This is a genomic window from Janthinobacterium silvisoli, assembly GCF_014200725.1.
GTDB lineage: Bacteria > Pseudomonadota > Gammaproteobacteria > Burkholderiales > Burkholderiaceae_D > Janthinobacterium.
On record NZ_JACHCL010000001.1, the window covers coordinates 1,316,977 to 1,431,776 of the forward strand.

The window sequence follows — 114,800 nt, forward strand, 5'->3', positions numbered from 1 at the left end:
GCATGATGCCTGCCACTGCGCTTATTTCAACTGATCATTCAACAGACCCAGGATCTTGCCAGCCACTGGCGTGGTGTCAGGCTGGCCTTCGTTGGTCTGAATACTGACCAGGCTGGTCGAGCCATTGCCAGCCTTGACCGCCACACGGTAGCGCTGCGCTTCCTTGTCCTTGTCGGACGAACCCCAGCTGAACAGTTTCGAGAAGAAACCATCTTTCTTGACGACGTCAGGATCGACATAGCGCACGAAATACGTACCCTGCGTGCGGTCGCGGTCTTCCACCGTGAAGCCGACACGGTCCAGCGCCAGGCCGACACGGCGCCAGGCGCGGTCGAAACCTTCATCGACTTCGATGGCGTGCGTGGCGCCCTCGCCGACCAGCTTGGCGTGCAGCGGCTGCACGATGGCTGTATCGACGGCCGTCTTGGCTTGCGCCTCGTCGGTGGCAGCGCCCAGGCGGGTCATCAGCTTGGCCAGGAATTGTGCTTCCAGGCCTGGATCGTTGGGACGCGGGGTCCAGGTGGTGGTTTCCTTGTCGCGGCCCGTCAAGACCTCTTCCATGCCACGGTGGCTGATGTAAATCTCGGTCGAACCATCCGGCAAGCGCTCCAGGCGGGTACGGTACTTGTCTTTCTCGCCCGTCGAATACAGGGAATCGAAGACCTTGCCGATAGTGTTGCGGATGATGTCTTGCGGCAGCTTGGCGCGGTTTTCATTCCACTCGGTTTCCATGATGCCGGCAGTCGGCTCGTCAATGGCGAGATTAAAACCGGAATCTTCCCAGAACTGTTTCAGCTGCGGCCACAGCACTTCAGGCGACTGCTTGACCACCAGCCAGCGCTGGTTGCCTACACGTTCCACCTTCACGCCGCCTGCAGCAACGGGCACTACGTCCACCGCGCCGCCAGCGGCGTTGGTGACGACTGGCGCGCCAGAGGCAGCGTTGCGCTGCGCATTGTAGCCCGATGCCGTTGCCACGCCGTTTTTCGCGTCAGGCAAGGTGTAGCGGTTGTCTTGCTGCAATTGGGTCAGATCGGGCGGCACGTCCAGGGTGCTGGCTTTCTTGACCGACTTGTAGTCGACCTTGTCGCCACCGACCACCGAACTGATCATGCCACAGCCTGCGAGGCTGGCTGCGACGGCGCCGATGACGAGGCCGCGTACGGCGATGGTGGCAGGCGCAGGGATAGTTTTCTTGCTATTAGTCATGTCGTTACTGGATAAGAAGCTAAGTGGCAGCTGAAATCAGGGAAGGTCCGGACTGTGCTAGTCAGGGCTTAAGATAAGACACCGGCGTCGCGCAAGGCTTCGCGTACCGTGGCATGGCAATTCTCCGCCAGCGGCACCAAAGGCAAGCGTATGCCGGCGGGCATCATGCCCATTTCCGCCAGGGCCCATTTGACGGGCACAGGATTGGGCTCGACAAACAATTTCTGGTGCAGCGGGAAAACCTTGTTATTGATGGCAATAGCCTTGGCCCGTTCACCCGCCATGGCGGCCACGCACAATTCATGCATGGCGCGCGGCGCGACGTTGGCGGTGACGGAAATATTACCGTGGCCACCGCAGAACATCAGCGCCATGGCAGTCGGATCATCGCCCGAATAGACGGCGAAATCGGCTGGCACGAGGCGCAGCAGGTCGACGCCACGGCCGATGTTGCCGGTCGCGTCTTTCACGCCGACGATATTGGCAATCGCCGACAGGCGCACGATGGTGTCATTGCTCATGTCGGCCACGGTGCGGCCCGGCACGTTGTACAGGATGACAGGAATGTCGACGGCTTCGGCGATGGCCTTGAAGTGCTGGTACATGCCTTCCTGGGTAGGACGGTTGTAGTACGGAACCACTTGCAAGACAGCATCAGCGCCCGCTTCTTTGGCGTAGCGCGTCAGCTTGATGGCTTCGGCTGTGGAATTGCCACCGGCGCCGGCGATGATAGGAATGCGTCCCTTGGCGTGCTCGACGGTCAGCTTGATCAGTTCGCAGTGTTCTTCCACGCTCACTGTTGCCGATTCGCCCGTGGTGCCCACGATGACGATACCATCCGTGCCCTCGGCAATATGCCAGTCGATCAGCTTGCGCAGGCCTGGAATATCCAGACTGCCATCTGCGTGCATCGGGGTGACGATTGCTACAATGCTGCCCTTGATCATAGTAATTTTATAGCGCCGATAAATAAAACAACGATTGTAGCGGATAGCCCGCGCCTGTGGTGCATTCTGCTGTAGAAACGCCGCTCAAAACGGTGGCAACAGGGCCGCCAACCGTGGAAAATCCGGTCGAACGGCACAGATTCGTTGCACCAGAGCAGCTTTTGGCTGTTCTACCCGTCCCTCTTCATACGCCACCACGCGCAAGCCGTGCTGCGCGGCCCAGGCCAGCATTTCGCCTTCCTTGAGCAGGAATTTCGGATTCGACGGCTTGCCGAATTGTTCATTTCCCTCAGAAAAAGTTTCGTACACCAGCAGGCCATCGGGCGCCAGGCTGGCCACCAGCGACTCGATCAAGGGGCGATGCAGATAATTCGTCACCACGATGCCGGCAAAACGCCCGGCCGCAAACGGCCAGACAGCACCTGGCGCTTCCAGATCCACCAGCGAGGTGACGATGCCCGTGCCGGCGGCTTTTTCCAGCATCTCGGGGTCATGGTCGAGCGCGATCACGGGATGGCCCAGGCTGACCAGATGGCGCGCATGGCGGCCGTTACCGCAGGCCAGGTCCAGCACTTCGCCACCGGGGATCAAAGGCGCCCAACGGCGCACCCAGCCTGAAATTATTTCACTGTCTATTGCCGGTTCCACTTGTTTTATTACTTGCATTCATATTCCATCAGTTAATTGCTTTTCGCCGCGGCACTTGAGCCTCAGCCCAGCAGCATCCGCAGCGGCAAAGTCAGTCCGAACAAGCCCTCGATAACGACCTGCATAATGCCAGGCAAGAACTTCCCGAGCACGCCCGTGTAGCTGAGCAATATCAATCCGCCGAAGATAAACGGCGTATAGCGGTCGAGCCGCGCGTATTGTTTCGACAATTCCAGCGGCAGCAAGCCGGTGACGATGCGGCCACCGTCCAGCGGCGGCACGGGGATCAGGTTAAACACGCACATGGCCGTATTGACCAGCACACCAGCCTGGCACACTTGCAGCAGGAAAGCTTGCAGCTGCGAGGCTTGTACCTTGCTTGCCAGCACGATCAGCACCACCATCCAGCCCAGCGCCATGGCCAGGTTGGCGGCAGGACCGGCAGCAGCCACCCAGGCCATCTGTTTTTTCGGATTGCGCAGGCGGTTGAAATCGACGGGTACCGGCCGGGCATAGCCGAACGGTACCTGGATCGTGAAATACAGCAGCAGCGGCAGGATGATTGTGCCGAAGGGATCGATGTGCCGGATGGGATTGATGCTCAGCCGCCCCTCATTCGAGGCGGTGGGATCGCCAAAATACCGGGCCGCATAACCATGCGCGGCTTCATGCAGGGAAATCGCAAAAAGAACCGGTATCAGGTAGACCGCAATGGTCTGGACTATCTCGTTGAAATTGCTCATGACCGCGATTCTACCAGAGCGGCCCGGGGCCTTTCTTATGCTGTCATGAAGACCACATGAGGCGCAGCCTGTCGTGCATGCCTACAAGCCCAGCGCAGCCGGGTCGCCGCGGCCCACCCGCACCACTTCCGGCTCGGCGCCCGTCAGGTCGATCACGGTGCTGGGGCCATGCGCGCACACGCCGCCATCGATGATCAGGTCGACCAGTTTTTCCAGCCGTTCGCGGATGGTGTCGGCGTCGGTCAGGCTTTCTTCATCGCCAGGCAGGGTCAGGGTAGCGCCCAGCAGCGGCTGGCCCAGCTCTTCCAGCAGGCACTGCACGATGCGGTGCTGCGGCACGCGCAAACCGATGGTCTTGCGCGATGGATGACTGAGGCGGCGCGGCACTTCCTTGGTCGCCTCCAGGATAAAGGTATAGGCGCCCGGCGTGGCCGCCTTGAGCAAACGGAACTGGCGGTTATCGACGCGGGCGTACACGCCCAGCTCGCTCAAGTCGCGGCACAGCAAGGTCAGGTGATGCTTTTCATCGACACCCCGGATACGGCGCAAGCGCTCGACGGCGCCCTTGTCGTCGAGCTGGCACACCAGCGCATAGCAGGAGTCGGTGGGCAAGGCCACCACGCCGCCGGACTGGATGATCTGCGCCGCCTGCTTGATCAGGCGCAATTGCGGATTGTCGGGGTGTATCTGAAAAAATTGACTCATGGTCTATAAGTTCTGGCTAGCCAGCTGGTGAAAAACGTCATGATTGTACGCCGCGCAAGGCAGCGATGCGTTGTTCGATCGGTGGATGGGTGGCGAACAGTGCACCCCAGCCGCTATTGCCGCCGCTGATGCCCAGCGCCTGCATCGATTGCGGCAACTCGCCCGGCTGCACGCCGCCCAGGCGGGCCAGCGCATGCATCATCGGCGTCGGACTGCCCAGGAGCTTGGCCGAGCCGGCGTCGGCGCGGAATTCGCGCTGGCGCGAGAACCAGGCGACGATGATGGAGGCGAGCAAGCCGAAGAGTACTTCGCACACCATCACGGTGACGAAATAACCGATACCCCGTCCGCCGCCTTCGCGGTTGTTATTCTTCAACAGCACATTGTCGACAAAGAAACCCACCACGCGCGCCATGAACACTACGAAGGTATTGACCACGCCCTGGATCAGGGTCAAGGTGACCATGTCGCCATTGGCTACGTGGGCGATCTCGTGGCCCAGCACGGCCTCGACTTCATCGCGGTTCATGCTTTCCAGCAAGCCCGTGGACACGGCCACCAGCGCCGAATTCTTGAACGCACCGGTAGCGAAGGCATTCGCCTCGCCATCGTACACGGCCACTTCCGGCATGCCGATGCCAGCCCGTTCAGACAAGGCGCGCACCGTATTGACCAGCCACAATTCGGTCGACGAACTTGGGTTATCGATCACGCGCGCGCCGGTGCTCCACTTGGCTACCGGTTTGCTGATCAGCAAGGAAAAAATCGAACCGGTGAAACCGACCACCAGCGAAAACACCATCAGGCTGCCCAGATTCAAGGTACTGCCCCGTGCAGGATTGCCCACACCCAGCAAACTGAGGACGATGGACAGCACCAGCATCACAGCCAGATTGGTGACAACAAAGAGGACGATACGTTTCATGGGCGATGGCTCCAGATGAATATTGAAGACGATAGTAGTGAAAATATAAGTACGGGGCCGCACATTTCAAGTGCGGCACGTCTTATGAATACCTTAAGAATCGTGGCAAAGCAGATTTTTAAGGCATTAAAACCAGTCGTGCCAGATCGGGGTCACGCTGGCAGGCAAGGGGGGCAGTTGCGCAAAGTCCACACGGGACTCGCCAGGTGCATGGAAGTCGCTGCCGCGTGACGCCAGGAAACCATAATCGTTGGCCAGGCGTGCATACTCGCCATACTGGTCAGGGCTGTGGCTGCCCGTGACAACTTCGATCGCGACGCCGCCCAATTGCTTGAATTCATCAAACAGCACGCCTTGCGCCGTGTCGCTGAAACGGTAGCGGCCCGGATGGGCGATCACGGCCAGGCCGCCCGCGCCCTGTATCCAGCCTACCGCTTCGGCCAGGGTGGCCCAGCGATGGGCGACATAACCGGGTTTGCCTTCGGACAGGTATTTCTTGAACACTTCGGGAATATTCGCGCACTTGCCCGTTTCCATGATGTAGCGCGCAAAATGCGTGCGCGACATCAGGTCGGGATTGCCGACAAATTTCAGCGCCCCTTCATAGGCGCCGGGCAAGCCGGCCAGATCCAGCTGGCGGGCGATCTCGCGTCCGCGCGCATCGCGTCCGGAACGGGTTTGCTGCAAGCCCTGCACCAGGCCCGGATGGTTTTCATCGATTTGCAGGCCCACGATGTGCACCGTTTGACCGGCCCAGGTAATCGAAATTTCCACGCCTGCCACGAAGCGCATGCCAAGGTCGACGGCGGCGGCGCGCGCAGCAGCGATACCCGACACTTCATCGTGGTCCGTCAGCGCCCACACATCGACGCCAGCCTTATGCGCATAGGCCGCCACGGCAGCGGGCGCAAGCACACCGTCGGAGATATTGGAGTGGCAATGCAGGTCGACTTTAAGCATGTGAAAACGATACCGCGCGCGGGTTGAACATGGAAGAAGTTTTCATTGTACGCTGCTTGCCACCGACGAGAGCGCTACTGTGGTCAGCATGCTATTGAGCAAGAAATTGTTCCACCAGCCGCGCCAGTTCGGCTGGCTGGTCATGGTGCAGCATATGGCCGGCGTCGCCCATCATTTCACAGCGTACGTCTTTCAGGAAACCCAGGCGGCGGTCGATCTCGATCCTTGCCTCTTCCTTCGGCCCCATCCATTCCCACATATTCGTTTCCGCCGCTTCCACCCACAGCACGGGCGCCGTGATGCGGCTCCAGCACGCCATCACCTCTTCAACCTGGTACAGCATCGGGTTGACGCGCTTGTGGCGCGGGTCGCCCATGATGTCCCACTCGCCCGCCTCGTTCTGCACCGACCAGTGTTCGGCCAAAAAGGCGGCACGCTCGTCGCTCAGTCGCGGATTGGTCTTTTGCAGCCGCGCCGCCACTGCTTGCCGGCTCGGATAGCTGCGCATCTGCGGCGGTTCACGCAATTCGTCGAGCCATTTAGCGTAGCGGCCAGGCGCTTGCGACGGGCGCGTGGCCCTCATGCCGAAGCCTTCCAGGTTGATGAAACGGGTGATGCGCTCCGGCCGCACGCCCGCATACAGGCCTGCCACGTTGGCGCCCATGCTGTGGCCCAGCAAGTTGACGGGCGCATCCGGCGAGTAGTACTGCAGCATGGCGTCCAGGTCCGCCAGGTAGTCGGGGAACCAGTAGGTGTCGGACTGCGTGTAGTCGCTCAAGCCGAAACCGCGCCAGTCGGGCGCAATCACATGCCAGTCGCCAGCGAGCTCATCGACGACAAACTGGAACGAGGCGGCCACGTCCATCCAGCCATGCACCATGAACAGGATGGGCGCGCCCTCGCGGCCCCAATGGCGCACATGGGTGCGGGCGCCACGGATGGAAATGAATTCAGAACGAGAAAGTTTCATGGTTTTGATTGCCTTGCTGCCTTGAAAGTAGCGCGGATGGCGCCACATGCTGTGCCTGTAGAGAGCAGGCACATAAAAGTACGACCGTTCTTTAATTATACCGGATCCACCCCATTGTTCGTAGTTGTCTTACAACAGCGAACGGCCCAGCGTAAAATAGCGTCATATTCCTGCATCCGGCTGTGCCCGGCGTCTCCAGCACCGCCCATCGCGGCGATCAGCAGGCACTGCCTTGATGACTCGGCAAGCGACACAACCAGGCCGCCTGTGAATCAGACGGCGGCCAGCGAATTTAATATGCAACAACATGCAACTCAAGAAGATTGGATAAACACATGACGACCGATACCAGCGCAGTGACAGTGAGCGTAGCCACCGAAGGCCAGGATACCCTGCAAAAATTTATTTTCGATAACGCCGCCGTGCGCGGCCAGTTCATCGACGTCTCCCACACCTGGCAGGAAGTGGTGTCGCGCCACGCCTACCCGCTGGCCGTGAAAAAAGTGCTGGGCGAAATGGTGGCTGCCGCCGCGCTGCTGTCGGCCAACCTGAAATTCAACGGTTCCATCATCATGCAAATCCACGGTGACGGCCCGGTGCGCCTGATGGTGGTCGAGTGCGATTCGGAACTGCGTTTGCGCGCCACTGCCAAGCTGGACCCGGACGCCGTCATTGTGGATGGCGCTACCGTGCCGCAACTGCTGAACGCCACGGGCAAGGGCCGCTTCATCATCACCCTGGACCCGGCCGACAAGGTGCCGGGCCAGCAACCGTACCAGGGCATCGTGCCACTGGACGGCGACGATATGGCCACCGTGATTGAAAACTACATGTTGCGCTCGGAACAGCTCGACACGCGTCTGTGGCTGGCCACCGACGACAGCACCTCGCGCGGCCTGCTGCTGCAAAAACTGCCCCACCATGGCGGCAAGGCCGAAGCGACGCCCGTATCGGAAGAAGATGCGCTGGAAACCTGGAACCGCGCCGTGATGCTGGCCTCGACCCTGAAAGAAGAAGAAATCCTGGCGACCGATATCGACACCCTGATGCAGCGTTTGTTCTGGGAAGAAACGATACGCGTGTTCGACCCGCTGCACCCAAGCTTCCATTGCACCTGCACCCGTGAAAAAGTGGGCAATATGCTCAAGATGCTGGGCGAGGAAGAAGTCAACAGCACCCTGGAAGAAATCGGCCACGTGGGCGTAAACTGCGATTTCTGCGGCCAGCACTACGATTTTGACAAGGTCGATTGCGCGCAGCTGTTCGTCACCAATGCGCCAGCCGAAGTGCTGATCCCGCCGGCGTCGAGCATTAACTAATTGCATTAACTAAATGCGTTATCCAATTAAGTATCTTGATTAAATAACTTAATTAGACAACACCTTCGGTTACCACTTCAACATTACCAAAGTTTAATGTAATTCCCTGCAACACCCTCGCGCCGCCTCTCTGGCGGCGCGCTTCCCATCCCGTTTTTGTCATCGTCCCGTCACGAATTCGTCATCAGCGCGTCATACAGCGCCGCTACGCTGCGCAGCTTGTATCAACCCCCATACCTTTCCCCCACAGGCTGATTGATGAACTCGAATTTGAAGCTGGCGCTGCGCCGCCACTCCTTTAATGTCTTACTGGGCGCCTGCGCAGCGGGCTTGTCCATGCCCGCGCTGGCGCAAACGGCCGCTGCCGCTGCCGTCACCGCTGCCGCCAGCGAAATGGCCGGCCCGGCAGCCACGGCTGCAGCCCCTGCCGACGACGGCAGCGCGGCGCCGATGGCCACCGTGCAAATCTCCTCGAACAAGACGCGCTCCTCGGTTGCCCTGAACAGTAGCGAGATCCAGAAAATCCTGCCGGGCACCAATCCGCTCAAGGCGCTGCAAACCCTGCCTGGCGTGAGCTTCCAGACGGCCGACCCATGGGGCAACAACGAGCAAAACCTGTCGCTGTTCGTGCACGGCTTCTCGGGCCAGCAACTGGGCTATACCATGGATGGCGTACCGCTGGGCGACCAGCAGTACGGCAACTACAACGGCTTGTCGCCACAGCGCGCCGTGATCAGCGAAAACGTGCGCAGCGTGGTGCTGTCGTCCGGTGCCGGCGACGTCGGCACGGCCTCGACCAGCAACCTGGGCGGCACCATCGAAACCTATTCCAGCGACCCGCTGGCCACCCGTGGCGGCACGGTGCAGCAAACGGTGGGCAGCTACCGCACTTCGCGCACCTTTGCCCGCTATGACACCGGTGTGTTTGGCGACGGCAACAGCGCCTATATTTCCGTGCTGCACCACGAAGCGCACGCCTGGGACTTCAACGGCCGCCAGGGCGGCGACCAGGTCAACGCCAAATTCGTCAACCGCAGCGATGCGGGCAAGCTGACCCTGTTCTTCAACTATTCGGACAAGACCGAGCCGAACGAAGACAGCACCGTGCACGTCAAGGGCGAAACCAGCGCACCGTACACGCGCCCGTTCCTGTATCCCGACTTTAATTCGGCCTTGAACTACCTGTCGCCAACGGGAGCCACGCCAGCTGCCGATGGCAATAACTACCGCAACTACTACAGTGATGCCCAGCGTACCGATTACCTGGCGTATGCCAAGTTCGACGCCAACCTGTCCGAAGGCACGACTTGGTCGAACCAGGTGTATTTCCATAACGATGACGGCGTGGGCGTGGTCGCCGGTCCGATCGGCGTGGCGGGCCTGCCTGCACTGTTCAGTGTCTACTACCCGAACCAGAACCTGAAACAGGTGTTCGGCAATTCCGGCTACGCCACCCGTACCACCGAATACAAGATCAACCGCGGCGGCCTGGTTTCCACCCTGCGCAAGGAAATGGGCGACCATCAGCTGGAAGCGGGCGTCTGGCTGGAACAAAACAAATCGTCGGCTTACCGCCGCTGGTATGCACTGGACGTGAACAATCCGAGCTCGCCTTATGACCGCCCGACCGATCCGTTGATCACGCAGTACGGCAGCGTGATGGATACCAAGGTCGCCCAGTTCCACCTGCAGGATGAATGGAATATCCGTCCTGACATGGCGCTGCAAGCGGGCTTCAAGTCCAGCCTGCAATTTGCCGATGGCCAATTCCCGGTGCAGCCACTGGTAGGCGCGATTGCCGGCGGCTCGACCGCCTTGCCGGTCGGATCGATCACCACCAAGAAATGGTTCCTGCCGCAGGTTGGCGGACGCTGGGACTTCACCTCGAAAGACCAGCTGTACTTCAACATCCAGCAAAACATGCGCCAGTTCGTGACCTATGGCGGCGGCGGCGCCTCGCCATGGAGCCTGGCCAACCAGGCCGCGTTCGACCTGTTCAAGCAAACTGCCAAGCCGGAAACGGCCGTTACCTATGAAGTGGGCGTACGCGGCAGCCACCCGCTGGACCTGGGCCCGGTCACCGGCATCGATGGCCAGGTCAATATCTACCACGTCGACTTCAGCAACCGCTTGCTGCAAATCAGCCCGACCGCAGTGATCTCGTCCATCATCGGCGGCAACCCGGTGCTGGCCAACGTGGGCAGCGTGCGCACGGATGGCATCGATATGGCTGGCACCTTGCACTTCGGCAAGAACTTCTCGTTCTACAATGCGCTGTCGTACAACCGCTCGAAATACGCCGACGATTACCTCAGCGGCACCACCCTGGTACCGACGGCTGGCAAGGATGTTCCAGGTTCGCCTGAATGGCTGAACAAATCCGTGGCCTCGGCCACCATCGGCGACGTCGACGTACAGCTGATCGGCGACTACGTTGGCAAGCGCTACGCCACTTACACCAATGATTTGTCCGTCTCCAGCTATTTCCTGATGAGCCTGGGCGTGTCGGGCAAGCTGCCTAACCTGTCCAGCTGGCTGAAAAACCCGCGCTGGCGCGTTACCGTCAGCAACCTGGCCAATCGCCAGGGCGTACTGAACGTGGTGGTCGGTGCTGCCAGCGGTACCTATAACACCTTCCCGATCGCCCCACGCCAGGGCTTCCTGACTTTGACAGCGGACTTCTGATGCGCACTCCCACTCTTCCTAAGCGGCACTTTTCGCGCCGCAATTTCATGCAGGCAGCGGCCGGTGGCCTGGCCCTGACAGCCATGCCGGGCTTTGCCGCCAGCATGCTGACCTTGCCGACGGCGCGCCCGCAAGTGTTCGCCCACCGGGGCGCCAGCGCCCTGCGCCCCGAGCACACGTTTGCGTCCTACGCCAAGGCGATTGCCGATGGCGCCGACTACATCGAGCCAGACCTGGTCTCGACCAAGGATGGCGTGCTGGTGGCGCGCCATGAAAGCAATCTGATCGAAACGACGGACGTGGCCAAACGCAGCGAGTTTGCCAACCGGCGCGGCAAGCGCATGGTCGATGGCCAGATGCACGACGGCTGGTTTGTCGACGATTTCACCCTGAACGAACTGAAAACCCTGCGCGCCATCGAGCGCCTGCCGCAAATCCGTACCGCCAACACTCTGTACGATGGCCAGTTCCAGATTCCAACCTGGGAAGAAATCATCGAATTTGTTGCAGCGCAATCGGCCGCCACCGGCCGCGTGATCGGCCTGGTGCCCGAGCTGAAAAGCTCGACGTATTTCCGCGATGCTGGCCTGGCGATGGAAGACCGTTTCCTGTCCATCATCCTGGAACACGAGTACACGCGCCGCGCGCCGCTGGAAATCCAGTCGTTCGAAGTAGCCAACCTGAAGTATCTGCGCGAAAAGCTGGGCCACCGCGCCAATATCCGCCTGATGCAGCTGGTGGTGAACATGGATATCCGTCCGATGGATGTGGCCAAGGCGGGCGGCAAGCTGACCTTCCACGAGATGGTTTCGCCGGCAGGCATGCGCGATATCGCCACCTACGCCGACGTGGTGGCGCCGCCGACGCGCGACGTGATACCGCTGGGTAAAGACCAGCGCCTGGCGCCGCCGACGTCCATCGTCGACGATGCGCACCAGGCAGGCTTGTTGCTGCATACGTGGACTTTCCGCCCGGAAAACCGTTTCCTGGCAGCCGACTTCCGCGATGGCAATGGCGAGAATGCCCGCAACGAAGCCGGTTCCGTGGCGGAAATCAAGCGCTACATCCAGACGGGACTGGACGGCTTCTTCAGCGATGATCCGGGTATAGGACGCCTGGCCGCCGGCTAAACAAACACCGTTTACATATCTTGTAACAATTTTCATTTCAGGGCGTCACCAGTGGTGACGCCCTTCTTATTCACACTGTGAATTTCTGAAATGGGGATTTGGAATTGGACGCATATCAAAAAATTCATTATTGTGCACCGCAACAACGCACTTTTATGGAGGATCTATGCCCACATTCAGCACGCACTACAGCAGCAATAACAACGACGACGGCTACTTCAGCAACCTCGGCCGCGCCGCGCGCGCCTTCCTGGGCGCCCTGCTCGCTAGCAAGCCTTACAGCGAACTGGCCCAGAAAGAAGTCATCGCCAGCACGGAAGACCAGCGCTACACCCGCCCCAGCCAGCGCGATATCGCCCTGCTGAACTCGGAAGCGATGCGCCATGAAAAGTTTATGCCGAATCTGGCCGCTGAACTGCGTTTCATGGCTTCGCGCGGCTAACACCAACCCCTCGACTTTTATTTACAAGGAAATATGATGATGATTATCGAATCTGGCCTGATCGTTCTTGCAGTCGCCGTCACTGGCATCCACTTTTACCTGATCATGACAGGCAAGGCAAAGTTCTAAGCAGCAATAGCAGCAATAGCAGCAACACACAGTAAAAGAAATAAGTTTGACGCAGCAGCCTGGCAATCGGTCCAGGCTGGCAGGGGTAGGAATACTTAGCGCGGCGCAGCGGTGGCGTCGGCTGATGCAGGCGGCGGGGTTTGGCCCTTGCGCACGATCTGCACGAAAATTTCATTCTGTTTGACCATGCCCAGTTCATAGCGGGCACGCTCTTCGACGGCGCCGGTGCCATCTTTCAAGTCGCGCACTTCGGATTCGAGCTTGTCGTTACGCGCCTTCAATTCCATATTCTTTTTGTTCGCTACCGCCACTTGCGCTTCCATATCGGCAACGCGCAGCCAGCCGCCTTTTCCCAGCCAGAGCGGGTATTGTATCAACAGCAGCAAGGCTGCCAGGGCGAGCGTAATGAGGCGCATGGGGTGTCGGTAAAAAACCGACCGGATTACTCCGGCCGGCCTGTAGATTACGAATTACTTCAGATTATAGAACGCATCGCGGCCAGGGTAGCTGGCAACGTCGCCCAGGTCTTCTTCGATACGCAGCAGCTGGTTGTACTTGGCCATGCGGTCCGAACGCGACATCGAGCCGGTCTTGATTTGCAGGGCGTTGGTACCGACAGCGATATCGGCGATGGTCGAATCTTCCGTTTCGCCCGAGCGGTGCGAAATGACGGCCGTGTAACCGGCGCGCTTGGCCATTTCGATGGCGGCGAAAGTTTCGGTCAGGGTGCCGATCTGGTTGATCTTGATCAGGATCGAGTTGGCGATGCCTTTCGAGATGCCTTCTTTCAGGATCTTGGTGTTGGTGACATACAGATCGTCGCCGACCAGTTGCACTTTCTTGCCCAGTTCCGCCGTCAGGATAGCCCAGCCTTCCCAGTCGCCTTCGTGCATCGCGTCTTCGATCGAGATGATCGGGTACTTGTCGCACCAGGTCGCCAGCAGGTTGGTGAATTCGGTCGCGCTCAGGCTCAGGCCTTCGCCTTCCATTTCATACTTGCCGTCCTTGTAGAACTCGGAAGCGGCGCAGTCCAGGCCGATGGCGATCTGCGTACCTGGCTCGTAGCCGGCTTCTTCGATTGCCTGAATGATCAGCTTGATGGCTTCTTCGTGATTGGCCAAGGATGGCGCGAAACCGCCTTCGTCGCCCACGTTGGTATTCAAACCCTTCTTGTGCAGGATCTTTTTCAGCGTGTGGAACACTTCGGCGCCGTAACGCACGGCTTCCTTGAACGACGGTGCGCCCACGGGAATGATCATGAATTCCTGGATATCCAGGTTGTTGTCGGCGTGCGCGCCACCGTTGATGACGTTCATCATCGGCACTGGCAGCTGCATCGCGCCCGAACCGCCGAAATAGCGGTACAGCGGCAAGCCGGCTTCTTCAGCGGCAGCCTTGGCGACAGCCATCGAGACGGCCAGGATGGCGTTGGCGCCCAGGCGCGATTTGTTTTCCGTGCCGTCCAGGTCGATCAGGGTACGGTCCAGGAAAGCCTGTTCATTGGCGTCCAGGCCCATGATGGCTTCGGAGATTTCAGTATTGATGTTCTCGCATGCTTGCAGTACGCCTTTGCCGAAATAACGCTTGGCGTCGCCATCGCGCAATTCCACGGCTTCGCGCGAACCGGTCGATGCACCCGACGGTACGGCCGCACGGCCCATCACGCCCGATTCCAGCAACACGTCGCATTCGACGGTAGGATTGCCGCGCGAGTCCAGGATCTCACGACCGATAATGTCAACAATAGCACTCATATCATTCTCCAAAGTTAAGCGTAACGGGGCTGCACACTGCGTTCTGACGCGCAATTGCGCAATTGCACAACGGGGTAAACAAACTCCCGGCAGACGTTTCAGTGAAGAACTGGCGTGCCGGGAGTCGTGCTGCGGTAGTACTACGCTATCTCGCCCGCTATCAAGCGGCGGCGGTGGCTTCCTTCTGTGCCAGCGCTGCCTTGATAAACGAGGTGAACAGCGGGTGGCCAGTACGTGGCGTCGATTTGAACTCAGGATGGTATTGCACGCCCATATACCATGGGTGGGCATTGTCGCCCGTGCGTGGCAATTCCATGATTTCGCACAAATCTTCGCTCGGCGTACGGGCCGAAACGATCAGGCCAGCAGCTTCGACACGGGCCAGGTAGTGATTATTGGCTTCGTAGCGATGACGGTGACGCTCGGTCACCACGCTGCCGTAGATCTCGGCAGCCAGGGTGCCCGGATTGACGGCGCAGGTTTGCGCGCCCAGGCGCATGGTACCGCCCAGGTCCGAGTTTTCATCGCGCAACTCGACTTTACCATCGTGGTTTTGCCACTCATTGATCAGTGCAACCACCGGTTGATCCGTATCGCGGTCGAACTCGGTCGAATTGGCGTTCGCCATGCCCGCCTTGTTGCGTGCGTACTCGATCAGGGCGACCTGCATGCCCAGGCAGATGCCCAGGTAAGGGATCTTGTGTTCGCGGGCGAACTGGGCAGCCTTGATCTTGCCTTCCACGCCGCGCTTGCCGAAGCCGCCCGGTACCAGGATGGCGTCGTACTTGGCCAGGTTCTCGCAACCGGTGGTTTCGATTTCTTCCGAATCGATGTACTCGATATTGACGCGGCTTTCCGTGTGCAGGCCGGCGTGGCGCAGCGCTTCGATCAGCGATTTGTACGACTCGGTCAATTCCACATACTTGCCGACCATGCCGATGGTGACTTCTGCTTTCGGATGTTCGAGCGTGTAGATCAGCTTGCTCCAGACCGACAGGTCGGCCGGCGCCGGATCGAGGTCCAGCGCGTCGCAGATGATCTTGTCGAGGCCCTGGTCGTGCAGCATTTGCGGCACTTTGTAGATTGTGTCGACGTCCCATACGGAAATGACGGCGTCTTCCTCGATGTTCGAGAACAGCGAAATCTTTGCGCGCTCATCTTCCGGAATCGCGCGGTCAGCACGGCACAGCAGCGCATTCGGCAAGATACCGATTTCGCGCAGCTTTTGCACCGAGTGCTGGGTAGGCTTGGTTTTCAACTCACCGGCCGAAGCGATGTACGGCACCAGGGTCAGGTGCACGAACGCAGTGTTCTTGCGGCCAGCGCGCAAGCTCAGCTGACGCGCCGCTTCCAGGAATGGCAGCGACTCGATATCGCCGACAGTACCGCCGATTTCGCACAGGGCCACATCGTAGCCTTCTGCGCCACGGCGGATGTAGTCCTGGATCTCATTGGTGATGTGAGGAATCACCTGCACGGTTTTGCCCAGATATTCGCCGCGGCGTTCCTTGCGGATCACCGATTCATAGATCTGGCCGGTGGTGAAGTTATTCACCTTTTTCATGCGGGTGGAAATGAAGCGCTCGTAGTGACCGAGGTCGAGGTCGGTTTCGGCCCCGTCGTCGGTAACGAAAACTTCACCGTGTTGCATAGGGCTCATCGTGCCAGGATCGACGTTGATATACGGGTCGAGCTTGAGCATGGTGACTTTAAGGCCGCGCGATTCGAGGATCGCGGCGAGAGAGGCGGCGGCAATCCCTTTTCCAAGGGAAGACACAACGCCACCAGTGACGAAGACAAATTTGGTCATTGCAGATGGTGCCGAACGGCACGTGCGGGAAATTGAAATTATACACTAAAGCCCGCTGCGCGAACTTCCCCTGCGCGGAAAATTACGCCAAATGCCGTCATTCCCGCCCGGCAGGATGCCAACGCACAACATCATTACGAATTGGAAATATCCGAAATATTTCCAATTCCATATCTTGTGTGGTAGACCGAACAGACCTCCTGCGCAACCAGGTCCACACTGGAATTTTTCAACGGAGGTCCATCATGAGCTACGAAGAACGCGACGCCTACGGCATGTATGTCAATCGGGGCCACAAGGGTCCCGGCCCTGAACTGATGGGTGCCGACACCCTGATCGGCGACCATGTACACAACGCCCGGGATGAACACCTGGGTGAAATCAAGGAAATCATGCTCGACATGCGCAGCGGCAAAATCGCCTATGCCGTCCTGTCGCACGGCGGCGTGTTTACCATCGGCGAAAAACTGTTTGCCGTGCCCTGGGAAGCGCTGCTGCTCGACACCGTCAACAAGCGCTTCACGCTCAATATCGACAAGGAGCGCATCGAGAATGCGCCCGGCTTCGATACGGACAATTGGCCGAACATGGCCGACCAGGCGTGGGCCAACGAGCTGCATACCTACTACGGCACCACGCCGCGCAATGACTGATTATTGATTTGTGGTTGGCGTAAACCAGACCAGGTCTGCCTGCGCCCCGGTCACCGCCGCGCCTTGCCTGGCCAGCACCAGTACCAGCGGTGCTGCGCCACCGGTCAGATCGCGCACATGCAGCGGCACGCCCAGGTCCTGGTGCGCATGATAGGCGCCAGCGATCAGCAAGGCTGGCACGGGCGCGGCCAGCAGACGTTCCGCCATGCGGCGGTCGCGCTGCTGCTGGATGGCCAGCATGGCAGCCAGGCGCGGCTCGTCGATCTGGTTGTCATGCATGGCGCGGATGATCTCTTTTAAGCGGTTCTGCACCTGGCCATCGTTGGCCAGGTCGGAAAACTTGCCCTGCACGGCTGGCTTGTCTACAAACATCTGCCTGATCTCGCTGCGGTCCAGATTGGCCGACCAGACCGGATACGGCGCGCGCATCACCTCCATCACCAGTTCGCCATACTGATCCCACTTCCAGCTCGCCTGCCACGCCAGTTGCTGCGCCAGCTGATCAGGGGTCGCTTGCGGATACTCCTTCAGCAACGACTTGGCCTGATCCACCTTCGCCTGCTGGTCCGGGTTCAGCATTTCCAGCAGCACGCTGCCTTGCGGCCGCCGCCCCTGCAATTGCTGCAGCAGCCATTGTTCAATGTGATGGTGACTCAACTGATCATGCTGCTCGCCCACGATCACGCGCGGCGCCGCCGCCAGATGATCGAGCAATTGCTCCGCAGTCATGCGCTGGCCGCTGCGCAAGTCGATGATCTCGCCCAACTGGCTTACGTCGGCTGCAACGGCAGGCCCTGGTGCCGTTTCAGCGGCAGGAGCAAGATTGCTTGCCACGCTGCTGCCAGCACTTAAGGCAAGCACGCAGGCGGACACAATGGCGGTCAGGGAGAGGGACAATTTCATGGCGGCCTTATTAAATAGCGCTGCAAAAACAGCAATGGCCATCATTTTAATAGAAATGATTCTCATTTACCATAATGGCACCACGATGCGTCCGGCTTTAACTAATCCAGCGCCATACGCATCGGCACGAACGCTATCCCATCCATCTCCACCCTCGGCCCCGTGACGACAAACCCCAGGCTTTCATATAGCGGCAAGGCATACACCGAGGAATTGACAGTAAAGCCGGTCGTGTTGCCACCAGCCAGCGCAGTATCGCGGGCAGCCTGCCATAAACGGCGCGCCATGCCGCGCCGATGCAGCGCGCGCGGCACGAACAGATGGAACAGATGCGTGTTGTCGCGCATGGCCACCACGCCAGCCAGCACGCCATCGATATGCGCCAGTTGGTAATGATAGCGGGACTGCGACAGATAATTTTCAATCGCCGGCAGCTTGCAGTTCTCGATAAACTTTTCCGCCCCCTCGCCGTTCGGGTGCAAGGTCAGGAACGGCATCAACTCATCGATCAGGGCAGCGATGGCGGGCGCGTCGACGATGGTGGCAGGACGGATAAGGCAAGAGGAAATAGACTGGTTCATCTGGCAAGTTTGCCATACCAGCGACCAGATAGTCGAATAAACATAGCACTCAAGCCATTTATGCGATGATGTTTTAATGTGGTTTCTGAAAATCATGAATGACATTGAAACATGGCCGACCATCCTGTACACCGTCAATATCGATGGCTATTGGATATTTTCATCATCGCCGCAATGCGTTCTCATACAACGCAGTCAGGTAGAGAGCATTCAGCGTTATCAGATTTCGGATATTTCTGGATGAGCAAGATGTTATTCTCTGCATTCTCCTGTCAGATTCGGCCAAGAGTGAACGCTTGGAACACGATGGGAAAAGACATGCCGAGTACCGAGATCAACGAAATGACCCAGCGTGAGTGGCACGAGCTTGGCTTCTTCTATGACCGCAACGATGACGCCAAAGAGTGGCGATTGGTTGGATCCAAGGAAGGGCTTCGACAGTTCGCACATGTAATGCAAAAATATGCAGCGAAACCTGGCAACGATTTAATTTCAGAACACGAACACTTTGGCCCCTACAGTTACTTTGAGCTCGGCACTTGGACAACTTCGGAAATTACCGAGCGTTGGGTCGCCGGGCTGCTGAAGGATATTCAAAGACTCGCACTTACTGTGATTTCTCGACTTGATGCTGCGTTAGTAGGTGATTGCATTTATCTTCGCGCCGGGTTCGCACCGCTGTCACCTTACGAACTTGTTTTGGAAGTGAAGGACGACTTTTACGATCCAGCAAAGACTGACTCGGCACGCTGGTAACGATTCGACGGTTTCCGAATTTACATGCAGTTATCGGCCAAAGGCGATCATCGGACCGAATCATTAACCTATCCAATAGAAAAAATTTTGATGTCCAACCGTCGCTTAATCAATGTTTCGAGAGATCGCCAACGACAGCTTAGCATTCAATTTGAGTGGCTACATAGTGTGCACGAAAAGGAAAAGCATGAGGATGTTCAAGTGCTCTCGGTATCGACTTTTGACCATTGGCTTTCGCACGAAGATGCTAGCAGATTACTGGAAAATGTTCCTCCCGAAGAGCAAGAGCGGCGAAATAAACTCCTCGCTGCATTTTGCGGCAAGATGGTTGCCGGTACGGAAGTATTGTCATTCGCGATGCGTGGTCGCAGGAAGGATAGGTGCATTTTTCGGGCCTTCAAATCATCACTGACGCTGACGAACTATTGCAGGCCAAATGGTGGCCGCTTGCTTGGGCATCGCCATTTCTGCGTAGTATTGCCAGAACTGGGATGTGCATTTTATGAAAGTTGGGACGACACTTATCATTTCTTTTTTACTACGCCAGAAGTTGAGGATGCGGCTCGTAATTGGGCAACACAAAGCAAGGTATATCTTCTATCTCACAATTCAGTGAGCTAACTAGTGTTCAGTGCCGCCAAGCATTGGCAGTCGTCTCAGCAAAAATCGCGGCTGCTGGTCCTTAAGCGTCCCAGCAAATGCGACATATCGACCAGGCGCTTGGCGATCAGGTTGCGCACGATGCCTTCCCTTTGCCATACGCCGTACACGCCCAGCAAGGGCGCGCTCAAGACTTCGCGGCGTTGCTCTTCCACCAGATTGGGCCAGACAATCACGTTGACCGTGCCCGTCTCATCTTCCAGTGTCATGAAGATGACGCCCTTGGCCGTGCCCGGACGCTGGCGCACGGTGACGATGCCGCAGGCGCGCGCCAGCTGGCCATTGGTATAAGCCATCAAGGTAGCGGCCGGCATGAAGCGCTGGTCCAGCAATTTCGCGCGCAGCAGCGCCAGCGGATGGCGGCCCAGGGTCAAGCCTAACGCGCGGTAATCACCGACGATGGTTTCGCCTTCGGTGGGCGCGGCCAGCACGGGCAAGTCTTCCTGCACGCTGGTCGGGCGCAGCAAATCGCGCTCCGGCACGGCGCCCACCGCTTGCCACATCGCTTCCCTGCGATTACCGGCCAGCGCCTGCATGGCATTCCCTGCCGCCAGTATCTGCAAGTCATGGCGATCCAGGCTGGCCCGGCGCGCCAGGTCGACCACGTCAATAAAGGGAGAAATGGCGCGCGCGTCTTCGATACGCAAAGCTGCCTCGGCACGCATACCGTATAAACTGTTCAAGCCCAGGCGCACCATGGGCGCGGCCATATCACCTTCCAGACTTGCCTCCCAGCCGCTGACCATCAGGTCGACCGGCAACACCTGCACGCCATGGCGGCGCGCATCCTGTACCAGTTGCGAGGGGCTGTAAAAGCCCATGGGCTGGCTGTTGAGCAAGGCGCATAAAAAGGCAGCCGGTTCGTGGCATTTCAACCAGGAACTGGCGTAAGTGAGCAGCGCAAAACTGGCCGCATGCGACTCGGGAAAACCATATTCGCCAAAGCCTTCGATCTGGCTGAAGATATCTTCCGCAAACTGCCGGTCATAGTTATTTTTGACCATCTGCTCGACGATACGTTCATGATAATTATTCAGGCCACCCTTACGTTTCCAGGCCGCCATGGCGCGCCGCAACTCATCCGCCTCGCCGGCAGTGAAACCGGCAGCAATCATGGCTACCTGCATCACCTGCTCCTGGAAAATCGGGATGCCCAGTGTGCGGCCCAGCGCCTTTTCCAGGCCCTTCGGATATACCACCGGCTCCTTTTGCTGGCGCCGCTGCAAATACGGGTGAACCATGCCGCCCTGGATAGGGCCGGGGCGCACCAGCGCCACTTCGATGACGAGGTCATAAAACTCGCGGGGCCGCAGCCGGGGCAGCATGCTCATCTGCGCGCGCGACTCGATCTGGAACACGCCGATGGTGTCGGCCAGGCACATCATGTCGTAGGTTGCCGCGTCTTCGGCCGGAATATCCTGCAAACGGACGACCTCACCGCGCCGCAGGCTCACCAGTTCCAGGGCGCGGCGCAAGGCCGACAACATGCCCAGCGCCAGCACGTCGACCTTCATCAAACCCAGTTCTTCCAGGTCATCCTTGTCCCACTCGATCACGCTGCGCCCCGCCATGGTGGCGTTTTCGATGGGCACCAGGCGCGACAACTTGCCTTGCGCAATCACAAAGCCGCCCGGATGCTGCGACAGATGACGGGGGAAACCCAGCAACTGCTGCGCCAGGCTGGCCCATTGCTGCGACAGCTCCGCTTCCGGGTCCAGCCCGCATTCGGCCAGGCGGTTCAATAAATCGCGCTTGCCGTCGAACCAGTGATGCGCCTTGGCCACTTTTTCCACGATCGCCAGGTCGATCCCCAGCGCCCGGCCGCTGTCGCGCAAGGCGCTTTTCGGCCGGTAGCTGATCACCACGGCGGCCAGCGCGGCACGCCCACGGCCATATTTGGTATAGATATACTGAATCACTTCCTCGCGCCGCTGGTGCTCGAAATCGACGTCGATATCGGGCGGCTCATTGCGCTCGCGCGACATGAAACGCCCGACCAGGGAGTTGCCACGCGCAGGATCTACTTCCGTGATATGCAGGCAATAACAGACAGCCGAATTGGCTGCCGATCCCCGCCCCTGGCACAAGATGTCTTGCGAGCGGGCAAAGCGCACGATGTCATAGACCGTCAGGAAATACGCTTCGTAGCCAAGGTCGGCGATCAGTTCCAGTTCCTGCTCGATCTGCTCCTGTACCAGCGCTGGTATGCCCAAGGGAAAGCGGCCGCGCGCACCCGCATACGTTTCTTCACGCAAATAGCTGGCCGGCGTGTGGCCGGCAGGCACCATTTCATCGGGATATTCATACTTCAGGCTAGCGAGCGAAAAAGTGCACAAGCTGGCGATGCGCAAGGTTTCTGCCAGCGCCTGCGACGGGTAGATATTGGCCAGGCGCAAACGTGCGCGCAAATGCTGCTCGGCATTTTGCGCCAGCGCATAACCGCACTCGCCCACCGGCTTGCCCACCCGGATCGCGCACAAGGTGTCGAGCAAAGGCTTGCGCGAGCGCACGTGCATGCACACATGGCCCACCGCCACCACGGGCAAACCCAGCGCGTGGCCAGCATTCAGCACAGCCGTACGGTGCGCGTCATCCTGCGCCCGCTGCAACAGATTCAAGCCTATCGAGCACCGCTCCGCACCAAAGGTCGCGGCCACCCACGCGCCCTGTGCAGACACGGTTTCCGGCTGCGCCGGGTAGCTGGGCAGCAAGATCATCAAGCAGCCGGGCAAGCCTTGCAAATGAGAGAACTCTGGCGATGGCGCGGCAAAATCGTCAGCCGTCAACAGATAACGTCCCTTGGCCGCGCGCGTGCGCGCCATGGTGATCAGCTCGGATAAATTGCCATAGCCTTCACGGTCTTGCACCAGCGCCAGCAAAGATAAGCCGGGACTGCCGTCAGCCTGCGTCAAATGAAAGTGCGCACCGATGATCAGAGGAAAACCAGCCCGCTTGGCCGTCGCATGCGCGCGCACCACACCGGCCAGCGAACACTCATCCGTCATGGCCAGCGCCTTGTAGCCCAGCTGCACGGCCCGCGCCACCAGTTCTTGCGCATGCGAAGCGCCATGCAGGAAGCTGAAGTTGCTCAAGCAGAACAACTCCGCATAATCCGGTAAACCTGCGCCCGACATGATGCACCTCAATACTGTATATAAACACAGTATATTATACTCATCTGCAAAGTGACTTTTCTTTTATGCTGGAGCTTGCCTCTCCCCATCGCCCGCCATGGCTGTCCATCTTTTGAAATATTTCGGCGCAGAACCCGGCAGCAGCGAATGGCCTATCAATAAAAATCAACTATTCGCCACATTGCATCAATGGTGTGAGCGAGAAATATTTTTTCGCGCAAGCACGCCGGCGTCACACAGTGCCGCGATGATTTTCACTGCAGACGCGGCACTTTTTATTGTGGCTAATTGCTTGGGCAGATCCATCGTGATGCGCGCGTTTAAGTCGACGGATTGAATGGCCTTGATGACGGTGAAAATGCAGTCGCTACAGATCCTGCTATCGAGATGAAACTGCATGGTGGACTCCTATGTAAAAGTGCCACTCCATCGTAGTAATTGCCACCGTAGTAAGGTCAAGCGTTACAGAAAAAACACAATGTTCGATGTTCACACGATGTCCCCTGAATACTGTATATAAGCACAAAACACTATCCTCATCTGGAAGTGACTTTTCGTTTATGCTGATACTTTCGCCCCAATTTAGCCCACAACAATACCCATCCACCCTCCATCGCCCGCCATGACTGTCCATCTCCTGAAATGTTTCGGCGCCGAACCCGGCGGCGGTAATCCTGCACTCGTCGTCGAAAACGACCACAGCGATGAAACTGCGCGCCAGACCTATGCCCGTGTACGTAATGTCAGCGCCTGCGTTTTCATCGACCGCCAGCCGGACGGCGCCATCGTGCTCGATTATTTTTATCCGCATACGCGCAGCCCGCTATGCCTGCACGCAACCCTGGCGGCTACGCATATCTTGCTGAGTGCACCCGATGCGCCAGAGTCCATGACCGTGACCACCGCCATGCGCGGCCAGGCGCTGCGGCTGCTACGCAGTGCAGACGGTTATCTGATCGGCCTGGCGCCACAGGAATCGCCTGAAGTGAACGTGGAACGGCATATTCCGTCGGAACTGATGGGCCAGCATATGCATCTGGTATCGCCACCGGCCATCGTTTCAGTGGGTAGCCCCAAGCTGCTGCTGGAAGTGGCCGACCGCACCACCCTGCGCGCGCTGCGGCCCAACCTGGAATTGATCGCCGACTGGGGCGGCTTGCACAAGGTCAACGGCTGCTATGTGTATTGCAGTATTGGCGACAATCAATACGAAGGGCGCAACTTCAACCACCTCGATCCCGCGCTGGAAGACAGCGCCACCGGCGTGGCTGCAGGCGCACTGGCACTGCATCTGCAACAGTCGCTGAGCCTGTCGCAAGGCCATGTCACGCAGCAGCCCTGTTTGATACAGGCGCAATACAAGCCGGGCGAAATCTGGGTGGGCGGCATGGTGCAAACAAGCACTTAAATAGTGATTAAGTCGCAACCATGCACCACGCTGATGCAGATAAAAAAACAGGGCAACAAAGAAACAACAGTCGCACTTAATTTGTGACAAGAAAACAAAGTATTGCTGGTGAGGCATGAAATATTGGCACTAAAATCAAGTGGCCTATACCACTTGGAGATACTGCGTGCCGACCCTCACTACCTTGCGTAAAGCCGTCCTCATCAGCCTGTATGGCAGCGCCGCCCTGGCCGTGTTCAGCCCAGCAGCACAAGCCCAGAACACAGAAGCCGCCGTCGCGCAAACCGATTTGCAAACGGTCAGCGTGGTCGGTTCGCGCCGCGTGGCCAGCTCTGCCACCGATACCATGGTGCCGGTCGATATCATTCCCATTTCCAAGGTGGCCGAACAAGGCGGCCAGTTCGACCTGGCGCAAACGCTGCAATACATTTCACCGTCCTTCAATTCAACGCGCCAGACGGGTGCGGACGGCGCCGACCTGATCGATTCGGCGGCCTTGCGCGGACTCGGTTCCGACCAGACCCTGGTGCTGGTCAATGGCAAGCGGCGCCACACGACGGCCCTGGTCAATCTGTTCGGCGCGCGCAACCGCGGCAACACGGGCACCGACATGAATGCGATTCCCTTGCTCGCGATCAAGAACGTGCAAGTGCTGCGCGATGGCGCCGCCGCCCAGTACGGCTCGGACGCGATTGCCGGTGTGATCGATATTGAACTGAAAAAAAGCCTGGGTTGCGAAGCGGTGGCCGGCTACAGCCAGTATGGCGTGGGCGACGGCAAGAATTACCTGACCTCCGCCTATTGCGGCATCGCACTGGGCGACCAGGGCACGCTCGCCATCACGGGCGAATACCTGGACCGTGGCCGCTCGAACCGGGCCGACGCAGACAGCCTGCGCATCATCGGCGATACTAAAACGCAAAACAAGACGCTGTACCTGAATGGCGATTACGCCACCAGCGGCACGGGCAAGCTGTACTTCACGGCCGGCGCGCAAACGCGCGATGCATCGAGCGCCGCCTTTGGCCGCGGTGGCATCGGCAGCGACGACATTCCATCGCGCAATTCGGCCGCCATGTACCCGGACGGTTTCGTGCCCTTTATCAACGGCAAGATCGACGACCGCTACGCCATCCTGGGCCACCGCAGCCAGATCGGCGACTGGCATGCCGATTTTTCGCAAACCTATGGCTATAACCGTATGCGCTACGACATCAGCCATACCCTGAATGCCTCGATTGCCAACCTCGACCTGTTAAAAGGCGGCAAGGGCATCAGCGCCAGCAACTTCGATGCGGGCGGCTTTTCCTTCCAGCAGCTGACCAGCAATGCCGATTTCAGCCGTTATTACGACGATATCCTCAAAGGCTTGAACCTGGCTTTCGGCGCCGAATACCGCAGCGAGGAATACCGCATCATGGCCGGCGAACCCAATTCCTACATCGACGCCGACGGCGTGGGTGTGGGCGGCAATGCAGGCAGCCAGGGTTTTCCCGGCTTCCAGCCCAGCGACGCGACCAAGGCCAGACGCCACAGCATCGCCGCCTATGCCGATGTGGAACTCGATCTGACGGAACGCTTGAAAACACAGGCCGCCGTGCGCTATGAAAAGTTCAGCGATTTCGGTTCGACCGTGACGGGCAAGCTGGCCGGCAGCTACAAGCTCACACCCGACGTGCTGCTGCGCGGCTCGGCCAGTACGGGCTTCCGTGCACCATCGTTGCAGCAAGTGTATTTCTCTTCGACCTTTACCGACTTTATCGGCGGCGTGCCGACCGACGTGGTGCTGGCGCCGAACGGCGGTGCCGTCGCCAACGCGGCCGGCATCCCGAAACTGAAAGAAGAAAAATCCACCAGTTTTACCCTGGGCGCCACCTGGACGCCCACGCAAGCGATCTCGGTGACAGCCGACCTGTACAACATCAAGATCAAGGACCGCATCGTATTGTCGGGCCGCTTCAATGCCGACAATTACCCGGACCTGGCAGCGCGCCTGGCCTTGCTGGGCGTGGGCGAAGCGCAATTCTTCGTCAACTCGATCGACACGCGCACACGCGGGCTGGACCTGACAGCCTCGCACAAGGGCGAATTCATCGGCAACAAACTGACCACCTTCCTGGCCCTGAACCTGAGCCAGACGGAAGTGACGAAAGTCAAAACCCCGCCGTCCCTGGCAGGTTATGCCGACGTGCTGCTGTCCGAACGCGAGCGCCTGTTCATCGAACAGGGTGGCCCGCGCGCCAAGTCCACGCTGGGCTTCGACTACGTCACCGGCAAGCTCGAGTCCGACCTGCGCCTGATTTATTTCGGCCCGCAAACCCTGGGCACCTTCAGCGGCACTGCCGCCGGCGTACCGAACGCCCACTACTCGGCCAAGGCCTCGGCCGACCTCAGCTTCACCTACAGCATCAACAAGAACACCAAGCTGACATTTGGCGGCAACAATATCTTCAACGTCAAACCCAGCACCCAAAACCCGGACGAAACCGATAACGGCTTCAAATACGACAGCGTGCAATTCGGCCTGAACGGTGCTTCTTATTTTGGACGGCTGTGGGTGAAGTTCTGAGCGTGCAGTACATATAAAAACAGCGGCTGCGCCGGTATGGGCATCCGCTGTTTTTGAGCGTAAAGTACCGTTGTGCAGCCCATCATCGCTGCTACTATCCTCAGATCCGCACCAACTTCTGCGACTTTGCAGCCAGCACAAAAGGAATGGCGAACGGCCCCAGCATGACGACTGATGTGGCCCTGAGCGCCGTATTTTTCAAGCCGCGGCGCTTGGCAATCATAAGGCAAGCCATGTGGGAAAGCAGCCAAATAAACGCTAGCATATAAGCAGACATCATTACCTCCAGATACTGTTTGTGGCAGACAAACCATCGTGACACGTAAAAGTTGCCAGCGCAATATCAGAGTGACCATAGCCAGTCAGATACCTATGAGGCTCAAGCGCTGCTTGTCACGCCTGGCCCGGCGTGAAATAGCCGCGCATATAGTCGATATACGCCTCCTCGCTCAAGGTACGCCGCGCCTTGACGAAGCCGCGTGCATCGTCACCGATCAGATAGCGCAGCCGGTCGCTGCCATCGGTCAGCGCCGTGTGGATCAACTGGGCCACGTCCTGCGCCGAAATGGCACTGGCGGCGACCATCTTCGCGTACGCGGCTTGCGTATCGGCGATAAACGCGTCGTAGCTTGCCAGTTCCGGCGTGGGCAGCGCTGTGGCCTGCGCCGAGGTCGCGTTAAAGGCGGTGCCCGTCACGCCGCCATGGGGTATCACCAGCTTGACGGCGATATGTTGCGACGCCAGTTCATACGACAGCGCCTCCGTAAAACCTTCCAGGGCGAACTTGCTGGCGCAGTACAGGGAAGCGAGCGGCAGCGTAAACATGCCCGCACCCGAACTGACGTTGAGCACGGCGCCGCCGCCCTGCGCGCGGAAATGCGGCAGAATGGCGCGGATGGTATCCATCACGCCAAACACGTTCACGTCGAACTGGCGCTGCACGGTGTCGGCGGGCACCGGCTCGAACAGGCCGATCTGGCCATAACCGGCATTATTGACCAGCACGTCGATGCGGCCGAAACGCGCGATACCGGCCTCGATGGCGGTGGCGATGCTAGCCTTGTCTTCCACATCGAGGCGCGTCACCAGCACGCCGGGCAAGGCAGCCAGCGCCTGGCCTGCGGCGCTGTCAGGCGTGCGCATGGTGGCCACCACATTCCAGCCTTGCTGGGCAAAAAGTTGAGCAGTTGCCTGGCCGATGCCTTGCGAAGCGCCCGTAATCAAGATGGTCTTGTGCATGATGTGCTTTCAATGAGGATAGAAGTGTGTGGAACACAGACAAGATAGCCCTCTTGCATTGAACTAACAATCCGCATAATCTTGCATGAGTTGCTGCACAAAACAGGATAATCATGACCATGTACAGGGTCTCAAAATGAAGCGGACAGGTTTGATCGAACTCAATGCCGTCGTCGCGGTGGCAAACCAGCGCAGCTTTCGCAAGGCGGCGGCGGAACTGGGCATGTCTTCCTCGGCACTGAGCCACGCGATTGCCAGCCTGGAGGCGCGGCTGGGCGTGCGCCTGTTTCACCGCACCACGCGCAGCGTGGCCTTGTCCGAGGCGGGCCAGCAATTCCTGGCCCGCGTGCAGCCGGCGCTGGGGCAGATCGCCGAGGCCATGGATGGCGTGAATGCCTTCCGCGACACGCCGTCCGGCACCTTGCGCATCAACACCTCGGAAGGCGCTGCAAAGATGATCCTGGCGCCGCTGGTGCTGGCTTTTCTGGCGCGCTATCCCGACATGCAGGTCGATATCGTCACTGAAGGCCGCTTGGTCGATATCGTTGCTGAAGGCTTCGACGCCGGCATCCGCGCGATGGAAAACGTGCCGCTCGATATGATTGCCGTGCCCTGCACGCCACCCTTGCGTTTTGCGGTGGTAGGCTCGCCCGCCTATTTTGCGCGCCACGCTGCGCCACTTTCGCCCGATGAGCTGCACCAGCACCGCTGCGTACGCAGCCGCCTGCCGGGCGGAGCTCTCTATAAATGGGAATTCGAACGCAGTGGTGAACGCTTCGAAATCGATCCCCACGGCCCCCTGACCCTGGACAACCATCACCTGATGATCGCTGCTGCGCTGCATGGGGAAGACTTGATCTGGACCAATGAATGGGCAGTGGCCAACCTGCTGGCAGAAGGCCGGCTGGTGCGCGTACTGGAAGACTGGTCGCCAGCGCTGCCGGGCCTGTGCCTGTATTATCCAGGCCATCGCCATGTTTCAGCCGGCATGAAGGCTTTTTTGGCCATGCTGCGTGCAAGCTATGGCGAACACGCTCCACCATCATGACTATCTCTGGATTAAGCATGTTTGAAAATCCCACGCAGCAAACGATACAAAACCCTGACTATATCGATGCAAAGGCCATCCGGGCCAGCATCACCGCCGGCAATCACGTAACGGTGCAGTTCGATACCCTGGGTGAACCCGAACCACTGCTGGCCGAGCTCGACGCCCTGGCCGCCAGTTGCGGCCCCGAACTGACCATCCGCATTTACGGCTACCATGCCAGGGTCTTCGATGCAGCTATCTTGCGCGCTGCCACATGTGAGCAGCCTGTCGATCGACTTTCATCAACATGCGCTGCACCTGGAAGCCCTGGGAGGAATGCCACGCCTGCGGCGCTTGCGCCTGGGTGTGTACGAGCTGGCGCAAACCGATATCTTGCAGCTTGAAAATCTGCAAGGCCTCGACTATCTGTATCTGGACGAGACCGCAAAAAACAATCTCGACCTGGCGCCGCTACGCCATTTCAGCCAATTGTCCTCATTGCATATCGACGGCCATAGCCAGCAGATAGCCACCTTGGCCAGCTTGCCGGCACTGAAGGAATTGTCGCTCTACCGCATCAAGAGCAAGGTGGGACTCGATTTCGTGTCCGATATCAACCATCTGGAAGCACTGCGCTTGCAACTTGGTGGACGGACTTCGATACAGGAAATCGATGCGCCGCTCTTGCACAAGCTGGAAGTGCTACGCGTGCGCGGCCTGGAAGCGCTGGGCGATATGGGCCGCTTTCCGCTACTGCGCAAACTGTGGGTGGAAGACCAGGCCAAGCTGGCAAAAATCGAGTTCAGCAACAATCGCGCGCTGGAGCAAGTCCATCTGCATACGTGCAAGACCCTGGTCACTCTGGATGGATTAAACAGTCTGGCCGCGCTGCGCCAGTTGTCCGTATCGGAGACCATGCTCGATATCGAGGCCATGCTGGAACACGGCCTGCCCGCCTCGCTCAGCCATCTGCACTTCAGGACGGGCAAGGCGAAGCTGGATGAAGCAATCGCAGCGCAGCTGGCGCAACGCGGCTACAGCAAGCAATTGCTGCCGTTCTGAGCTTGCCGCCGGCAGCCGTCTGTACTGGCCGAAGAGCACCCTTGTTTATCGCTGTGGCTCGGCACTGCGAACGACCGCTTCAATGCATTTGAACAAGGCCTGGCTCTTGCCTGCACCATGAAGCGCCTGGCACTTGTCCACTTGCGAGCGTAGGGCCGCCAGGCGAGGCGCCCTTAGACCGCCCAAGGTTTCACGGAAGCAGGCTTCGGAGCGGTATGAGAACTGGCTATCGACAGAAATTTCTGGAAAATCAAACGCGTCTTCCACGTTCTCTCGCATGGCACTGACGACACGTAATTCCATGCCCTTCGGACTTTGGGGAAGCAGCGCCAATACTTCTGCCTTGCTTCTTCCCTGCTCCCTGAGTGCACCAACTACCAGGGTCGACTTCACCTGGTCGGCACAAAGAGCATTGGATGACTCCATCAATACCATCGGGTCAGGCAGCGCCCAAGGCTCAGGCGCTTGTCCATGTGCTACTGCGCAAACAAACAGGGTAAACATAAAACAAGGGGTATTTTTCATAGACTGTAAAGATGGATTAAATTAAAAACCACGCTGAAATTCTGCTGCTTGCCAATCAGGACTGCCGGCACTTTAACCCACCTTATAATCCATGCAAGATAAAGTCTTATCAATCCCTTGAAAGAGCTACCATGTCCCACGCCACACTCGAATTCTGGTTTGATTTCGGCAGCAACTACAGCTACCTGAGCGCCATGCGCATCGAAGCGCTGGCGCGTGAAAAAAATGTGGAGATCATCTGGAAGCCCTTCCTGCTCGGCGTCGTCTTCAAGGCGCTGGGCTGGGAAACCTCGCCCTTCGTGCTGCAAAAACTCAAGGGCGACTATGCCTGGCGCGACATGCAGCGACTGTGTGAAAAGTATGGCTTGCCATGGCGGCAGCCGACGACCTTTCCCCGCACCGCCCTGCTGCCGATGCGCGTGGCGCTGATAGGCGCGGACCAGGGCTGGGTCGCGCCGTTTGTCCGCCGCATGATGACGATGAATTTTGCCGATGACCGTGACATCGACAATCTGGAAGCGGTGACAGAGGCGCTGACGGAACTGAGCCTCGATGCGCCGGCCATCCTGGCGCTGGCCTTGACCGATACAAACAAGCTGCGCCTGCGCCGCCAGACGGAGCAAGCGCAAGCGCGGGGACTGTTCGGCGCACCCAATTTCATCAGCGGCGACGAACTATTCTGGGGCAATGACAGGCTGGAAGATGCGCTGGCCTGGGCCGCAGCATCCAGCCACTAAAATCAGGCGCCCGACAAGCCCGCGATCTCCCGCCGCATATTTTCAATCGCCCGCTCGTTATACTGACCCGCAAAATAAACGTCGCCAAACATTTGGCCGGCTTGCGCCTTGGCGCACAAATGCTGCAAGGCCAGGCTGCGCTGCTCCTTGAAACGCACGGGATCGACGTGCCCATATTCGCGCGCGATGGCGCCGGTGTAGGCGTCGTAGACTTCATCGTCCTGGCCCAGAATGGCCAGGTCAGCCCCCAAGATGGCGTCTTTCAGAGTATGGTTGATGGTCGGCCCCTGGAAGTGGTCGGTGCACCGTATCAGTTGTGCCACGTCGGCGTTGTCGCCCGCATCGAGGCCGCTGCCCAGCCACAGCTGGGCGCTCGCTTCTTCGCTGGAAAACAGCGCGTCGTCCTCGTGGCCGTAGATGGCATCGTGGAACCAGAAGGCTTTCCTGGCGAGGGCGCTGTCGCGTTTCGAGGCGCCGGTATTGTCGGCCCACACGCGCAGTTCGGACAAGCCGTGCACCAGGTGGTCGAGGTTGTGATAGTGGCGCTCGGCGCCGCCGTAGGCTTGCGGCCCCGTCAAACGGGTGAACCAGTCTGCGGCCAGGGCCAGTTCCGCCTCGCCGGAACCGGTCCACAGGGTATCCCACTCCTTGCGCAGCCAGTCGAGTATCCAGGCCTGGTAAGCAGCGGCGGGCACGAATTTTTTCATGGTCCAGTTCCAGCCCACCGGGCCTTCCAGTGCTTTCACAAAGCTGGAACTGACGGAACCCAAGTCGCGCGGAGGCATCACGAAGATGGTCTTGGCGCCCGCAAGCACGTCCACATTGGTTTGCTGGATCAGGTTTTCATAATCGAAATCGGCAGTCGTGCGAATGCCGCGTATCAAATAGTCGCAACCATATTTTTTCGCCGCCCTGGCCGTGTAGTCGCCCTTCACAATCACCACCTGCACATTGTCCCAGCCGCAGGCGCGCGCGCTTTGCTCGATGATGCGCTTGCGGTCTTCGGCGGGAAACTGCGGTTTCTTGGCCGGGTTCTGCGACAGGAAAACGATCACCTCGTCGGCCAGCGAACGCGCCTCGCCGATCACCCACATATGGCCGTTGGTGATGGGGTCCAGGGTTCCTGAAAATCCGATCTTCTTCATGCTGCTTGCTCCCTACACTGGCTGCTCTTATTGCGCAGACAATATAGGGATGGCGTTGCCGCGTCAATGCGCGCAGGCAAAGATCACGCAAGATCAGCCCGTTTCAACCCAAAAACACCTTATTTCTTGGGCGGCGCAGGAAACTCCAGACGTACGCTCAAGCCTCCCAGGCGTTCGGATTGATCGAGCACCAGACGTGCGCCATGGCGTTCGGCGATGGCCTTGATGATGGCCAGGCCCAGGCCACTGCCATTGGCGTCCGTGCCGGGCACGCGGTAGAAGCGGCTGAAGACGCGCTCGCGCTCTTCGGGCGGAATGCCGGGGCCGCTGTCTTCCACCGACAAGGTCACGCCAGCCGGCGTGGAACGCAGGTCGATGTCGACCGTGCCGCCCTGCGGCGTGTACTTGATGGCGTTGTCGACCAGGTTGCGCAGCAGGATATTCAAGGCGTCGGCCTGGCCGGCAGCCGTGGCCGGGTCCATATGGTGCAGGCCCAGGTCGATCTTGCGCGCCTGCGCCACGCCAGCCATATCGCCCAGCGCGCGCTTGACGACATCGTTCAAGTCCACCTGCTGCAGCTGGTCGCCGCTGGCCGCGCTGGCTTCCTGGCGGGCCAGCACCAGCAATTGTTCGACCAGGCGCGTTGCCCGCTCGATGCCGCCGCTGACCCTGGAAATGGCCAGGCTGCGTTTTTCTTCCGATTCGGCGCGCTCCAGGCTCAGCACCTGCAGCTTCAGGGCCGCCAGCGGCGTGCGCAATTCATGGGCCGCGTCGGCCACGAAATGCTGCTGCGCGTCGAACGCCGTTTTCACGCGCCCGAACAGCAAGTTCAATTCATGCACCAGCGGGCGCACTTCGTCAGGCAAGCCCGCTTCCGAGACGGGCGACAAGTCGTCGGCCTGGCGCGCCGCCACCTGCTTGCGCACGCGCGACACCGGCGCCAGCGAACCGCTGACCACCCACCACACCACCAGCATCAGAATCGGCGCCATCAGCGCAATCGGCCCTACCGTGCGCAATGCCAGGCTACCGGCCATGCGCTTGCGCACCGCCATATCCTGTGCAATTTGCACGGTCTGGGAACTGGTTTGCACGGAGAAGATACGGTAGGTCGTGCCATTGGCCTTCACATTCGAAAAACCCAGCACGGCGCGCTGCGGCAGTTCGGCGCGGGTGATCGAACGGAACACCTGCACCCCGTCCGGCGTCCACACCTGCACCACCATGTCATTGTTGACGGGGTCGGCCGGCAAGGCTTCGGCGTGGTTGGCCAGCGGTGCGCCGGAGCGCAGCGACAGCGCCATCTGCTGCATGTGGTAGTCGAAAATCTGGTCGGCGTCGTACAGCGCGCTGCGGTAGGCGATCGAGGCTTGCGCCAGGGCCGCCATGATGATGGCCGCCAGCAGGAACCACAGCAGGCGGCCGCGCAGCGAGTGGGTGACCTTCACCGTAACCTTCACGCCTTCGGTACCATATAGCCCAGGCCGCGCACGTTCTGTATCAATTCGCTGCCCAGTTTTTTACGCAAGCCGTGGATATACACTTCGACCGCGTTGCTGTTGACTTCATCCTTCCAGCTGTACAGTTTTTCTTCCAGCTGGGCGCGCGACAGCACGATGCCGGGGCGCGCGATCAGCGCTTCGAGCACCGCCCATTCGCGGGCCGACAGGTTGACCGGGTGGCCATCGGCGATCACTTCGCGCGTCAGGGGATTGATCGAGACGCCCTGGTGTTCAAACACCGGTTCCGGGCGGCCGGAGGCGCGCCGCAGCAGCGCGCGGATACGCGCCAGCAGTTCGTCGAGGTCGTACGGCTTGAGCACATAATCGTCGGCGCCCGCGTCCAGCCCGGCGATGCGCTGTTCGATGGCGTCGCGCGCCGTGGCGACGAGCACCGGCGTATCGAGTTTGCGCAAGCGCATCGAACGCAGCACCTCGAGACCATCCTTGCGCGGCAAGCCCAGATCCAGCAGCACCAGATCATAAGTCTGTGTCTGCAGGGCCGTATCGGCCATGTCGCCATCCTTGACCCAGTCCACCGCGTAATGCTCGGCCCGCAGCAGATCGAGCACCACCTCGCCGATCATCGTGTCATCTTCTACCAGCAATAAGCGCATGTGTGCCTCTCGTGTTCTTTTGTCTGTTTTTTGCTGCATTCAACCCAAAGGCGAAGAGCTGGGGTCAGACCCGACGGGTCTGACCCCGGTATCAACCCAGCCGTACCGGAATAAAGATCTTATCCGGACCGCGCTGTATCAGCAAGGCCACCGACTTGGCGGACTTGTCGACGACGTCGCGTACCTGCTCGACCGTGTTGACAGGGTGGCCATTGACCGACAATAACACGTCGCCCGGCTGGACCCCCGCATTTGCGGCAGCGCCGCCGGCGTCTTCCACCAGCAAGCCGGCGCTGATGCCCGCTTCGCGCTTTTCCTCCGATTGCAAGGGGCGCAAGGCCAGGCCAAGGCGCACCTTGCCGGAAGCGCCATTGTTTTGCGCCACGTCGGCCACCTTGTCGGCCGCATTGCCCAGGGTGGCCGACAAGGTAACGATCTTGCCGTCGCGCCAGACATCGAGGTTGATTTTATCGCCAGGCAGGGCAACACCCACCATGGCCGGCAAGTCGCCCGAAGCGATGATGCGCTGGCCATTCATCTTGCGGATCACGTCGCCCGATTTCAAGCCTGCCTTGTCGGCCGGGCTACCCCGTTCCACATTGGCCACCAGCGCGCCTTCCGGCGTGGCCAGCTTGAACGAGTCGGCAAAACCCTGGTTCACTTCCTGTACCGTCACGCCCAGTTTTGCGTGGCTGGCCTTGCCGGTGGCGACGATCTGGTCCTTGATGCGGCCAGCCAGGTCGATCGGAATGGCAAACGAGAGCCCCTGGAAGCCGCCCGTCTGGCTGTAGATTTGCGAATTGATGCCGACCACTTCGCCGCGCGTGTTGAACAGCGGGCCGCCCGAGTTGCCGGGATTGACGGCCACGTCGGTCTGGATAAACGGTACGTTGCTATCGTCGGGCAAGGAACGGCCCTTGGCGCTGACCACGCCAGCCGTCACCGTGCTGTCGAAGCCATACGGCGAACCGATGGCCAGCACCCACTCGCCCACTTTCAAGTCGTTCGAGTGCCCCAACGGCACCACTGGCAGGTGGTTGGCGTCGATTTTCAGCACGGCGATATCGGTCTTCAGGTCGGTTCCGAGCACCTTGGCGCGGAACTCGCGGCGGTCGTTCAGCTTGACGGTCACTTCACGCGCATCGCGCACCACGTGGGCGTTGGTCATGATGATGCCGTCAGCGCTGACAATAAAGCCGGAACCGAGGCCATGCGTAGGCACGTCGCGGCTGCGCTGTCCGCCTTGCGGCCCCTGGAAGCGGCGGAAAAACTCAAAGAAGGGATCGGTGCCGTAATCGTCGGTACCGGCCTGGCTGTTGTCAAGGCTGACCTTGGTGCTGCCCGTTACGCTGATATTGACCACCGCAGGGCTGTTGCGGGCGGCAATTTCGCTAAAATCAGGCAGGGTCATTTGCGGCGCAGCGCTAGCCGGAACCTGGGCGACTGCGGCAGGAATGACCGGCGCACTGTTGGCGCCAGCGTAATTTTGATGCACGATCATCGCGCCCCCTGCTCCCAGCACACTGATCGCGACCAGCGCGGCTGCAGTGCGTTTGATACTGAGAGATGGCGTCGTTGATTGATTGTCCATGAATTGCTCCTCATTTAATGAGACTTTGATGTGTGCAATATTGGGCTAGCAGACTTAGACCGTGCTTAACATTTTGTGTGCGCTTTTGTGTGCACCTCACGCGTTTTTTGCCTTTAAGCATGGCCTAATACTGCCAACATCAAGAGAAAAAATGTGGGGCCGAACGTAAAACTGGCCGGATAAACCGGCCAGTATTCTACTGCACGCCCATGTCACGCTCATGACAGGGCATGCTTGCAACAGAGGAGGATTACGCTGCCTGGCGCTGTTCCAGCACGCTGACGTTGGCTACCGCGCCGTCGGCGATCTCGATCTTGCGCGGTTTCAGCGCTTCCGGCACTTCACGCACCAGGTCGATGGTCAGCATGCCGTTTTCAAACGTGGCGCCCGTGACTTTCACATGGTTGGCCAGCTGGAAGCGTTGTTCGAAATCGCGGGCGGCGATGCCACGGTGCAAGAAAGTGCGTTCGACGCCATCTTTCTGCTTGCGGCCCGTGACGTGCAGCGAGTCGCGCTCGGTGATGATATCGATCTCGGCGCGGCTGAAACCTGCCAGCGCCATCACGATACGGTATTTATCTTCCGACACCAGTTCGATGTTGTAAGGAGGATAGCTGGGTTGCGCATCGGCGCGTTGTTCGTTGAGCAGTTGTGCCAAGCGGTCAAAGCCAATGGCGGAACGATACAGGGGAGCAAGATCAAAAGTACGCATGGTAAATATCCTTTAAAAAGTAAGCGATAAGTGGCGCGGACCTCACCATGAGCATCCGCTTGCTAGCTATCTAAGGACGATGGCCATGCGTTCAAGACCTTGAAAAATACGATTTTTGCCCCAGTGGCGAAAATATTTTTACATCCCCTGCCGGACCCATCCGGCAGGGGTAGCCCCTCCCCTATTGGCTGGCAAGTACATTGCCCTTTTTATCGATCAGCTCGACCTTGACGATTTCGGCGCGCACCAGGTTCTGGCTGATATCGGCATCTTGCGCAAACGCGTACACCACCAGCTGCAAGGCCTGGTATTTGCTGCGCAAGCCTTCGATGTTCCGCGCCGCATCTTCGGCCGGCACGTTCAGGTAGCGGAAACCGTCGCCGTTGCTGAAGCTGAGCTTGTAGGCGGGATTATCAAAGAAATAGCGCGTGGAGCCCGATTCCCACAGCGAACTATCGAGCGGAAAGCCTTTTTGCTCAAAGTCATATTTATTGACGGGATTATCGATCTTCAGGCGCACATAGCGCTGCGCACCAGCCTGGTCCACGGCAGCATCGATCTTCGGCTGGAGCACTTTCAATAAATCGTTCTTGTGGAATTCATCGCTGGAACGCGCATAGTCCGACGACACCACGCCGGCGATCTTGGCATAGTCGATGGGCATGGCCGCCAGCGACAAATAGGAATACATCAATTGGTTGCCGCTGGTCAACTCCAGATAGCTGGCGGCAGGCGTGGACTTGTCCGCCTTCGGCAAGGCGGCGCGCACCACTTCCTGCTTGATGGCGGCGACGGTTTTCGGCGCCGTCGCATCTGCCAGGGTCGGCGCTGGACTAGCGGCCTTGTCGCTGCAGGCGGCCAGGCTGGCCGTCAGCAAGGCCAGCAGCAATGGTTTTTTGTAGGAGTTCAACATGGTTTCTTTCAGTAAGAGTGCGAAATAAGAGTGAAAAATAAGATTGAGAATCAAACGGCCTTGGCGGCCAGGAATTTGATCGTGCCCCGGCCCGCGAGGTAGAGGCTGGCGGCCAGCGACAGATAGGCGCCCAGGCCGATGCTGATGGCGCGCAGCGCTTCACGCGCCATGCCAGAGCTCATCTCGGCCATCATGCGTGCCGCTTCGGCGCCACCGAACTGGCTGGCCGCGCCTCGCGCTTCGCTGATGCCATTGCTGATGCCGCTATAGATCAGGCCGACGACCAGCAGCATGAACAGCAGCGGCAGCAGGCCGCCCAGATGCGCGCGCTTATCCTTCCAGACATGGGGCAACAGCGGGCCGGCCAGACAGACAATGGCCAGCAAACCATATATGCCGCTGCTGCCCGAGGTATTGCCGAACGATTGCAGCAGGCCCGATGGCGAATTGAGCAGGGCCAGCAGTTTCCAGAAACTCAGGCCAGGATTGAAATTGGAGGACACCCGCACCGAGATGGCATTGAGGAAAAACCAGCCGATCACCAGCAAGCCCAGCGACACCAGCATGGGCACACCGAGGCGCGCCACCACACCGCTGGCCACTTCCGCGCCCTTGGCCCTGGCGGCGGACATGGCAAGTTCAGCTTGCTCCTTGGCCAGCTGCGTGTCGGCCACCGGGTAAATCGCGCTGACCGCATTGCCCTCATCAAATTCCACCTCGACCACCATATTCACCTTGGGCGCCGTATCCGACTTCCACATGCCTTCCAGCTGAAACGCGTATTGCTCCAGGCCGATGGCAAGCAAGCCGGGGCCAATGCTGGTATCGCGTAAAATCTTGCCGCGCTTTTTCATGATTTGAACGTCCTTTCTTTTGAGAGAAGATGAGCCGCTTACGTGCGGCCCTTTGCCCCCCCTTATTCGCAAGAAAGTTCAGTCCGGTTCAATCTTTTATGAAGAAAAGTTAATGCCCTGATGACGGTCGTAACTATTTCCACAATGCTATACTCGGCGCTTTCCCCGGCCCGTCCCCAACCCGCACGATGAGCGCATTGCCTGTCAATCCTGCCGAACTGCTGGCTGCCATGGCATCGGGCGACCAGCGCGCACTCGACGCCCTGTACCGGGCATGGTCGCCACGTGTGCGTATCTTCGCGCGGCTCCAGCTCAGCGGCTGCGGCCTCGATGCGCACGCCATTGCCGACGAAGTGACGATCGACGTCTTCCACGATGTATGGCGTGCCCCCATGCGCTACGATGGCCGCGTGGCCTTCGGCACCTGGCTGCTGACCCTGGCCCGCAACAAGGCCATCGACCAGATCCGCCGCCATGGCAAACGCGTGGCGCGCGAAGAATCAATCGACAGCGATGGCTACGATCCATCCCGGCTGGAGCTGGCGGAACATGATCCGGGACCACAGCTAAAAACAGAAAGCCTGCAGCGGCGCCAGGCCATACTCGATTGCCTGCGGCGCCTGCGCAATCCGCTGCAACGCGAAAGCCTGACCTTGTGGGCCATCGATGATTTGTCGGTCGCCGATATCGCCCAGATCCAGCAGGCGCCCGAAGGCACCGTCAAGACGCGTTTGTTTCATGGCCGTCTCAATCTACGCCAGTGCATCGAGCGCTGGTTTGTCCAGGAGGGCGGCCGCCATGACTGATCCCATCGATACAGAGAAAAAGCTGCAAGAAGCACTGCCCGACTATCTGAACGGCCACGCCTCCGCCGATGAGGCTAGCCGCATTGCCGCCAAACTGGAACACGACCCGGAGTGGGCTGACGAGGCAGCCTGGATGCGCGACATCCGCAGCGCCATCGAACAGGAAGCGGCCGACCTGGACGCCAGCGCCGGCCTGGCGCAACTGCACCACAGGCTGGAACAGCAAAACCCGGGTTTATGGCGCCGCCTGCTGGCGCGCCTTTCCCTTCCATCACTACCACGCATGGCGCCGTTCGCGATCACGGCGCTGGCCAGCATCTGCGTCATCCAGGCGTGGCTGCTGTGGCAAGTGCAAGGCTCACCTAACGAGCAAGTGCAATGGCGCAGCGCGCCTGGCACGGAAGCGCCGGTGGCGAATCTGCGCGTGCAATTCAAGCCAGAGGCGTCGATCAGCCAGATGGAAGCGGCCCTGGAACAGGCGCATGCGGGCATCGTCACCGGCCCGCTGCCCGGCCACATCTATCTGCTCGATGGACTCGATGCTGCGGCTGCGCTGCAAAGCCTGAAAGACAGCAGCGTGGTGGCCGACACGGAACTCATCGAAACTCCCGGGGCACAATGACAGGCAGAAAGCTGGCATGCTTGCTGCTGTCCTGCCTGCTCGGTACTGCGGCGGTCGCGGCAGAACGCCACGCGCTGCTGATCGGCGTAGCAGAATTGCCCGCCATGCCGCGCACGGCCTGGCTGGCCGGTCCCACCAGCGACGTGGCGGCCATGCGTGCAGCCCTGCTGCACCAGGGTTTTACGGCGGACCATATCGACAGTTTTTCTGATGCTGGCGGTGCAGCCCCCACGCGCGCCGCCATCCTGAGCCGCCTGCTCCAGCTGGAAAAAAACCTGGGCAAGGACGATGTACTGCTGTTGTACTGGTCCGGCCACAGCGTGCTGCTACCTTCCTATCCGGGGCAAGCACCGACGCAGGCGGGGCGGCATACCATGCTGCTGACGCGCGACAGCAAGGTTCGGGCACAGGGCCGGCAGCTGGACGGCGGCATCAGCAGCAGCGAACTGGGACACGCAATCGACGCCATCTCGGCACGCCAGGCGCGCGTGGTGGCCATCTTCGACACCTGCCATGCGGCAGCCGGCACGCGTGGCGGCGACGGCCTGGTATGGCGGGGATTGTCAAACGCCGATATTGGCTGGCGCCCATCGGCCAGCCCCGCCGACGCAGTGCCACGCGCGCGTCCCAACTTTATCGGCTTCTTTGCCGCCGAAGCACAGCAGCGGACACCAGAATCCGCTGTGCAAACCACGGGCCAGGCAGCTGGCCTGTTTACCCGCGCCGTGATCGCCGCCCTTGATGCGCAGCCGCGTACCTATGCCGTCTGGGCCGGCAGCGCCACGCAGCAATACAGGGAGGCACTCGATAGCTACCAGCTGCCCCGCTCCGCCTGGCCATCACCGGTCTACACGGGCACGCTCGATACGCCGCTGTGGTCTGGTGGCGAGCCTATTTCAGCACAGTGGCCGATACGGCGCGATGGCCAGGGCTGGTATCTGCCGTTTGGGCTGCTCGATGGCTTGCGCGACGGCGATCTGTTTGAGAATGGCGGCGCACGCTGGCGCGCCGTCGCTACCGGCTGGGGCGAGAGCCGTCTGTCGCTGATCTCGGGCAGCGATGCCACCATGCCAGGCTGGGCCAGCCGCACGGAGCATCCAGCACAGCGCCTGGTCCAGCTGCTGGCCCTGCCCGCCACGCCCGGCACGCCACTACTCGACGCGCGCATCGAACTGACCCTGCCGGGCCGGCCGCCGCGCCAATTGCCCTTCACCGATACCGATCTGGGCCTGCTGCCGGCAGGCACGCGCATCCGTTTGAGCGTGGAAAACCGCAGCACATCCTCCGTCGATCTGGCGCTGGTCCATTTGCCGCTGGGCGGCCCCGCCATGCGTATCTATCCAGCGCTGGAAGGCGACAGCAACCGCATGCCGCCAGCCATCGGCAATGGCATCAGCCGCTTCGAGCGCAGCTTTGTCGTCAGCGGTCCCCGCTTTGGCAAGGAATGGCTGGCCCTGCTGGCCGCACCGGCCAGCAATGGCACGCTGCCGCGCCGTTTCTTTGTGCTCGATGCACCATCGCCGGCCACGCGTGGCGCACAGACGGACCTGGGCGATGCGCACAATCGAGACCAGGCGCAAGTCGCCCGCCTTTCCTGGACTTCCACAAAATGAAACGCCTTGCACTCTGCTTTGCGCTTTTTTTACTGCTGACCGGACCAGCCTTGTTGAACACAGCGGCCGCCACCACCTGCCTCGCGACAGTCACGCCCTGGCTCGATGCAGCCAACGACGCCATCAAGGATGAACAGCCGGCGCGCGCCCTGCCGCTGTTCGAACGCGGCGTGCAAACCTGCCGTGCAGCGAACGACCAGGCCGGCATCGCCAGCGGCTTGCTGGGCCTGGGCCAGAGCTTGCAACTGCTGGACCGCTACCCGGAAAGCGAACAGGCCTTGCTGGAAGGCTGGGCCATCCGCCAGACCTTGAACGATGGCGACCCTGGCCATGAAAACATGTACTACCCCGCCGAATTGATGTATCTGTACCGCCAGTGGAGCCGCTTCGAACTGGCCTGGCAATGGGGCGATACCGCGCTGGCGGCCAAGGCGAACATCATTGGCAAGGACACGGTATCGTATGGCACCAGCCTGTCGAACCTGTCCGGCGTAGCGCTACAAACCAAGGAGTACGCGCGCGGCCTGCCGTATGCGCGCTTGGCGATGGATACCTGGGCCCGCACCTCGGGCGAAAACAGCACCGACCACGCCTGGGGCATGCGCGACGTGGGCGTGCTGCTGCTGCGCATGGGGTGCATGGAGGAAGCTTACGGCTATCTGGAACACGCTTACCGTATCCGCCTGGCCGCCTTCGGCGAAAACAGCACCGAGACGCAAACGAGCATCGCGGACATGGCGACCTGGTACACCCTGGCCGGCAATGACCGGCAAGCGCTGTCGTTTGCGCAGCGCGCTTTGGCGATCGCCGTGCAGCGCTCGGGCGCCGCTTCGATGCAGGCCAGCGTGGCCCTGAACCGCCTGAGCGGCATCCATGCGCGCCTCGGTGAAAGCGGCAAGGCCTGGCTGGAAGCCGAGCAGGGTTTGTCCATACGCCAGACCCTGTTTGGCGACCAGCACGCCAATACGGTGAGCGCCTGGCAAGACGTGGCGCTCACCGCGCTGGCCGACAATCAGCTGGGCCGCGCGGAAGTAGCGGCCGGCACCGCGCTGCGCCACTGCCGCGAGGTATATGGCGACACCTCGCCCGCCTGCTCCACGCATCAATACGCGCATGGCAGCACACTGATGGCGCTGGGGCAGTACCAGCAAGCGCTGGACGCTGCGCAGGCAGCGGCGCAACTGGCTATCTCGGGCAGCCAGCCTTTACCGGATGATGAAGTCAACGCGCTGCTGCTGGCAGCCCAGGCGCAGGCGGCGCTGGGCCAGCAGGCGCAAGCCGAAACAGCCCTGGCCAGCCTGGTGGCGCGCCTGGAACAAACGCCATCGGCGCCGGCCGGCCTGCTCGACACGATGCGCCAGGTCCGTCTGCAGGTGCAGGCGGCGCGCATGGACATCAGCGATGCTGACTTGCATACACTGGCACAGGAAGCAGCCAGCCTGGCGCAGCAACTGGCGGCCGTGCGCGGCGTGTCGCATCCCGCTTATGGCCTGGCCTTGCTGAATGCCGCCGAACTGAATGCGCGCACGGGCGATACAGCCACCGCACGCACGCAGGCGGCGCGCGCGCTGGCCATTGCGATGGCCAATCAACAGACCTTGCTCGAAGCGCGGGCGGCGGCGCAACTGGGTGCGTTGGAACCCGATGCGGCTGCTATTTTCCTGGGCAAGCAGGCCATCAATGCACTGCAAGCCACGCGTGCCGGCACGGCCGGCCTGCCCGTGCCGCTGCGGCAAGGCTTTATTCGCCAAAAGCGCGCCGCCTATGGGCAGCTGGCGGACCGCTTGCTCGACCAGCGCCGCATCCAGGAAGCGGAAACCGTGCTGGCCATGGTGCGCGAAGACGACTTTCATAATCTGGTGCGCAGCGCGCCCGATCCACGCACCACGCGCCTCGCTTACACAGGTGCGGAAAGCGCGTGGCAACAGCAGTTCGATGCGCGCGCGTCAGCACTGCGCACAGGCGCCCAGGCATTGGCACTGGCGCGCGAACACCAGGCGCAAGGTGCGGCCCAGGCCGAGGCAGAATGGCAGAGCGCGAATACCGCCATGACGTCCCTTGTCGATGAAGCCGCCGCGGCGCTGGCCAAATTGCCCGCAGCGCCCGTCGCCACATCATCACCTGCAAACAGCACCAGGGCCGCGCCGCTGAAGCCGGGCGTGCTGCACCTGACGTATCTGGTGACGGAAAAACGCCTGCGCATCGTCGCACAAACAGGTGGAAAGCGCGGCAGCAGCATCCATGACGTGGCCATCGATGAACGCACGCTGGCGCAGCGCATTGCCAGCCTGCGCCGCAGCGCGCAAGACCCTGGCGTCGATGCGCGCGCCGAGGTGCAAGCGCTGTATGCGCTGCTGATCGCACCCGTCAGCACGCAGCTCAAGGGCGCTACATCGCTGTCGCTATCGCTCGATGGCGTCTTGCGCTACCTGCCCTTCGCCATGCTGCATGACGGCCGCCATTGGCTGGTAGAACGGCTGCCGATTGCGCTCGATGCGCGTGGCGCCGATGGCAGCACCGCAGAGCCGGCACGCGCGCCGTCGATGGCCCTGCTGGGCCAGACCAGTTCCAGCGGCGAGCTGCCGGCGCTACCTTTCGTGCAGTCTGAATTGCGCGCCGTGGCACAGATCGAGCAGACTGCGCATGTGCCCAGCCAGGTGTATCTCGATGGCGATTTCACGGCGGCCGCGCTGCAGCAGGCGCTACCCGCCAACAGCAGCGTGCATATCGCAAGCCATTTCGTGCTGCGCTCGGGCATGGGCAAGGATTCCTATCTGCTGCTGGGCGATGGACAACAACTGAGCCTGGCCGAACTGGCGCAAGAACGCTACCGATTTGCGGGCCTGGACTTGCTTACCCTGTCGGCTTGCGAAACGGCCGTGCCAGCCGGCACCGACGATACGGGCCGCGAACTGGAAGGCCTGGCCTGGCTGGCCCGCCAGCGCGGTGCGCGCAATGTGCTGGCCAGCCTGTGGCGCGTCTCGGATCAATCGACCGCCACTTTGATGAGCGATTTTTACAGTGCACTGGCGCACGGCAAGAGCAAGCCGCAAGCCTTGCGCCAGGCGCAGTTGCAGCAAATCCGCGCCGGCCGCGCCAGTGCCCCGGCCACGCGCGGCCTGACCATGCTCGGCGCCGCCAGCACCGGCAACCCGCACAGCCACCCATTTTTCTGGGCCGGCTTCATCCTGCTCGGCTCCTGACGATGTCCACGGCTGTGCTACAGTTACCGTTGCTGCCAGACCATAGTTGCCGGCAATATCACTTTCCCTACATCACTCTTTTCATCCATGCCCCTTAAAACATTTTCACGCCCGCTGCTCGCCGTCCTGTTGAGCGCCGCCTTCAGCGCGCACGCCGCCGCTTCTGCTACCCCTGAAACGCCATCCTCACCCATCGTGCTGCATGTAGACGCCAGCAATGTGGCCCAGCAGATTTTCAATATCCGCGAAAGCATCCCTGCCACGCCAGGCAAGATGACCTTGCTGTATCCACAATGGGTGCCTGGCAACCACGGTCCCAGCGGCCCGCTGAACCAGCTGGCTGGCCTGCGCCTGTCCGCCAATGGCAAGCCGCTGGAATGGCAGCGCGATCCCGTGAACATGTTCGCCTTCCACATCGACGTGCCTGCAGGTGCTGCGACGGTGGAAGCGCAATACCAGTTCCTCTCGCCCGTCGAAGGCAACCAGGGCCGCATCACCATGACAGCGGACATCCTCGGCGTACAATGGCATGCGATGACCCTGTACCCGGAAGGCCGTCCTGCGCGCGAAATCCAGGTGCAGCCCAGCCTGACCCTGCCAGCTGGCTGGCAATTTGGCAGTGCGCTGGAAGTGCGTGCGGAATCGTCCACGCCAGCAGGCAAACAGGTGGACTTCCAGACCATCGATCTCGACAACCTGGTCGATTCACCGCTGTTCGCGGGCCGCTACTTCAAGCGTTTTGACCTCGATCCGGGTGCGAAAGTTCCCGTGTACCTGAACGTGGTAGCCGACAGCCCGGACAGCCTGGAAGCGACGCCGGAACAAATCGAAAAACACCGCGTGCTGATGCAGCAAGTGTATAAGCTGTTCGCCTCGCGCCATTTCAAGCATTACGATTTCCTGCTGGCCCTGAGCGATGATTTTGGCGGCATCGGCCGTGAGCACATGCAGTCGAGCGAAAACGGCGTGAAACCTGGCTACTTCAGCGAATGGGACAAGACCGAAGCGGGCCGCGCGCTGCTGCCGCATGAATTGACGCACTCGTGGAATGGCAAGTTCCGCCGCCCTGCCGGCCAGGCCACGCCCGACTTCAACACACCGCTGCAAAACAGCCTGCTGTGGGTCTACGAAGGCCAGACGCAATACTGGGGCAATGTGCTGGCCTCGCGTTCGGGCCTGATCACGCCAGCGAACATGCGCGACCTGTTCGCTTCCACCGCTGCCTATTACGATGCAGTGCCGGGCCGCAGCTGGCGCGCCATGCAGGATACGACCAACGACCCGATCATCAATGGCCGCCGCCCGATCGGCTGGAGCAGCTGGCAGCGTAGCGAAGATTATTATTCGGAAGGCTCGCTGATCTGGCTCGATGTCGACACCACCATCCGCGAACTGTCCGGCGAGCGCCGCTCGCTCGACGATTTTGCGCGCGCCTTCTTTGGCGTGCAGAATGGCAGCACCACGCCGCTGCCCTACACCTTCGAAGATGTGGTGGCCGCCCTGAACGCCGTGCAACCATATGACTGGGCCACCTTCCTGCGCAGCCGCCTCGATGGCCACGGCCCGGGCGCGCCGCTGGACGGCCTGGCCCGCGCCGGCTGGAAACTGGTCTACCGCGATAAGCAAACGCCGTTCATGCAGGCAACGGAAGAGCGCAGCAAGAGCACCGACCTGAGCTACTCGCTGGGCTTGACCGTCGACAAGGATGGCAAGCTGGGCAAGCTGCTGTGGGACGGCCCCGCCTTCAAGGCTGGCTTGTCGGGCAATACCACCTTGCTGGCCGTCAATGGCATGGCGTACACGCCCAAACTGCTGAAAAAAGCCATCCAGGCAGCCAAGGACGGCACGCAGCCGATCAATTTGCTGGTAAAAAAAGGCAAGCAGTACCAGACCGTGGCGCTGGACTACCATGGCGGCCTGAAATACCCGCAACTGGAACGCATCGCCGGCACGCGCGACCGCCTGACGGCCATCCTGCAACCGTTGAAATAATAAGTAAGAAGTAAGACTGATCCGGGGCCGCGCCATGGGGCGGCCCCTCTCTCCCCAACCACGTTTTGGTGTATGCTGACAATATGAACAATGACACCGACATCCAGCTCAGCGACCCTTTCAAGGCCACCGACGGCTCCGGCCGTGCCCACGACATCAAGGCGATCCGTATCTTCGACGAAGGTTACGGCATCATCGACGTGTATGTGGATTTTTCCGCCCCGCTCGAAAGCGGCTTGTACAAGGACAAGACCCTGGTCGGCCATATCCTCACGCGCCTGCGCAGCCTGGGCTATGTAGGCCCGGACTTCGGCCATGGCGACCTCGGTTTGCAAGACAAGAAACTGATCGTACTGGAAGCGCCGGAAGAATTTTCGGCTTTTGCAGCGAGCAAGGGCTGGAAGGATTTATCCGCGGAATTTGACGAAGACTGAGCCTGCGTCAGCTGAACCCCACCGCACGCCGCCGCTGCATCTGCCGAGGCGGCGTTTTTCATGGGCGATCGTTCAGCTATTCAGATAGCGCGCGCTCCACGCGGCAATCACATTGGCGACATACGCCGCATCGTCGCGGCCCGTCAATAAATGATCGGCGTCGTCGAGCGAGACGAAACTTTTCGGATGCTTGGCCGTCATCAGGATCTCCATCGCGTTCGACACATCGACCGTGGTGTCGTTCGGCGCATGCATCACCAGCAGGGCGCGGCGCAGGCCGGCGATCTGCTCTTTCAGACTGTGGCGGCTGGCGACGTCGTCGACGAATTGCTGGCGGATATGGAATGGCCGCCCTTCCAGTTGCACCAGCGCTTCGCCTTCTTCCGCGATCTGTTCCAGGTGATCGCTGAACATGCGCGTCACGTAGGCGGGCGAACTGGGGGCGGCCAGGGTCACCACGGCGGTGGCTTCCGGCACTTGTCCGGCCGCGGCCAGCACGGCCGCGCCGCCCAGGCTATGGCCGATCAGCAATTGTGGCGCCGCGTGTCTGGCGCGCATAAAATCGGCGGCGGCGATCAGGTCGGCCACGTTCGATGAAAAATTGGTGGCGGCAAATTCGCCCTCGCTGGCGCCCAGTCCCGTGAAATCGAAGCGCAGCACGGCAATCCCATGTTCCGTCAAGCCTTGCGCAATGCGCCGCGCAGCCAGCACATCCTTGCCACAGGTAAAACAATGGGCGAACAGCGCGTAGGCGCGGATAGCGCCATCGGGCGCATCGAGACGGGCCGCCAGCACGTGGCCGTGGGCGCCGGGAAAGTCTTGCCGGGTTGATTTCATACGATGGACAGTCAAGCTGCCGCGCAGCGCGGCCGAAAACGCATTGTAGCGCCGGGCGGCCATCGCTGCAGGCAGTTGCGTTATTGCGTTATTAATTACGTTTGGGGATGTCTACCCCTTTGACGACGGCGGGACGCGCTTCAAATGCCTTCAGTGCGCGTGCGACATTGGGGAAGTTGTCAAAGCCAACCAGCTCGCTGGCGCCATAGAAGCCAACCAGGCAGCGCACCCATGGGAAGATCGCGATATCGGCTATCGTATAGTGCTCGCCCATGATCCAGTCGCGGCCTTGCAGGCGCTGTTCCAGCACGCCCAGCAAACGCTTGCTTTCGCCGACATAACGTTCAAGCGGACGCTTGTCTTCGAATTCCTTGCCAGCAAATTTGTGGAAGAAACCCAGTTGGCCAAACATGGGGCCAACGCCGCCCATCTGGAACATCACCCACTGGATGGTTTCATAGCGCGCAGCCGCATCCTGGGGGATGAACTTGCCGGTTTTCTCGGCCAGGTAAATCAGGATGGCGCCCGATTCAAACAGCGCCAGCGGTTTACCGCCCGGACCATTTGGGTCGAGGATGGCGGGAATCTTGTTGTTCGGATTGAGGGACAGGAATTCCGGCGCCATCTGGTCGTTGCGCTCGAAGCTGACCAGATGCGGCTCGTACTCGAGGCCGATTTCTTCCAGCAAGATCGACACCTTGATGCCATTTGGCGTCGGCAGCGAGTACAGCTGCAAACGTTCAGGATGCTGGGCAGGCCATTTCTGGGTGATGGGGAAGTTCGATAGCTGAGACATGGATATCCTTTAGATATAAGTTCAAGTCGTGACGCGGCACAATCGGCATGGATATAAGGCCATGCTGCCTGACAGATGGCCCAGTATAGCCAAGCCTTGCATTTTCAGCAGAGCAGCGCCTGATTTGGCCCTTGGCCAGTCAGCCATCAGGCAAACAAGCCATGCAAAAACCAGCGCGGCGCGGCCTCTTCGCCGCTGCCGGCGATGCGTTCGCGGTAGACCCAGTAGTGGGCGTGGTCGCGTCCTTCGGCAATAAAATAATCGCGCGCCTGCGACTGGCCCCACCAGCCTGCCTCGATGCGTTCAGCCACCGACACCATTTTCAGGGGCGAGCCATAAAAGGGCCGGTGCTCGCGCATCAGCAAGGCGATTGGTTGCGCCAGCAGCCAGCCGGGACGGGGCATGCCAGGCAGGCCGGGCGGCAAATCGCTTGCAGGAAGCTTGCCGCTTGATTTTCCTGCCAGCGGCAGCCAGCGGTTCGCCGCTTCGGGCCGGTAATCGGCCAGCGGCGCCGCCTGCAAAACATTGTTGCTACCCAACCGGGCCACCAGCAATTCCATCAGTCTCTGGCGATCTTCGGGAGTACCGCCCGGCTCGGGAAACAGGGTCTCGCTGGGTGGCGCCATGGGCAATACCTGCAGCGCTTCCAGGGTGAGGCCGATCACGGGCGCCTCCAGCACCAGTTGCGCCAGGCGCTCCTTCAGCAAGCGCAGCAAATGTTCATCGCGCCACACCGCCTCGCCCAGGGCCAGTTCCACCACCGTGGGAGCACGCGCCTGCCGGCCCCGCTCATGCGCCAGCAGCAAGGCGATGCGTTCGACCGCCAGTTGCCGCGCGCACAGCCAGCCCGTCATTTGCTGCAGCAGACGGCGCGCGCCAAACAGCAGCGCTTCAGCGTTTTCCACGCGGTCGAACAATTCCAGGCTGGCACGAAAAGTGGGCGGCGCGGCTATCCATACAAACAGTTCCGTGCCGTGGCCATGGGCATCGTCGAGCATGGACAGCAAGGCGGCGCCACAACGGCGCTGCAGGCCGGGCCGGGGCAGGCGGCGCAGTTGCCCCAGGGTACGGCAGCCTATGCCCTCGAACCAGTCCAGATACGGCCGCGCGGGCGGCAGCAAGCCGACCGGCAAGCGGTCGAGGCGGCGTGCCAGGCTCTCCATGCCCAGCACGCGGCGTGCACCAGCTTCTGTCCCTGCGTTCGCCAGCAGCCAGGCGCCCCTTGCCGTGGGTGCGCACGACAGCACCGCCGTGTAGCCCAGCGCGCGCAGGCTGTTCGCGATCTGCCGGCACAGGCTGCGCACGCCGCCGAACAGGCGCAGGCTGGCCCCCGCATCGACCAGCAAGGTGGCTTCTTCGCCGTGCCCCACCAGTGGCGAAAACTGCAGCAGCGCCAGCGCCACTTCCTGCAGTGCTTGCGCTTCCAGCGTTGGTGAGCGCTCGAACAGGCGCGCCTGCGGCGCCAGCATCAGCGCGCCCCCGCGCCGCATGCCTGGCTTGATCCCTGCCTGGCCAGCCAGCGGCGACAGGGCCATGACTTGCTCCTGCTCCAGCACCACGACTGACGCGTCAGCCGACCAGTTCGGGCAAAAGACTTCGAGCGGGAGCCGGGGCAGGCAAAGGCCGATCCAGAGACGCATGGCGCTGCAGTAAAGAAGGAGGTTGCAAGGGCAGGAACAGCGGCGCATCGCGCTGCGGTCCCCGGCGTTTGATAAAACCGATCTCGATGCCGCCGGCCGCCGGCCGCAAGGACAGGCGCAGCGGCGCTGGCGACGCATCCTGGGCGCCGTGCAGCGGGCGCAGCATGCAAAACAGGGTATTGCCGCCCTGCGCCGCCAGGTGCAAGCGGCGCAAGCTGTCGCCGCGCACATGCGGCTGCCAGAACAGCAGCGCGCCGCAACTGCCGCTGCGCAGGATATTTTCCGCCGCCCACAAGGCATCCTTGCTGCCGGTGCTGCGCAGCCACAGCAGCTGCGACGGCGCCAGTCCCAGCGCGGCCAGGGCCAGCGCCTGCGGCGGATGAGGCGGCTGCAGCAGCACGATGGGCAAACCTCCGAGTTGAGCCAGCGCCGGCGCCAGCAGGCGCAGCTCGCCACACCCCGCTTGCTGCAGCAGCAAGTCGATCAGGCAGCCTCCGGGCCAGCCACCGCCAGGCAGTTGCGCCGACAGCGCGGCAAAGCCTGTATCGAGGCAGCGCGTGGCCGCCTGGCCCAGTTGCGAGGCGCGCCACAGCGATGGGTGCAAGGCTTCCGGTGCGGCCATCAAAGTGGAGGGTTGCATAAAAAACTCCAAACAAAATACTGTATGCATATACAGTACTATCCAGTTCCCCTTTTGGCAAGGCTTATCTGCGATCAGGCCGCCATCATGCACGCCCCAGCCGGCTCCGTACGGCCGAAAAACACCGTTTTACATGGCGTTTGCTGTAACATGGAGCACTCTCCTTACCGCCTGGACATGCACCGGGCGGCCACCGTTCGCCCATAAGGAAAACGCATTTGACTACCATACAATTGATCAGCGCCATCATCTTCGGCCTGGCCCTGCTGCACACCTTCGCCGCCAAATCCTTTGAAGTGCTGGCGCACCGTCACCCCCGCCATGCGGGCTTGCTGCATTTGCTGGGCGAAGTCGAAGTCGTGTTCGGCTTCTGGGCATTTATCCTGATCATCGTGATGGCTTTCGTGTCGGGTGGCGCGGCCGCCGTCGACTATGCCGAATCGCGCCACTACACGGAACCGCTGTTCGTGTTCGTCGTCATGGTGGTGGCCGCCTCGCGCCCCGTGCTGGACGCCGTGCAGCGCTTGCTCAAGGGCGTGGCGCGCGTGATGCCGCTGCGCACGGAGCTGGCCCTGGTCTGGCTGGGCCTGGCGCTGGTGCCGCTGACCGGTTCGCTGATCACGGAACCGGCCGCCATGACCCTGGCGGCCCTGATGCTGGCGCCGCAAATTTTTCGCCCCGGCATCCCTGAATGGCTGAAATACGGCGCGCTGGGCGTGTTGTTCGTCAACGTCTCCATCGGTGGCACGCTGACGTCCTACGCCGCGCCGCCCGTGCTGATGGTGGCGACCACCTGGAACTGGGATAGCGCCTTTATGGCGACCCATTTCGGCTGGAAGGCAGCCATTGCCGTGCTGGTCAATGCGACCGGCGTGAGCTTGCTGCTGCGCAAATATCTGCACAGCAACACTTCCGACATCAAGCCGAAAGCGGGCGAAGTCGAACTGCCTAAAGTACCGCTGATCATCAGCGTCGTGCACCTGGCCGTGCTGGCCGCCGTGGTGGCGCTGGCCCACCACCCTGTGCTGTTCATCGGCCTGTTCCTGTTTTTCCTCGGTTTTGTGCAAGCGTATGAACGCTATCAAAGTCCGCTGATCCTCAAGGAAGGCTTGCTGGTCGGCTTTTTCCTCGGCGGCCTGGTAGTGCTGGGCGGCATGCAGCAATGGTGGTTGCAACCGATCGTATCCAGTTTGAAACCGCTGGCCCTGTTCTTCGGCGCGCTGGGCTTGACGGCGATTACCGACAATGCCGCCCTGACCTACCTCGGCTCCCTGATCGCCGGCATGACGGACGAGTCCAAGTACATGCTGGTAGCGGGCGCCGTGGCCGGTGGTGGCTTGACCGTGATCGCCAATGCACCGAATCCAGCCGGCGTGGCGCTGCTGCGCCGTGGCTTCAAGGATGAATCGATCGGCGCCCTTGGTTTGCTGGCGGGCGCCTTGCTGCCAACTGCCGTGGCGGCAGCTGCTTTCCTGGCGCTGTAAAAATGTGCAAAAAACGGGCCGCCCTGCTGCTGTTGGCCTTGCCTGCCGTAGCTGGCGCCGTGGATAAACTTACGCCCACAGCGCTGTATGTCGACCCGCAATCGACGGCAGCCATCTGGGCCCAGCAGCACGCCGACGATCCCCGCGCCAACTTAATCCGCAGCAACTTGGCCGAACAAGCCCAGGCAAAATGGTTAGGCAACTGGAGCGGCGAGATAGGCAAAGCCGTCGGTGATTATGTCAGCGCTGCAGCAAGCATCAACCAGACGCCGATACTGGTGGCCTACAATATTCCCGGCCGCGATTGCGGCCAGTACAGCGCGGGCGGCGCCAATTCCATCGCCGGCTACAAACAGTGGATAAGCAATTTTGCCGGCGCGGTCGGCCAGCGCAAGGCCATCGTTATCCTGGAGCCCGATGCGCTGGGGCAACTGACTTGTCTGTCCGCAGCTGGCCAGCAAGGCCGCCTCGATGCCTTGCGTTATGCGGTGGAGCAATTCCACCAGGCAGCACCCCAGGCCTATGTCTATCTCGATGCGGGCAATAGCGCGTGGATGCCGGCCGACGTAGCTGCCAGCCGCCTGGCACAAGCCGGCATCGCCGAGGCACGCGGCTTTGCACTGAATGTGTCCAATTACAAGACGGATGCATCGAGCAAGACGTATGGCGACGCGGTCAACGCGGCGCTGCAAAAACAACAGGGCTATAGACGCGCCTACGTGGTCGATACCAGCCGCAATGGCAACGGCCCGCTGGGGGCAGTATGGTGCGACCCGCCAGGGCGCAAGATCGGCGTGCCATCGGTGGTGCACCTGGGCGGCGGGCAGCCAGAAATGCAGCTGTGGATCAAGGCGCCCGGCAATGCCGATGGCTGCCGTGGCAAGGCAGGCATCTTTATGCCCGAGCTGGCTGAGCAATTAATAGAAGGAAAGTAAGCAAGAGCAGCTAAAGCCGCCGCTGGCCTGCAAAAAAATCCAGCAGCAACTTGCTGGCGTCGGGCCTGGCCTTGTCATTGAAGGGCAAGCTGGGGTCGCCACCGCTCCAGGCATGGCCCAGATGCTCGATCTGCGCCACCCGCAACAACAAGGCCTTCCCCACCTGATAATCATGCACGGCATACGCATGCGCCGGTGTGCGGCTGCCCGCCACGCTGGCCGGCACGCGGTACGCGGTGACCACCGTATCGGCCGGCATGCGGTTCAAGCGCAGGCTCTGGCGCACCAGCTGATCCTGGTTCACGGGACGCACCACCTGGTCCGCCTGGCCTTGCAGCAGCAGCATGGGCAAACGGGGAAAGTCAGGCTGGCGCAGCAGCACTTCATCGATGGCCGTATCGACCCTGGTGGCCGCGCCGTGCTGCATCACATTGAGCGCGCCAATCAGGTTATGGCCGCCGCCAAATACGGGCCCAGAATGCAGGCCCAGCGCGGCAAACAGTTGCGGATGGTTCAGGGCCACGATATGCGCCATGCCGGCGCCGGCGGAAATGCCGCAGATATAAATACGGGTACGGTCGATTGCATAGCGCGCGGCCACCTGTTCGATGGCGCCGATAATCAGGCGCACATCGCCGCCGCCCTCCTGCGTCAGCTTGTCATACCACTTCCAGCAGCGCCGGGCCTGCGCGCGCAGCGACTGCTGCGGATACAGCACTGCATAGCCCTTGCGCTCGGCCAGGCGGTTCATGCGCGTGCCCTCGGCAAACTGCGTGGCGCTTTGTTCGCAGCCATGCAGCATCACCAGCAGCGGACGCCCCCGGGCAAGCATGGCGGCACTCGGTTCCCGCTGCGGGATATACAGAAAATACGGCAGGCGCCGGCCAGGCAAAGTACCCAGTTCCGGCAAGGGAACATAGTGGGAAGCGAGCCACTTGCCCGGTGCGGGCGCCGCTTTCTTGCGCGCGCGCGGCGGTGACTTACTGTGCGGCTTGAGTGTGGATGTGGCCGATGCGGGCTTGCGCTTGGGCTTGGACTGGGCTGGCACGGGCGCAAACAGCACCTTGGCCAGCTTCCTGGCCGTGCGCTGCTGCGCCTTGCCTGCGCGCAGCAAGCCACGCAACCACGTGGTGGCAGGTTTTACCATGTCCACCCCATCAAACTGCATCCTTGCGTCATCAGCGACAGTATCAGCATAAGCAGCGGCCTCCTGTTGGAAACCATAGAGTACCGTATTGCCCGTGCGCACCGTAGGTTTGCATGCCAAAAAAGTGCCCCGGACACAATTGAGGCAGATCAAAGGTGGGAATGCGCCAGTGCTTATCGTGAATACTCACTGAAGACCACCAACGGAGGAGACACCATGAGCTATCTGGACCGCGACATCCTGGGCATGTACCGCAACAACGACACGGGCCCCGGGCCCGCATTGATGGGAGCCGACACCCTGCTCGGCGACGATGTCTACAACCACAGCGACGAGCAGCTGGGCGACATCAAGGAAATCATGCTCGACATGCGCAGCGGCCAGATCGCCTATGCGGTACTGTCCTTCGGCGGCATGCTGGGCATGGGCGAAAAACTGTTTGCCGTGCCATGGGAACGTCTGAGCCTGGACACCATCAACAAGCGCTTCGTGCTCGACGTCGACAAGGATCAACTGAAAAACGCCCCTGGCTTCGACAAAAACAACTGGCCCGACATGGCCAGCGACGCCTGGAACCAGCAGCTGGAAGACTTCTACGGCAACGGCACGCGCTACGGCACAGGGGCTGGAGCGCGGCGCATGCAGCAAGGCGGCGACCTGCGCGGCGGCGCCAGCCTGCAATCGGGTAGCGGCGGGAATCGCTCAGGTAGCGAGTCAGCCACCTCGATGAGCGGCAGCCGGGCAGGTACGGGCAACTTGCAGGGGCACTCATCGCTCAACGATGAGGATGATCTGGATAAGCGGAGCTAGCCAGCAACAAAGGGCCGGGGTCTGACCCGGTGGGTCAGACCCCAGTTTTATAGAGGCGCCATCACCGCAGCATGGATTCCCATACCTTTTGCAGGCGCTTCGCCGACACTGGCATCGGCGTGCGCAATTCCTGTGCAAACAGCGATACGCGCAGCTCTTCCAGCATCCAGCGGAAATCGACCAGTTTAGGGTCGGTGTTCTTGCCGGCCTGGCGGTCCTTTGCCTGGCGCTGGTAGGGAGCGGCGGCCGATTGCCACTCAGCCATCAGCTTGCTGTCGCGGGCAGGATCGGCACGCAGTTTTTCCAGGCGCACATTGATCGCCTTTAAATAGCGGGGGAAATGCGACAGCTGCGTGTATTCGTTTTCCGTCAGGAAGCGTTTATGTACGAGGCCCTGCAACTGCGCCTGGATATCGCTGGATGCCGCCGCCGGAATGTTTTGCAGCCGCTTGGGCAAGCCGTGGAATTCCGTCAGCACTTGCGACAGCAAGCGGGCAATTTCATTGACCAGCAAGACTAGCCGCGACTTGCCTTCCGCCTGGCGCTTGGCGAACGAGGCCGCGTCCAGCGGCAGCGGATCTTGCAGGCAGGCGATATCAATCGCCTTGTTGATGATTTGCTCGCGCAACTCTTCCTGCGATCCCAGCGCCATGAATTGCATGCCCATCTGCTGCAGACCAGGGATGCTTTTCTCGACGTACTTGATCTGTTCCTTCATTTGCAGCGCAAACAAACGGCGCAAGCCGACCTTGTGCGTGCGCGCCGCCACCGTCGGGTCGTCAAACACTTCCAGGTCGCAATGCGTGCCCTTGTCGACCAGGGCCGGGAAACCGATCAAGGTCAGCTTGCCCTGCACGATTTCCAGCAACTCCGGCAACTCACCAAAGGTCCAGTTGGTCAGCCCCATATGCTGGGAGACAGTATTATTCGCCGCCGGAGCCGCTGCCTTGGCGGGTGCCGCACCTTTGACATTCGAGGCGGCACTTTGCGCCTGCAGCCGCGAGGCCACTTGCGCACCGGCCACCTTGGCACCCGGCGTGCCGGTGCCGGACACGCCCGACACTTCAGCCAGTTTCTGGAAACTCTGACGCGCCTGGCCGCCGAATTCCGCCTGCAGGGTCGCCAGGTTGCGGCCCATGTCGAGCTGGCGGCCATGCTCGTCGATCACCTTGAAATTCATGAAGTGATGGGCAGGCAGGGTTTCCGGCTTGAAGTCGGTGGTCAGCACATTGATGGTGATTTGCGTGCGGATGTCCAGAATGATGGCGTCGACCAGATCACCGCGGCCAAACACGCCAGCCGTGTGCACGCGCTCGCAGAACTTGGCCGCGTAATCGGGCAGCGGCACGCAGTGGCGGCGCAGTTTTTGTGGCAAGGATTTAAGCAGCAGATGGACTTTTTCCTTCAGCATGCCCGGCACCAGCCATTCACAGCGCTCGCGCGGCAGCTGGTTCAGCGCATACAAAGGCACGGCCAGAGTCACGCCATCGCGCACGCTGCCCGGCTCGAAGTGGTAGGTCAGCGCCATTTCCAGGCCCGTGACCGACATGGTTTTCGGGAACAGGTCTGTCGTCACGCCAGCCGCTTCGTGGCGCATCAGCTCATCGCGGTTCAGGTATAGCAGCTTGCTGTTGTCGCGCGTGGCTTCCTTGTGCCATTTTTCGAAACCAGCGCCATTGCACACGTCTGCCGGCAGCAGCTTGTCATAGAAAGCGGCAATCAGCTCATCGTCCACCAGCACGTCCAGCCGGCGCGATTTGTGTTCCAGGTTTTCGATTTCCTTGATCAGCTTATGGTTGTGCGCAAAGAACGGCGCGCGCGTATCGAAGTCGCCGCCCACCAGCGCATCGCGGATGAAGATTTCACGCGCTTCCGGCAAATTGAAATTGCCGTAATTGATGCGGCGCTGGCTGTACACCACCAAGCCATACAAAGTCGCCCGCTCGGAAGCCGTCACTTGCGCCGAGCGTTTTTCCCAGCGCGGCTCGCCCCACGATTTTTTCAGCAAATGGCCGCCGACTTTTTCCAGCCACTCAGGCTGGATCTGCGCCACGCAGCGCGCGTACAGACGCGTGGTGTCGACCAGTTCGGCCGCCATGATCCACTTGCCCGGCTTTTTCAGCAGCGAGGAACCTGGCCAGATATGGAACTTGATGCCGCGCGCACCCAGATAGCCCGCGCCCGGCTCGTCTTCGCCCTTGAAGCCAATATTACCCAGCAAGCCAGTCAGCAAAGCCATATGCAGATTGTCGTAGGTGGCCGGTGCTTCATTGAGACGCCAGCCCTGCTCCTTGACGATGGTCAGCAACTGCGAATGCACATCGCGCCATTCGCGCAAGCGCATCTGCGACAGGAAATTGGCGCGGCAATTGTCTTGCAGCTGGCGGTTGGTTTTCTTGTGCTCGATGGCCGATTCAAACCAGCGCCAGATTTTCAGGTAGCTGAGGAATTCCGACTTTTCATCGGCAAATTTCTTGTGCGCTTCGTCAGCCGCCTGCTGGTGCTCCATCGGCCGGTCGCGCGGGTCTTGCACCGACAAGGCGGCAGCGACGATCAGCACTTCCGTCAGGCTGGCGTTATCCAAAGCAGCCAAAATCATGCGGCCCACGCGCGGATCCAGCGGCAGCTTGGCCAGCTTGTTACCGAGTGGCGTGAGCTTGTTGAACTCATCGACGGCGCCCAGTTCCTGCAGCAGCTGGTAACCGTCCGCGATCGCGCGCGCCAGCGGCGGCTCGATGAAGGGGAAGGTTTCCACGTCCGTCAGGTGCAGGGACTTCATGCGCAGGATGACGGCTGCCAGCGACGAGCGCAGGATTTCCGGCTCCGTGAATTTCGGGCGCAGCAAATAATCCTGCTCTTCGTACAGGCGAATACACACGCCATCGGCGACGCGGCCGCAACGGCCCGCGCGCTGGTTGGCGGCCGACTGCGCAATCGGCTCGACCTGCAATTGTTCGACCTTGTTGCGATAGCTATAGCGCTTGACCCGCGCCAGACCTGCATCGACCACGTAACGGATGCCCGGCACCGTCAGCGAGGTTTCCGCCACGTTGGTAGCCAGCACGATGCGGCGCGCATTGCTGGTCTTGAAAACGCGTTCCTGCTCTTCGGCCGATAAACGGGCGAACAGCGGCAAAATCTCTACATGCGGCGGATGGTGCTTGCGCAGCGCTTCGGCGCAGTCGCGAATCTCGCGTTCGCCCGGCAAAAATACCAGCACGTCACCCGAACCGATGCGGCACAGTTCTTCCACGCCATCGACCACCGCATCCATCAAGTCGCGCTTTTCGCGGGCGGCAGCCGTACGCTGGCCCGGTTTGTCGACATTGGCACCGGCGCCAGGCATGGCCACCTGCTCGCGCTCCACCGGGCGGTAGCGCACTTCCACCTGGTACAAGCGGCCCGACACTTCGATCACGGGCGCCGGTTTTTCCGGCGTGCCGAAATGGCGCGCAAAACGCTCGGCATCGATGGTGGCCGAGGTGATGATGATTTTCAAATCCGGCCGGCGCGGCAGCAGCTGTTTCAGGTAGCCGAGCAGGAAATCGATGTTCAGGCTGCGTTCATGCGCTTCATCGATGATGATGGTGTCGTAGTTTTTCAGCAGTGGGTCGGTCTGCGTCTCAGCCAGCAGAATACCGTCCGTCATCAGCTTGACCGACGCGCCCTTCGTCAAGGTATCGGCAAAGCGGACCTTGAAGCCGACTGTCTCGCCCAGCGGCGTGCCCAGTTCCTGCGCGATGCGCTTGGCGGTCGACGAGGCGGCGATACGGCGCGGCTGCGTGTGGCCAATTAAACCCTTCTGGCCGCGTCCCAGTTCCAAACAGATCTTCGGCAGCTGGGTAGTTTTACCGGAACCCGTCTCACCCGAAACGATGATCACCTGGTTGTCCAGAAAGGCCTTGGCGATTTCCTCGCGGCGGCCCGAGACCGGCAAGTCTTCCGGATACGTAATCAGCGGCAGCGGATTGCGGAAAGCCTTTTCGGCTTCGCGCGCGGCGCGTGCAAGGTCACGGGCTGCACGCGCTTCGGGACTATCCTGCCCTCCCCGCGGTTTCTGTGACTCTGGGCGCGAACGGCCACGGCCCTGCGCAGGCGCCGCACTGGCGCCTTGATTAGCGCCTTGATTGGCCCCCTCTTTAGGCACATACGCAACGTTAGAAGGGGAAGAAGACTTATTACTGGCTGAAGACATTTATTTTTACAGGTATTTTAAGCGCGCACATCGCGCAGCGAATTATAATGCGCTTAATGGAAAACCCTACCCAATTCGTCCAATGGCTGCGCTCAGTCGCGCCTTATATACACGCCTTTCGCGGCAAGACCTTCGTGGTCGCCTTCCCCGGTGAGCTGGTCAGCGCCGGTGCACTGCAAGTGCTGGCCCACGATCTGTCGCTGCTGCATGCGCTCGATATCAACGTCACCGTGGTCTATGGTTCACGACCGCAGGTGGCCGAACAACTGGCCCTGCGTAACGTCGAGGGCCGCTTTCACAATGGCGTGCGCATCACCGACATCGCCGCCATGGAATGCGCCAAGGAAGCTGCCGGTGAATTGCGTCTCGATATCGAGGCTGCATTCAGCCAGGGCTTGCCGAACACGCCGATGTCGCACGCGGCGATCCGTATTATTTCTGGCAACTTCATCACGGCGCGCCCACTGGGCGTAATCGATGGCGTGGACCTGGAACTGACCGGCATCACGCGCAAGGTCGACGCCGAAACCATCCATTCCATCCTCGGTTCGGACGGCCTGGTACTGCTGTCGCCGCTGGGCTTTTCGCCGACCGGCGAAGCGTTCAACCTGACCATGGAAGACGTGGCCTGCAGCGCCGCCATCGCCCTGCATGCCGATAAGCTGATCTTCATCACGGAAACGCCGATGATGGAAGACGCCACCGGCGTGGAAATCCGCGAACTGTCGTCGCACCAGGCCGAAGCCGTGCTGATGGCCGGCTTCCTGCCGGACGCCACCTCGTTCTATCTGCGCCACTGCATCAAGGCTTGCCACAACGGCGTGGACCGCTCGCACATCGTGCCGTTCTCGATGGACGGCTCAGCCCTGCTGGAATTGTTTACCCACGATGGCGTGGGCACCATGATCAGCCATGAAAACCTGGAAAGCCTGCGCCAGGCCACCATCGAAGACGTGGGTGGCATCATCAAGCTGATCGAACCGCTGGAAGCCGATGGCACCCTGGTCAAGCGGGGCCGCGAGCTGATCGAGCGCGAAATCGATTATTTCTCTGTCATCGAGCATGACGGCGTGATCTTCGGCTGCGCCGCACTGTATCCGTTCCCGGCGCAAAAAATGGCGGAAATGGCATGTTTGACCGTCAACCCCGAAGCGCAAGCCCAGGGCGATGGCGAACGCATCCTGAAACACATGGAAAACCGCGCCCGCGCCGCCGGCCTGCACAAGCTGTTCGTGCTGACCACGCGCACCTCGCACTGGTTCAAGAAACGCGGCTTCGTTACCGCCACCGTCGATGACTTGCCGAAGGATCGCCAGCATATGTATAACTGGCAACGTAAATCGCAAGTCTTGATCAAGACTCTGTAACACTGAAAAAGCCCGGCATGCCGGGCTTTTTTACACGAATATTCTTATTTAATATTCAGCGGTGCAAATGATTTGACCAGATCATCCAGCGCCTTCAGTTGCGTCAGGAACGGTTCCAGCTGGTCCAGCGGCAAGGCGCTAGGGCCGTCGCAGCGTGCGTTGTCCGGGTCTGGATGGGCTTCCAGGAACAGGCCGGCGATGCCGACGGCCAGGCCGGCGCGGGCCAGGTCGGCCACTTGCTGGCGGCGGCCGCCCGAAGCTGCACCGCCCGGGTCGCGCTGCTGCAAGGCATGCGTCACGTCGAAAATGATCGGCAAGTTGTCGCAAGTCTGCCTCATCACGCCAAAGCCCAGCATGTCGACCACCAGGTTGTCGTAACCGAGGCAAGTGCCGCGGTCGCACAGGATCAGCTGGTCATTGCCCGCTTCCTTGAACTTTTCGACAATATTGGCCATCTGGCCAGGGCTGAGGAATTGCGGCTTCTTGATGTTGATCACTTTACCGGTCTTGGCCAGGGCCACCACCAGATCCGTCTGGCGCGCCAAAAAGGCTGGCAATTGCAGTACGTCAACAACTTCCGCCACCTGGGCCGCCTGCCATGGTTCATGCACATCGGTGATGATAGGCACGCCAAAGGCTGCTTTGACGTCCTGGAAGATCCGCATCCCTTCTTCCAGGCCAGGGCCACGGTAGGAATGGATGGACGAACGGTTGGCCTTGTCAAAACTGGCCTTGAAGACATAGGGAATGCCCAGTTTTTGCGTCACGCGTACATATTCTTCACAGCTGCGCAGGGCGAGATCGCGCGATTCAAGCACGTTGATGCCGCCAAACAGCGCAAAGCTGCCTTCATTGCTGACATTGATGCCATTGACTTTGACTGAGGCCATAGGGGATTCCATATTGGTTAATTACAACGGTTGACTGTGCAGAGAGGGAGGAAGCTGCCTGCGTGATAAGGCATCTTACTAGCTAGCACAGCGCAGATCAAATTTGATCCTGCGCAAGAGCTTATCCAAAGGCCGCCGGCCATCTGCTGCCGCCCCCGCAGGCGGACACGCAAAGTGCCTTATAATCACGTTTTATCTCTACACCGATTCAGGAGCACAGATGGCCCGCACTATCCATTGCATCAAACTCAACAAGGAAGCCGAAGGACTGGACTTCCCGCCGTACCCAGGCGAACTGGGCAAGAAAATCTATGAATCGGTGTCGAAAGAAGCCTGGGCTGCCTGGCTCAAGCATCAAACCATGCTGGTCAATGAAAACCGTTTGAACCTGGCCGACGCGCGCGCGCGCAAATACCTGGCCACGCAAATGGAAAAACATTTCTTCGGCGATGGCGCCGACGCCGCCATGGGTTACGTTCCTCCTACGGAATAAGTTTTTTGCTTTCCTGCCCGTGGCCGCCGCGCTACGGGTAGTCTTCTCTTCGTTTCACGCTGCCTTACGCTGTTTCACGGCACACCTTCCCCGTTTCGTCGCAGTCCGCTCGCCCTGATAAACGCTTGCAGGCAAAGTACGTCCATCGACAACCACACCAAACGGCGGACACCATGTTGCAGCAAATCTTCAGCCACACTCCCCTCTACGTCTGGGCCATCCTGGGCTTTCTTGTCTACCGTGGCGTGCTGGCCAGCCGCACGCGCGAAGTGACTTTGCGCAAGCTGTTCATCGTTCCGCTGGTGATGCTGGCCCTGTCCCTGACCGGCGTGATCGGCAGTTTCGGCCTTGAAGGCGCCGCCCCGCTCGCCTGGCTGGTAGGCGCAGTCGCTGGCGGCACACTGGCCTGGTCGCTGACCGATACGCGCAAGCTGACCGCTTACACTGAACGGGGCAGCGTGCAGCGTCCCGGCAGCTGGCTGCCCCTGATACTGATGATGGCGATTTTCTGCATGAAATACGCGGTGGCCGTCAGCCTGGCCATTGTCCCGGGCTACGCCCACGCGAGCAGCTTCGTGCTGCCGGTCTGCGCCGCATACGGCTTGTTCAGCGGCATCTTTATAGGCGGCTTGCTGCGCACCGTGGCCGTGTACCGCCAGGCACAAATGCACAGCGGCCCGCAAGGGGCCGCTGTTTGAAACAAGAGCATCAGCCGGCGCTGAAGACCGGCTTCTTTAATCAGTAGCTCAGCTTACGCACGCCTTCAGGCGTACCCAGCAGGCATACATTGGCGCCGCGTACGGCAAACAGGCCGACGGCGATCACGCCGACGATCTGGTTGATCTGCTGTTCCAGCGCCACCGGATCAGCGATCTGCAAACCCAGTACGTCGATGATTTCGCCACCGTTGTCGGTAATGAACGCTTGATCGCTGCCTGGCTTCAGGCGCAAACGCGGCGTGCCGCCCAGCGCGGCCAGCTGGCGCGATACTGCAGCGCGCGCCATCGGAACCACTTCCACCGGCAGCGGGAAGGCGCCCAAAGTATCGACCAGTTTGGAGCCATCGGCGATGCAAACGAACTGTTTCGCTACCGAAGCGACGATCTTTTCGCGCGTCAATGCCGCGCCGCCGCCCTTGATCATGGCGCCGCTGGCCGTGATCTCGTCGGCGCCGTCGATGTAGACCGCGATCGATGCCACATCGTTCAAGTCGAACACGGGAATGCCGTGGCCGGCCAGGCGCGCAGCGGTCGCTTCGGACGAAGCCACGGCGCCCTTGATGGTGTGCTTGATCTTGGCCAGTTCATCGATGAAAAAATTGGCGGTGGAACCGGTGCCGACACCGATAATTTCACCGGCCACCACATACTCGATGGCGGCGCGGGCTACGGCTTGCTTCAATTCGTCTTGGGTCATGGCATAAAAGGCAGAAGTGGGAATGCCGCTATTTTAAAGCATGAGCAATGCTGCAAACCGCTCTTCGCCTGCTGCGCCAACTGCCGCGTTCATTTTGTAACAACAAGGAAATTTAAAATAATTTGCTTTGAAGCAATTAATTGGCCAATTCCTCTGGATGCACGTCAAAATATGCGAAAATGCCACTATCACAGAATATGACGCTTCAGGAATACCACATGGATCACAGTAAACAGGTACTTGTTGTCGATGACAGCCGGGTTTCACGTTTGATGGCACATCAGTTCATCCTCAGCAAACATGCCCACTGGCAGGTCACTGAAGCGGCAACAGGTGAAGAAGCAATCGAAAAGGCCAAGACGCTCACGCCTTTCCTGATCTTGCTCGATGTCAACATGCCCGGCATGGGCGGCGTGGCAACGGCAGAACAATTGCGCGCGCTGTATCCGCACACACATATCTTCCTCGTCACGGCCAATGTGCAAAACGCCATCCGCAACCGCGCCAGCGAGCTCGGTGTCGGCTTCATGGAAAAACCCATCACGGAAACACGCATCCACCAGCTGATCGACTCACTGGAAGCTTAGTATGGTCAATCTCTCCGAACTCGAGAACGATGCGCTGGTAGAGATCTTCAATATCGGGGTCGGCCATGCGGCGGCGGCGATGAGTGAAATCGTCAATGAGGAAGTCACGATGTCGGTGCCTTCCATCACTTTCCTGAACCGCGCCGACGCGGCCGCCCTGCTGGGCAGCAAGAAAGATGGCGAGCGCATCTGTGGCGTCAGCCAGCATTACGATGGCGCCTTCGCCACCGAAGCCATCTTGATGTTCCCGGAAGATAAAAGCCTGGAAATCGTGCGCCTGATGGTGGGCGACAGCGTGCCGCTGCAAGAGCTGACGGAGATGGAACAGGAGGCGATGAGCGAAATCGGCAACATCATCCTCAATTCTTGCGTGGGCACGCTGGCCAATCTGTTCGACAGCGAACTGCATGGCTCGCTGCCGCTGTACCACGTGGGCACCAGCGCACAGATCATGTCCTCGTTCGGCGGCCCGGACGACGCCGTGGTGCTGATGCTGCATATCGATTTCGTGCTGGCCAAACACCAGATCCACGGTTACGTTGCTTTTGTGCTCGATCTATCCGCCCTGCATGACCTGAAAGAACAGGTCAGCCGCTATCTGGCCAAGGCCCTGGGACAGGCGTGACAGGTGTGAACATCATGCCGGACGCCGTACATCGTTTGAATTTGCTTGAAAGCATCATCGGCGCCGTGAATCTGGGCGCCATCGTGCTCGACGAGACAGGCCGCATCGTGCTGTGGAACCACTGGATGGCGCGTCATTCTGAATGGTCCGCAGACGCCGTGCTGGGCCGCGATTTTTTCGAGGTCTTTCCCGAGTTGCAACATAAGCGCATAGCCTCGGCCATCGGCCAGGCCCTGCGCGACAACTTCCAGTCGCTGCTGTCGCAAACCCTGCACAAGGCGCCATTTGCCCTGTACACGCACGGCGCACAAGAGCGCATGCAGCAGGCGATCGCCGTCACGCCCATCAACCTGCCCGACTCGCCCCGCCATTGCCTGATCCAGATCAATGACGTCACCATCGCCGTGGGCCGCGAAAAATTGCTACGCGAACAGACGATGGTGCTGCGCTCGCAAACCTTCTCGGACGGCTTGACGGGCATCGCCAACCGCCGCCATTTCGACGTGGCCATCGAACGGGAAATGCGGCGCGCCATGCGCAACAGCAGCCCGCTGTCGCTACTGATGATCGATATCGACCATTTCAAGGACTATAACGACCATTACGGCCACCAGCAGGGTGACGGCTGCCTGATCCAGGTAGCGGCCGAACTGGCCGCCATGCTGCAGCGCCCGACCGATTTATTGGCCCGCTACGGCGGCGAAGAGTTTGCCGCCATCTTGCCCGACACCGATGCGGCGCAAGCGCTGCAAATGGCGGAAGCGATACGCCAGCGGGCGGCCGAGCTGCGCATCCCGCATGAAAAGACGGGCAATGACGTCAAGCACATCACGGTCAGCATCGGCATCGCCACCCAGCACACCCATCTGCCGCACCAGCCGCTGGACATCGCCTCCCTGATCGGCGCCGCCGACCGCGCGCTGTACCTGGCAAAACGCTCAGGCCGCAACCGGGTGACGACACAAGCTACCTGAAGTATTTGCTGGCGGGCAGCTGCTTGCGGTCTGAGGGATCGTCCAAGAAACCTTGCAGTATCTCTTGCAGCTGCGGCAGCTGCGCTACATAAGCCGGAATTCCCAGCTGGCGCGCGCCGAAATAGTGGGCGATGATGTCGCCCTGCTGCTCCATATTGAAATCCGACAAAACGCCGCCCGCGCTGGCCGTGTAGCGGTAGGCGCGCTGGCCAATATAGCCACCACACAAAGCCAGCAAGGCGCCATGCAGCAAGACGCAGTAACCGAGCTGGTACTGCCAGACATGCACCATTTCATGGATAAAGAACAGCTTGCCGCCGTTGCCCCCGCGTGAAAAATCGTCGCGGTACTGGGCCGGCATGAAGTGCAGGCTGCCGCGCGGTGTCATGGCCGTGTTCTGGTCTTGCAAGCCGAAGGGAAGAAAGGAGCCGCACACCACGCGCACGCGTGGATAGTCGATGGCGCCCTGAAAGACGCTGCGGGCCATGGCGATTTCGCCTGGCGTCAGGGGACGGCGCAATCTGTGCATGGCCGCATTAAAAAGTCAGCGCGGCAAGCGGTATCGCTTGCCGTGCCCAGTCACATTCAGGCAGAACGCAAACCGCTAGCCGCTTTGGCGATTTCGGTAATACGATCCCAATTGCCAGCCGCAATCGCGTCTTTCGGCGTCAGCCAGGAACCACCCACGCAGGCGACGTTTTTCAAGGCCAGGAATTGCGATGCCGTATCTTGCGAAATGCCACCGGTCGGGCAGAACGTCACGTCAGGCAGAGGACCGTAGATGGCGTTGAGCATGCCGATGCCGCCGGCTGGCACGGCCGGAAACAGTTTCAGTTGCTGGAAGCCGTTTTCACGGGCCGCCATTACTTCGCCTGGCGTCATCACGCCTGGCAGCAGTGGCAAGCCGCTGCTTTTCGCTGCCGCCACCAGTGCTGAGGTCAAGCCTGGCGAGACGCCAAATACGGCGCCTGCATCGCGCGCCTGGGCAAATTCCTCGGGACGGGTCAGGGTGCCCACGCCGACGATGGCGCCCGGCACTTCGGACATGGCGCGTATCGCTTCCAGGCCGTGTTTGGTGCGCAGGGTGACTTCCAGCACGCGGATGCCGCCCGCCACCAGCGCGCGCGCCAGCGGTACGGCATGGTCAGGGTCGTCGATCGCGATCACGGGGATCACGCTCGAGGTGCGCATAATTTCCAGTAGTGTCATGGTCATCTTTATTTCCTTGCCAAAAAGTCTTCATCGGAACCGGGCACAGTATCGCCGACATTGTCGGCTTCGTGCAAGGCAACCGTGGTGGGAATCGGCGACGGCAGGCCGAAGGTGGTAGCACCCTCTTCTGCCGCGCTGACGGTGGAACGGAACATGGAAAACAGCTCGCGGCCCATGCCGATATGGTTCGGCGACAGGTCGGCGTGCACCAGGGTGCGCGCATGCCAGACATCGGCCGGCACCAGCGCTTCGAGCACGCCCGTGAAGGCGTCGAGGCGGATGATGTCGCCATCGCGCACCAGGCCCAGCGGACCGCCAGCCAAAATTTCAGGCGACACGTGGATCGCTGCCGGCACCTTGCCCGACGCGCCCGACATGCGGCCATCGGTGACCAGCGCCACGTGGCGGCCGGCATCCTGCAAGTTGGCCAGCGCCGGCGTCAACGCGTGCAATTCCGGCATGCCGTTGGCGCGCGGGCCCTGGAAGCGCAGCACGGCAACAAAGTCGCGGTCCAGCTTGCCAGCCTTGTAGGCGGCCATGAAATCTTCCTGCGAATTGAAGACGATGGCAGGCGCTTCCACCGTGCGGTGCTCCGGCTTGACGGCCGACACTTTCATCACGGCGCGGCCCAGGTTGCCAGCGACCAATACCATGCCGCCGTCCGGGGCGAACGGGTTCGAAGCCGGACGCAGCACGTTTTCGTCGGCGCTGGTCTTCGGCGCATCTTTCCAGAACACCTTACCGTCTTCGCCCAGGAACGGTTCCATGCAGTGCGCGCGCAAGCCGTGGCCCAGGATGGTATTGACATCGTTGTGCAGCAAACCAGCGTCCAGCAATTCGCGGATCAGGTAACCGGTGCCGCCAGCGGCGTGGAAATGGTTCACGTCGGCGTCGCCATTCGGATAGATGCGCGTCAGCATCGGTACGATGGCCGACAGTTCATTGAAATCGTTCCAATCGATCACGATGCCGGCCGCCTTGGCGATTGCCACCAGGTGCAAGGTGTGATTAGTCGAACCGCCCGTAGCCAGCAAGCCGACGACGGCGTTGACGATACATTTTTCATCGACGATATGGCCGACTGGCAAGTAACTGCCGCTTTGCGCCGTGATGCTGGCGGCGCGCTGGGCGGCGGCCGTGGTCAGCGCATCGCGCAGCGGCGTATTCGGCGTAATGAAGGCGGCGCCCGGCAAATGCAAGCCCATCACTTCCATCAGCATCTGGTTGCTGTTGGCGGTACCATAAAAAGTACAGGTGCCGGCGCCGTGGTAAGCCTTGGCCTCACCTTCGAGCAAGTCTTCGCGCGTGGCCTTGCCTTGCGCATACAGCTGGCGCACATGGGCTTTTTCCTTGTTCGACAGGCCCGAGGTCATCGGGCCGGCCGGCACGAACACGGCAGGCAGGTGGCCGAAGTGCAAGGCGCCGATCAGCAGGCCCGGCACGATCTTGTCGCACACGCCCAGGTACAGGGCCGAGTCGAACATATTGTGCGACAAGGCAACAGCCGTCGACATGGCGATGGTGTCGCGCGAAAACAGCGACAATTCCATGCCCGGCTGGCCTTGCGTCACGCCATCGCACATGGCAGGCACGCCACCGGCGAACTGGGCCACGGCGCCTACTTCGCGCACGGCTTGCTTGATAATCTGCGGGAAGCGTTCGAACGGCTGGTGCGCCGACAACATGTCGTTATACGAGGAAACGATGGCCACCGACGGCTTCTTGTATTCTTTCAGCGACAGCTTGTCGTTGGCGGGGAAGGCGGCAAAGCCGTGGGCCAGGTTGGTGCACGACAGCGCGCCGCGCTGCACACCCTGGATGCGGGCCGCGTCCAGGTGCGCCAGATAGGCGCCGCGCGACGGCCGGCTGCGCGCGATGATGCGCGCTGTTACGGATTCGACTACTGGATGCAGCGCCATGATGGATTTCCTTAAAAAAGTATTTTGTGAAATTTTACTACAAAATGGTTGAGAAGAAGCACTCTTGCTGAGGGCCACACAAGAAATAATCGAATTTTCCGCTGTTTTCCTGGACAAAAATGCAAAACCTTGTCTTGATGCATTTCTTCCTTATCGTCAGCACAACGCTGGGAAAATGCAAGGAAAAAGACGGAGAAGCGGATCATGCAGAACAATCTGTAGTGAAATTACCTTTTTCTGATGTATTATTCTCACACCCGTGCCGTCATAGCCGTTCGCCGCAACGCTGACCGCGCCCCCTTCAACCGAGACAGCACTTACTCAAGCACCCAAGCCGACCGCCATGCGCCAGCCAGCCCCTACTCCCGCCATCACTGCCACCGCCAGCTTTTTATCCCTGCAAACGCATAGCGCCAGCCTGCGCGACGTGCATATGCGCCAGTTGTTTGCTGCTGACCCGCAACGTTTTTCCAGCATGACGGTCGATGCGGCCGGCCTGCTGCTCGATTACTCGAAGAACCGGGTCGATGCCACCGCGCTGTCGCTGCTGATGGACCTGGCCCGCGAACGCGGCGTGGAAGCGCAGCGCGAAGCCATGTTCACCGGCGAAAAAATCAATCTTACCGAACATCGCGCCGTTCTGCATACTGCCTTGCGCGCCCCGCGCGGCACCAGGCTGGTGGTCGATGGCCAGGATATCGATGCGGACGTGCAGGATGTATTGCAACGCGTCAAGGCTTTCACGGACAAGGTGCGCAATGGCAGCTGGCTCGGCTACACGGGCAAACCGATCTGCGACATCGTCAACATCGGCATCGGCGGCTCGGACCTGGGCCCGAAAATGGCTTGCCTGGCGCTGCGCTCTTACGCCAATCCCGGCCTGGAAATGCATTTTGTGTCCAACGTCGATGGCCACGACATGGAAGCGACTTTATCCAAGGTCGATCCGGAAACCACCTTGTTCATCGTCGCATCAAAAACCTTCGTCACGGCTGAAACCATGCTCAACGCCAACACGGCGCGCGCCTGGTTCCTGCTCGAAGGCGAAGAAAAAGACTTGGCTCAACATTTTGTGGCTGTCTCGACCAATCAGGCCGCCATCGTGGAATTTGGCATCGCGCCGGAAAACATGTTCCCATTCTGGGACTGGGTCGGTGGCCGCTATTCCGTCTGGTCATCGATCGGCCTGGCCGTGGCACTGTCCGTCGGCTTTGAATACTTCAGCGATTTCCTCGCTGGCGCGCATGCCATGGACCAGCATTTCCGCAGCGCGCCTCTGGAACAGAATATGCCGGTGGTATTGGCCATGATCGGTTTCTGGAACCGCCAGTTCCTCGATTGCGGCTCCGTGTCGATTGCCCCTTACCATCAGGACTTGAGCCGCTTTGCTGCTTACTTGCAACAGCTGGATATGGAAAGCAATGGCAAGCGCGTCACCAAGGATGGCCAGCCGGTCGACGTGCCGACCGGCCCCGTGATCTGGGGCGATTGCGGCACGAACGCACAGCACGCCTACTTCCAGCTGCTGCACCAGGGCACGGACATCACGCCGATCGACTTCATCGCCGCGCTGCGCGCCACGCATGACTTGCCGGGCCACCACGACGCCCTGCTGGCCAACTGCTTTGCCCAGTCCGAAGCCTTCATGACGGGCAAGACGGGGGACGAAGTGCGGGCCGATTTGCAGGCGCAAGGCTTGCCAGAAGCCGAGATCGAGGCGCTGGTGCCGCACAAGACTTTCCCCGGTAACCGCCCCAGCAACACCATCTTGATGGATCAATTGACACCGCTGACCCTGGGCGCCCTGATCGCCCTGTACGAGCATAAAACCTTCGTGCAAGGCGTATTGTGGAACGTCAACAGCTTCGACCAGTGGGGCGTGGAACTGGGCAAGGTACTGGCCAAGAAAATCCAGGCTGAACTGACGGGCTCTGCCCATCCAGAACAGCATGACAGCTCGACCAATGGGCTGATCGCATTAGCGCGCGCAGCCAAGGCGGCATACTAAGAAGGGGTTTATGAATATTTACGAGATCAAGGTTGTCAGCGAGCAAGCCATGCAAGTGGGCGAATGCCCGCTGTGGCATGCCAGGGAAGCGGCCCTGTACTGGGTCGATATCGATGGACGCGCCGTGCACCGCTTGCATCCAGCCAGTGGCCAGCAGCAACGCTGGGATATGCCGACCGAACCGTCGGCACTGGCGATCAACGCTGGCGGCGGCTTGATCGTGGCCTTGCGCAGCGGCTTCGCGCACCTCGATACCAAGACGGGCAGCCTGGCGGAAATCGCCCCGGCGCCGTTCGACATGGCCACTACCCGCTTCAACGATGGCAAGGTGGATCCGGCGGGCCGTTTCTGGGTCGGCACGATATTCGAGCCGCGCAGCTCGGCATCGGCAGAAATGTTCGTGCTGGAAAAGGGCAATGTGCGCAAGGTCTGGTCGGGCGGAATGACGGTCTCGAATGGCCTGGGCTTCAGCCCGGACCAGCACACCATGTACCACGCCGATACCACCACCCACCGCATCGACCGCTTTGATTTCGACGCCGCCACGGGCGCCATTTCCGAACCGCACGCCTTCCAGCGCTTTTCTACCGATAAAAAAGCGGCGGACTACGGCGGACGCCCCGATGGCGCAGCCGTCGATAGTGAGGGCAATTACTGGTCAGCCATGTTTGAAGGCGGCAGGATTTTGCGCTTCGCGCCCGATGGTGAATTACTCGATGAAATCACCTTGCCCGTACGCTGCCCGACCATGGTCACCTTTGGCGGCCCGGACTTGCGCACCTTGTACATTACCAGCGCCAGCCACAACCGCTCGGCAGAAGAAATCGCCGAATACCCACTGACGGGCCATGTACTGTCGGTGCGCGTGGATGTGGCGGGGCAGCTGGAAACGGCTTACCAGGCATAAAACTACCGGGGTCAGACCCGCCGGGGGAATGCTCTCCAATGGAGAGCATTCCGATCCCGCAGGGACTGACCCCAGCTCTTGCTTTAGGGGCTAAAAATTGAACAAAAGCGCAATCTCAACGCGCCAGCACCTTGCGTATCGTATCGGCTAATTCCGCCGCGACAAACTTGGCCACATAACCGTCCGCCCCCACGCCCTTGACGTGGTCTTCATTGGTCGAGCCCGTCAATGATGAATGGATCACCACCGGGATGCTGGCAAAGCGGCCATCGTTCTTGATATTGCGGGTCAGGGTAAAGCCATCCATTTCCGGCATTTCGAGGTCGGTCAGCACCAGCGCCACCTTGTCGGCGGCGGTCTTGCCTTCCTGGGCAGCCTGGGTCGAGATCGCTTGCAAGCGATCCCATGCTTCCTTGCCCGTCTTGGTCATGATAAAGGGCACGCCCATCGCTTCCAGGCCTTTTTCGATCAAGGAGCGGGCCAGCAGGGAATCGTCGGCGGCCAGGATCACGGCGCCGGCCGGCAAGCGCACTTGCGGGCCGATGCTGTGCTGGTCGACGTCCGGCTCGCCGGAAGGCAAGACGTTGCGCAGGATTTGTTCCACGTCCAGCACTTGCGCCAGCCGCGTCTTGTCCGTATCGCCGTCCAGGCGCGCGATGCTGGTGATCAGGCCACCGCCCACCGTCGATTCGGCCGACAGCACCTGATTCCATTCCAGGCGCACGATTTCATCGACTTCTTCCACCGCAAAGGCCTGCGTCGAGCGGGCAAACTCCGTCACCATCAATATCTTCAAGCCATTGCTCTTGCAGCCTACCGCCATCGGCAAGTCGATCACGGGCACGATCTGGCCACGGATATTGACCACGCCCAGCATGTGCGGATGCGAGCCAGCCACAGCCGTGATGACCGGCATTTCCATGATCTCGCGCACCTTGAAGACATTGATGCCAAACAGCTCGCGGCTGGTGGAATGCTCGCTGGTGCCCAGTTTGAACAGGAAGAGTTCGAATTTATTATTGCCGGTCAGGCTGGTGCGTTCATCGACATCTTGCTGCATTGAATTCATGGTATCCCCTTGAGTGGAGCCGGCGCTGATGACGCAATAACATGGTATGAATTTAATTATACGGATTTTTAATTTCTGAAAAGCCACTTTACGCGCGAGTGAGTCACTGTGTCTGCATTTCTTGACTTGCTTGTTGCTGCAACGCAAATCGTTGCATCGTGCATCAGAAAGATTCCTGGACCGGCATGATTTCCTTGAAAAACAGGCCACAGACACGAGCGACGCGCAGGCCAGGCGAAGGGCATATAATGGCTATGCAGCAGGCTTCCACAGAGTGGCCATAATGTAGTAAAATTTCTTGCAATTGCCACTTCCACGTAGTAAATTTACACCACTGAATTTATAGCGTTTAACCGTAGTAGCAACAGACAGCAACACTCAGCAACAGACTGGCCCATCCGGTCGGCCCCTCCGGCTCTCTTACTTTTGCGACGATACTCACTTATGGCTCTTACCGATTTTGACCTGGTCCTGTTTGGCGGCAGCGGCGATTTAGCAATGCGTAAATTACTGCCTGCCATGTATGCACGCGACGTTGCCAACGATTTGCCGCCGACGGCGCGCATCATCTGCGTGGGCCGCCAGGACAGCGGCCAGGACGCGTTCCTGAAAATGGTGGAAACCAATTCCCGCCCGCATATCAAGGCCAGCACCCTGAATGCGGCCACCTGGAGCCGCTTTTGCGCACGCATCGTCTACGTGTCGCTCAACGCCAGCGACGCCAAGACCTATGCCCCGCTGATCGAAGCGCTGCGCGATGGCAGCGACCTGACCCGCGTTTATTACCTGGCGACGCCGCCGCATCTGTTTGCGCTGATTTGCGACAACCTCGAAGAAAATGGCCTCGTCACGCCTAACTCGCGCGTGGTGCTGGAAAAACCGCTGGGCCGCGACCTGGCCAGCGCCAAGCAGATCAATGCCGAAGTGGGCAAGGTATTCCAGGAATCGCAGATCTACCGTATCGACCATTACCTGGGCAAGGAAACCGTACAGAACTTGCTGGCTTTGCGCTTCGGCAATATCCTGTTCGAGCCGCTGTGGCGCCGTGAATGGATTTCCGACGTGCAAATCACCATCGCTGAAAAACTCGGTGTGGGCAACCGCATGGGTTACTACGACACATCCGGCGCGCTGCGCGACATGTTGCAAAACCACTTGCTGCAATTGCTGTGCATCGTCGCCATGGAACCGCCGACCTCGATCGCGCCAGACGCCGTGCGCGATGAAAAACTGCAAGTACTGCGTTCGCTGAAAAAATTCACGCCGACCACGCTGTCGCAAAACATCGTGCGCGGCCAGTACCGCGCCGGCCACGTCGATGGCGCGGCCGTGCCGAGCTACCGCGACGAACCCGATGCACCGGCCCAGTCGCGCACCGAAACCTTTGTGGCGATGAAGGCGGAAATCGATACCTGGCGCTGGGCCGGCGTGCCGTTCTACCTGCGCACCGGTAAACGCATGGCCGACAGCCTGGCTGAAATCGTCGTGCGCTTCAAGCAGATTCCGCACTCGATCTTCAACCAGCCGACCTCGAGCTTCCAGCCGAACTGCCTGGTGATCCGCTTGCAACCAGATGAAGGCCTGAGCCTGAACCTGATGGCAAAAACGCCCGGCGACGCCATGCGTTTGAAACCCGCCGAACTGGAACTCGATTTCCGCGAATCGTTCAAGAGTCCGCGCATGGATGCCTACGAGCGCCTGCTGCTGGACGTCTTGCGCGGCCAGCTGACCCTGTTCATGCGCGGCGACGAACTGGAAGCGGCCTGGGAATGGGTCGAGCCTATCCTCGAAAACTGGGAACAGAACGAAAGCGCCCCGCTGCCATACACCTCGGGCACCTGGGGCCCGGCAGCAGCGAGCGCCCTGATCGGCCGCGATGGGCTGCAGTGGCGTGAAGAAGCTTTGCCGGAAGACTAACCTGCAAGGCAAGAAGCCTGTCCATTCACGGACAGGCTGTTACTCGAATTGACGTCTCCAAAAAAAACCAACTCAAAAGACTAACCTGATGCTGCTTGACTCCATCCGCACCCAGCTCGATTCGCTCTCCAAGTCGGAGAAGAAGGTCGCGCTGGCCGTGCTAGACCAGCCTAACCAGACGGTCAGCCAGAACATCACGGCGCTGGCGAAAAGCGCGCAGGTGTCGGAACCGACAGTGGTGCGCTTTTGCCGCACGCTCGGTTATGACGGCTGGCATGAGTTCAAGCTGAAGCTGGCGCAGGGCCTGGCCCTGGCCATGCCGGGCGCGAACGAGCAGCCGGCGCAGGACGACCTGGCGGCAGACCTGGTCAACAAGATCTGCAGCCGCTCGATCAATACCCTGCTCGACCTGCGCAACAACCTGAACCCGGAAGCGATCCAGCGCGCGCTCGACATCCTGTCGCGCGCCAGCAAGATCGAATTCTATGGCCAGGGCACGTCGGGCATCGTGGCAGCCGATGCGCAGCACAAGTTCTTCCGTTCTGGCGTGCCGACCGTCGCCTATAGCGATCCGAATATCCACAGCATCGCCGCGGCCCTGCTGCGCAGCGGCGACGCACTGGTCGCCATCTCGCAGCGCGGCAACAGCCCGGCCCTGGTGCGCTCCGTGAAACTGGCGCGCCGCGGCGGCGCCGACATCATCGTGCTGGCTCCATCGGGCACGCCGCTGGCCGACCTGGCCACAGTGCTGATCCCGATCGACCTGATCTTCAATACCGACCCCTACACCCCAATCTCTGCCCGCCTGGCCTACCTGGTGGTGATCGACGTGCTGGCCGTGGGCCTGGCCCTGCAGCGGGGACCGGAATTCCGCAAGAAGATGCAGAATGCGCAGAAAGCGCTGCAAGAGTTTGATATGCAATTTGATTCATTTATTGGCTGAGCGGTTATAGTTCGTGAAGTAGCAACAGAAATCTGGGGTCAGTTCCTGCCGAATCGGAACGTATCCCATTGGGATGCGTTCCCCCGACGGGTCTGACCCCGGCCTTAACCACTTTCAGTATAATTTCCGGCATGAATCAATTAGAACAGCTCAAACAATTCACTACCGTGGTGGCCGACACCGGCGACTTCCAATCGATACAGGCGTACACGCCGCGCGATGCGACGACGAATCCTTCGCTGATTTTGAAAGCAGTGCAAAAGGATGAATACAAGCCACTGCTGGAAAAGGCCGTGCGCGACCGTCCTGACGCCTCCACCGGCGACATCATCGACCATTTGCTGATCGCTTTTGGTCTGGAAATCCTGAAAACCATTCCTGGCCGCGTGTCGACCGAAGTCGATGCGCGCCTGTCGTTCGACACGGCAGGCACGGTGGCCAAGGGCCGCCAGCTGATCGCGCTGTATGAACAGGCCGGCGTGGCGCGCGAGCGCGTGCTGATCAAGATCGCCGCCACCTGGGAAGGCATACGCGCCGCCGAGATCCTGGAAAAGGATGGCATCCACTGCAATATGACCCTGCTGTTCTCGCTGGCCCAGGCCATCGCCTGCGCCGAAGCGGGCGCCAAGCTGATCTCGCCTTTCGTCGGCCGCATCTACGACTGGTACAAGAAATCGACGGGCATCGATTATGAAGGCGCCGAAGATCCGGGTGTGCAATCGGTCAAGCGCATCTACAATTACTACCGCAAGTTCGGCTACGACACCGAAGTGATGGGCGCGAGCTTCCGCAACACTTCGCAAATCCTGGAACTGGCCGGCTGCGACCTGCTGACCATCAGCCCCGACCTGCTGCAAAAGCTGGCCGACAGCGATGCGCCAGTGGCACGCAAGCTGAGCGCCGATACGGCGCCAGGCGCCAACATCGTCAAGATTTCGCTCGATGAAAAAGACTTCCGCTTCATGCTCAATGAAGATGCGATGGCGACCGAAAAACTGGCCGAAGGCATACGCGCTTTCTGCGTCGATTCGGGCAAGCTGAAACAGATGATCGCCGCGCTGCGCTAAACAGGCAGCCCTGGCGATAAAAAAGCGGCGTCCGTGCACTGCACGGCGCCGCTTTTTTCATGCCTGTAAAACTCAGGAGCAGTGGAAGGTGGCGATGCCCTGGTAGTTGGCGCCATTGGCCAGCACCACTTTATAGCCGCCGATGACCAGGTAGCGGCCCGCGCCACCGTCGCCCAGCGCCAGCAAGGTGCCGGAATCGCCGCCCAGGAAGCCGCCGCCGATCAGGCTCATGTCTGGCCGGGTCAAGGTGCCCGTGCCACTGATACGGCCCGTGCTGCCACCGGCGGTGGCGTCGACCGTCATGGCCAGCACCGCGCCCGTGGCGCCAAAGACCACGCTGGCGCTGCCGCTGGCCGTGCCGAAATACGCAGCCGGCTGCACATTGGCGCCGCCCGTGTAGCTGGGCGCCGTAAAGCTGCCCGCCTCGCATTGCAGACTGCCGCTGGTGGGCAAAGACGCCACGGCGTTGTACACGCTGTAGTGGGCGCTGGCGTTATTGCCGCTCAGGATAGTCGTGCCGGAAGCATCCGTAATGGTGCCGCTGAACCAGCGGCCTTGTGCAAAGCTGGCGTCGCCGCTGATCTCGCGCGTGATAGCGGGCGTGCCGCTGAAGGTGGCATCCGCAATCACGCTGAGGGCGCCGTTACTGCCTTGCGTGACGCGCGTCAGGATGCCGGTACGTTGACTGGCGACGGCCATCAGGATGTAGCGCGGGCTGGCGCCCTGCACATAGGCGGCGCTGACGCTGCCGGTATCGCCACTGCTGGCAGGAGGCGTCACCGGCGGGGGTGGATTGACAACCGCCGGTGTGTCGGAAGAGGAGGAACCGCCGCCGCAGGCACTCAGGGCGAGGGTCAACAGAAGAATGCCAGGCGAAAAACGCCGTACTGAATTGGGTGTGCTCATGTATCTCTTGTCTGTAAAAATAAAAAACCGGCGAGACCGGTACGGCAGGCATACCATCCTGGCCGGCCGTACAGTGTATTGAATTGGCGGGCCTGGCGTCGCACGCATGCCATCCCTGCCATCGATATTTTCTGGCTAAACAAGAAACTGTTTCAAGGAGCAGCCACTGTTTGCACCTGCGCCTGCCCGCTAGACTGGACGATTTCGCCAGGAGTCTCCGTGACGACATACACGCTTGCCGGCCTAAGCCGCTACCCTCGTTTCCCCCTGCTGCACGAAACCACGCCCATCGAACGGCTGGCGCGGCTGGAGCAGCATCTGGGCCCCGCCCTGAACGGCGTGCAGTTGTACGTCAAACGCGACGACCATATGCGTGTGGGCGGTGGCGGCAACAAGCTGCGCAAGCTGGAATTCTTGCTGGGCCAGGCGCTGGCCGACGGCGCCGATACCGTCATCACGGTGGGTGGCCTGCAATCGAACCATGCGCGCCTGACGGCGGCGGCCGCCGCGCTGGCCGGCCTGCAGTGCGAACTGGTGCTGACGCGCCAGGTACCGCGCGGCGATGCCGACTATGAGCACAGCGGCAATGTGCTGCTGGACGAGCTGTTCGGCGCCCGCGTGCACGCCCTGCCTGGCAGCGTACATGGCTTATCCTGGGCCAACGAACGGGCCGCCACCTTGCGCGCCCAGGGCCACAAGGTGGCCGTCTTGCCGACCGGTGGTTCGACGCCGTTGGGTAGCCTCGGTTACGCCGTCTGTGCGCAGGAAATCGCGCAGCAGTCGCAGCAGATGGGGCTGACGCTGAGCCAGGTGATCGTACCGAATGGCAGCGCCGGCACGCATGCGGGCTTGTCGGCCGGCTTCGCCGCGCTGGGCCTGAACGCCAGTCTGGTGCGCTCGCATGCAGTGCTGGCCGAAGCCGCCGTAAGCCGGCAGCGCACCTGGGAACTGGCGCAGCAGGCGCTGGCCCTGCTGGGCAGCGAGGCCAGCATCGCGCTGGAAGAGATCGACGTCGATGGCGCGCAACGGGGCGCCGGCTACGGTATGCCAACAGCGGCCATGCTGGACGCTGTGCGCCTGCTGGCGCGCACGCAGGGTTTGCTGCTCGATCCAGTCTATTCGGGCAAGGCTTTCGCCGGCATGCTGGCCGATGTCGCGGCTGGCCGCTACGCGCCTGGCCAGGCTATCCTGTTCGTGATGACGGGCGGCGCACCGGGTTTGTACGCTTATCGTGAAGCGTTTGCCACGCCTAGCCTCTAGAATAAGCGCTTCCCTACATTTTGCAGGAAGCCGCATGCCGTCTCCGATCACCATCCGCCTGGGCAGCCGGGCCCGCGCCCGCATCGCCCAGGAAGGCTTGCGCGCGCAAGACATCGCCATCGTACCGGCCGCTGCAGGCGGACCGAAAGGCTTGATACTGCACCAGCTGGACTGCTGGCTGTTTGGCGACTTTCTGGCCAGCGCACCACGCCCGCGCCAGTTTATCGGCGCCTCGATCGGCGCCTGGCGCATGGCAGCGGCGACCTTTGCCGACCCGGTGGCGGCGCAGCGCCGGCTGGTGCGCGAATATGTGGGGCAGCGTTATCCGGACAAGCCCGATGCCGCCCACGTCAGCCGCACCTGCCGCGCCCTGCTCGACGCCGTGCTCGATGGCCAGGAAGCGCAATTGCTGCAGCATCCGCAGCACAGCGTGTCGGTACTGGCCGCGCGCGGCATCGGCGCACTGGCGCAACCAGGCCGCGAGCGGCGCGGCTTTTTGCTGGCCGCCGCCAGCAATATGCTCGGCCGCGCGCGCCTGGCCAATTCGCTGGAAAGAGTGGTGTTCCATGCGGGACCCGACAACGCAGGCTGGCTGCGCTCGCGTTTCGACGCTTTTAACGCCCACTTCGTGCCGCTGGCGCAAAATAATCTGCGCGACGCACTGCTGGCATCCGCTTCGATTCCGCTGGTGCTCGATGCGGTGAGCGGCATCGCCGGTGCGCCATCGGGGCGGCTGTGGGATGGCGGCTTGATCGACTACCATCTGCACCTGCCCTACCAGCGCGAACCGGATCTGGTGCTGTATCCGCATTTCACCGACCATATCGTGCCTGGCTGGCTGGACAAAACCATGCCGTGGCGCCGCGCACGGGCCAACGATCCGGCGCTGGCAAACATGATACTCGTCTCGCCCTCGGCCGATTTCGTGGCCAGCCTGCCCAACCGCAAATTGCCGGACCGGGCAGACTTTCCCCGTTACGGGCAAGACCACGCGGCCCGCATCCGCGACTGGCGCCTGGCGATCGCCGAAAGCGAACGTTTGGCGGCCGCCTTCGCCCGCTGGGCGGAGCAGCCCGACTTGCGCCAGGCCTTGCCTTTGTGAGTCGCTTGCTGTTACTGGTGCGTCAAGGTCAAGGCATAGAACTTGACGACGGTGCCAGGGGTCGTCAACGGCGGGCCGGAGACCGCGCTTTGATCATAGTTACCGGCCTTGAAATAAAAACTTCCGCCATTAAAACTGGAGTCCATCGTAAAAGCCTTGACCGTGCCATTGACCGTGACGGTAATGGTTGACCCGGTCAGGCTCAGCTCATAATTGAAGCGGGTTCCCAGGGGCACGCTGGTGATCGTGTAGGTCTTCCCGCTGCCGCCCTGATTGGTATCTTCCAGGAACAACTTGACCGCGCCACCCGACGTGACCTGTAATTCGCACAGCGGCTTGCTCGGCCCGGTCCCCTGGAAAATCTGCGCAATCGCGGTATTGTTCGGCACCTTGGTCACCGCCACTGTCGCGTTGAGCTTGTTGATGCCTTGCGTGTTCCAGATGGCGTTTTCACGCAATTCCGTACGCGGATGCTTGGAGCCGGAGGTGGTCCAGCCCTGCGTCGGGTCCATCATCACCATCGCCCCATCGCTACTATCGGTATAAAAATAATATTGGTTCGTATAGCCGCCCGCAAGACTGGCGCCACTGACGGTATCGACCTTGCCGGACGAGCCGGTCGGCAACTGCAAGGTAAATGGCGCCAGGTTGAAATTCGCCCCCGGCGCCTTGGACGGACTCAAGGCCTGCGTCACGACCTCGGCACTGGCCAGTAATTGCGTGTCAGGATTACTGCTACCGCCGCATGCCGCAAGCATGCCGGCCAGTACGGTTGTCATCAAAGTTTTTATCCGTGTGGTGCCCATTTTTATCCCTGTTTTTTACGATAGGCATTTGACATTACTCTTCAATTCCACTTTTAACAACATTTTACTGATAAGAAAAAGCCCCGATGATTTCTCAACAGGGCTTGATGGCGTCAGTTATTGATGCGTCAGCGCCAAAGCATAGAATTTGACGATGGTGCCAGGCGTCGTCAACGGCGTGCCGGAGACGGCGCTTTGATCGTAGTTACCAGCCTTGAAGTAAAAATTTTCGCCATTAAAACTGGAATCCATCGTAAACGTCTTGACCGTGCCATTGACCGTGACGGTAATGGTGGCACCGGTCAGGCTCAGCTCATAATTGAAGCGGCTACCCACGGACACGCTGGTAATCGGATACGTCTGCGCGTTGCCGCCCTGATTGGTGTTCTCAAGCAAAAGATTCACCGCACCGCCAGACGTGACCTGCAATTCGCACAGTGGCTTGCTCGGCCCGCTACCCTGGAAAATCTGGCCGACTGTGGTTTTGCTCGGCACTTGGGTCACCGCCACGGTGGCATTGAGCTTGTTTTTGCCACTGGTGTTCCAGGTCGCATTTTCACGCATTTCCGTGCGTGGATGCTGTGAGCCGGACGTGGTCCAGCCCTGCGTCGGATCGACCATGACCAGCGCACCGTCCGAACTGTCGGTATGGAAATAATATTGATTGGTATAACCGGCGGCAAGACTGGAACCGCTGACGGTATCGACATTGCCGGACGAACCTGTCGGCAACTGCAAGGTAAACGGCGCCAGATTGAAATTCGCCCCAGGCGGCCGGCCAGGGTTCAAGGTTTGCGCGGTCGATGCGCCACTGCTCAGCACTTGCGTATTCGCATCAGCGCCGACACCGCCACCACCACATGCCGTCAACATGCCGATAAGCAAGGTACTGATCAGACCTGCCATTATTCTATTTTGCATATTTTTCCTGTTCTTATGTGGATAGCCACCGGTTTTAAAAAGTTGCCTAAAGGAACTTTACACGACAATGGAAACCTTTTTTTCAGCACATGCTATTTGTAATGCACTTGTAATGAAGTGTCTGTCATCAGCGGGTCATGGCAGACAGGTATATTGATGGCGCGCCACCCATATGCCGGCGGCCCCCTCCATCTGAAGAAAGTTGTCATGACGACTGTTGCGCTGAAAATTGCTATCGTTTTAAGCCTGGCCGCAAGTAGCGCTGCCGCGACTGCACAGGGCAGTTTCCTGACCCTCGACGGCAAGGCGCCGCTGGTGATCGGCCATCGCGGCTTTCCGGGCCTGTATCCGGAAAGTACGCGGCCGTCCTACGAGGCAGCTGCCGACTCGGACGCCGATGTGCTGGAAATGGACGTGCATATGAGCCGCGACTGCGTGCTGGTGGTGCGCCACAATCCCTGGCTCAGCGATAACACCAATATCGCCAAGGTAGCCGAACACAACCCCACCGTCGCCGCGCGCAAGCGCACGGTGCCCGGCGTGCTGGTCAAGGTCGCCTATGACAGCGGCGTCGTGGGTGGTCCGGCCACCTACCTGAGCGACCGCACCGACCCGGCCGATCCGAAATCCGTGCTCAAGTCGCTGGTGGTCGATGGCGAAGACCATACGGGCGACTGGGCCATCAGCGACTTTACGGTGGCGGAACTGAAGCAATGGCTGGGCGGCACCACCTACGATGCGCGCGAACTACGTCCGACGGAAATGAATGGCAAGTTCCCCATCCTGACGATGCAGGAAGTATTCGACATCGCGCGCGCCAAGAGCGCAGCGCTGGGCCGCAGCATCGCCGTGTATCCGGAATCGAAAAACCCGTACTGGAACAATGCCCAGGCGATCGCCAACGGCTGCGGCAGTGGCGCCCACCCTTTTGAAGACGCCTTCGTCAAGCTGGTCAAGGACAATGGCATGAACGACAAACAGTCGCCGCTGTTCGTGCAAAGCTTTGATCCGGCCAGCCTGAAGTATATGCGCTCGATTGGCTTGAAAAGCAAGGTGGTGCAGCTGATCGATGGCAATGCGATCGACTTCCACACGGGCGCCGTGATCTACGCCACGCCGGATTCCAGCAATTTCGTCAGCGCCCGCCCCTACAGCTGGACCCTGGCTGGCGATGGCCGCTTTTTCGGCGCCATGCTGACCCCGGCCGGCCTGGCCGAGATCAAGACCTACGCCGACGGCATCGGCCCATGGAAACCGCAGCTGATGTCCTGGACCATTTCTCCCTTCCACGGCGAGGGTTATGGCGCGCTGGCCGACGTCAATACGGCCACGCCAACCAGTGTGATCGCCGACGCCCACCATGCCGGCCTGTTCGTGCACAGCTTCACCTTCCGCAATGAAGGCAAATACCTGGCAGGCCTGTATCACGGCGCGCCAGAGGCCGAGCTGCAAGACTTTTTCCGTGCCGGTATCGATGGCGTATTCACTGACTTTACGCCGACGGCCGTGCAGGCGCTGGAAAAGTACCGCCTGCAGACCCCATAAGAAAGCCGCGGCAAGCCAGCAACAGATGCCCAAGAAGTGTGCCGTTTGCTTACCTATTGGTTAATAATCGGCGCATACTATGGCTCACAGGCAATTCATTTCTTCCCGCGACAGGAGTCCGACCATGCACGCTCTCTCCCACCTTCGCATCGGCAGCCGCCTGGCCGCCGGCTTCGCTCTGGTGCTGCTGCTATCTGTCATTTCGACCGCCTACGCCTTGTTCAGCGCCCATGCCAATGCCGAGGCGACCCGGCAAATGATGCAAAAGCCGCTGGCCAAGGAACGCCTGGTGTCAGACTGGTATGTGCTGATCTATTCAGCCATCGCGCGCACCTCGATGATTACCAAGAGCACCGATGAAACCCTGGCGACCGTGTTTGCCGAGCCGATCGCCGAAAGTACCCGCCAGGGCGGCGAACTGCTGAAGAAAATCGAAGAGCTGCTCGACAGCGACGAAGAAAAAGCCATTTTCAAGGCCTCGATAGCCGAGCGCGTGAAATACCAGGACGCCAAGACCCTGGTCATGAATGCGCGCAAGGCAGGCGATCCGGCCAAGGCGGAAGCCATCTACCGCGACAGTTTCGCGCCGGCCGCCACCAGCTACCAGGCCAATGTGAAGGCGCTGCTGGCGCAGCAGCGCAAGGCCATCGACGCTACCGCCCAGGCCATCGAAGCGGCCAATGGCCGCAGCTTCACTCTGTTATTGCTGCTGTGCGCGCTGTCCGTCGCGCTGGGCAGCCTGTGCGCCTGGCTGATCACGCACTCGATCACCAAGCCCTTGCAAGCAGCCGTGAAAGTGGCCGAGACGGTGGCCCAGGGCGATTTGCGCACCAGCTTTGGCCCACCCGCGCGCGATGAAATCGGCGACCTGATGCGCGCCCTGCATGGCATGAATGACGCGCTGCGCAAGGTGGTGTCGGAAGTGCAGGCGGGCACGGGCGCCATCGCCACGGCGTCCGGTGAAATCGCCGCCGGCAATACCGACCTGTCGGCCCGCACCGAGCAGCAAGCCAGTTCACTGGAAGAGACAGCCTCATCGATGGAAGAGCTGACCTCGACCGTCAAGCAGAATGCCGACAATGCGCGCCAGGCCAACCAGATGGCGGTAGCTGCCTCTGGCGTAGCGGAACGGGGCGGCAGCATCGTCAGCCAGGTGGTCGATACCATGGGCGCCATCGATACGGCATCGACAAAAATCGTCGACATCATCGGCGTCATCGACGGCATTGCCTTCCAGACCAATATCCTGGCCCTGAACGCGGCCGTGGAAGCGGCCAGGGCGGGCGAACAGGGGCGCGGCTTTGCCGTGGTCGCCACCGAAGTGCGCAACCTGGCGCAACGCTCCGCCGCCGCGGCGCGTGAAATCAAGGCCTTGATCGGCGACTCGGTCGAGCAGGTCAACAACGGTACGCGGCTGGTGCAACAGGCCGGCAGTACCATGGGCGAAGTGGTCGACAGCGTACGCCGCGTGACCGACATCATGGCCGAGATCACGGCCGCCAGCGCCGAGCAAAGCGCGGGCATTGACCAGGTCAACCAGGCCATCGCGCAGATGGACCAGGTGACACAGCAAAACGCAGCGCTGGTGGAAGAAGCGGCGGCGGCCGCCGAAAGCCTGCAAGACCAGGCAACGCGGCTGGCCCAGGTGGCCGCCGGCTTCCAGCTCGAACACGCGGCTGTGGCGGCGCCTGCGCGCGCGGCCGTCACACGGCTGGCGCCGCAGCGCAAACCGCAGGCGGCGAGCAGGCCCGTCAGCAAGCCAGTCGCCAGCACGAGCACCACCCGCAAGATGCCAGCGCATATTGCCAAGGATCAAGACTGGGAAGAGTTTTAAGCCATCCTGGCACGGTGTATTTGACAGCGCCCCGGCTGGCGCCGATACTGGTTTATAAGGGTTCCGGGCGGGACAGGCGCGCCGCCGGGGACATCGTCAGTCGGCGCCTTCAGGGAAAAACCATGCATCCCTATCTAGTCAGCGCCCGCCGCCTTGCCACGCTATTGCTATGCACCACCCTGGCTGCCTGTGCCGTGGCGCCACCGGCCAGCCTACCGCCCGTTTTCACCGATAGCGCTTTCGCACCCGCCATCACGATCGATGCAAATCAGGTATTTGCCCTCAGCGAGCACATGCGGCAGTATCTGCAAACCGACGTCAACCGCACGGCGCGCACTGGCAATCCCCGCGTAGCGTTGTACAACGCCCTGTATGACAAGAAGCAGCTGAAACTCGAATACGACGCCAGCATGACCCGCAATGCCAGCCAGACGTTTGAGGCGCGCAGCGGCAACTGCCTGTCGCTGGTGATCATGACGGCGGCGCTGGCGCACGCCATGAACTTGAACGTGCGCTACCAGGAAGTGCTGGGTGAAGAAAACTGGAGCCGCAGCGGCGACATGTATTTCGTCGCCGGCCACGTCAATCTGGTGCTGGGCCGGCACCTGGACGACAATCCTGGCAATTACGACGCCAGGGGCATGATGGTGATCGACTTCCTGCCTTCAAACGACGTGGCAGGCTACCGCACGCGCGAAATCGATGAGGCGACCATCCTCGCCATGTATATGAATAACCGCGCCGCCGAAACCCTGAGTGCGGGCCAGCTGGATCAGGCTTACTGGTGGGCCCGCGCAGCCATCGTGCAAGACCCCTCGTTCAGCGGCGCCTACAACACCCTGGGCGTGATCCAGTTCCGCCATGGCGACCTGGCGGCGGCACGGCAAACGCTGGCCTATGCCCTGACGCGCACGCCAGACAATACGGTGCTGCTGGCGAACCTGGCGCAGCTACTGGAAACAGCAGGCTTGCCGGAACAGGCGCGGCCGCTGCGCCAGCGCCTGCTGGCGTTGCAGCCACAGCCGCCCTTCCACTACTTTAATCTGGGACGGGCCGCGATGGAGAAAGGAGAGTATGCCGAGGCCGCGCGGCTATTTGGCAAGGAAATCGCGCGCGACCCGTATTACCATGAATTCCACTTCTGGCTGGCGCAAGCCTATGCCCGCCTGGGCCAGCTACCGCTAGCGGGGCAGCAACTGGCGCTGGCGATGGATAACAGCCTCACGCGCAACGAGCACAGCCTCTATGCGGCGAAACTGCAGCGGCTGCAAGCCATCCCGACGCATTAATCCTCCAGGAACATCTGCTGCAGATCGTTCAGGAAATGCTGGCCCAGCTGCGTCGGGCGGATGATCTGGTGATCGCGGTAGAGCAAGCCCTTCGCTTCAGCCGCGTTCAGCGCCTTGTCGATGGCGTTGATCGCCAGTCCCGTGCGTTCAGCAAACAGGTTCGGTGCAAAGCCGCCCGTCAGGCGCAGGGTATTGAGCATGAACTCGAAACCCATTTCCTCGCGCGCCAGTTCGCGTTCTTCCTGCACCGGTGCGCCTGCCTGCACCGCGTCCATGTAGGCCTTGGGCTGCTTGTAGCGGGCCTGGCGCAGCACGCGGTGCGGGAACGAAATCTTGCTGTGCGCGCCCGCGCCGATGCCAATATAGTCGCCAAACTCCCAGTAATTGAGGTTGTGGCGCGCGCGCCGTCCCGGCTGCGCATAGGCCGACACTTCATAGCGGCCATAACCGGCTTGCGCCGAACGCCCGGCCACCATGTCGGCGATATCGGCGCTCTCGTCATCGTCAGGCAGCGCTGGCGGATACTTGGCGAACAGGGTGTTCGGCTCCAAGGTCAAATGGTACAGCGACAGATGCGGCGGGGCGAATGACAGCGCCGTTTCCAGGTCTTGCTGCGCTTCGGCCAGGGTTTGCGACGGCAGCGCATACATCAGGTCAAGGTTGAAATTATCAAAGTGCGTATGGGCGATTTCTACCGCACGGCGCGCTTCATTGTCGTCGTGGATGCGGCCCAGCGCCTGCAGATGGCGGCCATTGAAACTCTGGATGCCGATCGACAGGCGGTTGATGCCGCTGGCCCGGTAAGACTTGAATTTCTCTGTCTCGAACGTGCCAGGATTGGCTTCCATGGTGACTTCGCAATCGGGCTCCAGCGGCAGCAAGGTGCGCACGTCCGACATCAAACGGTCCAGCCCCGCCGCCGACATCAGGCTGGGCGTGCCGCCACCGATGAAGATGGTGTGGATCTTGCGGCCCCAGATCAAAGGCAGCGCCATCTCCAGGTCCAGCCGCAGGGCCGCCAGGTATTGTTCTTCCGGAAAACTGCCCCGTACTTCATGCGAATTGAAATCGCAGTACGGGCATTTTTTCACGCACCAGGGAAAATGGATGTACAGCGACAGCGGCGGCAAGGCCGTCAGGCTCAGCGCGCCCGGCTGCAGGTATTTCAGGGCAGCGCCGGCGGCGCCGGAAATACCTTCCTGCGGCGCAGGAGAGGCGCCCGGCTTGCTCGCGGATTTGCCGGCGGCGCCGACCAGTTTGATCGGTATCATCGGAGTTTCTCGACCAGCGCGCGCAGGGCCTGTCCACGGTGCGACAGCGCGTTCTTTTCATCGGACGTCAGTTCGGCCGCGCACTTGCCCAGCGCCGGAATATAGAAATGCGGGTCGTAGCCAAAGCCGCCATTGCCGCGCGGCGTGGCGATCATTTCGCCATGCCAGCGGCCATCGGCGATCACCGGTTGCGGGTCGTCAGCGTGGCGCACATACACCAGCACGCAGTAGTAATAGGCGGACTTATCCGCGTGCGAGGCCAGGTCGGCAATCAGCCTGGCGCTGTTGGCAGAGTCGGACTTCGGCTCGCCTGCATAGCGGGCCGAATACACGCCCGGTGCGCCGCCGAGCGCATTGACGCACACGCCGGAATCGTCGGCCAGCGCCGGCAAGCCCGTCAGGCGCGCCGCGTGGCGGGCCTTGTGCAGGGCGTTTTCAACAAAGGTATGGAATGGTTCGTCCGCTTCGGGGACGTCGTACTCGCCCTGGGCGTGTACGGAAAAACCGATGGTCGACAGCAGCTCGTTGAATTCCTTGAGCTTGCCGGCGTTATTGGATGCGAGGATCAGGCGTTGGGTCATGTGACAATATCCGGGTTAGGCTGGCCCCGTTGGGGACCATCTTCAATGCCGGCATTGTAAACCTTTTAGACCTGCCTCATCATCGTGGACCAAGGGACGGCAATGACGCTGGTGCCACGCGCTTGTGCCGCCCCGATGTAAATCCATGTAAAGATCAAAGACGATCAAATACCCAGCGCCTGCTTCTGCAGCTTGATCAGGTCGGCGATACCACCCTGCGCCAGGTCCAGCAAACGGTTCATGCCCGCGCGGTCGAATGCGGCGCCCTCGGCCGTGCCCTGCACTTCGATGAAGTGGCCCGCTTCGGTCATCACCACGTTCATGTCGGTGTCGCAGCCCGAGTCTTCCACATAGTCCAGGTCCAGCACCGGCTCGCCCTGGTAGACGCCGACCGAGATGGCGGCCACAAAGCTTTTCACGGGGATGGCGCTGATCGCGCCGCGCGCCTGCAATTGCGCAAACGCATCGTACGCAGCCACCATGGCGCCCGTGATCGATGCCGTGCGGGTGCCGCCGTCAGCCTGGATCACGTCGCAATCGAGGTGCAGGGTGCGTTCGCCAAAAGCCTGCAGATCGAAGGCGGCGCGCAGCGAGCGGCCGATCAGGCGCTGGATTTCCTGGGTGCGGCCAGACTGCTTGCCGCGCGCCGCTTCGCGGTCCATGCGCGTATGCGTCGAGCGGGGCAGCATGCCGTACTCAGCCGTCAACCAGCCCTGGCCCTTGCCTTTCAAGAAGCCCGGCACCTTGTCTTCGATGCTGGCGGTGCAGATGACCTTGGTGTCGCCGCACTCGATCAGCACCGAGCCTTCAGCATGCTTGGTGTACTGGCGGGTGATGCGGATGGCGCGCAGCGCGTCGACGGCGCGGCCGCTGGGGCGGGATACAAATGTCATGGGTTGTCCTGTGTTCTTGTGTGGGGATGCGGTGAAATTTACAGCAGCGATTTTAACACCGCGCGCCACTCTCATTTGTAGCCATGCAACACCTGCAGGCCAGCATGCATGCCGCATCCACACATGATCCCGACAATCCTGACCCGCCGTACACAATTTTCTTTACAATGCCGTAAAACGCACACTATTCAGCCATATCGGGGCCAGCTTGCAATCCGGCCCTGTTTGATGGCGATGGGCAGGTCTTGCCTGCGCCAGCTGATTAAGTGTATAAGTGATTGTATACAAGACCAAATCGGGGAATCCTTTGAGCATTTCAAGCATGACAGGCTACGCGGTTGCCACCAGCGAAGGTGCTGCAGGCACACTGACAATTGAAATCAAGAGCGTCAACTCGCGCTTTCTCGACCTGCAATTTCGTATCAACGACGATTTACGCACGCTTGAGCCTGACTTGCGCGCCGCTGTCATGTCCGCCATCACGCGCGGCAAGGTGGAAGTCCGCCTGAGCTTTGGCCGCAAGGCCGCCACCACCGGCAGCCAGGCGCTGAACCTGCCCCTGCTGGCCGAACTGGCGCGCCTGCAATCGGAAGTGGGCCAGCATTTCGTCTCGGCGCCTGTCATGACGGTCGCCGAACTGCTGCGCTGGCCTGGCGTGATTGAAGAAGCACAAATCGGACAGGAATCCCTGCAAGCGGACGTCGGCGCACTGACCAAACGCACGATCGCCGCTTTCGTCGATAGCCGCAAGCGTGAAGGCGCCGCCCTCGAAGCCGTGCTGGTCTCGCGCATCGAAGCGATGGAAGCCATCGTCAAACGCATCACCCCCTTGATCCCGCAAGTGGTGGCAGCCTTCCAGCAAAAAGCCGTCGAACGCATGCAAGATGCGCTGGGCCTGGCCAGCCAGGGTTCCAATTCCGCCATGTCGCGCCAGGACGCGATGGAACGCATCCGCCAGGAAGTCATTCTGTATGGTATCCGCATCGACGTCTCCGAAGAGCTGGCGCGCCTGTCTGCCCACCTGGGCGAAACACGCCACATCCTGACCAAGGGCGGCCAGGTCGGCAAGCGCCTGGACTTCATGATGCAGGAACTCAACCGCGAAGCCAACACACTGGGCGCCAAGGCCTCCGTCAAGGAACTGGCCGACGCCTCGATGGACCTGAAGTTATTGATCGAACAAATGCGTGAACAGGTGCAAAACCTGGAATAAATCCGCATGGTGCAGATTTCCAGCTCTAAGTGATGACTGGCAAGCCCGGCTCTTGGTAAAATACGTCTTTGGGCGTTCTTTGCCTGGGCAAAACGCCAACAATACAGAATATGGAAAACACCGCATGAGTCACTCTACCGCCTTCTCTGGCAGCCTGTTCGTGGTTGCTGCGCCTTCCGGCGCCGGCAAGTCGACCCTGGTCAATGCCCTGCTGGCGCAGGAACCCGGCATCAAACTGTCGATCTCGACCACCACGCGCGCGCCGCGTCCTGGCGAAGAGCATGGCCGCGAATACTACTTCACGACGGCGGAAGACTTTATCGCCCGCGCCGACAAGGGCGAGTTCCTGGAATGGGCGGAAGTGCACGGCAATTACTACGGCACTTCGCGCATCATGGTAGAGCAGCAAATGCTGGCTGGTACCGATATCTTGCTGGAAATCGACTGGCAGGGTGCGCGCCAGGTGCGCAAGCAATTCCCGCGCGCGGCCGGTATTTTCATCCTGCCGCCATCGATCGATGCGCTGGAAGAACGCCTGAACAAACGCGGCCAGGATGCACCGCATGTGATCACGCGCCGTCTGCTGGCAGCCGGTGGCGAAATCGCACACGCTCCAGAGTTCGAGTATGTTATTATCAATGAAGAGTTTACGGTCGCTTTGTCCGAACTGAGCGCGATCGTGAGAGCGGCCCGCAGCCGGTTTGCGCAACAAGCGGCCCGTAATGCATCGCTTTTCGCCCAACTGGGCCTGCACGCGGAGTAAGCCTTCGGGCAGCGACCGCCACGCACGTCAGTTCGTTCACACAGCACCACGCACCACTATTGGAGTTACTATGGCCCGTATTACCATCGAAGATTGCCTGAAACAGATCCCTAACCGCTTTCAACTGACCCTGGCAGCGACCTATCGCGCACGTCAGTTGCTGCAAGGCCATACGCCTAAGGTTGAAGCCAAGGACAAACCTACCGTCGTCGCACTGCGCGAAATCGCTGCCGCCAAAGTCGGCATCGAAATGTTGAAAAAGGTTCCAATGTAATTGGGAGCCCGCGTGCCGGAACAGTGCTGATCCCTGGTTCTACCCGTATCCTTTATCTTCACACTGCGACGTAACGCAACGTTTTATGAGTCTGACCCCAGCCGACACGACTTCTGCAGCACTGCCGCCCCTGGCCCCGCGCAAGGCGGCAAAAAACCAGGGCGCCAGTGCGCCGGGCGCAGTCACGCCTGCCACCGCCGCTACATTAGCCCCTGCTGCTCCCGCTCCTGCACTCGGGGTCGCCTCCGTCAGCCACCTGGCCGACAAACTCGCCGAATACCTCTCGCCCGCTGACCTGAAAAAGGTCAAGGAAGCGTATCGTTTTTCTGACGAAATGCACCTGGGCCAGATGCGCCGTTCGGGCGAACCGTATATCTCGCACCCGATTGCCGTCGCCGAAATCTGTGCCGACTGGAAACTCGACGCGCAAGCCATCATGGCCGCCCTGCTGCATGACGTGATGGAAGACCAGGACGTCAAGAAAGACGAGCTGATCGAGCGTTTCGGCTCGCCCGTCGCACAACTGGTCGACGGCCTGTCGAAACTGGAAAAAATCGAATTCCAGAGCCAGATCGAAGCGCAGGCGGAAAACTTCCGCAAGATGCTGCTGGCCATGGCGTCCGACGTGCGCGTGATCCTGATCAAGCTGGCCGACCGCCTGCACAATATGCGCACGCTGGATTTCATGACGGCGGCCAAAAAACGCCGCATCGCCAGCGAAACCATGGAAGTGTATGTGCCGATTGCGCACCGCCTGGGCCTGAACAATATTTACCACGAGCTGCAAGACCTGTCGTTCTCGCACTTGTATCCCATGCGCTACCGTACCCTGGCGAAAGCCGTCAAGGCAGCGCGCGGCAACCGGCGCGAAGTGGTCAACAAGATCATGGAAGCGGTAAAGAGCACGTTTTCCATGGCAGAAATCGATGCTGAAGTGACGGGGCGCGAAAAAACCCTGTTCGACATCTATAAAAAGATGCGCAGCAAGCATTTGTCGTTCTCGCAAGTACTGGACGTGTACGGCTTCCGCGTGGTGGTCGACAGCTTTTCGGACTGCTATGTCTCGCTGGGCACCCTGCACAGCCTGTACAAGCCGATGCCGGGCAAGTTCAAGGATTACATCGCGATTCGCAAGCTGAATGGCTACCAGTCGCTGCACACGACCGTCATCGGTCCTTACGGCACGCCGGTCGAATTCCAGATCCGCACGCAGGAAATGCATCGCACGGCCGAGTCCGGCGTGGCGGCGCATTGGCTCTACAAGAGCGGCGAAACCAACCCGTCCGACTTGCAGCAGCGCACTCATGCCTGGCTGCAATCCTTGCTCGACATCCAGCAACAGACGGGCGACTCGGCCGAGTTCCTCGAACACGTCAAGGTCGACCTGTTCCCCGATTCCGTGTACGTGTTTACGCCGAAATCGAAGATTATCGCCCTGCCGCGCGGCGCTACCGCCATCGACTTTGCCTATTCGATCCACACGGGCATCGGCGACCAGACCGTGGCCGTGAAAATCAACAACGAAACCTCGCCGCTGCGCACCGAGCTGCACAATGGCGACATCGTGGAAATCATCACCGATTCCTCGTCGCGGCCCAGCCCGACCTGGCTGTCGTTCGTGCGCACCGGCAAGGCCCGTTCGGCCATCCGCCACCATTTGCGCACGATCAACCTGCCCGAATCGATCGCCCTGGGCCAGCAATTGCTGTCGCAGGCGCTGCAAACACTGAACATCGATGCCGAATTGCCGCAGCCGCTGATCGAACGCCTGCTCAATGAATCGAGCGCCAATTCGATGGATGAGCTGTACGCGGACATCGGTATCGGCAAGCGCATGGCCACCCTGGTGGCGCGCCACATCTTTGGCTTGATCGGCGGCGAAGCGGCCAGCATGCCGGTGGAACACAATAGCGGCAGCGAACTGGACCCGGTCACCATTTGCGGCACCGAAGGCGTGTCCGTGCAGCTGGCGCCCTGTTGCCTGCCGATTCCTGGCGACCAGATCATCGGCCAACTGCGCCGCGACCAGGGCTTGCTGGTCCACACCAGCGACTGTTCGCAAGCCAAACGCCAGCGCACCAAGGAACCGGACCGCTGGATCGCTGTCCGCTGGGGCACCGAACTGAACCGCCGCTTCGACTGCCGCATCAAAGTCCTGATCAATAGCGAACGCGGCATTTTGGCCCGTGTCGCTGCCGAAATCGGCGAATCGGACGCCAACATCATCTACGTGGGCATGGACGAAGACAAGGACAACGTCCTCGACCAGCTACGCTTCACCGTACAAGTCAAGGACAGGGTCCACCTGGCGGCGCTGCTGCGCAATGTGCGCAGAGTGGCCGGCGTGAATCGCATCTTGCGCGAACGCAATTAAAACCCAAAAGCAGAAGAGCTGGGGTCAGACCCGCCGGGTCTGACCCCGGATTTCTGCTGGCGGCTGGCGGCTGGCTTCGGCAATGCGGCGCAAAAAATCCTGATCCCCGATGGCAAATTCCGCATTCAACGCTACACGCAATTGCGTCACGGTATGCATTGGCAAATCTTTCTGAAACAAGAACTGATAAGCTTGCTGCCGTTTATGTGCATCATGCCCCAGCCGTAAATACACTGAATGTGGCGAAAGCAACTCGTCGCTCATCCCTTGCGCATTAGCTCGATAGCTGGACCAACGATACTGCGCTGGCAAAGCAACCATGCCAGCCCTGACGGGGTTAAGTTCAATATAGCGCTGGCAGATCAAGAGATAACGCTCACCTTGCACCAGGCAAGACTTGTAGCGGCCTTCACACAAGCTCCCGCTACGCCCATAACGCCAATTGAAATATTGCGTATATCGCTGATTCAGCGCTTTCATCAATGCCGATGGATGTGTGGTGTCCTGAGCGGAGAGCAACAGATGCACATGGTTGCTCATCACAACATAAGCATGTAGTTCGCATGGCGCAATAGCCAGGCAACTATGCAGATAGTCGAGATAGCGCCGGAAATCTTGAGCATCAAGGAAACACACTTGCCGATTGCTTCCGCGCTGTATCACATGCAGCGGAACACCCGGCAAGACAATGCGCAAACGACGGGCCATGGCAACTCCCCCATCCAGAAAAGCTCCAGCCTGGCAGAGCTGTCAAAACAAGCCCTGCCTTAACGCAAACTAGGCTTCTCCCGGCGCCGGGTACGTCACTTCCAGCAATTCCAGCTCTTGCGGGCCTTGCGGGGTGTTCAGGGTGACGAGGTCGCCTTCCCGCGCCTTGGTGATAGTGCGCGCCATGGGCGAGATCCAGCTGATCTTGCCGTTCAGGGGGTCGAATTCGTCGATGCCGACAATGGTGATGGTGTGGCTTTCGCCATCCTCGGTGCGGTAAGTTACAGTGGCGCCGAAGAAGACCTGGTCGTTGCCGTAGTGCACGCTGGGGTCGACGATGGCGGCCAGGTCCATGCGTTTGGTCAGGAAGCGGATGCGCCGGTCGATTTCGCGCAGCCGCCGCTTGCCATAGATATAGTCGCCATTTTCAGAGCGGTCGCCATTCGAGGCCGCCCAATGGACGATACGCACCACTTCCGGACGGTCCACGTCGATCAATTGCAGCAGCTCATCCTTGATGCGCTGGTAGCCAGCAGGCGTGATGTAATTCTTGGCGCCAGCGGGAATGGCCAGCGCCAGCGCGGCCGCTTCCTCATCGTCGTCGTGGTCCGATTCTTTTACAAAGGCTTTGTTCATCTGCCTATTGTAGCCCGTCTGGCCAGACTGTCACGCCCGCAAAGGGGGTAGCAGCGCTTTTTTGACGTATCATCGTGCCAAAGATAATCCCCGACCCGGAGACGGATGAAAAAATTCTACAGATTCAGGCGCTGGCTGTTCGCGCCGCTGGTCTACCTGGCCGCCATTTTCCTGCTGATCGAGGAATGGCTGTGGGCGACCGGTGCGCGCATCATGCAGGTGGTGGCGCAGTTTCCGCCATTACACGCGCTGGAAGCGTGGATCAAGCGTTTGCCGCCCTACTGGGCATTGGCCGTGTTCGTGCTGCCAGCCATCTTGTTGTTCCCCGTCAAACTGCTGGCCCTGCTGGCGATTGCGCGCGGCCATGCCTTTTCCGGCATCGGCGTGATCGTCGCCGCCAAGCTCGGCGGTGCAGCGGCCGTGGCGCGCTTGTATAGCCTGACCCGCCCCACCCTGCTCAGCCTGCCATGGTTTGCACGCTGGCACGGCCGGTTCATGGAAACCAAGGACCGCTGGATCGCCCGCCTGCGCGCCACACGCCCATGGCGCCGGGTCAGCCGTTTTTCAGCCGCCCTGGGCCGCGCGCGCCGCGCCTGGTGGGCGCGCTTGCGGGCAACCGTGCCTAGCCGCCATGATTTGCGCCCGGCCCGCGTACTGCGCCGCTTCACGGCTTTTTGGCGGGCGCGGCGCTGATGAAAACACCTTTGCCACAATTGGCCCCAGCCATGCAGGCGTCGCAGGCAGAAATCTATCTGTACGACGCCACCACCCTGCAGTTGCTCGATGCGAGCCAGGCCGCGCGCGACAAGCTGGGCTACAGCCCGCAAGAACTGGCTGCGCAGACGGCATTGACACTGGCACCGCAGCTATCAACACAACAACTGGCCGCAGTCATCGACACACTGGGCGAGACCATAGGCGCGCAAGCCACGCTGCAGGTGCAGCAGCGGCGCCGCGACGCCAGCCTGTATCCCTTGCGCTTGCGCCTGTCGCGCGCCGACCGCCATGGCCGCGCGCTGCTACTGGCCGCCGGCGACGAACTATCCACACCGCAGACGGCAGCCACCGCTTTGGAACAGGTGCAATCGCGCTTCAACGCCATCGTCTCCAATACGCCGGGCTTGGTGTACCAGTTCTGCCTGCACGCGGATGGGCAAACCGCCTTCCCCTACCTCAGCGAAGGCTGCCAGGCGCTGCTGGGCCTGAACCCGATGCAGCTGCACGCACAGCCTGAGCTGTTTTTACAGCTGATTTTGGCCGACGACCGGGCCTCCTATCTGGAAGCCATGCAGATCTCGAAACGCAGCTTGTGGAACTGGAACTGGGAAGGCCGCATCTGGGTAGATGCCTGGAAAGACGTGAAATGGATCAACTTGCGCGCCACGCCACGCGCCTTGCCTGACGGCACGGTGCAGTGGGAAGGCATCATGAGCAACATCACGGAGAGCCGGCTGGAACAGATCGAAGTGCGTTTGTCACGGGCCCGGCTGGCCGAACTGACGGCGCATATCGACAAGGTCAAGGAACACGAGCGCACGCGCATCGCGCGCGAACTGCATGATGACCTAGGCGGCAACTTGACAGCCATCAAGATGGCCATGGCCATGCTGGTCAGTCGCTTGCCGCCCAGCAATCCTATACTGCAGGAAAAGGCCGACTATGTCGACTCCCTGGTAGACCGCACCATCGACGCCGTGCACCGCATTTCGCTGGACTTGCGCCCGTCGATGCTGGACCTGGGCCTGGCTGCCGCGCTCGACTGGCAAGTGCAGGAATTTGCGCGCCAGGCCGGCATCGCCTGCGAATTCACGGCCAGCCACCAGGATATCGCGCTGGAACTGGACCAGGCGACCAGCCTGTTCCGCATCGCCCAGGAAGCGCTGACCAATATCGCCAAGCATGCGCAAGCGAGCAAGGTCAGCGTGCGCCTGGCCGTGCAGCACCAGCAGCTGAGCCTGAAGATCAGCGACAATGGCGTAGGCGTGCGCGCCAGTGACCGCGCCAAGCCGCTCTCTTTCGGCATCCGCGGCATGGCCGAACGCGCCAATGCACTCGGTGGCAGCCTGCACCTGGCCGATGCGCCAGGCGGCGGCACGATCCTGAGCATAAAAGTCAGGCTATCGGCGCCGCGAGAGGCGATAATAGCGGCTGCAGACCATGGCCCTACGCGTGCCGGCTCGCAGCAAGACCAGGACGGACACGGCCTGGCCTAGGCTAACCCAGAAAAGAAACAATGCAGTTATGAAAGAAAAAGCCACCATCCGGGTATTTATTGCCGACGATCATGCGATCGTGCGCGAAGGATTGAAGCAAATCCTGGCCGACACCAAAGACATCATCGTGGCCGGCGAAGCGGAAAGCGCGCATGATGCCGTCAAGCTGTTCCGTGGCTCAAAATGCCAGGTGATGCTGCTCGACATCTCCCTGCCCGACCGCAGCGGCATCGATGTCCTCAAGCAAATCAAGAAGGAAAAACCGGAGCTGGCCGTGCTGATGCTGTCCATGCACCGCGAAGACCAGTATGCCATCCGTTCGCTCAAGGCAGGCGCGGCCGGCTACCTGACCAAGCAGAGCGCACCGCGCGAACTGGTCACGGCCATCCGCCAGGTGGCCGGCGGCTTGAAATACATCAGCGCCTCGCTGGCCCAGGCCTTGGCCAATACGGTCGGCGAAGACCATGACATGGCGCCGCACGAAGCCTTGTCGGACCGCGAATACCAGACCTTGATCATGATCGCCGCCGGCAAGACGGTGGGCGCCATCGCCGAAGAGTTGAAATTATCCGTGAAAACCGTCAGCGAATACCGCGCGCGGCTGCTGGTCAAGATGAAGCTGAAAAACAGTGCCGAATTGACCCACTACGCAATACGAAACCAATTAGTAGACTAGCTTTGGCAGCGGTATCGGGCGAATTGGATGGACTTCTCAGTGCTGCTCGCACAATAAGTTCTTTGCCAACTAGCATATCATGGGGATAATTAGCAAATACCCAAAAAGGCTGTGCCTACATGTCCAGTAAATTGCCTTCACCGCCAGAAACTGCTTCCGCTGGCGCCACATCGACGAATGCCGCTGCAGCTTCGGCTGCAATGAATCCGGCCGAGATCGCGCGCGAAGCGTTTCGCCGCCTGGCGACGCGCCGCATCGCACCCACGCCCAGCGCCTACCGCGACATCTACAATGAAATCGCCGGCATCAGCGAAGCGGCCGAGACGGCTCCTGCAGCCGTGCTGGCAGCCAGCTCCCCGACCGAAATCGGCGCCGAACACGTGCTGACGCAGTTTGCGAGCAAGATGAGTGAATCGGCGGGCGAACTGGGCGACTTTGGCAAGCGCTTCCAGCGCGCGCTGAAGGCCCGCGACTGGGACAGTTATGCGCGCGCCCTGGCGCAACTGGCTGAAAAGCAAACCAAGAAAGGCGGCGGCATCGAGTTGCCGCCACTGCCCGATGGCGAACAGACGCGCACCTTGCGCGAATTGCTGAGCCGCACCCTGAGCTTTGCCGTCGCTACCTTGCTGACCGGCACGCCCGCGCTGGTGGACGAAGCCGAATCGCTGGGCACCGCCATCAAGCAGGCCCATACGGAAGATGCGCTGAACGAAGCGGCCGTGCGCCTGAAGCAGCTGTGCTACCAGATCGAATTGAAAAGCGGCGACACGGCCGAACAGCAGGAACTGCTGCTGCGCCTGTTCAAATTGCTGCTGGACAATGTCAGCCAGTTGCTCGACGACGACAGCTGGCTGCGCGGCCAGGTCGACGCCGTGCAAAACCTGATCGCCGGACCGCTGGACCAGCGCGCGCTGGAAGACGCCACCCGCAGCCTGAAGGAAGTCATTTACAAGCAAGGCCAGCTCAAGCATAGCTTGTCGGACGTCAAACTGACGGTCAAGAACATGATGATGACCTTTATCGACCGCCTGGGCCAGGTGGCGGCCAGCACGGGCGACTTCCATGAAAAGATCGGCGGCTATTCGGAAAAAATCAGCCAGGCGGAAAATATCAGCGATCTGAACGTGGTGCTGGACGAAGTGCTGCGCGAAACGCGCCTGGTGCAGAACGAGGCACTGCTGGCGCGCGACAAGATGGTGCTGGCACGCCAGGAAGTGCAGGACGCGGAACAACGCATCCACACGCTGGAAGCCAAGCTGCAGCATATGAGCGAACTGGTGCGTGAAGACCAGTTGACGGGCAGCCTGAACCGGCGTGGCCTGGAAGATGTGTTCGAGCGCGAAACGGCCCGCTCCGACCGCCGCGGCACGCCGCTGTGCATCGCCATCCTCGACCTCGACGATTTCAAGCGCCTCAACGACACTTACGGCCACCTGGCCGGAGATGCCGCGCTGAAACACCTAGTAAAAATCGTCAAGGAAACCCTGCGCTCGATGGATGTCATCGCCCGCTTCGGCGGCGAGGAATTCCTGATCCTGCTGCCGGAAACGACAGTCGAGGCCGCATCCTCGACCATGACCCGGCTGCAGCGCGAACTGACGCGCCACTTCTTCCTGCATGAAAATGAAAAAGTCTTGATCACCTTTTCCGCCGGCGTAGCCTTGCGCCACCCGAATGAAGATCAAAATGAACTGGTCAAGCGCGCCGACCGCGCCATGTACCAGGCCAAGCAGTCGGGCAAGAACCGGGTGGTGGTAGCGGACTGAATACAGTCCACTGGCGCCAGCAAGATGCCGCTCCGCCGCCAGGCTGGGCGGCATTTTTTATTTCGCCATATGATGCTATGGCAGAGCAGGCATTTGCGCTCCGTGCCAGCCATCCAACCATTAATCCAAAGGAAATAAAATCATGAAAAAATCCCTGGCATTCGCTGTCTGGCTGGCGGTCAGCACCGCCGCCAGTGCCGCCAGCTCGGCCACCACACCCGCCGCCGCCGTGCCGGACGGCCCCGTCGCGCATACCTTCCATGTCGGCGCGCTCGAAGTCATTGCACTGCGCGACAAGGTCCGCAGCATCCCCAACGACGCCAGGGTCTTCGGCGCGGAGGCCGGCGCCAGCGCCGTGGCTGCCGTGCTGGCAGAGGCCGGCGCATCGACCGACCACATCGATCTGAGCGTCGACGCGCTGCTGGTCAAGGACGGGGCAAAGACCATCTTGCTCGACACCGGCCTCGGTCCTTCCGCGCAGGGCTTGCTGCTCGACAGCCTGAAGCAGACCCGCTACACGCCAGAGCAGATCACTGACGTGCTGATCACCCACGTTCACGGCGACCATGTCGGCGGCCTGCTCACCCGCGACGGCGCCCAGGCTTTCACGAAAGCCACCGTGCATATCTCGGCGCCCGACTGGGCCTGGCTGCAGGAGCAAGCGAACATGGCAGCGCTGGTGAAAATCATCTCGCCGCAGGTCGTCACGTTCGCGCCCGGCGACCAGGTCGCGCCAGGCATCCGCTCGGTGCCGCTCAAGGGACACACGCCTGGCCACGTGGGTTACCAGATCGTTTCGGGCAAGGCGCGGCTGCTCGACGTGGGCGACCTGGTCCACAGCCCGATCCTGTCGCTCGCCAAACCGGACTGGACCATCACCTTCGACAAGGACCGCACAGAAGGCGCCGCCACCCGCCGTGCCGAACTGGCCAAGCTGGCGGCCAACCACGAAACCATCTTCGCACCGCATTTCCCGTTCCCGGGCATCGGCACGATCAAGGCCGTGGGCGACCATTTCGTCTGGCAGCCGGCCAACTGAGCCATCACACTCTCATGGAAAGCGGGCGCTGCTCAAGTGAAAATATTAAACAGACAATACTTTGAGCTTAGACAGCGTCTTGGTGCCATATCAACAGGCGAAAAAATAAATTATTTTCACCCTCAAGATTTCGAAAATCATGTCGTTTAGCGCGCGGCGCGGCACAAACTGAAGGGTAAAAAATGAAAATTTAGCGCTCTTTTCACCATAAATTTTCCCACACAGCAACCGTTACCCTAAACAACAGCGGCTTAATTGTCCCGGAACAGCGGGGCAGGCCAAAGTGACTAGCACATAGCGCAATGTAGTACCTGTCTGGAGAATTAACATGGCTGCAGTAATTAATACCAATATCGCCTCGCTGAATGCACAACGCAATCTGTCGACTTCGCAATCGTCCCTGAACACTTCGCTGCAACGCCTGTCCTCCGGCCTGCGTATTAACAGCGCCAAGGATGATGCTGCTGGCCTGGCGATTTCTGACCGCATGACCTCGCAAATCCGCGGCATGACCCAAGCCACCCGCAATGCAAACGACGGCGTCTCGCTGGCCCAAACGGCCGAGGGTGCACTGTCGAGCTCGGGCGACATCCTGCAACGTATCCGCGAACTGGCCGTGCAATCGTCGAACGCCACCAACTCGTCGAGCGACCGCCAGGCGCTGCAAACCGAGGTAGGCCAACTGAGCTCGGAACTGAACCGCATCGCCCAAACCACCTCGTTCAACGGCCAGGCGCTGCTGGACGGCACCATGGGTACGGCCAACTTCCAGGTCGGCGCCGATGCCAACCAATTGATTTCGGCCAATGGCGCGAACTTCCTGACCAATACCTACGGCAACAACCGCGTTCAAAACGATGCGACCGCGGCCAAGCTTGGTACTGCCGCAGCCCCAGCGACCAACGTCGTCGCTGCCCAGGCTGTCACGATTAACGGCAAATTGGGTTCGTCCACTTACACCACCACCGCAACTGACACGGCAAAATCGATTGCAGCAGCAGTCAATCAGAAAACCGGCTCTACCGGCGTGACAGCAACCGCCAAGACAGAAGCTAATCTGGCCCTGACCGCAAGTGGTGCATACTCGTTCCAAATCGCGTCTGACAACAACGCAACCACCAATCCGGTCAACGTATCGTTCTCGGTTGGCGCTGGCGGCAATTCTGCGACCGACTTCGCAGCGGGTATCAATGCCATTAATGCACAATCGGCCAAGACCGGCGTAACTGCACAGTACGATACTGTAAATGGCGGTATCAAGCTGAGCAACACGAACGGCTCTGACATCGTTATCACCGACAACATCACGACCACACCTGCAGCGATCAATGTCAGTACGTATGACGTAAAAGGTATCAAAAATACCGCTGTCAATGCTGCTGGCGTCTCCGCTACCGCTAACGGCACTGTCACGTTTGATTCGGATAGCAGCTTCTCCGTTACGGACGCAGGCTCCGGCCTCGGCCTGGCAAAATCCGGCGCCGCATCTAAGCTGGCCGCCGTATCGGATATCGATGTCACCAGCTTCGACGGCGCTCAATTGGCACTGAAGATTGCCGATGCAGCACTGTCGACGGTCAACAGCCAACGCGCTCAATACGGTGCTCTGCAATCGCGCTTCTCGTCGGCAATTTCCAACCTGCAATCGACTACGGAAAATCTGTCCTCGTCGCGCAGCCGCATCGTCGATACCGACTTTGCTTCGGAAACGGCCAACCTGACCCGCGGCCAGATCCTGCAACAAGCTGGTACCGCCATGCTGGCACAAGCAAACTCGCTGCCTAACGGCGTGTTGAGCTTGCTGCGTGGCTAATCAGGCTTGATGACGGGAGTCATCCCGTCATAGCGCTGGAGTCAATTCCCCTGCCGGATTTATTCGACAGGGGAATTTTCAATAGGAGAGCACCATGACTATCGATATGATAGCGGCCGCTACCACGGCCAGGATAGACAAGAGTTACGCCTCGGACACGCCTGCGGCAAGACCAGCTGCCAGGGCGGCGACAGCGACCGATACCGTTACGCAACAGCAGAAAAGTGGCGAACCCAGCCGTGATCAATTGAACAAGGCTGTGTCGGAATTGAATCAATCGCCGCGCATCAAGACGCAGAACCTGCAATTTTCCATCGATGAAGATAGCAAGCGCACGGTGGTCAAAGTGATCGACCAGGAAACCAAGGAAGTACTGCGGCAAATTCCCACCAAGGAAGCGCTGGAAATTGCCAAGTCCTTTGAAATGGCCAAAGGCCAATTGATCGACCAGAGTGCGTGATCGATGATTTGTGCTACGGTATGGGCATCCCAGCACTGCAAGCAAGATAAGTCCAGGTAGCCAGGTAACACCAATACCTGGCTTCTTTTTTTGTTCTTTTTGGCAATTTCCTCGCAGCAATTTCCCAAATTCTTCGCCGAACTGAAAACAGCGCGGTAAATCCCCCTCTCAAGTCCTGATTGATTCTGCCGATAACAGCTTATATTAGCGTTTTCCTAGGAGCATTTTGTGGCCATCACTCCAACCTTGTCATCCCCCGGTATCGGCGCCAGTGGTCTGGACGTCAACGCCATCATCGATAAGTTGATGGCCGCAGAATCGCAGCCACTCAATACCTACGACAAAAAAACAGCTTCCTACCAGGCGACCCTGAGTGCCATGGGCACCCTGGGCGGCGCGGTAGGCACCTTCCAGAACTCGCTGTCGGGACTATCGAATGCGAATAATTTCCGCGCCGTCAGCGCCACCCCTGCCGATCCACTGGTATTGAGCGCCACGGCCGGCGCCAAGGCTGTCCCCAGCAACTACAATATCAATGTGACCCAGCTGGCGCAGTCGCAGACCCTGACCTCGGGCGGCATGGCCAGCAAACTGTCGACCATCGGCCTGGGCGCCAAGACCACGATTTCCTTCCAGCTCGGTTCAGTTGCTGGCGGCACCTTCGGCCTGGCCGGCACCGCACTGAGCAATACCACCGCACTGACCGGTGTCAGCAATGGTTCCCTGACCATCAATGGAACGGCCATTCCAACCGATGCGACCACCAAGAGCGCGCGCGCGCTGGCCGATGCCATCAATGCCAAGAGCAGCACCACCGGCGTCACGGCCACGGCCCAGCCAGCAGCCAGCAGCGCTACCATGTTCAACGGTTTTGGCAATATCGGCACGGGTGCCGACGGCACATATTCGCTGTCGGTGGGCGGCATCGAGATCGTTACCCAGGGCAATGGCGTCGCCGCCGGCAACGGCATTACGGCAGCCTCGCTCGATACCACGCTGGAAGGCCCGAATGCCGTCTCGAATGCGCTGGCCGCCGCCAATATCACGGTGACGGGCAAGGCAGCCGATGGCACCTTGCAATTTACGCGCGCCGATGGATCCAACATCAATATCGAGGAAGTCGTGACGGGCGGCGTGACGGGCGGCATCGGCCATAGCGCCACCGCCACCAACGATGGCTCGAACGTCACCATTACCAGCACCATCAGCCTGGCGTCGGGCAATGCCAGCCCGATCACTATCGGTGGCAGCAATCCAGCTGCGGCAGGCTTGACGGCCGGTTCCGGCGGCGCCTACATGAATACCAGCTTTACCCAGGACGGCACGCAAGCGACGGGCACGGTGGTGATCGATTCGACCAACAACACCTTGCAGGGCATCCGCGACGCCATCAATAACGCGGGCCTGGGCGTGACTGCCAGCATCGTGTCGGACGGTAGCGACAAACCGTTTCACCTGGTACTCGCCTCCTCGAAAACGGGCGCCAGCTCGGCCATGAAGATTTCCCTGAGCGGCAGCGATGGCCAGCCGGCCGACAGCGCGCTGAACGATTTGCTGTCCTACGATGTAGCGGGCACGCAAAACCTGAAGCAGAACAGCGCGGCGCAAAATACCGCCTTCAGCGTCAATGGTATTCCCATCACGAACAGTTCGAACAGTGTCGACACCGCCATCGAAGGTGTCACCCTGAACATTACCAAGATCGGCAGCACCAGCCTGTCGGTATCGAAAGATACGTCGACCGTCAAGACCAACATCAACGCTTTCGTCAAGGCATATAACGATCTCAATACGGCGATCGGCAAGATGACCTCGTACGACCCGGATACGAAAAAGGCCGGCGTGCTGCTAGGCGACTCGACCGTGCAATCGATCCAGAGCCAGTTGCGCAAACAGTTGAGCGCGCCGATCACGGGCTTGAACAGCAACTTGAGCACCCTGAGCCAGGTTGGCATTTCCTTCCAGAAAGATGGCAGCCTGACGCTCGACAGCACCAAGCTCGACGCCGCCATCAGCGCCAATTTTACCGATATCGGCGGATTATTCTCGGCCCTGGGCAAGGCTACTGACAGCAACGTCGCCTTCACCAGCTCCACCGCCGCCACCAAGCCGGGCAGCTATGACCTGACCATCACCACCATGGCCAGCCAGGGTTCGCTCACTTCGACGGGCGTGCTGCCGGCCACCACCACCATCGCCAGCGATACCACCTGGAACGTGACCCTCAACGATACGGTGCGCAGCGTGGCCAAGAATACGGCCACCGTCACCATTCCGGCGGGCACTTACACGCCGGCCCAGATGGCTTCGCTGATCCAGTCGTCGATCAATGGCGTGAAGGCGTTTTCCGACGTCGGCTCCACCGTGTCCGCCTCGATCGACGGCAGCGGCCACCTGGTGCTGGCCTCTGCGCGCTACGGTTCCGTCTCCAATATCGCGCTTTCCAGCGGCACCGGCACCGGCTTCGACACCCTGTTCGGCACGGCCACGCCTGTCAAGGGCGCCGACGTGGCTGGCACCTTGGGTGGCCAGCCTGTGGTCGGCTCAGGCCAGACACTGACCGGCGCACCGGGTTCGGATGCCGATGGCTTGAAGATTGAAGTGACGGGCGGCACCACAGGACCGCGCGGCACGGTGAGCTTTTCGCAAGGCTATGCCTACCAGCTGAATAACCTGGCCACGTCCTTCCTGGGCACGGATGGCATGATCACCAACCGCAGCAAGAGTATCAATGACAGTATCAAGAATGTGGCGGACCAGCGCGACAAGTTCAGCGCCAAGCTGACCGATATCGAAGCGCGCTACCGTGCCCAGTTCACGCGCCTGGACGTGACCTTGAGCAGCCTGCAGTCGACACAAACCTATCTGACCCAGCAGTTGGCATCGATTGCCGCCAACCGCTAAGAATGCCCTCAGGAGAAACACATGTTTGGAACCCAACAACGTGGCGTGAATGCCTACGCCAAGGTCGGCCTGGAGACAGGCATCGTCTCGGCTTCGCCGCACAAGTTGATCGTGATGCTGTATGACGGCGCGCTGGTGGCCGTGCTCAGCGCGCAGATGCACCTGAAGTCGGGCAATGTGCCGGAAAAAGGCAAGTCCATCTCGAAAGCCATCCAGATCATCGACAATGGCTTGCGTGCCAGCCTGGACAAGAAAGCCGGCGGCCAGATCGCCGAAGGCCTGGACTCGCTGTATGAATACATGAGCGCGCGCCTGCTGACGGCCAATCTGAATAACGACCTGGGCATGCTGGAAGAAGTGCAGCGCCTGCTGTCCGACCTGCGTGAAACGTGGAACGCCATCGGCGCCACTCCTGCCGCCGCCCCCGGCGCCGATTTGAAACGTATGCCTAGCCTAGCGAGCGCCTGATCCATGATGACGAATCAAGAAGTATTGAATACCTACGAAGCCATGCAAACCCTGACAGGACTGATGGTCGCCGCCGCCGGCAACGCCGACTGGGACCAGCTCGAAGTGCTGGAACAGCGCGTCACTGCGCACGTGGCGACGCTGAAAGCCAATGAAGAACAGGTGCTGCTGGAGAGCACGGGCCGCCAGCGCAAGGTGGCCATGATCAAGCAGATGCTGGAAGACGACCGCAAGATCCGCGACCTGACCATGCCCTGGATGGCGCAACTGTCTAAGCTGATCAATAGTACCGGCACGGAACGACGCCTGGCCAACGCCTACGGCGTTTAAAGCAAACGGAGGGCGGCATGTTGCCGAAGATGGACGCCATCGGCATGACGCCCTTGACTCCGGTCAAGGCCACGCGGCCGGCCGACACGGCAGCCGATCCGCGCCAGGCGGATTTCCAGCGCTCGCTGCAAGGGCTGGTCGGCAAATCGATGCAGGGCCAGGTGCTGGCACGCCTGACTGACGGCAGTTTTTTGGTACGCGTGGCTGGCACGCCAGCGCGCATGCAATTGCCGGCCGGCGTGCAGCTGGGTGCGGAAATCCCGCTGACCTTGCTCGGCATCAATCCCCGTCCCTCCTTCCAGGTCGGCGCCGGCCGCGATAACCCGGGCGGCCCCATGCTCACTTATGCCGAAGCCGAGGCCGAACCCGAATCGGCCACGGCTACGGGCGCCCAGGCCGGCACACGGACCACCAGCACCGCCGCCACCCTGCTCAGCCGCGCGCCCCTGACGCCAGCCAATCTGCTGCCCACGCTCGGTGGCGACACGCCTGCGCCTGAACTGAGCACCACCGCACGCGCCATCACCAGCGTGCTGCGCCAGGCCGAAAGCGCACCGAATACACCGTTGGCACTACTCGGCAAGACTCCCCTGATGAGCGGCCAGGGCCAGGCCAATCCCGCGCAACTGGCGCAAAACCTGCGCGACGCCGTGGGTAGTAGCGGCCTGTTCTATGAATCGCATGTGGCCGAATGGGCCGAAGGCAAGCGCCCGCTGGCCTCGCTACTGCTGGAACCACAAATGCAGAAGGCCTTGCAGGGGGATATACCCAGGAGCGGCACCGACCTGGCCTCGGCCCAGCTGATCAATTTACAGCTGCATACGCATGAGCAAGCGCGCGTGCAATGGCAGGGCGAAGCGTGGGCTGGCCAGCAAATGCAGTGGGATGTCACCAAGGATGCCCCCGAGGGAGGAGCCCATGCGGGCGCAGATGACGAAGAGGCCGCCACCTGGCGCAGCGGCGTGCGCTTCCAGTTTCCCTTGCTCGGCGACATCAGCGCACAAGTCGTGCTGCACGGTGGCAAGGTGCAAATCCAGATGCAGGCCGGCAGCGCCGACAGCGCCGAGACCCTGCGCCGGCATGCGGCGCAACTGGAAGCGTCACTGGATGCGGCCGGCTGGCCCTTGTCGGCCCTGAGCATCGCGACCAAACCGGCAGAAGGCGACGAGGGGAGCGGCGATGCTTGATGACACCAAGCGCAAGGTGCCGCAAACGGCTGTCGCCCTGGCCTACCAGAGCGGCACGCCAGCGCCCAAGGTAGTGGCCAAGGGTAGCGGCCTGATCGCAGATAAAATCATCAGCACGGCGCGCGAGCATGGCGTGTTCGTGCATGAATCGAAGGAATTGGTGGCCTTGTTGATGGATGTCGACCTGGACCGCCAGATCCCGCCTGGCCTGTATCGGGCGATTGCGGAACTGCTGGCCTGGTTATATCATATCGAATCGGCAAATGGCGGGCCCAAGGGCGAGCCGCTTCCGCCTGCGCCAGACACTAGTCACCTTACCACCGATACATAGACCGATAGACAGGTATCAATGCAAGCTCATATTATGGATTCCGGCCTCGAAAACTGGCATGACTTTGAAGTGGAATCGCGGCGGGAAATCATCGCCCTGCTACGCAGCATAGGCGAAAAGAACCAGTTGATCCGCATGCTGATCCATGGCGAATCCGATGTATGCGTGACATCCATCCTGGAAGTCGATGCTGAGCGCAATACCGTTATCCTCGACCGTTCCGTGAATGCCGACCAGAACCGGCGCATGGTAGCCGCCACCGGCATTTCGTTTGAAACCACGCTCGACAAGATCCGCATCCTGTTTAGCAGCGAACTGGTGGAAGAGTGCCTGCACGAAGGGACAAAAGCACTGAAAATCGCCGTGCCGGAGACCCTGATCCGCTTGCAGCGGCGCGAGTATTACCGCATGAACACGCCCGTCAGCAATCCGGTGCGCGTCTCGATTCCCTTGCCATCTGAACTGGGCGGCTTGGATACCCTGTTCCCGCTGGCCGACATCAGCTGTGGCGGCATCGCCATGATGGACAATAAATTGATGCTGGGCGAAACCATCGGCAAGAATTACCCGGGCTGCCGCATCGACTTGCCCGACGTTGGCATCGTCACGGCCACCTTGCAGATCCGTAATTCGCTGGACATGACATTGCTGAACAATAAGCTGAACCGCCGCCTGGGCTGCCAGTTCATCGACTTGCCGCGCGGCATGCTGGCCCATGTGCAGCGCTATATCACGCGCCTGGAGCGCGAGCGCAATGCACGCCTGGCAGGGCTAGGGTAAGTGCTTTTACAACGAAGCTTTTAAAACCAGGAAAACGTCTGGCAAAAGCCTGGCGAGCGGCGATGATTTGTGGCCGGAAAGCGCAGCCGTACTGAAGTACAGCGAAGGGCGGTAAACACCGCAAGCCGCAAAGGGCGCCGCGCAGTAGCTTTGGCAAGACGTTTACACTTGCATATTCATGATGTCGTGATACGCCGACACCAACTTATTGCGCACCTGCACCGACGCCTGGAATTCGATGCTGGACTTTTGCATCGAGACCATCACGTCCGACAGGCTGACACTGTCGTCGCCCATGGTAAAGCGCTTGCCCAAGTCTGCCGACGCCGTTTGCGAGGCGCTCACGGAATCGAGCGCGCCTTTCAGGGCGTCGGCAAAATTGACCTTGGCCGCCGGTATTTCCGTCTGGATCATCGGCACCTTGGCGTCCGGCCGCGTGGCCGCCGACTTCAGTTGCGCGATCATCGCCTCGATCCTGCTGCTATCGATACCGCCTGTTTTCACTTTGCCTCCCCGCCTACTATCTGATTACTGTCTGATTGCGTCTGATTGTGCGTGTTGCTTCCAGAGAACAAAACTCTGGCCAGCAAGGCAACGCCGGGTACAATGACTACTACCAAGTGTTGCCAAGGTCCCACAATACCAGCGCCAGCGCCAGCTGCTCGGCCGAGCAGGCGGCGAAAGCGCCTTCTATTTGGGCGATTGAAGCGCGTGACAGTGACGGATAATCCACACTATCGCCCCCTCCTTCATCCGAGGCGGCAACCACCCACCAGCAAACACAAGCGCCCGGAAACCCATCATGGCTGTAGCGGAAGACATCGAACTGAACCAACCACCACCGGCGCCCACCCGTACGCCCGTGGAGTCCGTGCAAGCCTTCGCCAAGACGCCAATGGGCAAGAATTTCCTGCGCGGCCTGGGCGTGGCGGCGCTGATCGCCATCGGCGTAGCGCTGTACATGTGGAACCAGCCACCTGAATACAAGGTGCTGTTTTCCAATTTTACCGACCGCGACGGCGGCGCCATCACGGCCTCACTGGACCAGCTCGGTATCAAGCACAAGTTTTCCGAGGGCGGCGGCGCCATCCTCGTGCCATCCGAGCAAGTCCACGATGCGCGCCTGAAACTGGCAGCGCAAGGCTTGCCCAAGGGTGGCAATGTGGGCTTCGAGCTGATGGAAAACCAGAAACTGGGCGTGTCGCAGTTCCTGGAACAAGTCAATTTCCAGCGTGCACTGGAAGGCGAGCTGGCCAAAACCATAGAAGCGGTCTCTGCCGTCGATACGGCACGGGTTCACCTGGCACTGCCCAAACCACAGGTTTTTGTGCGCGACCAGCAAAAACCCACCGCTTCCGTATTTCTCAACCTGCACCCCGGCCGTGGCCTCGACCAGCTGCAAGTAAGCGCCATCGTGCACCTGGTAGCGTCCAGCGTGCCTGAATTGCTGCCCGTGAATGTAACGGTGGTAGACCAGGCCGGCAACCTGCTGTCGAACCAGGACAAGGACCGCGACCGCGCCAACGGCGTCAAGAACCTCGATCCGAACCAGCTGAAATACGTGCAGCAACTGCAACAAAGCGTGGTCAAGCAAGTCGAATCGATCTTGCTGCCCATCGTAGGCGAAGGCAATGTGCGCGCCGAAGCGACGGCGGACGTGGATTTTTCGCAAACCGAACAAGCGGCCGAAACCTACAAGCCGAATTCACCGCCGGAAGCGTCGGCCATCCGCAGCCAGCAAACGAGCGAATCGACGGGCGCCGGCAATGCCAATCCATCGGGCGTGCCCGGTGCACTGTCGAACCAGCCGCCTGGCGTCGCTACGGCGCCATTGACGACCGAAGCGCCAGGCGCAGCGCCGGCCACGCCAGCGGCGCCCACGCAAAAGGAATCGACGACCAATTATGAAGTCGACAAGACAGTGCGCTACGAACAGAAATCGATGGGCGGCTTGCGCCGGCTGTCGGTGGCGGTGGTGGTCAACTACCGCCGCAGCTTCGACAAGGATGGCAAGGTCACGGTGACGCCGATTTCACCGGCTGAAATGGTGCAGATCAACAACCTCGTCAAAGAAGCGATGGGCTACAACAAGGACCGCGGCGACAGCTTCAGCGTGGCCAATTCGCCGTTTGACGGCATCGAGCGCGCGCCGGAAGGCAAGCTGGAATGGTGGCGCGACCCGGCCAACTTGCCGCTCGCCAAGGAATTGGCCAAGTTCCTGATCACCGCCCTGATTTTGCTGTATCTGTTCATCAAGATCGTGCGGCCGATGCTGCGCCCTGTGATGCGCAAGATCGACGACTTTGGCGCTCCTCCGCCCGTGGTCGAACCGGCGCTGGTCAAGCCCGGCGAAGAAAACGACGTCCTGCTCAGCGAAGAAGAGCTGGAAGAACTGGAAGAAGATACGGCCCGCGGCTACCGCGAAAACCTGGCGATGGCCAAGAAACTGGCGCAGGAAGATCCGCGCGTCGTGGCCAACGTGATCAAAGCATGGGTAGGTAATAATGACTGAATCGACGGGACTGCAAAAAGCGGCCATCCTGATGCTGGCCCTGGGCGAGAGCGAAGCGGCCGAGGTAATGAAATTCCTGGGCCCGCGCGAAGTGCTGAAACTGGGCGCGGCCATGGCCACCATGAAGGGCATCGCCCACGAACAGGTGGTCGAAGTGCTCGACGACTTCCGTTCGCAGACGGAACTCAATTCCACCGTCGGCCTCGATTCGGACGAATACATCCGCCAGGTGCTGACCAAGGCGCTGGGCGACGACAAGGCTTCCGTGCTGCTGTCGCGCATCCTCGGCGGCAAGGATGCGTCCGGCATCGAATCGCTGAAATGGATGGATTCGCAATCCGTATCCGAGCTGATCCGCAACGAACACCCGCAAATCATCGCCACCATCCTGGTCCATCTGGAACGCGACCAGGCATGCGAAATCCTCGGCCACTTCACGGACCGTTTGCGCAATGACGTGGTGCTGCGCATCGCCACCCTGGACGGGGTGCAGCCAGCGGCCTTGCGCGAATTGAATGACGTGTTGACGAAATTGTTGTCCGGCAACGAAAACATCAAGAAATCGTCGCTGGGCGGCGTGCGCGCCGCCGCTGAAATCCTGAACTTCATGAGCGGCGAGCAAGAAGGTTCGGTGATGGATAACATCAAGAACTACGACAACGACATGGCGCAAAAGATCATGGACGAAATGTTCGTGTTCGATAACCTGATCGATATCGAAGACCGCGGCATCCAGCTGCTGCTGCGCGAAGTGCAGTCGGAAATGCTGATCATCGCCCTGAAAGGCGCGTCGCAAGAACTGCGCGACAAGATCTTCAAGAATATGTCGCAGCGGGCTGGCGAAATGATGCGCGAAGACCTGGAGTCGAAAGGCCCTGTGCGCCTGTCGGAAGTGGAGTCGCAGCAAAAACAGATCCTGCAAATCGTGCGCCGCCTGGCGGATGAAGGGCAGATAGTACTGGGTGGAAAAGGCGAGGATTCGTTTGTCTAACTTTATTCCCAAAGAGCAACAAACAGCCTACCAGCGCTGGGAGATGACGTCGTTCGGCGACGACCGCCCGAGCGTGGTGGCCGCGCGCAAGCTGCTCGAGCCTAGCCCGGTAGAAATCGATGCCTACGCTGAACTGCAAGCCGAAGAAGCACAGGCAGAACCGCTGGTCGCCCCCACCCAGGAAGAGATAGACGCCATCCGCGAGCAGGCGCGGACCAGCGCTTTCGAGGAAGGCCGCGCCGCCGGCTATGCCGAAGGCCATGCGGCAGGACATGCCGATGGCCATGCGCAAGCCTATGCCGAAGGCAAGCAAGCCTCGGCGGTGGAACTGGCGCATCTGCAAACCATCGCCGTCGAGTTTGGCAACGCGGTGGGCAATGCCGACGAATTGATCGCCAACGATGTGATGGAACTGGCCTTGCAACTGGCCAAGGGCATGCTGAAAAGCGCCCTGCCCGTGCGCCCGGAACTGATGCTGCCGCTGGTGCGCGAAGCCATCGAATATTTACCCGTTTTACAACAACCTGCCCTCTTGATGCTCAATCCGGAAGATGCGCAAGTCGTGCGCGACGGCATCGGCGATGAAATCGACAAGGGCGGCTGGCGTATCATCGAAGACCCGACGGTTGAACGGGGCGGCTGCAAGATCGATACGGCCAGCAACCAGATCGATGCGCAGACGTCCACCCGCTGGCAGCGCCTGACGCACGCGCTGGGCAAAGACCTGGACTGGCTGGCGCCGTGAGCGAGCAAACGCCCAGCTCCGCCAGCAAGCATGCGGCGCACTGGCGCGCGTATCTGCACGACTGCGCGGCCGTCGTCGGCTTCGTGGAACCCATGCAAGTGTCGGGCCGGGTCACGCGCGTAGCCGGCCTGGTGATGGAAGCGGTGGGCTTGCGCCTGGCCGTGGGCGCCGCCTGCACCGTGCCGCTACCCAATGGCGGCCGGGTCGAGGCGGAAGTGGTGGGCTTTGAAGGCGACCGCCTGTTCTTGATGCCGCAAAGCGACGTCGAGGGCATCGTGCCCGGCACCCGCGTGTTTTCCGTCGAACCGGCAATTCCCCGCCCGGGCAGCGTAGCGCACCCGCGCCGCCGCCCCAGCGACCGTGCGCGCCACTTGCCGGTCGGCCCGCAACTGCTGGGCCGCGTGCTCGATGGCGCGGGCCGCCCGCTAGACCAGTTAGGCCCGCTGCATACGGTCGATAGCGCCCCCATCAACGTGCGCCCCGCCAATCCGCTGGGCCGCGCACCGATCGTCGATACGCTGGACGTGGGCGTGCGCTCGATTAACGCCATGCTGACCGTGGGCCGTGGCCAGCGCATGGGCCTGTTTGCCGGTTCCGGCGTCGGTAAAAGCGTGCTACTGGGCATGATGGCCCGCTACACGGAAGCGGACGTGATCGTGGTCGGCCTGATCGGCGAACGGGGCCGTGAGGTAAAAGA

General features: G+C 60.6%; 105 protein-coding genes (1 of these 105 running past the window's edge). 58 read left to right on the top strand and 47 right to left on the bottom strand.

Translation table 11 applies throughout. The features are described from left to right. Nucleotides 1-21: 21 nt before the first annotated feature. From bamC to HDE75_RS05950, 8 genes are all read right to left on the bottom strand, one after another. On the bottom strand, nt 22-1,209 hold the full coding sequence (bamC, locus tag HDE75_RS05915) for an outer membrane protein assembly factor BamC (RefSeq protein WP_183675790.1): 1,188 nt from the start codon (nt 1,207-1,209) through the stop codon (nt 22-24). A 68-nt stretch (nt 1,210-1,277) separates the two neighbouring features. Continuing rightward, a complete protein-coding gene (gene dapA, locus HDE75_RS05920) occupies nt 1,278-2,156 on the bottom strand; it encodes a 4-hydroxy-tetrahydrodipicolinate synthase (RefSeq protein ID WP_183675789.1) in 879 nt (292 codons plus the stop codon). Nucleotides 2,157-2,240: 84 nt separating this feature from the next. Continuing rightward, nucleotides 2,241-2,822, bottom strand: a complete 582-nt coding sequence (locus HDE75_RS05925; protein WP_183675788.1) for a class I SAM-dependent methyltransferase — start codon at nt 2,820-2,822, stop codon at nt 2,241-2,243. A gap of 44 nt (nt 2,823-2,866) precedes the next feature. Further along, complete coding sequence (locus tag HDE75_RS05930; protein ID WP_183675787.1) at nt 2,867-3,547, bottom strand: site-2 protease family protein; 681 nt, start codon at nt 3,545-3,547, stop codon at nt 2,867-2,869. Nucleotides 3,548-3,628: 81 nt separating this feature from the next. Continuing rightward, entirely contained in the window at nt 3,629-4,252 is a 624-nt protein-coding gene (locus HDE75_RS05935) for an L-threonylcarbamoyladenylate synthase (RefSeq protein WP_183675786.1), read from the bottom strand. 37 nt (nt 4,253-4,289) lie between these two features. Next, the gene (gene htpX, locus HDE75_RS05940; RefSeq protein WP_183675785.1) at nt 4,290-5,177 is read right to left on the bottom strand and encodes a protease HtpX; all 888 of its coding nucleotides are present in this window, start codon (nt 5,175-5,177) and stop codon (nt 4,290-4,292) included. Between the two features lie 126 nt (nt 5,178-5,303). Continuing rightward, entirely contained in the window at nt 5,304-6,137 is an 834-nt protein-coding gene (locus tag HDE75_RS05945) for a 3',5'-nucleoside bisphosphate phosphatase (protein ID WP_183675784.1), read from the bottom strand. Between the two features lie 91 nt (nt 6,138-6,228). Beyond that, nucleotides 6,229-7,107 (bottom strand): alpha/beta fold hydrolase, encoded by an 879-nt coding sequence (locus tag HDE75_RS05950; RefSeq protein WP_183675783.1) that lies wholly within the window; start codon nt 7,105-7,107, stop codon nt 6,229-6,231. A gap of 335 nt (nt 7,108-7,442) precedes the next feature. On the opposite strand from HDE75_RS05950, the gene hslO reads away from it, so the two are divergent. From hslO to HDE75_RS05970, 4 genes are all read left to right on the top strand, one after another. Then, nucleotides 7,443-8,426 carry an Hsp33 family molecular chaperone HslO gene (gene hslO, locus HDE75_RS05955; protein ID WP_183675782.1) on the top strand — a complete coding sequence of 328 codons (984 nt, stop codon included), beginning with the start codon at nt 7,443-7,445 and terminating at the stop codon, nt 8,424-8,426. Between the two features lie 258 nt (nt 8,427-8,684). Continuing rightward, nucleotides 8,685-11,111, top strand: a complete 2,427-nt coding sequence (locus tag HDE75_RS05960; RefSeq protein WP_183675781.1) for a TonB-dependent receptor — start codon at nt 8,685-8,687, stop codon at nt 11,109-11,111. Next, complete coding sequence (locus HDE75_RS05965; RefSeq protein ID WP_183675780.1) at nt 11,111-12,241, top strand: glycerophosphodiester phosphodiesterase; 1,131 nt, start codon at nt 11,111-11,113, stop codon at nt 12,239-12,241. The genes HDE75_RS05960 and HDE75_RS05965 overlap by 1 nt, the downstream gene beginning before the upstream one ends. A gap of 166 nt (nt 12,242-12,407) precedes the next feature. Continuing rightward, a complete protein-coding gene (locus HDE75_RS05970; protein WP_183675779.1) occupies nt 12,408-12,683 on the top strand; it encodes a hypothetical protein in 276 nt (91 codons plus the stop codon). Nucleotides 12,684-12,907: 224 nt separating this feature from the next. Here the strand turns inward: HDE75_RS05970 and ftsB are convergent, their stop codons facing one another. From ftsB to HDE75_RS05985, 3 genes are all read right to left on the bottom strand, one after another. Then, nucleotides 12,908-13,228 carry a cell division protein FtsB gene (gene ftsB / locus HDE75_RS05975; RefSeq protein WP_183675778.1) on the bottom strand — a complete coding sequence of 107 codons (321 nt, stop codon included), beginning with the start codon at nt 13,226-13,228 and terminating at the stop codon, nt 12,908-12,910. Between the two features lie 54 nt (nt 13,229-13,282). Further along, nucleotides 13,283-14,566 carry a phosphopyruvate hydratase gene (gene eno, locus HDE75_RS05980; RefSeq protein WP_183675777.1) on the bottom strand — a complete coding sequence of 428 codons (1,284 nt, stop codon included), beginning with the start codon at nt 14,564-14,566 and terminating at the stop codon, nt 13,283-13,285. Nucleotides 14,567-14,726: 160 nt separating this feature from the next. Continuing rightward, a complete protein-coding gene (locus HDE75_RS05985; protein WP_183675776.1) occupies nt 14,727-16,376 on the bottom strand; it encodes a CTP synthase in 1,650 nt (549 codons plus the stop codon). Between the two features lie 245 nt (nt 16,377-16,621). Between HDE75_RS05985 and HDE75_RS05990 the strand changes: the two genes are divergently transcribed. Next, complete coding sequence (locus HDE75_RS05990; protein ID WP_183675775.1) at nt 16,622-17,029, top strand: PRC-barrel domain-containing protein; 408 nt, start codon at nt 16,622-16,624, stop codon at nt 17,027-17,029. On the opposite strand, the gene HDE75_RS05995 is transcribed toward HDE75_RS05990, so the two are convergent. Further along, a complete protein-coding gene (locus HDE75_RS05995; RefSeq protein ID WP_183675774.1) occupies nt 17,030-17,932 on the bottom strand; it encodes a ChaN family lipoprotein in 903 nt (300 codons plus the stop codon). It abuts the gene before it with no gap. 101 nt (nt 17,933-18,033) lie between these two features. Continuing rightward, complete coding sequence (locus HDE75_RS06000) at nt 18,034-18,513, bottom strand: GNAT family N-acetyltransferase (protein WP_260173713.1); 480 nt, start codon at nt 18,511-18,513, stop codon at nt 18,034-18,036. A gap of 111 nt (nt 18,514-18,624) precedes the next feature. Between HDE75_RS06000 and HDE75_RS06005 the strand changes: the two genes are divergently transcribed. After that, nucleotides 18,625-19,269, top strand: coding sequence for a hypothetical protein (locus HDE75_RS06005; protein WP_183675773.1), 645 nt, complete (start codon nt 18,625-18,627; stop codon nt 19,267-19,269). Nucleotides 19,270-19,293: 24 nt separating this feature from the next. After that, on the top strand, nt 19,294-19,890 hold the full coding sequence (locus HDE75_RS06010; protein WP_183675772.1) for a hypothetical protein: 597 nt from the start codon (nt 19,294-19,296) through the stop codon (nt 19,888-19,890). A gap of 35 nt (nt 19,891-19,925) precedes the next feature. On the opposite strand, the gene HDE75_RS06015 is transcribed toward HDE75_RS06010, so the two are convergent. Then, nucleotides 19,926-23,063, bottom strand: coding sequence for an error-prone DNA polymerase (locus HDE75_RS06015; RefSeq protein ID WP_183675771.1), 3,138 nt, complete (start codon nt 23,061-23,063; stop codon nt 19,926-19,928). A gap of 186 nt (nt 23,064-23,249) precedes the next feature. Next, entirely contained in the window at nt 23,250-23,462 is a 213-nt protein-coding gene (locus HDE75_RS06020; RefSeq protein WP_183675770.1) for a copper chaperone, read from the bottom strand. A 223-nt stretch (nt 23,463-23,685) separates the two neighbouring features. On the opposite strand from HDE75_RS06020, the gene HDE75_RS06025 reads away from it, so the two are divergent. Continuing rightward, a complete protein-coding gene (locus HDE75_RS06025; protein WP_183675769.1) occupies nt 23,686-24,471 on the top strand; it encodes a PhzF family phenazine biosynthesis protein in 786 nt (261 codons plus the stop codon). Between the two features lie 166 nt (nt 24,472-24,637). Beyond that, complete coding sequence (locus HDE75_RS06030; RefSeq protein WP_183675768.1) at nt 24,638-27,040, top strand: TonB-dependent receptor plug domain-containing protein; 2,403 nt, start codon at nt 24,638-24,640, stop codon at nt 27,038-27,040. A 100-nt stretch (nt 27,041-27,140) separates the two neighbouring features. Here the strand turns inward: HDE75_RS06030 and HDE75_RS06035 are convergent, their stop codons facing one another. Next, nucleotides 27,141-27,320, bottom strand: a complete 180-nt coding sequence (locus HDE75_RS06035; RefSeq protein ID WP_183751081.1) for a hypothetical protein — start codon at nt 27,318-27,320, stop codon at nt 27,141-27,143. A 113-nt stretch (nt 27,321-27,433) separates the two neighbouring features. Then, a complete protein-coding gene (locus HDE75_RS06040; protein WP_183675766.1) occupies nt 27,434-28,279 on the bottom strand; it encodes an SDR family oxidoreductase in 846 nt (281 codons plus the stop codon). Nucleotides 28,280-28,415: 136 nt separating this feature from the next. Between HDE75_RS06040 and HDE75_RS06045 the strand changes: the two genes are divergently transcribed. Next, entirely contained in the window at nt 28,416-29,327 is a 912-nt protein-coding gene (locus HDE75_RS06045) for a LysR family transcriptional regulator (RefSeq protein WP_183675765.1), read from the top strand. Between the two features lie 11 nt (nt 29,328-29,338). On the opposite strand, the gene HDE75_RS06050 is transcribed toward HDE75_RS06045, so the two are convergent. Beyond that, the gene (locus tag HDE75_RS06050) at nt 29,339-29,545 is read right to left on the bottom strand and encodes a hypothetical protein (RefSeq protein WP_183675764.1); all 207 of its coding nucleotides are present in this window, start codon (nt 29,543-29,545) and stop codon (nt 29,339-29,341) included. Between the two features lie 13 nt (nt 29,546-29,558). Between HDE75_RS06050 and HDE75_RS06055 the strand changes: the two genes are divergently transcribed. Next, nucleotides 29,559-30,371 carry a hypothetical protein gene (locus HDE75_RS06055; protein ID WP_183675763.1) on the top strand — a complete coding sequence of 271 codons (813 nt, stop codon included), beginning with the start codon at nt 29,559-29,561 and terminating at the stop codon, nt 30,369-30,371. A 45-nt stretch (nt 30,372-30,416) separates the two neighbouring features. Here HDE75_RS06055 and HDE75_RS06060 read toward each other — a convergent pair whose 3' ends face one another. Then, complete coding sequence (locus tag HDE75_RS06060) at nt 30,417-30,896, bottom strand: hypothetical protein (RefSeq protein WP_183675762.1); 480 nt, start codon at nt 30,894-30,896, stop codon at nt 30,417-30,419. Between the two features lie 131 nt (nt 30,897-31,027). On the opposite strand from HDE75_RS06060, the gene HDE75_RS06065 reads away from it, so the two are divergent. Continuing rightward, nucleotides 31,028-31,633 (top strand): 2-hydroxychromene-2-carboxylate isomerase, encoded by a 606-nt coding sequence (locus HDE75_RS06065; RefSeq protein WP_183675761.1) that lies wholly within the window; start codon nt 31,028-31,030, stop codon nt 31,631-31,633. Between the two features lie 2 nt (nt 31,634-31,635). Here HDE75_RS06065 and coaD read toward each other — a convergent pair whose 3' ends face one another. From coaD to HDE75_RS06100, 7 genes are all read right to left on the bottom strand, one after another. Next, a complete protein-coding gene (gene coaD, locus HDE75_RS06070) occupies nt 31,636-32,778 on the bottom strand; it encodes a pantetheine-phosphate adenylyltransferase (RefSeq protein WP_183675760.1) in 1,143 nt (380 codons plus the stop codon). Nucleotides 32,779-32,897: 119 nt separating this feature from the next. Then, nucleotides 32,898-34,166, bottom strand: coding sequence for an ATP-binding protein (locus HDE75_RS06075; protein WP_260173899.1), 1,269 nt, complete (start codon nt 34,164-34,166; stop codon nt 32,898-32,900). A gap of 68 nt (nt 34,167-34,234) precedes the next feature. Further along, nucleotides 34,235-34,894: a response regulator gene (locus HDE75_RS06080; protein ID WP_183675758.1), complete on the bottom strand. Its 660-nt coding sequence runs from the start codon at nt 34,892-34,894 to the stop codon at nt 34,235-34,237. A gap of 91 nt (nt 34,895-34,985) precedes the next feature. Further along, nucleotides 34,986-36,485, bottom strand: coding sequence for a DegQ family serine endoprotease (locus tag HDE75_RS06085; RefSeq protein ID WP_183675757.1), 1,500 nt, complete (start codon nt 36,483-36,485; stop codon nt 34,986-34,988). Between the two features lie 250 nt (nt 36,486-36,735). Further along, nucleotides 36,736-37,197: an Hsp20 family protein gene (locus HDE75_RS06090; protein ID WP_183675756.1), complete on the bottom strand. Its 462-nt coding sequence runs from the start codon at nt 37,195-37,197 to the stop codon at nt 36,736-36,738. Nucleotides 37,198-37,378: 181 nt separating this feature from the next. After that, on the bottom strand, nt 37,379-38,110 hold the full coding sequence (locus tag HDE75_RS06095) for a DUF4852 domain-containing protein (RefSeq protein ID WP_183675755.1): 732 nt from the start codon (nt 38,108-38,110) through the stop codon (nt 37,379-37,381). A gap of 50 nt (nt 38,111-38,160) precedes the next feature. Further along, on the bottom strand, nt 38,161-38,964 hold the full coding sequence (locus HDE75_RS06100) for a hypothetical protein (RefSeq protein ID WP_183675754.1): 804 nt from the start codon (nt 38,962-38,964) through the stop codon (nt 38,161-38,163). Between the two features lie 188 nt (nt 38,965-39,152). Here HDE75_RS06100 and HDE75_RS06105 point away from each other — a divergent pair, with 188 nt between their 5' ends. The 6 genes from HDE75_RS06105 (at nt 39,153) to HDE75_RS06130 (ending at nt 47,634) form a co-directional block, all read left to right on the top strand. Next, complete coding sequence (locus tag HDE75_RS06105; RefSeq protein WP_183675753.1) at nt 39,153-39,770, top strand: RNA polymerase sigma factor; 618 nt, start codon at nt 39,153-39,155, stop codon at nt 39,768-39,770. Next, nucleotides 39,763-40,392 (top strand): hypothetical protein, encoded by a 630-nt coding sequence (locus tag HDE75_RS06110; RefSeq protein WP_183675752.1) that lies wholly within the window; start codon nt 39,763-39,765, stop codon nt 40,390-40,392. The genes HDE75_RS06105 and HDE75_RS06110 overlap by 8 nt, the downstream gene beginning before the upstream one ends. After that, complete coding sequence (locus HDE75_RS06115) at nt 40,389-42,005, top strand: caspase family protein (RefSeq protein WP_183675751.1); 1,617 nt, start codon at nt 40,389-40,391, stop codon at nt 42,003-42,005. The genes HDE75_RS06110 and HDE75_RS06115 overlap by 4 nt, the downstream gene beginning before the upstream one ends. A gap of 50 nt (nt 42,006-42,055) precedes the next feature. Next, entirely contained in the window at nt 42,056-45,208 is a 3,153-nt protein-coding gene (locus tag HDE75_RS06120; RefSeq protein WP_183675750.1) for a CHAT domain-containing tetratricopeptide repeat protein, read from the top strand. An 87-nt stretch (nt 45,209-45,295) separates the two neighbouring features. Continuing rightward, a complete protein-coding gene (locus tag HDE75_RS06125; RefSeq protein WP_183675749.1) occupies nt 45,296-47,200 on the top strand; it encodes a M61 family metallopeptidase in 1,905 nt (634 codons plus the stop codon). A gap of 83 nt (nt 47,201-47,283) precedes the next feature. Then, nucleotides 47,284-47,634, top strand: coding sequence for a hypothetical protein (locus tag HDE75_RS06130; protein WP_183675748.1), 351 nt, complete (start codon nt 47,284-47,286; stop codon nt 47,632-47,634). Between the two features lie 72 nt (nt 47,635-47,706). Here the strand turns inward: HDE75_RS06130 and HDE75_RS06135 are convergent, their stop codons facing one another. The 4 genes from HDE75_RS06135 to imuA all read right to left on the bottom strand — a co-directional run bounded on the left by HDE75_RS06135 (nt 47,707) and on the right by imuA (nt 51,547). After that, on the bottom strand, nt 47,707-48,567 hold the full coding sequence (locus tag HDE75_RS06135; RefSeq protein WP_311735094.1) for an alpha/beta hydrolase family protein: 861 nt from the start codon (nt 48,565-48,567) through the stop codon (nt 47,707-47,709). After that, nucleotides 48,563-49,267 carry a glutathione binding-like protein gene (locus HDE75_RS06140; protein ID WP_183675746.1) on the bottom strand — a complete coding sequence of 235 codons (705 nt, stop codon included), beginning with the start codon at nt 49,265-49,267 and terminating at the stop codon, nt 48,563-48,565. Before HDE75_RS06140 ends, HDE75_RS06135 begins: the two co-directional genes overlap by 5 nt. Nucleotides 49,268-49,413: 146 nt before the next feature. Further along, nucleotides 49,414-50,907 carry a Y-family DNA polymerase gene (locus tag HDE75_RS06145; RefSeq protein ID WP_183675745.1) on the bottom strand — a complete coding sequence of 498 codons (1,494 nt, stop codon included), beginning with the start codon at nt 50,905-50,907 and terminating at the stop codon, nt 49,414-49,416. Further along, the gene (gene imuA, locus HDE75_RS06150; protein ID WP_183675744.1) at nt 50,837-51,547 is read right to left on the bottom strand and encodes a translesion DNA synthesis-associated protein ImuA; all 711 of its coding nucleotides are present in this window, start codon (nt 51,545-51,547) and stop codon (nt 50,837-50,839) included. The genes HDE75_RS06145 and imuA overlap by 71 nt, the downstream gene beginning before the upstream one ends. A 218-nt stretch (nt 51,548-51,765) precedes the next feature. On the opposite strand from imuA, the gene HDE75_RS06155 reads away from it, so the two are divergent. Together HDE75_RS06155 and HDE75_RS06160 are read left to right on the top strand one after the other, a co-directional pair. Then, the gene (locus tag HDE75_RS06155; protein ID WP_183675743.1) at nt 51,766-53,031 is read left to right on the top strand and encodes a putative Na+/H+ antiporter; all 1,266 of its coding nucleotides are present in this window, start codon (nt 51,766-51,768) and stop codon (nt 53,029-53,031) included. Between the two features lie 2 nt (nt 53,032-53,033). Next, a complete protein-coding gene (locus tag HDE75_RS06160; protein WP_183675742.1) occupies nt 53,034-53,966 on the top strand; it encodes a glycoside hydrolase family 6 protein in 933 nt (310 codons plus the stop codon). A 10-nt stretch (nt 53,967-53,976) separates the two neighbouring features. On the opposite strand, the gene HDE75_RS06165 is transcribed toward HDE75_RS06160, so the two are convergent. Further along, a complete protein-coding gene (locus tag HDE75_RS06165; protein ID WP_183675741.1) occupies nt 53,977-55,113 on the bottom strand; it encodes an extracellular catalytic domain type 1 short-chain-length polyhydroxyalkanoate depolymerase in 1,137 nt (378 codons plus the stop codon). Between the two features lie 216 nt (nt 55,114-55,329). On the opposite strand from HDE75_RS06165, the gene HDE75_RS06170 reads away from it, so the two are divergent. Continuing rightward, nucleotides 55,330-55,923, top strand: coding sequence for a PRC-barrel domain-containing protein (locus HDE75_RS06170; protein WP_183675740.1), 594 nt, complete (start codon nt 55,330-55,332; stop codon nt 55,921-55,923). Between the two features lie 61 nt (nt 55,924-55,984). On the opposite strand, the gene hrpA is transcribed toward HDE75_RS06170, so the two are convergent. Then, nucleotides 55,985-60,118, bottom strand: a complete 4,134-nt coding sequence (gene hrpA / locus HDE75_RS06175; RefSeq protein ID WP_183675739.1) for an ATP-dependent RNA helicase HrpA — start codon at nt 60,116-60,118, stop codon at nt 55,985-55,987. 56 nt (nt 60,119-60,174) lie between these two features. Between hrpA and argA the strand changes: the two genes are divergently transcribed. Next, entirely contained in the window at nt 60,175-61,485 is a 1,311-nt protein-coding gene (argA, locus tag HDE75_RS06180; RefSeq protein WP_183675738.1) for an amino-acid N-acetyltransferase, read from the top strand. 44 nt (nt 61,486-61,529) lie between these two features. On the opposite strand, the gene kdsA is transcribed toward argA, so the two are convergent. Continuing rightward, complete coding sequence (kdsA, locus tag HDE75_RS06185) at nt 61,530-62,375, bottom strand: 3-deoxy-8-phosphooctulonate synthase (RefSeq protein ID WP_183675737.1); 846 nt, start codon at nt 62,373-62,375, stop codon at nt 61,530-61,532. Between the two features lie 220 nt (nt 62,376-62,595). Here kdsA and HDE75_RS06190 point away from each other — a divergent pair, with 220 nt between their 5' ends. Then, nucleotides 62,596-62,868 (top strand): oxidative damage protection protein, encoded by a 273-nt coding sequence (locus HDE75_RS06190; RefSeq protein WP_034750797.1) that lies wholly within the window; start codon nt 62,596-62,598, stop codon nt 62,866-62,868. 173 nt (nt 62,869-63,041) lie between these two features. Next, on the top strand, nt 63,042-63,566 hold the full coding sequence (locus HDE75_RS06195) for a DUF6622 family protein (RefSeq protein ID WP_183675736.1): 525 nt from the start codon (nt 63,042-63,044) through the stop codon (nt 63,564-63,566). Nucleotides 63,567-63,606: 40 nt separating this feature from the next. On the opposite strand, the gene rpiA is transcribed toward HDE75_RS06195, so the two are convergent. Then, the gene (gene rpiA / locus HDE75_RS06200) at nt 63,607-64,284 is read right to left on the bottom strand and encodes a ribose-5-phosphate isomerase RpiA (RefSeq protein WP_183675735.1); all 678 of its coding nucleotides are present in this window, start codon (nt 64,282-64,284) and stop codon (nt 63,607-63,609) included. 218 nt (nt 64,285-64,502) lie between these two features. Between rpiA and HDE75_RS06205 the strand changes: the two genes are divergently transcribed. Genes HDE75_RS06205 through HDE75_RS06215 form a run of 3 tightly spaced genes read left to right on the top strand, consistent with a single transcriptional unit; the run spans nt 64,503 to nt 66,470 of the window. Further along, a complete protein-coding gene (locus tag HDE75_RS06205; protein WP_183675734.1) occupies nt 64,503-64,871 on the top strand; it encodes a response regulator in 369 nt (122 codons plus the stop codon). 1 nt (nt 64,872) lies between these two features. Then, nucleotides 64,873-65,496, top strand: coding sequence for a chemotaxis protein CheC (locus HDE75_RS06210; RefSeq protein WP_183675733.1), 624 nt, complete (start codon nt 64,873-64,875; stop codon nt 65,494-65,496). 14 nt (nt 65,497-65,510) lie between these two features. Next, on the top strand, nt 65,511-66,470 hold the full coding sequence (locus HDE75_RS06215) for a sensor domain-containing diguanylate cyclase (protein ID WP_183675732.1): 960 nt from the start codon (nt 65,511-65,513) through the stop codon (nt 66,468-66,470). Here the strand turns inward: HDE75_RS06215 and HDE75_RS06220 are convergent. From HDE75_RS06220 to edd, 3 genes are read right to left on the bottom strand one after another with little or no spacing between them, the layout of a single operon-like run. Then, entirely contained in the window at nt 66,463-66,999 is a 537-nt protein-coding gene (locus HDE75_RS06220) for a Rhs element Vgr protein (RefSeq protein ID WP_183675731.1), read from the bottom strand. The genes HDE75_RS06215 and HDE75_RS06220 overlap by 8 nt on opposite strands. A 56-nt stretch (nt 67,000-67,055) precedes the next feature. Next, nucleotides 67,056-67,685: a bifunctional 4-hydroxy-2-oxoglutarate aldolase/2-dehydro-3-deoxy-phosphogluconate aldolase gene (locus HDE75_RS06225; protein WP_183675730.1), complete on the bottom strand. Its 630-nt coding sequence runs from the start codon at nt 67,683-67,685 to the stop codon at nt 67,056-67,058. A gap of 2 nt (nt 67,686-67,687) precedes the next feature. Further along, nucleotides 67,688-69,601 carry a phosphogluconate dehydratase gene (edd, locus tag HDE75_RS06230; protein WP_183675729.1) on the bottom strand — a complete coding sequence of 638 codons (1,914 nt, stop codon included), beginning with the start codon at nt 69,599-69,601 and terminating at the stop codon, nt 67,688-67,690. A 343-nt stretch (nt 69,602-69,944) separates the two neighbouring features. On the opposite strand from edd, the gene pgi reads away from it, so the two are divergent. Both pgi and HDE75_RS06240 read left to right on the top strand, forming a co-directional pair. Next, a complete protein-coding gene (gene pgi, locus HDE75_RS06235) occupies nt 69,945-71,609 on the top strand; it encodes a glucose-6-phosphate isomerase (protein ID WP_183675727.1) in 1,665 nt (554 codons plus the stop codon). A 10-nt stretch (nt 71,610-71,619) separates the two neighbouring features. Then, nucleotides 71,620-72,516, top strand: a complete 897-nt coding sequence (locus HDE75_RS06240) for an SMP-30/gluconolactonase/LRE family protein (RefSeq protein WP_183675726.1) — start codon at nt 71,620-71,622, stop codon at nt 72,514-72,516. A gap of 115 nt (nt 72,517-72,631) precedes the next feature. Here the strand turns inward: HDE75_RS06240 and HDE75_RS06245 are convergent, their stop codons facing one another. Next, nucleotides 72,632-73,585: a chemotaxis protein gene (locus tag HDE75_RS06245; protein WP_183675725.1), complete on the bottom strand. Its 954-nt coding sequence runs from the start codon at nt 73,583-73,585 to the stop codon at nt 72,632-72,634. A 444-nt stretch (nt 73,586-74,029) separates the two neighbouring features. Between HDE75_RS06245 and zwf the strand changes: the two genes are divergently transcribed. The 3 genes from zwf to tal all read left to right on the top strand — a co-directional run bounded on the left by zwf (nt 74,030) and on the right by tal (nt 77,512). Further along, nucleotides 74,030-75,502, top strand: a complete 1,473-nt coding sequence (gene zwf / locus HDE75_RS06250) for a glucose-6-phosphate dehydrogenase (protein WP_183675724.1) — start codon at nt 74,030-74,032, stop codon at nt 75,500-75,502. A gap of 88 nt (nt 75,503-75,590) precedes the next feature. Further along, nucleotides 75,591-76,445, top strand: a complete 855-nt coding sequence (locus HDE75_RS06255; RefSeq protein WP_183675723.1) for an SIS domain-containing protein — start codon at nt 75,591-75,593, stop codon at nt 76,443-76,445. A 131-nt stretch (nt 76,446-76,576) separates the two neighbouring features. Continuing rightward, nucleotides 76,577-77,512, top strand: a complete 936-nt coding sequence (gene tal / locus HDE75_RS06260; RefSeq protein ID WP_183675722.1) for a transaldolase — start codon at nt 76,577-76,579, stop codon at nt 77,510-77,512. A gap of 72 nt (nt 77,513-77,584) precedes the next feature. Here the strand turns inward: tal and HDE75_RS06265 are convergent, their stop codons facing one another. After that, nucleotides 77,585-78,418: a hypothetical protein gene (locus tag HDE75_RS06265; RefSeq protein WP_183675721.1), complete on the bottom strand. Its 834-nt coding sequence runs from the start codon at nt 78,416-78,418 to the stop codon at nt 77,585-77,587. Nucleotides 78,419-78,637: 219 nt separating this feature from the next. On the opposite strand from HDE75_RS06265, the gene HDE75_RS06270 reads away from it, so the two are divergent. Then, nucleotides 78,638-79,678 (top strand): D-cysteine desulfhydrase family protein, encoded by a 1,041-nt coding sequence (locus HDE75_RS06270; protein WP_183675720.1) that lies wholly within the window; start codon nt 78,638-78,640, stop codon nt 79,676-79,678. A 34-nt stretch (nt 79,679-79,712) separates the two neighbouring features. Further along, nucleotides 79,713-80,780 carry a patatin-like phospholipase family protein gene (locus HDE75_RS06275; RefSeq protein ID WP_183675719.1) on the top strand — a complete coding sequence of 356 codons (1,068 nt, stop codon included), beginning with the start codon at nt 79,713-79,715 and terminating at the stop codon, nt 80,778-80,780. An 11-nt stretch (nt 80,781-80,791) separates the two neighbouring features. Here the strand turns inward: HDE75_RS06275 and HDE75_RS06280 are convergent, their stop codons facing one another. Together HDE75_RS06280 and HDE75_RS06285 are read right to left on the bottom strand one after the other, a co-directional pair. Continuing rightward, complete coding sequence (locus tag HDE75_RS06280) at nt 80,792-81,559, bottom strand: polysaccharide lyase family 7 protein (RefSeq protein ID WP_260173902.1); 768 nt, start codon at nt 81,557-81,559, stop codon at nt 80,792-80,794. 144 nt (nt 81,560-81,703) lie between these two features. After that, nucleotides 81,704-82,507: a polysaccharide lyase family 7 protein gene (locus tag HDE75_RS06285; RefSeq protein WP_183675717.1), complete on the bottom strand. Its 804-nt coding sequence runs from the start codon at nt 82,505-82,507 to the stop codon at nt 81,704-81,706. A 207-nt stretch (nt 82,508-82,714) separates the two neighbouring features. Here HDE75_RS06285 and HDE75_RS06290 point away from each other — a divergent pair, with 207 nt between their 5' ends. The 3 genes from HDE75_RS06290 (at nt 82,715) to HDE75_RS06300 (ending at nt 87,175) form a co-directional block, all read left to right on the top strand. Continuing rightward, nucleotides 82,715-84,052, top strand: coding sequence for a glycerophosphodiester phosphodiesterase family protein (locus HDE75_RS06290; RefSeq protein WP_183675716.1), 1,338 nt, complete (start codon nt 82,715-82,717; stop codon nt 84,050-84,052). A gap of 124 nt (nt 84,053-84,176) precedes the next feature. After that, nucleotides 84,177-85,886 carry a methyl-accepting chemotaxis protein gene (locus tag HDE75_RS06295; protein WP_183675715.1) on the top strand — a complete coding sequence of 570 codons (1,710 nt, stop codon included), beginning with the start codon at nt 84,177-84,179 and terminating at the stop codon, nt 85,884-85,886. A 122-nt stretch (nt 85,887-86,008) separates the two neighbouring features. Continuing rightward, nucleotides 86,009-87,175, top strand: coding sequence for a tetratricopeptide repeat protein (locus tag HDE75_RS06300; protein WP_183675714.1), 1,167 nt, complete (start codon nt 86,009-86,011; stop codon nt 87,173-87,175). Here HDE75_RS06300 and hemW read toward each other — a convergent pair. The 3 genes from hemW to rph form a co-directional block, all read right to left on the bottom strand. Beyond that, complete coding sequence (gene hemW / locus HDE75_RS06305; RefSeq protein ID WP_183675713.1) at nt 87,172-88,446, bottom strand: radical SAM family heme chaperone HemW; 1,275 nt, start codon at nt 88,444-88,446, stop codon at nt 87,172-87,174. The genes HDE75_RS06300 and hemW overlap by 4 nt on opposite strands. Next, nucleotides 88,443-89,027: an RdgB/HAM1 family non-canonical purine NTP pyrophosphatase gene (rdgB, locus tag HDE75_RS06310; RefSeq protein ID WP_183675712.1), complete on the bottom strand. Its 585-nt coding sequence runs from the start codon at nt 89,025-89,027 to the stop codon at nt 88,443-88,445. The genes hemW and rdgB overlap by 4 nt, the downstream gene beginning before the upstream one ends. 164 nt (nt 89,028-89,191) lie before the next feature. Then, nucleotides 89,192-89,920, bottom strand: coding sequence for a ribonuclease PH (gene rph, locus HDE75_RS06315; protein WP_183675711.1), 729 nt, complete (start codon nt 89,918-89,920; stop codon nt 89,192-89,194). 322 nt (nt 89,921-90,242) lie between these two features. Here rph and HDE75_RS06320 point away from each other — a divergent pair, with 322 nt between their 5' ends. The 4 genes from HDE75_RS06320 (at nt 90,243) to HDE75_RS06335 (ending at nt 94,544) form a co-directional block, all read left to right on the top strand. Then, nucleotides 90,243-91,133: a YicC/YloC family endoribonuclease gene (locus tag HDE75_RS06320; protein WP_183675710.1), complete on the top strand. Its 891-nt coding sequence runs from the start codon at nt 90,243-90,245 to the stop codon at nt 91,131-91,133. 124 nt (nt 91,134-91,257) lie between these two features. Beyond that, complete coding sequence (gmk, locus tag HDE75_RS06325) at nt 91,258-91,896, top strand: guanylate kinase (RefSeq protein WP_183675709.1); 639 nt, start codon at nt 91,258-91,260, stop codon at nt 91,894-91,896. A gap of 70 nt (nt 91,897-91,966) precedes the next feature. After that, nucleotides 91,967-92,170 (top strand): DNA-directed RNA polymerase subunit omega, encoded by a 204-nt coding sequence (gene rpoZ / locus HDE75_RS06330; protein WP_183675708.1) that lies wholly within the window; start codon nt 91,967-91,969, stop codon nt 92,168-92,170. Nucleotides 92,171-92,255: 85 nt separating this feature from the next. Beyond that, entirely contained in the window at nt 92,256-94,544 is a 2,289-nt protein-coding gene (locus HDE75_RS06335; RefSeq protein WP_183675707.1) for a RelA/SpoT family protein, read from the top strand. A 24-nt stretch (nt 94,545-94,568) separates the two neighbouring features. Here HDE75_RS06335 and HDE75_RS06340 read toward each other — a convergent pair whose 3' ends face one another. Then, nucleotides 94,569-95,252: a transposase gene (locus HDE75_RS06340; protein WP_183675706.1), complete on the bottom strand. Its 684-nt coding sequence runs from the start codon at nt 95,250-95,252 to the stop codon at nt 94,569-94,571. A gap of 69 nt (nt 95,253-95,321) precedes the next feature. Next, complete coding sequence (greB, locus tag HDE75_RS06345; protein WP_183675705.1) at nt 95,322-95,888, bottom strand: transcription elongation factor GreB; 567 nt, start codon at nt 95,886-95,888, stop codon at nt 95,322-95,324. A gap of 105 nt (nt 95,889-95,993) precedes the next feature. On the opposite strand from greB, the gene HDE75_RS06350 reads away from it, so the two are divergent. The 13 genes from HDE75_RS06350 to HDE75_RS06410 all read left to right on the top strand — a co-directional run bounded on the left by HDE75_RS06350 (nt 95,994) and on the right by HDE75_RS06410 (nt 109,855). Further along, the gene (locus HDE75_RS06350) at nt 95,994-96,581 is read left to right on the top strand and encodes a hypothetical protein (protein ID WP_183675704.1); all 588 of its coding nucleotides are present in this window, start codon (nt 95,994-95,996) and stop codon (nt 96,579-96,581) included. Continuing rightward, on the top strand, nt 96,581-98,101 hold the full coding sequence (locus tag HDE75_RS06355) for a sensor histidine kinase (protein WP_183675703.1): 1,521 nt from the start codon (nt 96,581-96,583) through the stop codon (nt 98,099-98,101). The genes HDE75_RS06350 and HDE75_RS06355 overlap by 1 nt, the downstream gene beginning before the upstream one ends. A 28-nt stretch (nt 98,102-98,129) precedes the next feature. After that, entirely contained in the window at nt 98,130-98,777 is a 648-nt protein-coding gene (locus HDE75_RS06360) for a response regulator (RefSeq protein ID WP_183675702.1), read from the top strand. 200 nt (nt 98,778-98,977) lie between these two features. Next, complete coding sequence (locus HDE75_RS06365) at nt 98,978-100,543, top strand: GGDEF domain-containing protein (RefSeq protein WP_183676615.1); 1,566 nt, start codon at nt 98,978-98,980, stop codon at nt 100,541-100,543. Nucleotides 100,544-100,685: 142 nt separating this feature from the next. Continuing rightward, a complete protein-coding gene (locus tag HDE75_RS06370; RefSeq protein WP_183675701.1) occupies nt 100,686-101,582 on the top strand; it encodes an MBL fold metallo-hydrolase in 897 nt (298 codons plus the stop codon). 328 nt (nt 101,583-101,910) lie between these two features. Beyond that, nucleotides 101,911-103,395, top strand: coding sequence for a flagellin N-terminal helical domain-containing protein (locus HDE75_RS06375; protein WP_183675700.1), 1,485 nt, complete (start codon nt 101,911-101,913; stop codon nt 103,393-103,395). Nucleotides 103,396-103,489: 94 nt separating this feature from the next. Then, nucleotides 103,490-103,855 (top strand): flagellar protein FlaG, encoded by a 366-nt coding sequence (locus HDE75_RS06380; RefSeq protein WP_183675699.1) that lies wholly within the window; start codon nt 103,490-103,492, stop codon nt 103,853-103,855. 228 nt (nt 103,856-104,083) lie between these two features. After that, entirely contained in the window at nt 104,084-106,759 is a 2,676-nt protein-coding gene (gene fliD / locus HDE75_RS06385) for a flagellar filament capping protein FliD (RefSeq protein ID WP_311735075.1), read from the top strand. A 21-nt stretch (nt 106,760-106,780) separates the two neighbouring features. Further along, nucleotides 106,781-107,227: a flagellar export chaperone FliS gene (gene fliS, locus HDE75_RS06390; protein ID WP_183675698.1), complete on the top strand. Its 447-nt coding sequence runs from the start codon at nt 106,781-106,783 to the stop codon at nt 107,225-107,227. A gap of 3 nt (nt 107,228-107,230) precedes the next feature. Beyond that, a complete protein-coding gene (locus HDE75_RS06395; RefSeq protein WP_183675697.1) occupies nt 107,231-107,557 on the top strand; it encodes a flagellar protein FliT in 327 nt (108 codons plus the stop codon). Nucleotides 107,558-107,574: 17 nt separating this feature from the next. Next, nucleotides 107,575-108,744 carry a flagellar hook-length control protein FliK gene (gene fliK, locus HDE75_RS06400; protein WP_183675696.1) on the top strand — a complete coding sequence of 390 codons (1,170 nt, stop codon included), beginning with the start codon at nt 107,575-107,577 and terminating at the stop codon, nt 108,742-108,744. After that, the gene (locus tag HDE75_RS06405) at nt 108,737-109,075 is read left to right on the top strand and encodes an EscU/YscU/HrcU family type III secretion system export apparatus switch protein (protein ID WP_183675695.1); all 339 of its coding nucleotides are present in this window, start codon (nt 108,737-108,739) and stop codon (nt 109,073-109,075) included. Before fliK ends, HDE75_RS06405 begins: the two co-directional genes overlap by 8 nt. Nucleotides 109,076-109,108: 33 nt before the next feature. Then, entirely contained in the window at nt 109,109-109,855 is a 747-nt protein-coding gene (locus tag HDE75_RS06410; RefSeq protein ID WP_183675694.1) for a flagellar brake protein, read from the top strand. Nucleotides 109,856-110,017: 162 nt separating this feature from the next. Here the strand turns inward: HDE75_RS06410 and fliE are convergent, their stop codons facing one another. After that, nucleotides 110,018-110,359, bottom strand: a complete 342-nt coding sequence (fliE, locus tag HDE75_RS06415; RefSeq protein WP_183675693.1) for a flagellar hook-basal body complex protein FliE — start codon at nt 110,357-110,359, stop codon at nt 110,018-110,020. A 298-nt stretch (nt 110,360-110,657) separates the two neighbouring features. Between fliE and fliF the strand changes: the two genes are divergently transcribed. The 4 genes from fliF to fliI all read left to right on the top strand — a co-directional run. Next, nucleotides 110,658-112,367: a flagellar basal-body MS-ring/collar protein FliF gene (gene fliF, locus HDE75_RS06420; RefSeq protein ID WP_183675692.1), complete on the top strand. Its 1,710-nt coding sequence runs from the start codon at nt 110,658-110,660 to the stop codon at nt 112,365-112,367. Further along, a complete protein-coding gene (gene fliG, locus HDE75_RS06425; RefSeq protein WP_183675691.1) occupies nt 112,360-113,358 on the top strand; it encodes a flagellar motor switch protein FliG in 999 nt (332 codons plus the stop codon). The genes fliF and fliG overlap by 8 nt, the downstream gene beginning before the upstream one ends. A gap of 43 nt (nt 113,359-113,401) precedes the next feature. After that, nucleotides 113,402-114,103 (top strand): flagellar assembly protein FliH, encoded by a 702-nt coding sequence (locus tag HDE75_RS06430; RefSeq protein WP_183676613.1) that lies wholly within the window; start codon nt 113,402-113,404, stop codon nt 114,101-114,103. A gap of 92 nt (nt 114,104-114,195) precedes the next feature. Continuing rightward, nucleotides 114,196-114,800 carry the 5' end (the start) of a flagellar protein export ATPase FliI gene (gene fliI / locus HDE75_RS06435; RefSeq protein ID WP_260173904.1) on the top strand. Its footprint extends 712 nt past the window's final position, so 605 of the gene's 1,317 nt are visible here — the first part of the coding sequence; the start codon lies at nt 114,196-114,198; the stop codon falls past the right edge of the window.

Excerpts from the sequence above, each read along its gene's own strand:
- hrpA (WP_183675739.1), bottom strand. The coding sequence starts at position 60,118 with ATGTCTTCAGCCAGTAATAAGTCTTCTTCCCCTTCTAACGTTGCGTAT.
- rpiA (WP_183675735.1), bottom strand. The coding sequence starts at position 64,284 with ATGACCCAAGACGAATTGAAGCAAGCCGTAGCCCGCGCCGCCATCGAG.
- HDE75_RS06320 (WP_183675710.1), top strand. The coding sequence starts at position 90,243 with ATGACAGGCTACGCGGTTGCCACCAGCGAAGGTGCTGCAGGCACACTG.
- HDE75_RS06040 (WP_183675766.1), bottom strand. The coding sequence starts at position 28,279 with ATGCACAAGACCATCTTGATTACGGGCGCTTCGCAAGGCATCGGCCAG.
- HDE75_RS05970 (WP_183675779.1), top strand. The coding sequence starts at position 12,408 with ATGCCCACATTCAGCACGCACTACAGCAGCAATAACAACGACGACGGC.
- eno (WP_183675777.1), bottom strand. The coding sequence starts at position 14,566 with ATGAGTGCTATTGTTGACATTATCGGTCGTGAGATCCTGGACTCGCGC.
- HDE75_RS06055 (WP_183675763.1), top strand. The coding sequence starts at position 29,559 with ATGCAGCTATCTTGCGCGCTGCCACATGTGAGCAGCCTGTCGATCGAC.
- HDE75_RS06140 (WP_183675746.1), bottom strand. The coding sequence starts at position 49,267 with ATGTCTCAGCTATCGAACTTCCCCATCACCCAGAAATGGCCTGCCCAG.
- HDE75_RS06090 (WP_183675756.1), bottom strand. The coding sequence starts at position 37,197 with ATGCGTACTTTTGATCTTGCTCCCCTGTATCGTTCCGCCATTGGCTTT.
- HDE75_RS06360 (WP_183675702.1), top strand. The coding sequence starts at position 98,130 with ATGAAAGAAAAAGCCACCATCCGGGTATTTATTGCCGACGATCATGCG.
- gmk (WP_183675709.1), top strand. The coding sequence starts at position 91,258 with ATGAGTCACTCTACCGCCTTCTCTGGCAGCCTGTTCGTGGTTGCTGCG.
- HDE75_RS05995 (WP_183675774.1), bottom strand. The coding sequence starts at position 17,932 with ATGAAATTGTCCCTCTCCCTGACCGCCATTGTGTCCGCCTGCGTGCTT.
- HDE75_RS05945 (WP_183675784.1), bottom strand. The coding sequence starts at position 6,137 with ATGCTTAAAGTCGACCTGCATTGCCACTCCAATATCTCCGACGGTGTG.
- HDE75_RS05950 (WP_183675783.1), bottom strand. The coding sequence starts at position 7,107 with ATGAAACTTTCTCGTTCTGAATTCATTTCCATCCGTGGCGCCCGCACC.
- HDE75_RS06165 (WP_183675741.1), bottom strand. The coding sequence starts at position 55,113 with ATGGTAAAACCTGCCACCACGTGGTTGCGTGGCTTGCTGCGCGCAGGC.
- HDE75_RS06145 (WP_183675745.1), bottom strand. The coding sequence starts at position 50,907 with ATGCGTCTCTGGATCGGCCTTTGCCTGCCCCGGCTCCCGCTCGAAGTC.
- HDE75_RS06110 (WP_183675752.1), top strand. The coding sequence starts at position 39,763 with ATGACTGATCCCATCGATACAGAGAAAAAGCTGCAAGAAGCACTGCCC.
- HDE75_RS06335 (WP_183675707.1), top strand. The coding sequence starts at position 92,256 with ATGAGTCTGACCCCAGCCGACACGACTTCTGCAGCACTGCCGCCCCTG.
- HDE75_RS06075 (WP_260173899.1), bottom strand. The coding sequence starts at position 34,166 with ATGGCGGCCCTGGCGCAAGCCTCGATCGCCTACCGCAGCGCGCTGTAC.
- fliK (WP_183675696.1), top strand. The coding sequence starts at position 107,575 with ATGTTGCCGAAGATGGACGCCATCGGCATGACGCCCTTGACTCCGGTC.
- HDE75_RS06085 (WP_183675757.1), bottom strand. The coding sequence starts at position 36,485 with ATGGACAATCAATCAACGACGCCATCTCTCAGTATCAAACGCACTGCA.
- imuA (WP_183675744.1), bottom strand. The coding sequence starts at position 51,547 with ATGCAACCCTCCACTTTGATGGCCGCACCGGAAGCCTTGCACCCATCG.
- HDE75_RS06100 (WP_183675754.1), bottom strand. The coding sequence starts at position 38,964 with ATGAAAAAGCGCGGCAAGATTTTACGCGATACCAGCATTGGCCCCGGC.
- HDE75_RS05935 (WP_183675786.1), bottom strand. The coding sequence starts at position 4,252 with ATGAGTCAATTTTTTCAGATACACCCCGACAATCCGCAATTGCGCCTG.
- HDE75_RS06265 (WP_183675721.1), bottom strand. The coding sequence starts at position 78,418 with ATGAGCACACCCAATTCAGTACGGCGTTTTTCGCCTGGCATTCTTCTG.
- HDE75_RS06160 (WP_183675742.1), top strand. The coding sequence starts at position 53,034 with ATGTGCAAAAAACGGGCCGCCCTGCTGCTGTTGGCCTTGCCTGCCGTA.
- HDE75_RS06050 (WP_183675764.1), bottom strand. The coding sequence starts at position 29,545 with ATGGTAGCCGTAAATGCGGATGGTCAGTTCGGGGCCGCAACTGGCGGC.
- dapA (WP_183675789.1), bottom strand. The coding sequence starts at position 2,156 with ATGATCAAGGGCAGCATTGTAGCAATCGTCACCCCGATGCACGCAGAT.
- HDE75_RS06195 (WP_183675736.1), top strand. The coding sequence starts at position 63,042 with ATGTTGCAGCAAATCTTCAGCCACACTCCCCTCTACGTCTGGGCCATC.
- HDE75_RS06375 (WP_183675700.1), top strand. The coding sequence starts at position 101,911 with ATGGCTGCAGTAATTAATACCAATATCGCCTCGCTGAATGCACAACGC.
- HDE75_RS06130 (WP_183675748.1), top strand. The coding sequence starts at position 47,284 with ATGAACAATGACACCGACATCCAGCTCAGCGACCCTTTCAAGGCCACC.
- kdsA (WP_183675737.1), bottom strand. The coding sequence starts at position 62,375 with ATGGCCTCAGTCAAAGTCAATGGCATCAATGTCAGCAATGAAGGCAGC.
- tal (WP_183675722.1), top strand. The coding sequence starts at position 76,577 with ATGAATCAATTAGAACAGCTCAAACAATTCACTACCGTGGTGGCCGAC.
- HDE75_RS06365 (WP_183676615.1), top strand. The coding sequence starts at position 98,978 with ATGAATCCGGCCGAGATCGCGCGCGAAGCGTTTCGCCGCCTGGCGACG.
- HDE75_RS06300 (WP_183675714.1), top strand. The coding sequence starts at position 86,009 with ATGCATCCCTATCTAGTCAGCGCCCGCCGCCTTGCCACGCTATTGCTA.
- HDE75_RS06245 (WP_183675725.1), bottom strand. The coding sequence starts at position 73,585 with ATGAATTCAATGCAGCAAGATGTCGATGAACGCACCAGCCTGACCGGC.
- HDE75_RS06045 (WP_183675765.1), top strand. The coding sequence starts at position 28,416 with ATGAAGCGGACAGGTTTGATCGAACTCAATGCCGTCGTCGCGGTGGCA.
- HDE75_RS06350 (WP_183675704.1), top strand. The coding sequence starts at position 95,994 with ATGAAAAAATTCTACAGATTCAGGCGCTGGCTGTTCGCGCCGCTGGTC.
- HDE75_RS06115 (WP_183675751.1), top strand. The coding sequence starts at position 40,389 with ATGACAGGCAGAAAGCTGGCATGCTTGCTGCTGTCCTGCCTGCTCGGT.
- HDE75_RS06065 (WP_183675761.1), top strand. The coding sequence starts at position 31,028 with ATGTCCCACGCCACACTCGAATTCTGGTTTGATTTCGGCAGCAACTAC.
- HDE75_RS06015 (WP_183675771.1), bottom strand. The coding sequence starts at position 23,063 with ATGTCGGGCGCAGGTTTACCGGATTATGCGGAGTTGTTCTGCTTGAGC.
- HDE75_RS06405 (WP_183675695.1), top strand. The coding sequence starts at position 108,737 with ATGCTTGATGACACCAAGCGCAAGGTGCCGCAAACGGCTGTCGCCCTG.
- HDE75_RS06095 (WP_183675755.1), bottom strand. The coding sequence starts at position 38,110 with ATGTTGAACTCCTACAAAAAACCATTGCTGCTGGCCTTGCTGACGGCC.
- bamC (WP_183675790.1), bottom strand. The coding sequence starts at position 1,209 with ATGACTAATAGCAAGAAAACTATCCCTGCGCCTGCCACCATCGCCGTA.
- HDE75_RS06255 (WP_183675723.1), top strand. The coding sequence starts at position 75,591 with ATGCTGCTTGACTCCATCCGCACCCAGCTCGATTCGCTCTCCAAGTCG.
- HDE75_RS05925 (WP_183675788.1), bottom strand. The coding sequence starts at position 2,822 with ATGCAAGTAATAAAACAAGTGGAACCGGCAATAGACAGTGAAATAATT.
- HDE75_RS05990 (WP_183675775.1), top strand. The coding sequence starts at position 16,622 with ATGAGCTACGAAGAACGCGACGCCTACGGCATGTATGTCAATCGGGGC.
- htpX (WP_183675785.1), bottom strand. The coding sequence starts at position 5,177 with ATGAAACGTATCGTCCTCTTTGTTGTCACCAATCTGGCTGTGATGCTG.
- HDE75_RS05960 (WP_183675781.1), top strand. The coding sequence starts at position 8,685 with ATGAACTCGAATTTGAAGCTGGCGCTGCGCCGCCACTCCTTTAATGTC.
- HDE75_RS05965 (WP_183675780.1), top strand. The coding sequence starts at position 11,111 with ATGCGCACTCCCACTCTTCCTAAGCGGCACTTTTCGCGCCGCAATTTC.
- HDE75_RS06025 (WP_183675769.1), top strand. The coding sequence starts at position 23,686 with ATGACTGTCCATCTCCTGAAATGTTTCGGCGCCGAACCCGGCGGCGGT.
- HDE75_RS06060 (WP_183675762.1), bottom strand. The coding sequence starts at position 30,896 with ATGAAAAATACCCCTTGTTTTATGTTTACCCTGTTTGTTTGCGCAGTA.
- rdgB (WP_183675712.1), bottom strand. The coding sequence starts at position 89,027 with ATGACCCAACGCCTGATCCTCGCATCCAATAACGCCGGCAAGCTCAAG.
- ftsB (WP_183675778.1), bottom strand. The coding sequence starts at position 13,228 with ATGCGCCTCATTACGCTCGCCCTGGCAGCCTTGCTGCTGTTGATACAA.
- HDE75_RS06430 (WP_183676613.1), top strand. The coding sequence starts at position 113,402 with ATGACGTCGTTCGGCGACGACCGCCCGAGCGTGGTGGCCGCGCGCAAG.
- HDE75_RS06240 (WP_183675726.1), top strand. The coding sequence starts at position 71,620 with ATGAATATTTACGAGATCAAGGTTGTCAGCGAGCAAGCCATGCAAGTG.
- HDE75_RS06395 (WP_183675697.1), top strand. The coding sequence starts at position 107,231 with ATGATGACGAATCAAGAAGTATTGAATACCTACGAAGCCATGCAAACC.
- HDE75_RS06035 (WP_183751081.1), bottom strand. The coding sequence starts at position 27,320 with ATGATGTCTGCTTATATGCTAGCGTTTATTTGGCTGCTTTCCCACATG.
- zwf (WP_183675724.1), top strand. The coding sequence starts at position 74,030 with ATGGCTCTTACCGATTTTGACCTGGTCCTGTTTGGCGGCAGCGGCGAT.
- HDE75_RS05930 (WP_183675787.1), bottom strand. The coding sequence starts at position 3,547 with ATGAGCAATTTCAACGAGATAGTCCAGACCATTGCGGTCTACCTGATA.
- HDE75_RS06010 (WP_183675772.1), top strand. The coding sequence starts at position 19,294 with ATGCAGTTATCGGCCAAAGGCGATCATCGGACCGAATCATTAACCTAT.
- HDE75_RS05985 (WP_183675776.1), bottom strand. The coding sequence starts at position 16,376 with ATGACCAAATTTGTCTTCGTCACTGGTGGCGTTGTGTCTTCCCTTGGA.
- HDE75_RS06340 (WP_183675706.1), bottom strand. The coding sequence starts at position 95,252 with ATGGCCCGTCGTTTGCGCATTGTCTTGCCGGGTGTTCCGCTGCATGTG.
- HDE75_RS06410 (WP_183675694.1), top strand. The coding sequence starts at position 109,109 with ATGGATTCCGGCCTCGAAAACTGGCATGACTTTGAAGTGGAATCGCGG.
- HDE75_RS06275 (WP_183675719.1), top strand. The coding sequence starts at position 79,713 with ATGCCGTCTCCGATCACCATCCGCCTGGGCAGCCGGGCCCGCGCCCGC.
- coaD (WP_183675760.1), bottom strand. The coding sequence starts at position 32,778 with ATGAAGAAGATCGGATTTTCAGGAACCCTGGACCCCATCACCAACGGC.
- HDE75_RS06285 (WP_183675717.1), bottom strand. The coding sequence starts at position 82,507 with ATGCAAAATAGAATAATGGCAGGTCTGATCAGTACCTTGCTTATCGGC.
- hemW (WP_183675713.1), bottom strand. The coding sequence starts at position 88,446 with ATGATACCGATCAAACTGGTCGGCGCCGCCGGCAAATCCGCGAGCAAG.
- argA (WP_183675738.1), top strand. The coding sequence starts at position 60,175 with ATGGAAAACCCTACCCAATTCGTCCAATGGCTGCGCTCAGTCGCGCCT.
- HDE75_RS06190 (WP_034750797.1), top strand. The coding sequence starts at position 62,596 with ATGGCCCGCACTATCCATTGCATCAAACTCAACAAGGAAGCCGAAGGA.
- HDE75_RS06080 (WP_183675758.1), bottom strand. The coding sequence starts at position 34,894 with ATGCGCTTATTGCTGGTAGAAGATGACACGATGATCGGCGAGGTGGTG.
- HDE75_RS06125 (WP_183675749.1), top strand. The coding sequence starts at position 45,296 with ATGCCCCTTAAAACATTTTCACGCCCGCTGCTCGCCGTCCTGTTGAGC.
- HDE75_RS06355 (WP_183675703.1), top strand. The coding sequence starts at position 96,581 with ATGAAAACACCTTTGCCACAATTGGCCCCAGCCATGCAGGCGTCGCAG.
- HDE75_RS06170 (WP_183675740.1), top strand. The coding sequence starts at position 55,330 with ATGAGCTATCTGGACCGCGACATCCTGGGCATGTACCGCAACAACGAC.
- HDE75_RS06215 (WP_183675732.1), top strand. The coding sequence starts at position 65,511 with ATGCCGGACGCCGTACATCGTTTGAATTTGCTTGAAAGCATCATCGGC.
- HDE75_RS06210 (WP_183675733.1), top strand. The coding sequence starts at position 64,873 with ATGGTCAATCTCTCCGAACTCGAGAACGATGCGCTGGTAGAGATCTTC.
- HDE75_RS06005 (WP_183675773.1), top strand. The coding sequence starts at position 18,625 with ATGGCCGACCATCCTGTACACCGTCAATATCGATGGCTATTGGATATT.
- HDE75_RS06220 (WP_183675731.1), bottom strand. The coding sequence starts at position 66,999 with ATGCACAGATTGCGCCGTCCCCTGACGCCAGGCGAAATCGCCATGGCC.
- rpoZ (WP_183675708.1), top strand. The coding sequence starts at position 91,967 with ATGGCCCGTATTACCATCGAAGATTGCCTGAAACAGATCCCTAACCGC.
- HDE75_RS06295 (WP_183675715.1), top strand. The coding sequence starts at position 84,177 with ATGCACGCTCTCTCCCACCTTCGCATCGGCAGCCGCCTGGCCGCCGGC.
- hslO (WP_183675782.1), top strand. The coding sequence starts at position 7,443 with ATGACGACCGATACCAGCGCAGTGACAGTGAGCGTAGCCACCGAAGGC.
- rph (WP_183675711.1), bottom strand. The coding sequence starts at position 89,920 with ATGACATTTGTATCCCGCCCCAGCGGCCGCGCCGTCGACGCGCTGCGC.
- edd (WP_183675729.1), bottom strand. The coding sequence starts at position 69,601 with ATGGCGCTGCATCCAGTAGTCGAATCCGTAACAGCGCGCATCATCGCG.
- HDE75_RS06000 (WP_260173713.1), bottom strand. The coding sequence starts at position 18,513 with ATGAACCAGTCTATTTCCTCTTGCCTTATCCGTCCTGCCACCATCGTC.
- HDE75_RS06205 (WP_183675734.1), top strand. The coding sequence starts at position 64,503 with ATGGATCACAGTAAACAGGTACTTGTTGTCGATGACAGCCGGGTTTCA.
- HDE75_RS06105 (WP_183675753.1), top strand. The coding sequence starts at position 39,153 with ATGAGCGCATTGCCTGTCAATCCTGCCGAACTGCTGGCTGCCATGGCA.
- fliG (WP_183675691.1), top strand. The coding sequence starts at position 112,360 with ATGACTGAATCGACGGGACTGCAAAAAGCGGCCATCCTGATGCTGGCC.
- HDE75_RS06370 (WP_183675701.1), top strand. The coding sequence starts at position 100,686 with ATGAAAAAATCCCTGGCATTCGCTGTCTGGCTGGCGGTCAGCACCGCC.
- fliS (WP_183675698.1), top strand. The coding sequence starts at position 106,781 with ATGTTTGGAACCCAACAACGTGGCGTGAATGCCTACGCCAAGGTCGGC.
- greB (WP_183675705.1), bottom strand. The coding sequence starts at position 95,888 with ATGAACAAAGCCTTTGTAAAAGAATCGGACCACGACGACGATGAGGAA.
- HDE75_RS06225 (WP_183675730.1), bottom strand. The coding sequence starts at position 67,685 with ATGACCATGACACTACTGGAAATTATGCGCACCTCGAGCGTGATCCCC.
- HDE75_RS06290 (WP_183675716.1), top strand. The coding sequence starts at position 82,715 with ATGACGACTGTTGCGCTGAAAATTGCTATCGTTTTAAGCCTGGCCGCA.
- HDE75_RS06380 (WP_183675699.1), top strand. The coding sequence starts at position 103,490 with ATGACTATCGATATGATAGCGGCCGCTACCACGGCCAGGATAGACAAG.
- fliF (WP_183675692.1), top strand. The coding sequence starts at position 110,658 with ATGGCTGTAGCGGAAGACATCGAACTGAACCAACCACCACCGGCGCCC.
- pgi (WP_183675727.1), top strand. The coding sequence starts at position 69,945 with ATGCGCCAGCCAGCCCCTACTCCCGCCATCACTGCCACCGCCAGCTTT.
- HDE75_RS06020 (WP_183675770.1), bottom strand. The coding sequence starts at position 23,462 with ATGCAGTTTCATCTCGATAGCAGGATCTGTAGCGACTGCATTTTCACC.
- HDE75_RS06280 (WP_260173902.1), bottom strand. The coding sequence starts at position 81,559 with ATGACAACCGTACTGGCCGGCATGCTTGCGGCATGCGGCGGTAGCAGT.